Below are 115,343 nucleotides of genomic sequence, written 5' to 3'. Positions count from 1 at the left end.
CGCTGACCTTCAGGCCAGCTTGCGTGTTCGCCCGCAGCGGTATGCATACCGGGTAAAGCATAACGCCCGGCAACCTGTGGTTTTTGCGGATCAGCCAAATCAATGGTTAGAAAAATATAATCACTGTAGCCGTCGATCAGCGCAGAAACATAGGCCCAGCGCCCACCGACATACCAGATACGGTGGATACCGATGCCATCAAGTGGCAGGAAACTTATCTCACGGGGCTTATCCGGTATCGAAATATCAAAAATACGTAAACCGGCACTCCAACTACGTCCTTCTTGCCGGGTATTGACCGTTTGGGCCACCGAGCGGGTGTAATACACTTTCTCTTCGGCAAAACGGACATCAGCAAACAAGTCACGGGCATTAATCACCAGTAGCAGGTCATCATGCGTTTGTAAGTGCACATTCCACGTATTGGGTGGCGCGGCGATGAAACCTGCCGGACGTGGGTTTTTTGCGTCTCGTACATCAATAATCGAAACGCCCTGCGACACCATATGGCCGACATAGGCAAAACCACGATGCACCATCACCTGCACGCCATCGGGCTTTCCACCCTGATCACTGTGACCAATCAGTCGCATATTGCGGCTGTATTCGGGAGTAGGTAAAAAACCTTGCGTTGCCATCTATTTCCCTCCAAAGCGATTAGCGTTACTGGCCGTTTTGGGTGGCAAGAGTGGCAAACCACGGTGAGTTGAAATCATCTGATTGGCCCCAGCCCGGAATAATCTTACTCAAACCTGTAACGTTAATCGGGCCGGGTTGGCTCGCCAGCAACGCTTGTGGAATAGCGGCAGCACGGAATTCATAACTGGCAGGGGTCTCTTCACCGGCAATTTTCTTGGCAACCAGGCGTAAGTTAACGGCACCAATCAGCTTAGGATCAACTGCAACACTAACTTTCCACGGGCTATTTGCTTCACGCATCAGTTGCAAATCCTGATTCGAGATATCAATACTGTACAATTTGATTTCGGTACGGCCATTCTCTTGTAAGGCTTTATAAGCGCCTTGAGTAAAGGCATCCCAGCTTCCCCAAATTGCATCGATTTTGCCTTTCGGGTATTTCGCCAATATGGCACCCACTTTGTTGGCGGTATCCCCCTGAACATCGGATGAAACAGCCCCGATAGATTCCAGTTCAGTAATGCCTGGATTTTGTTTCAGCAGTGCCTGATAAGCGGCCTGGCGACGTTCCATTGGTGGGAATCCGGCTACCCAGAGTTTGATAATATTCGCTTTACCGTTGAAGTCTTTGACCAATTGACCGAAGGATTCATTGGTCAGTGAGGCATCATCTTGTTGGGTGACAGTCAGACCGGGGATATCCCCTTGAATGGCGGTATCAAATACAGATACGGCAATGCCGTTCGCCGCAATGCGTTTTACCAGCTCAGTTGAGTAGGGGGCACGGCCCTGGGAAAGAATAATCCCGTCGTATTTCTGGCTGATAGCCTGATTAACAAAATCTTGAAAACGTGCGTCATCACCGTTGCTCAAGAAAGTATCGACTTTGAAACCCAGTTTTTTGCCTTCTTTCAATACACCAGACAGGAATTGAGTGGTGTTATCGTCAGAACCTAAATTACGGATCACCGCAATTTTAATTTGCCCTGGATGCCTGGCAATGGCATCAGGAATAGGGGCTACCGTGGCGATGTCCGCAGCGAATACTGGCAGTGCCATCAGCAGGTTTAGGGCCAGTAATGGGGAAGCAATTTTTTTCATCCGGAACTCCGTCATGGTGTTGATAAGTTGTGCAATATGTACAGTGCTGTCATTGTTATGGCTATCTTTGTGTCTAGACGTCTATTTTTTCCTGTGTAGCATCATAACCATAACTATTTTGATAAGGAATTAACTTTGTTATGAATTTTTGGATCGCGTTATATCTTTTAGTTTGGAATGCGTAAACAACAAGCAGAATGAGGGGGAGAGCCTGTATCGATAGTCGTAATAGCCATCCATTTATTATGGTTTATTTTATTATTTACTTTCGTTTGAATTTTTTTTGATGATCATGGTCATTATTAATATGTTATTTCACTACGACGCGAGTGCTGATATTCTAAATAACTGGGGCTGTAGCGATAAATAAAAGAGATAGGCGAGTGCTATAAGTTTACAGTTTGTTAAATAAGGTATTAATGATGCTTAAAGGATTAAAGTCACTATGGGTAAGATTAGCAGTCTATGTAAACTTGGTACGGATAGCGCTCAAATAGCACAACTGAATTTCAACAACTTACGCGACAATACGACTTCTTTTTATGTATCACGCAGCGAATTCTTGTTTCTATTTGTCCGTTATTTGTTAGCGTTAATAATAATTATTATTTTACTGGCGGTGTTATTGCCGGATTTATTTGATGAACTACTGCTCATGTTCTTGCAGTCCTTTCCAGCGATTTTGTCACTGGTCTTACTGCTGCCTTGTTCGCAACGATTAGCCGCACAAGGATTAAGTTCTTATTTATTGATTTGCCATCTTTTCCCGCTAATCAATTACCTCCCAGCAAATAAATTAACCTTACCTTTGGTTGGCGCATTTTGTCTTTATCTACTATTTATCAACATTTATTCAGCCCGGCCACCCGAGTATCAATATCAAAAACAGCAAAAAAGAGAGTTAACAGGAGAGTATCCCTTTGGATTAACATTGGTTTGTTTCTGTCTGTTATATATAAGTTTTTCCTCCTGTTTGAATTAGATGATGCGATTATTTTGCTGATGGCGTTATCGTGGATATTTTTCTTACTGGCTAAATGGCATTGGCCGGTTGTAGCACTGAATACATTAGGGGCTGTGGGTGTTTTTTTGTTTTTCTCTTCAGGTTTAGTGGAGTTAAAACATCATGAGAATATTATTATTGAGGCACTCATCAAGATATCACTGCTGGATAATATTTTATTCCTGATTTTCTCATTAAGTCTGTTTCTTAATATGCTGTTTTGGTTAGAGGCATGGCAACGAGGGCGGCGGCCACTGCGAGTCACGGAAGGGTAACGCTATTCATTAATAAAAAAGCCGGTCAAGGGTAACTTGACCGGCTTTTACCTCCTAACTTCCAGAGGATATTTGCCTGAAAATTATTTAACCTGCATCCCGGGTTGTGCGCCGCTATCTGGGCTGAGTAGGAAGATATCACTGCCGCCAGGCCCGGCAGCCATCACCATACCCTCTGAGATACCGAAGCGCATTTTGCGTGGTGCCAGGTTCGCGACCATCATTGTCAGGCGGCCTTCCAGCACTTTCGGATTAGGATAAGCCGAACGGATGCCGGAGAATACCTGGCGGGTTTCGCCACCAATATCCAGCGTCAGTTTCAACAATTTATCCGAACCTTCCACCAACTCTGCCTGTTGAATTAGCGCGATGCGCATATCTACTTTGGCAAAGTCATCGAAACTGATGGTTTCCTGAATTGGGTCATCGGCTAATGGGCCAGTTACCGCGACTGTTGCCGCCATATCTTCTTTAGAAGACGCAACCATTTCGTTCACCTTATCCACATCAATGCGATTAAACAGCGCTTTGAAGGCATTGATCTGATGGCCTAACAGGGGCTGTTCAATGCCATCCCACGTCAATTCAGTATTGAGGAAAGCCTCAGTGCGTTCAGTCAGGGAAGGGAGCACCGGTTTTAGGTATGTCATCAGTACCCGGAACAGGTTGATACCCATTGAACAAATAGCTTGCAGATCGGCGTCACGGCCTTCCTCTTTCGCCACCACCCACGGAGCCTGTTCATCAACATAGCGGTTAGCCACATCGGCTAGCGCCATAATTTCACGAATCGCTTTGCTAGATTCACGGCTGGTATAAGCATCAGCAATACTAACTGCCGCATCGGTGAAGGTCTTATACAGCACCGGGTCAGCCAACTGGTCAGCTAATTTTCCGCCGAAGCGTTTATTGATGAAACCGGCATTGCGTGAGGCCAGATTAACCACTTTATTAACGATATCGGCATTAACGCGCTGGACGAAATCCTCCAGGTTTAGGTCAATGTCATCAATCCGTGAAGAGAGCTTCGCGGCGTAGTAATAACGCAGGCAATCGGCATCCAGATGTTGCAGGTATGTGCCCGCTTTTATAAAGGTGCCACGGGATTTTGACATTTTTGCGCCGTTTACCGTCACATAACCATGAACGAAGACGTTGGTCGGTTTACGGAAGTTACTGCCTTCCAGCATCGCCGGCCAGAACAAGCTGTGGAAGTAAACAATGTCTTTACCGATGAAATGATACAGGTCGGTTTTAGAATCTTCACGCCAGAACTCATCAAAATCGATATCACCGCGCTTATCACACAGATTTTTAAATGAACCCATGTAGCCGATGGGCGCATCCAGCCAGACGTAGAAATATTTACCCGGCGCATCGGGCACTTCAAAACCGAAGTAAGGCGCATCTCGGGTGATATCCCATTGTTGCAGGCCAGATTCAAACCATTCCTGCATTTTGTTCGCGACCTGTTCTTGCAGTGCGCCGGAGCGTGTCCAGGCTTGCAACATATCGCTGAAAGCAGGTAAGTCGAAGAAGAAATGCTCAGATTCACGCATGACCGGTGTGGCACCGGAAACCGCGGATTGAGGGTTGATAAGTTCAGTTGGGCTGTAGGTTGCGCCACAGACTTCACAGTTATCACCATATTGATCCGGCGCTTTACATTTCGGGCAGGTGCCTTTGACAAAACGGTCGGGCAGGAACATGCCCTTCTCAGGATCATAGAGCTGAGAAATGGTGCGATTCTTAATATGACCGTTCGCTTTCAAACGGCTATAGATCAGGCTCGATAATTCACGGTTTTCATCACTGTGGGTCGAGTGATAGTTATCATAACTGATAGCGAAACCGGCGAAATCCTGTTGGTGCTCCTGGCTCATTTCGGCAATCATCTGCTCCGGTTCGATACCCATTTGCTGAGCTTTCAGCATAATTGGGGTGCCGTGGGCATCATCTGCACAGATAAAATGAACCTGGTTGCCGCGCATTCGCTGGAAACGAACCCAGATATCCGCCTGGATATGCTCGAGCATGTGGCCGAGATGAATAGAACCGTTAGCGTATGGTAGCGCGCACGTCACCAATATTTTTTTCGCGACTTGAGCCATAGTGGGAAATTGCTTTCTTTATGTCGATTAAAGGGGCTTTGATGTTAACCGATATACTGGCTTGTCGCTAGGGTAAGGCAATCTGCACGTTGTCTTAAGCCATAACCGGCCCATTTTGACGACGCTTTGGCATATTTGGTTATTAACCATACCGGGAATGTGGCGTGATGCTATTTTCTCGCGATTCGGGCCACACAGGTGTTATCGAGTTCTGGTACACTGGTATAGGTTAACAACGATAAATTCAAGGAGCCGGGATGAGCCAAAAATCCCCCGAGCAGACCACCCCTGACCTGCTGCAATCACAAATTTCAAAGGTTCTTACTGCCTTTAAACACCCAACCTTGCAAAAAAGCCTGAGTGCGCTGCACGCTATCCATCACTGTGCGTTATTGGATAATGTGCTGCATATCGAACTGGTGATGCCTTTTGCCTGGCGATTTGGTTTTGATGCATTGAAGGAGTCGGTCAGCGGAGAACTGCTGGCTGTGACCGGTGCCAAATCCATTGATTGGAAGCTTTCTCATAATATCACTACCTTGAAGCGAGCCAACGACCAGCCCGGTGTTAAAGGGGTGCGCAATATTCTGGCGGTTAGCTCCGGTAAGGGCGGGGTGGGGAAATCCAGTACCGCCGTGAATCTGGCGCTGGCACTGGCAGAAGAGGGCGTTAAAGTGGGTATTCTGGATGCAGATATCTACGGCCCATCCATTCCAAACATGCTGGGTACCATGAATCAGCGCCCAACCTCGCCAGATGGCAAGCATATGGCACCGATTATGGCCCACGGTATGGCCACCAACTCCATTGGTTATTTGGTCACCGATGAGAATGCTATGGTATGGCGCGGCCCGATGGCCAGTAAGGCATTGATGCAGATGTTACAAGATACCTTATGGCCAGATTTGGACTATCTGGTCATCGATATGCCACCGGGCACCGGTGATATCCAACTGACGTTGTCGCAAAACATTCCGGTCACTGGCGCGCTGGTGGTGACCACGCCACAGGACATCGCGTTGATTGATGCCATGAAAGGTATTGTGATGTTCGAGAAGGTGCATGTGCCGGTGTTGGGTATCGTTGAAAATATGAGTATGCATATATGCAGCAACTGCGGTCATCTTGAGCCTATTTTCGGTACTGGCGGAGCTGAAAAACTGGCACAAAAATATAATTGCAAGTTGTTAGGGCAAATCCCACTGCATATTTCACTGCGCGAAGACCTTGATCGCGGCGAACCCACGGTTATCAGCCAACCAGACAGCGAATTTGCTGATATTTATCGCCAACTGGCGGCGAATGTGGCGGCAGAAATGTACTGGCAAGGTGAAGCTATCCCGACGGAAATTTCATTCCGCGCGGTGTAACAGCCGCTAACACCCCTGCGGCGTCAAAGACGCAGGGTATAGTGCTGGCATCAAACCCGCTAACTCCTTATAATTGCCGCGCTCGAAGCACCTTGCGTGCTTTGTCTCCCTCCACACTTCGTAATCAGGTCTTTAATTTTATGACTGACAAAGCACACCAGTGCGTCATTATCGGGATAGCCGGCGCTTCTGCCTCCGGGAAAAGTCTTATCGCCAGCACGTTATATCGTGAATTGCGCGACCAGGTAGGCGACCAACATATTGGCGTCATTCCTGAGGATGGTTATTACAAAGACCAGAGCCATTTGTCGATGGAAGAGCGGGTCAAAACCAACTATGACCACCCGAGTGCGATGGACCACAACTTATTGCTGGAACACCTGCGATCGTTGAAGACGGGTAAGTCCATTGAGCTGCCGCTTTACAGCTATACCGAGCATACCCGTAAGAAAGAAACAGTACATTTAGAACCGAAAAAGGTGATTATTCTGGAGGGGATTCTGTTATTGACGGATATTCGCCTGCGCCAGGAGATGAACTTCTCCATTTTTGTCGATACGCCTTTGGATATCTGCCTGATGCGCCGTATGAAGCGCGACGTGAATGAGCGTGGCCGTTCAATGGATTCAGTGATGGCCCAATACCAGAAAACGGTACGTCCGATGTTCCTGCAATTTATAGAACCATCCAAACAATATGCAGATATTATCGTTCCACGCGGCGGAAAGAACCGGATTGCGATCGATATTCTAAAAGCGAAAATCAGTCAGTTCTTTGAGTGACGTTATTCTGGACCTTTGCTTCTTTATATGGCAGCTTTCGTAGTATCTAAGCTGTAACATACGAATTTTGATGGGGATTTTGTAATGAGACTGTGCGATCGTGACATAGAAGCCTGGCTGGACTGCGGGAAATTAGGTATTGATCCTCGCCCACCGGTAGAACGTATCAATGGTGCCACGGTCGATGTTCGCTTAGGCAATCAATTCCGCGTTTTCAATGGTCACACGGCAGCATTTATCGATTTAAGTGGCCCGAAAGATGAAGTTAGCGCCGCGCTGGAACGGGTGATGAGCGAGGAGATCAATTTGCCAGAAGGGGAGGCGTTCTTCCTGCATCCGGGTGAATTGGCGTTGGCTGTGACACTGGAGTCGGTAACCATCCCCGATGATTTGGTCGGCTGGCTTGATGGCCGCTCCTCATTAGCTCGTCTTGGGCTAATGGTACATGTTACTGCCCACCGAATAGATCCGGGCTGGCAAGGCAGGATTGTGCTGGAGTTCTATAATTCAGGTAAGTTACCGTTGGCACTGCGCCCTGGAATGCTGATTGGTGCACTCAGCTTCGAACCGCTCTCTGGCCCGGCAGCCCGCCCTTATAATAGCCGTCAGGACGCCAAGTATCGTGGTCAACAAGGCGCTGTAGCCAGTCGTATTGATAAAGATTAGCCATTTTTCTCGCTGAGAATTCTAGCCTGTTTAGACTTTTCGCCTGTTTAGACAAGAGGATGTCATGAGACGATTACTGACGACGTTAGTTATCCTGCTGGTGGTATTGGTAGCAGGTATGAGCGCATTAGTACTGCTGGTAAATCCTAATGACTTTCGCGCCTATATGGTGAAACAGGTTGAAAAGAAAAGTGGTTACCATTTGCAGTTGGAGGGTGACCTCCGCTGGCACGTTTGGCCACAACTTAGCATTATCGCGGGCCGCACCGCATTGACGGCACCCGGTGCAAATTCACCGGTGATCAGTGCGGAAAATATGCGCCTGGATGTCAAACTTTGGCCGCTGTTATCGCATCAGCTTGATGTTAAACAGGTCATGCTGAAAGGCGCGGTCATCCGCTTAACACCAGATAGTGAAGCCCAGCAGCAACCAGATGCCCCTGTCGCCCCGTCAGGCAGTGCTCCTATTAATGCACATAAAGCCTGGAAGCTTGATATCAATAAGGTTCAGATTGCTGATAGCCTGTTGATTTGGCAGCGGTCTGATAACGATCAAGTAAATGTTCGCGACATCAATCTTGAGCTTAAGCAAGACGCCCAGCGCCAAGTCCATGTTACCCTCGCCAGCCGCGTAAACCGCAACCAACGTGATATTGCCTTCTCGCTGGTTATCGATGCGGATATGCGGCATTACCCCCAGCAGTTCAGCGCTAATATCAGCCAGTTTACCTATAAAATGGAAGGGGCTGGTATTCCTGTTGGTGGGGTTAGCGGTGAAGGGGCGTTGCAAGCCAGTTACCAAAGTGATGTCCAACAGTTATTACTTAACCAACTAAGTTTTACCGCCAATCATAATCAACTGACCGGTAGCGCAAAAGCCACTTTGGGTAAGGTGCCGGATTACATCGTCAATCTGGCTACCGATAATCTGAATCTGGATACTATTTTCGGCTGGGAACCTAAAAATGCTTCGGCGAGTAAAGAAACAGCAAAACAGCCAGCGATAACAGCGCCCGTTATTGCCACTGCGGCTGAGGATGATGTCGGGCAGGATTTACAGGTGTTACGCGATTTCACGGCACAGGTTTCACTGACGGCGAATAAGCTGGTTTACCGTGGGATTAACGTCAGCCAACTGTATCTGCAAGTATCAAACCAACAAGGTGATATGCAGATAAGCCGCTTGACGGGCAGTGCGCTTGAGGGGGATTTCTCCCTGCCGGGCACGTTGGATGTCACTGGCAAGAAGGTGCGGGCGATGCTGAAACCCGTGATAAATCATATGGAACTGGCTCCGGTGTTGTTGGCGGCAGGCTTGCCTCAGGTGATGACCGGCAAATTTTCGATGAATGCCTCTTTGTCAGGTGAGGGGGTGAGCGTCGAGGCATTTAACCATCGTTGGAAAGGGGATGCCCAACTCAGTATGAGCAATGCGCAGTTGCAAGGGCTTAATATTCAACAGCTTATCCAGCAGGCGGTCACTCGTAGCTCCAGTGATGTCAAAGGCCAGGATCGTTACGAACGCTATACCGAGGTTAAACAGTTACAAGCTGACCTGGCGCTCAATCGTGGTGCGATGAAAATTAGCAACCTGAGTGCGGATTCAGCTCTGATTGCTATCACGGGGAACGGGACACTTGATTTGCCAAAGCAATTGTGTGATATGAGCCTTGCCGTGCGGGTGATTCAGGGTTGGAGTGGGCAGGATAGTTTGGTGAAAATACTGCAAAATACCGATATTCCGCTGCGGATCTACGGCCCGTGGACCAAACTAAGCTATCAATTGGATGTTGACCAGTTGCTGCGTAACGAACTGCAACAACGCGCGAAAAAAGCACTCAGTGACTGGGCTGAACGTAATCAGCAAAGTCGCAGTAGCAAGGACTTAAAAAAGCTGATTGATAAGTTGTAGATATAACATCGCCTCTGGTATTGCGTTTTTTTATTTCCGGAGGCGATGGTGTCGTTTTGCTGTTGCGTTTTTGTTACTTGGTTGTTCTGGAAGTTAGTCATTGTAAAGATAGAACTCTTCTCTCTGCTCACAATCTGGTTTTTGTTTCTTAAATCCCTATGAATCATTGATAAATGTCATAAACTTGCCAATCGACTTTGGGCAGAGTGCAGAGCGATTAATGCATTTTAACTATAATAATGCTGAGGCAACACTTAGTAACACACAGCAACAGGCGAGTTCAGAGAGGGTATATGTTAGATCTATTAATTGGTGTTGTCGTGGCTGTAGGGGTAGGCCGTTACATCATTAAAGGCTATTCGGCGACGGGTGTGCTGATGGTCGGTGGTTTACTGCTTTTAATGATCAGTGCCTTAATGGGCAAAAGTGTATTACCGGCCAGCGCCACCTCAACAGGCTGGCGTGCTACCGATATCGTTGAGTACGTCAAAATCCTGCTGATGAGCCGGGGTGGTGACCTCGGCATGATGATCATGATGCTATGCGGTTTTGCGGCTTATATGACGCACATCGGTGCCAATGATGTGGTCGTGAAGATAGCCTCTAAACCACTGCAAATGATTAACTCACCCTATTTATTGATGGTTGCCGCTTATATTGTGGCCTGTTTGATGTCTTTAGCGGTATCGTCGGCGACCGGATTGGGCGTATTGTTGATGGCGACCCTGTTCCCAGTGATGGTTAACGTGGGTATCAGCCGTGGTGCGGCTGCTGCAATCTGTGCGTCTCCGGCAGCAATTATTTTGGCACCGACTTCAGGTGATGTGGTGCTGGCAGCGAAAGCCTCCGAAATGCCATTAGTAGATTTTGCCTTTAAAACCACCTTACCTATCTCTATTGCGGCTATCATTTGCATGGCTATCGCGCACTTCTTCTGGCAGCGTTATCTGGATAATAAAAGTCAGGAAAAGCATGAAATGATGGACGTGAATGAGATCACGACCAATGCGCCAAGCTTCTATGCGATTCTACCATTCACACCAATTATAGGTGTGCTGATATTCGATGGGAAATGGGGGCCAGAACTGCATATCATCACGGTATTGGTGATTTGTATGCTCATTGCCGCGCTGATTGAATTTGTGCGCAGTTTCAGTGCCAAAACGGTATTTGCTGGTCTTGAAGTCGCCTACCGAGGAATGGCTGATGCCTTTGCTACCGTGGTTATGCTGCTGGTTGCTGCTGGGGTATTTGCTCAAGGCTTGAGTACCGTTGGTTTCATCAGTGGCCTGATTGGTTTGGCTCAATCTTTTGGTACCGGAGGCATCGTGATGATGCTGGTACTGGTCACCATCACCATGCTGGCGGCCATGACTACCGGCTCAGGTAATGCACCGTTCTATGCATTTGTTGAATTGATCCCAAAACTGGCGGCGCAGATGGGGATAAATCCAGCTTACCTGGTTATCCCGATGCTACAAGCGTCGAATCTGGGGCGTACTTTATCCCCGGTTTCGGGCGTTGTGGTTGCGGTGGCAGGTATGGCGAAAATTTCACCTTTTGAAGTGGTAAAACGTACCTCAGTACCGGTTTTAGTTGGGCTGGTGGTGGTGGTGGTCGCAACTGAAATTTTGGTGCCAGTACACTTATAATCGTGCTATGCAGCCGTAAAAAGCCGGGCGGCGTAGGCTACCCGGCTTTTACTTTTCATTTCAACCGTCAATTATACTTCATAATCAGGGTCAGGCACTTTCAACGGCGTAATTTTCACCTTCAAGATACGATGACTGCTGACTTCCAGCGGTTCAAACAGATAATCACCAATCTTTAGTTGCTCACCTACCTGCGGAATTCGTTGGGTATACTCCATCAATAATCCCGCTAACGTATGATATTCACGTTTATCATCAATCGGCAGCGGCAGATAGAGCACTAAATCTTCCAGCGGCATATAGCCATTCGCTACCCAGCAGCCATCATCAGTTTGCTGAATATCATGGCGAGCATCCAGCTCTTCCCCGGCGACAGGCAAGTTGCCCGCGATAGTCTCCATAACATCAGTCAATGTAACGACCCCTTCAATAGAGCCAAATTCATCCACGACAAAGGCAAAATGGGTTTGCGCCTGGCGGAATTGCTCCAACGCCATCAGCAATGAAACTTGTTCTGGGAAAATCAGTGGTTGGTGGATTAATGCGCGTAAATCGAGCTTTTCGTCCGCCAACTGTTGCCTTAATAAATCGATTACGTGAATAACACCCAGAGGTTCATCAGTCGAACTGTCTTCAGTGACCACAATTCGGGTATGCAGATTTTTCGTCAGTAGCTGAGTTAGTTTTTCTGGTGGATCATTCAAATCGAGATACTCTACATCATGGCGAGAAGTCATAATGCTGCTGACCGTCCGCTGCGCCAGTCCCAATACCCGCTCAATCATCCGCCGTTCTTGCTCATTGAACACTTCCCGGCCCACACTGGTATTATCTGCAATTAAATTGGCTGTATGGTTATCCAATTCTGCTTCTTCATGTTTACCACTCAGCATACGTAATACCGCTTCAGCCGTACGCTCACGTAACGGGCGAACAGTTGAGAGGAAGCGTCGGCGATTGAACTGTGCAAATTGATTCAGTGATTCAATAATCACCGAGAAACCGATAGCAGCGTACAGATAACCTTTCGGAATATGGTAGCCAAAGCCCTCCGCCACTAAGTTGAAGCCGATCATCAGTAAGAAACTAAGACAGAGAATGACGATGGTTGGATGCGCATTCACAAAGCGCGTCAATGGTTTACTCGCCAGCAACATCAGACCAATGGCAATACAGACAGCAGCCATCATTACAGCCAGATGATCTACCATACCGACGGCGGTAATGACTGAATCCAGCGAGAAGATGGCGTCCAACACGACTATCTGTGCGACCACCGGCCAAAAACGAGCACCTTTGCGCTGCTGGCCTTGCAGGTGGTCTTTACCTTCCAACCGCTCATTAAGCTCCATCGTCGCTTTAAACAGCAGGAATATCCCACCAACCAGCATAATTAAGTCACGCGCACTGAAAGGGTGCCCGGATAGCGTAATCAGTGGGGCTGTCAATGTTGCCAGCCACGAAATACAGGCTAATAGAACAAGGCGCATCAATAACGCGCACAACAAACCGGTAACTCGGGCTTTATCTCGTTGATGGCGAGGAAGTTTTTCTGCCAAAATGGCAATAAATATCAGGTTATCAATGCCCAATACAATTTCGAGCACAACCAGCGTTGCCAGTCCTGCCCAAATAGTAGGATCTGCGATCCATTCCATATATCCCATTTCACCTTTTATTTCTTCTGATTAGACCAATAAAGCGAATAATGGGCGCAGACTGACTAAAATTCAATATCCAGCTAGATGATAACTTAACTCGATGAATATTCGCTCGAATAATCAACAAAGAGACAAAGCGTGAATATTGGGGTTTTTAAATTATTAGCTCAGCATATTCTTAAAAAAGTCTTATAGGTATGTAGAATGCGTAAGGCAAGCTTAACAAAGTGTTAAGGTAGAATATAATAAGTGATTGGTATGTAAATCTCTCGTAAGTGGTTTATTGAGACTTTATGAGCGTAATACATTGAAGTAATATAGAAATATAGGAGCTCTTTGATTTGGAGTACAGTCTACACTATTGGTTCAGTGAGTCGGTATTTGTAGATATTTGTAGTCCTGCTCAGTGATTACCCCAGAAAAGGTATGGTAGATGGAAAAAAAATTAAAAGCAGTCATTCCGGTTGCCGGGCTTGGCACTCGGATGTTACCAGCGACTAAAGCAATTCCGAAGGAAATGCTGCCAGTAGTTGATAAACCCCTGATTCAATATATCGTGGATGAATGTGTTGCTGCCGGGGTCAAAGAGATCGTGTTGGTGAGTCACTCTTCCAAGAACGCAATAGAAAACCATTTTGATACATCGTTTGAACTTGAAGCGGCCTTGGAATCTCGGGTTAAGCGGCAGTTATTAAAAGAGATTAAGAATATTTGCCCGCCAGATGTCACTATCATGCAAGTGCGTCAAGGTCACGCTAAAGGGCTAGGGCATGCGGTACTGTGTGCTCAACCGATGGTGGGTGATAATCCCTTTATTGTATTGCTGCCAGATGTGTTACTCGATGATTCAACGGCTGATTTGTCGAAAGAGAACCTTGCCAGCATGATCAAACGTTTTGAAGAAACCGGGCGTAGCCAGATCATGGTGGAACCGGTGCCTCAAGCAGATGTGTCCAAATACGGTATTGCTGATTGCGGCCATGTCGATTTAGCGCCGGGTGAAAGTACTCTTATGACTGCGGTGGTCGAGAAGCCTTCTGTGGCTGATGCGCCGTCTAATTTGGCTGTAGTGGGCCGCTATGTTTTGTCCAAAGATATTTGGCCGCTGCTGAAGAAAACTCCGCGCGGTGCTGGTGATGAAATTCAACTGACTGATGCTATCGCGATGTTAATGGAGCAAGAGCCGGTTGAAGCTTTCCATATGACGGGTAAATCTCACGATTGCGGCGACAAATTAGGCTATATGAAAGCCTTTGTGACTTATGGTGTTCGTCATAATACCGAAGGTGAAAAATTTACTGCCTGGCTGAAAAAACAAATCAATTAACATTGGTTTAGCAGCTAAAAATAGAATAATTCTAAATTCGAAAGAGAAATCAGTAGGTTAATTATGACCAAATTGAAAGCAGTGATCCCTGTAGCCGGTTTAGGTATGAGAATGCTGCCAGCGACGAAAGCCATTCCGAAAGAAATGCTGCCAATTGTTGATAAGCCATTAATCCAATATGTGGTTAACGAATGTGTTGCTGCTGGTATCAAAGAAATCATTTTGATAACCCATTCATCAAAGAATGCGGTAGAAAACCATTTCGATACCTCTTATGAACTGGAAGCCATGTTGGAGGCGCGAGTTAAGCGCCAGCTATTGGATGAAGTGCAATCTATCTGCCCTCCGGGTGTAACGATTATGCATATTCGCCAGGGGCATGCTGAAGGATTGGGTCATGCTGTGCTATGTGCCAAACCGCTGGTGGGCAATGAGTCATTCGCGGTGTTGTTGCCGGATGTATTGATTGATGATGCCAAATCAGATCTGACTAAAGATAATTTGGCTCAATTGGTTAAACGCTTTGATGAAACCGGTGTCAGTCAGGTATTGGTACACTCGGTCGAGCCAGAGGCATTATCTAACTACTCGGTGATTTCTTGCGAAAAATCCGATTTGGCACCGGGTGAAAGTAGCCGTATTAAAGCCATGGTCGAGAAACCACAAAGCCCAGTTGACCTACAGTCAAATCTGTCTGCCGTTGGGCGCTATGTTCTGTCTGCTGATATTTGGCCACTGTTGGAACAAACCAAGCCAGGTGCCTGGGGCCGAATTCAACTGACTGACGCCATTGATGCATTGACGGAGAATGCGCCAGTGGAAGCTGTAGCCTTGACCGGGCAATCCTATAACTGTGGTGAGAAACTCGGATATATGCAGGCATATGTCGCTTATGGCCTGCGCCATCCGCAGCAAGGTGCAGAGTTTAAAACCTGGCTGAAAGAATTTATGTCCTAACCAACGGTTAGATAAATGAAAAGCAATCCATGTGGTTGTCTTTTTTTTTTGTATAAATTGGCACGATAAATAAATCAGGTTGGCCGTTATCTCCGATAAAGCAAACGTGTGCGAACAGCAACTGGTCAGTTGTGCTATCTATCGCACCAATCACTACCCAGCTGACATAATCCTGAGTTAACATGTTTCCCACATCAAAAACCTGTTGGCCTCAAGGCCGGTAACAGGTGTCATCTCTCAGACAGGAGTTTTTTAATGTCCAAACAACAGATTGGCGTTGTCGGTATGGCGGTGATGGGCCGTAACCTGGCGCTCAACATCGAAAGCCGTGGTTATTCCGTTTCTATTTTTAACCGTTCATCAGACAAAACTGACGAAGTCGTTGCCGAGAATCCAGGTAAAAATTTGGTGCCGAGCTATACCGTGGAAGAATTTGTTGATTCACTGGAAAAGCCGCGTCGTATCCTGCTGATGGTGAAAGCGGGTGAAGCTACTGATAAGACCATCGCTTCACTAACGCCACACTTGGATATTGGTGACATTCTGATTGATGGTGGTAATACTTATTACAAAGACACCATTCGCCGCAACCGCGAACTTTCTGCGCAAGGCTTCAACTTTATCGGTACGGGTGTTTCCGGTGGCGAAGAGGGGGCATTGAAAGGCCCATCCATCATGCCTGGTGGGCAGAAAGAAGCCTACGAGCTGGTTGCCCCCATTCTTGAAAAAATTGCTGCCCGCGCTGATGATGGCGATGCTTGTGTTGCTTATATCGGTGCAGATGGTGCTGGCCATTACGTTAAAATGGTTCACAACGGCATCGAATACGGCGACATGCAGTTGATCGCAGAAGCGTATTCTCTGTTGAAACAGTCTTTGGGCTTGAGCAACGAAGAGCTGGCAAGCACCTTTGCTGAGTGGAACAAAGGCGAGCTGAATAGCTACCTAATTGATATTACTAAAGATATTTTCACCAAAAAAGACGAAGCTGGTAAATATCTGGTTGACGTTATTTTGGATGAAGCCGCGAACAAAGGTACCGGTAAATGGACTAGCCAAAGTTCTCTGGACTTAGGCGAGCCATTAACACTGATCACTGAATCTGTGTTTGCCCGTTACTTGTCCTCCCTGAAAGATCAACGCGTTGCGGCCTCTAAAGTGTTGACTGGCCCTACAGTGAAACCTTTCGAGGGTGATAAAGCTGAATTTATCGAGAAAATCCGTCGCGCATTGTACTTGGGTAAAATCGTGTCCTATGCGCAAGGTTTCTCTCAGTTGAAAGCCGCTTCTGAAGAAAATAACTGGGATCTGCATTACGGTGAAATCGCTAAGATTTTCCGTGCTGGTTGCATCATCCGCGCTCAGTTCCTGCAAAAAATCACTGATGCGTATGCCGAAAATGTTGATATTGCAAACCTACTGTTAGCACCTTACTTCAAACAGATCGCTGATGAATACCAGCAAGCACTGCGTGATGTGGTGTCTTACGCTGTTCAAAACGGTATCCCAACACCGACGTTCTCTGCGGCGATTAACTACTACGATAGCTACCGTTCAGCTGTGTTGCCAGCCAACCTGATTCAGGCGCAGCGCGATTATTTTGGTGCGCATACCTATAAGCGTACTGATAAAGAAGGTGTGTTCCATACCGAGTGGCTTTAAGTTAACGGCTACTGCGCGTTCGTATTTTGATATTAGGCAGTGCTCGTCATCCTCACGTACTCAGTGTACGCTCCGGTGACTGTGCGCTGTCCGCAATCAAACGACTTTCGCTCGCCACGCCTTGAATTGATGAACTGTTAGGTCAACTAAACAAGAATTGAGTGCAAGTAGGCGTATTCTTAAGCACGTTAGGCTTGATGCTCAGTGATTCTAAAGGTTTATCTAATAAAAACGCCCTCGATGCTGAGTCGAGGGCGTTTTTTTGCTGATAAGAAAGGCAATCAGGTAATTACTTCTCGTGACGTTCGCGCAGGCGACCTATCACTTTACTCAGATCCAAGTCCTGATCCTGCAATAACACCAGCAAGTGATACATCAGATCTGATGCTTCATTTGTTAGCTCTTCGCGGTCATTCACTGTCGCGGCGAGGGCAGTTTCTACCCCTTCTTCGCCCACTTTCTGCGCGATACGTTTAGTTCCGCTGGCATACAGTTTTGCGGTGTAGGAACTGGCTGGATCTGCTGATTTACGTGAGGCTAACAACTGTTCTAGTTGATACAAGAAGCCCCAGTCGCTGGCCGCCGGGGCGAAGCAGCTATTATTGCCTAAATGACAGGTTGGGCCGATAGGATTGACCAGAATCAGCAGGGTATCATTGTCGCAGTCTGGGTAGATATTAACGACATTGAGGAAATGGCCAGAGCTTTCGCCTTTGGTCCATAAACGCTGTTTAGTGCGAGAGAAAAAAGTGACTTTGCCGGTTTCTTCTGTCACTGCCAGCGCTTCTTTGTTCATGTACCCCATCATCAGAACTTCGCCAGATACGGCATGCTGAACGATGGCTGGCATCAGATTGTCGACTTTTTCCCAATCCAGTTGGTTAATTTGTTGTTCACTTAACACACTCTTATCTCCACGCCTTGTTCAGACAAATACTTTTTCAATTCGCCGATATTAATGATTTGCTTATGGAATACAGAGGCGGCTAACGCGCCATCGACATCCGTATCACGGAATGCTTCCAGGAAGTGCTCTGGTGTTCCGGCACCGCCAGAGGCGATAAGTGGAACATGGCAGATGGCTCGCATCTGTTTCAATTGGCGTAAATCATAGCCGTTACGCACGCCATCTTGATTCATCATATTTAGCACAATCTCACCGGCTCCGCGTAACTGGACTTCTTTTATCCAATCTTCGGTCTGCCAGGTGGTGGCTTTGGTCCGTTTTTCATCGCCGGTAAATTGATAAACCTGATAGCTGTCACTTTCCTCGTCATACCAGGTATCAATACCCACCACGATGCATTGTACGCCATAGCGGTCAGCCAGGCGGGTAATTAAGGTCGGATCAGCCAGTGCGGGTGAGTTGATAGAGATTTTATCTGCTCCAAAAGTGAGGATTTGACCGGCATCTTCCACACTCTTAATGCCACCTGCGACGCAGAACGGAATATCAATCACTTCTGCCACTCGTGATACCCAACTTTTATCAACAACCCGTCCATCAGAGGAGGCTGTGATATCGTAAAATACCAGCTCATCAGCGCCTTCCTGTGCGTAGCGCTGTGCCAACGGCACGATGTCGCCGATGATTTCGTGATTACGGAACTGGACGCCTTTGACCACTTGGCCGTCTTTCACATCCAGACAAGGGATTATACGTTTTGCCAGCATGCGATCGCCTCCTTCACGTTAAACTTGCCGTCCAAGAGTGCACGGCCGACAATCACACCTTGCACACCGCTGCTGCGCAAACGGGCAATATCATCCAGACAACCAATGCCGCCAGAGGCCTGGAATGCCACTTGTGGGTAGCGCTGGCACACTTCTTGATACAGCTCGACATTCGAGCCACTCAAGGTACCATCACGGGAGATATCCGTGCATAGCACATGCTTTAGGCCGAAAGGCAGATATTGTTCGACAATTTGCTCCAGTGTGGTGTTGGAGTTTTCCTGCCAGCCACTGATCGCCACTTCTTTGCGGCCCGCATCATTAATGCGCACATCCAGCGCTAATACAATGGCTTCAGCACCGTAGCGCTCAAACCATTGTTGCACCATTTCCGGCTGTTTAACGGCGGTTGAGCCAACGACAACTCGTGTTGCACCAGCTTCCAGCAGTGCGACAACATCTTGCTCATTACGGATACCACCGCCAACTTGCACCGGGACATCAACACCGGCCAGTAGCTCACGCAATAGCGGGATCTGGCGGGCGGCGGGATCTTTAGCACCGGTCAAATCAACCAGATGTAATACTTGAGCACCTTGCTGCTGATAATCCTGCAAGCGCGGCAAAGGGTGATTGCCATAATCGCGCTGTTGGCCGTAATCGCCCTGATGCAAACGCACCACCTTGCCTTCGATCAAATCCAAAGCGGGAATAATCATGGTGCTTACATCTCCAGAAAGTTTTTCAGCAATTGGGCTCCAGCCGCTCCGGAGCGTTCCGGATGAAACTGCACGCCAAAGAAGTTGTCTTTTTCGACTGCGGCGGTAAACGGCTCGCCGTAATTGGCTTGGGCAATGGTATTTGGGCATATTGGCATTGCATATCCGTGCACAAAGTAGAAATAAGTTCCGTCTGGGATACCACGGAACAGATGATTGCCCGCCTGAGGCGTAATCTGATTCCAACCCATATGCGGCAGTGGCAAACCGAAGTCCATCATCTGTTTTACCGGCGCATCAATGATACCGAGCGTTTCAATACCACCGCTCTCTTCACTGCTGGTTGCCAGCAATTGCATTCCGAGGCAGATACCCAGCACCGGTTGGGTGCAGCTCTTGATAAGCTCAATAAGATCGCGCTGCTTCAACTGATCCATCGCCGCGTGAGCTGTGCCCACACCGGGTAAAAATAGTTTATCGGCGCGCAGAACGATTTCTGGGTCACGGCTGATAACCGGTGCATAACCTAAACGCTGCACCGCGTAGGTGACAGAGGAGAGGTTGGCGCAACCTGTATCCAGAATCACCACATTCATCAAAGTACCCCTTTGGAACTTGGCAGGGTATTACCCTCAACACGGATTGCCTGACGTAAGGTACGGCCAAACACTTTAAACAGACTTTCTACCCGGTGGTGATCGTTGCGGCCTTTGGTTTTCAGGTGCAGGGTGCAGGCCATTGCATAGGAGAGGGAGCGGAAGAAGTGCTCGACCATCTCGGTGCTCAGGTCGCCGACGCGCTGATAGTTAAACTCCGCTTTGTATTCCAAATGTGGTCGACCGGAAATATCCAGTGCGCAGCGAGCCAGGCATTCATCCATTGGCAGTACAAAACCAAAACGGCCAATACCGCGTTTGTCGCCCAGGGCGTTGTTAATCGCCTCGCCCAGTGCCAGTGCGGTATCTTCTACGGTGTGGTGGTCATCAATGTAGAGGTCACCGCTGACCTGGATATCCATGCGGAAGCCGCCGTGAGTCGCGATTTGGTCTAGCATATGGTCGAAGAAACCGACGCCGGTTTTTATTTTGCTACCGCCTTCGCGATCCAGCCAGACATCGACATCAATGGCAGTTTCTTTCGTGACGCGGTTAACGTGAGCATGGCGATCACGCTGGGTCAGTTGCTTGGCAATTTGTGACCAATTCAAGCCATCGCGCTGATAACGCAAGCCACTGATGCCCATATTTTGCGCCAGTTGCAGGTCAGTCTCGCGGTCGCCGATAACATAGCTGTTGGCACTATTCATTACGCCTTCGGCCAAATAGCTTTCAACTAAGGCGGTTTTGGGTTTACGGCAAGCGCAGTTGTCCGCCGGTAAGTGTGGGCAAATCAAAACCTGCTCAAAATTGATCCCCTGAGAGCTAAAAATCTGCATCATCAGGTTGTGTGGTGGGGAGAAGGTTTCTTGCGGGAAACTGGCGGTACCCAAGCCATCTTGATTGGTTATCATGACCAAACGGTAATCCGCTTTTTGCAGCGCTAATAATGCCGGGATTACATCTGGTTCCAGCGCCAGTTTATCCAGCCGGTCAACCTGATAGTCTTCCGGTGGCTCGGCAATCAGGGTGCCGTCTCTGTCAATAAAAAGAAATTTCTGGCTCATATCGTTTCCTTACGGAGGCTGGCGGTATTGGCATTTTCGTTTTTATTAGTGCTATTCGGGCTATCAACTCCAGGCAGAGGAGCAAGAGCGGCAATCACTCGCTCACACTCCTGACGGGTGCCTACCGTAATGCGCAGGCAGTTGGATAACCCAGGTTGCTTATTTTGGTCACGCAGGATGATGCCTTGGTCCCACAGTGTTTTGAATACATTGCTGGCGGCGGTAAAACGGGCCAGTAAATAGTTACTTTCACTGGTAAATACCTGCTCAACACAGGCACAGTCTTGCAGCGCGCTTTGTAACCATGCGCGGTTAGTTCGTACTTCGTTTACCCGCTGGCGCATTTGCTCAAGACCTTGTGGGCTGAGCGCTTGTGCAGCAATATCGGCCACCGGTGTAGACAACGGATAGGGCGCGATCACTTTCAGCAACAATTGGATGATATCGCTGTTGGCCAAGGTAAAGCCACAACGTAAACCGGCCAATGCAAAAGCTTTCGATAAGGTGCGCAAAATGACTAAATTCGGATAATCTTTTAGCCAACTGCTCACTGAAGCTTGTGGACAAAATTCAATATAAGCTTCGTCAATAGCCACAATAGCGCGACCTTGTGCCAACTCCAGTACTTCGCGCAAATCAGCCGGGTTGATCAAGTTACCGGTTGGGTTATTCGGGCTGCAAATATAGATCAGTTTCACCCGGTCCAGATTGGCTTTAATCGCCGGTAAATCTAGCTGCCAATCCGCTTTCGTTTGCACGGTGCGCAATTCAACACCAAAGGTTTCGGCGCTGACGGCATACATACCATAGGTCGGTGGGCAGAACAGAATGGCATCCTGACCCGGTTCGCAGAAGGCGCGGATTAGCAGCTCAATCCCTTCATCAGCTCCGCGGCTGACTAACACCTGCTCGGTTGCTAAACCGGCATAAGCAGCGTAACGCTCGATAACCAGTTTAGGCTGGCATTCAGGGTAGCGGTTGAAGGTCTGCGCCGTTAGCTGATATTCCGTCGCTAATGGATATTCATTGGCATTGAGCCATACATCGCCATTACCGCCCAGACGGCGGGCAGACATATAAGGGGTCAGGGCACGGACGTTGGCGCGGGCCAACTCAGTGACATTGGCAGATTGACTCATGCTTGCTCCTTTTGGGCGGCGGTCAGGGCCGCAACACGTAAGGTAACGGCGTTTTTGTGGGCGGTGAGTTGTTCGGCTTGCGCTAAGATTTCAATCGTTGGAGCCAGACCCAGCAAGCCCTGTGGTGTTAATTGCTGCACGGTCATACGCTTAACAAAATCGGCCAGACCTAAACTGGAATAAGTTGAGGTATAACCATAAGTCGGTAACACGTGGTTGGTACCGGAGGCATAGTCACCCGCTGATTCTGGCGACCAGTCACCCATAAACACTGAGCCGGCATTATCAATCTTATCGATAATATCTTCCGGCTGGCGTATTTGCAGAATCAAGTGCTCTGGCCCGTATTGATTACTGATATCAATGCATTGCTGCAAGTTTTTGGTAATGATCAAACGGCTACTTTCCAGCGCCTGACGGGCAATGTCAGCGCGCGACAACTGCTGAAGTTGTTGCTCAACTTCGACTGCAACGGCCTGAGCAATCGCGGCATCGGGTGTCAGTAAGACCACTTGTGAGTCTGGCCCGTGCTCGGCTTGAGACAGCAAGTCTGAGGCGATAAACGCCGGTGTTGCGCCACTGTCGGCGATAACCAACACTTCGGACGGGCCGGCTGGCATATCGATCGCTGCGCCATCCAGACGCTGGCTGACCTGACGTTTTGCTTCTGTAACGTAAGCATTGCCCGGCCCAAAAATTTTATTCACTTTAGGCACTGATTCGCTGCCAAATGCCATGGCAGCAATCGCCTGCGCCCCACCAATTTGGAACACTTCCTGAATACCGCACAATTGCGCGGCATACAGAATTTCATCAGCAATAGGCGGAGGAGAACATAAAATAACGCGCTGGCAACCGGCAATGCGCGCTGGGGTGCCGAGCATCAATACGGTAGACAGTAGCGGAGCAGTACCGCCGGGAATATACAAGCCGACGGAAGCAATCGGGCGGGTGATTTGCTGGCAACGCACGCCCGGTTGAGTTTCAATATCCACCACGGGCATTTTCTGCGCGTTGTGGAAGATTTCAATATTACGTACCGCTTGCGCCATAGCTTGCTTGATGTCGTCATTCAAGCGCCCGGCAGCGGCAGCTATCTCATCGCTACTGATACGGATATTGGTAACCTGCACGGTATCAAAGCGTTGGCTGAAATCACGCAAGGCACTGTCGCCCTCGGCTTTCACCCGATCAAGGATTTCGCTGACGGTTGCGGTGATTCGCTCAGAGGCATTAATTGCCGGGCGGCTCAACAGCGCTTTTTGCTGCTCTTCGCTGCATTGCTGCCAGTCGATTAGGGTATTGAAATTCGTCGGCTGCATTCTTTACTCCATCATCTTTTCAATCGGTAATACCAGAATAGAGCTGGCACCCAGCGCCTTCAGTTTTTCCATGGTTTCCCAGAACAGGGTTTCGCTACTCACCATGTGCATCGCTACGCGGCTCTTGTCACCGGCTAATGGCAGAATGGTAGGGCGCTCGGCACCCGGCAGCAGCGTGATGATTTCGTCCAAACGTTCACTTGGCGCGTGCATCATGATGTATTTGGATTCGCGTGCTTGAATCACACCCTGAATTCGGGTCATCAGGCGGTCAATCAGCTGTTGTTTGTCCGCTGGCATTTCGCCATCGCGCTGAATCAGGCAAGCTTTAGAGCGGTAAATCACTTCGACTTCGCGCAGGCCGTTAGCTTCCAGGGTGGCACCGGTTGACACCAGATCACAGATGACGTCGGCCAAACCAGCCCGTGGTGCCACTTCAACTGAACCGTTCAGCAAACAGGATTTAAAAGCCACACCTTGTTTATCAAGATATTGCTTTAAAATGTGCGGGTAAGAGGTGGCGATACGCTTATTTTGCAGGCATTGTGGGCCGGTGTATTCGGTATCCAGTGAGGCAGCCAGCGACAGGCGGCAACCACCGAAATCCAGACGGCGCAAGGTGAAGTAACGCGGGTCTTCGCCTTGCGCGCGGCGGCTCAACAACTCTTCTTCCAGCACGTTTTCGCCAATGATCCCCAGGTCAACCACCCCATCCATCACCAGCCCTGGGATATCGTCATCACGCACACGCAGGATATCGATTGGCATATTTTCAGCAAAGGCGATCAGGCGTTGTTGTTGTAAATTGATTTTAATCCCGCAGCGCGACAACAGCTCATGGCAATCGTCACTGAGGCGGCCTGATTTCTGCATCGCAATGCGTAAACGTGTTTTATCTAACATGGTAATCCTCTTAATCTATAAAATAATGAGCAACAAAAAAGCCCTCGGAAGATAATCTTCCGAGGGCTTTCTCTATTGCGTTCTAGCGCCACCTGGAAGATTCGTTAACCGTCTCCCAGCACACATCGGCCTGCAAGACTAGTCAGGATGATGGTGATGATGGTGATTAAATTGAACGCTATTCATAGTTGTTTCTCTGTTTGGGCTTTCTGACATAATCAAATAGCCATATTTGTGACGTGTCATAATTTCTGTCAATCAACGTAAACCATCCTGCAGGTAGCGCGCAACCTTTTTTTCACCTGACGGCTTTATTTCATGGTGACAAGCTGCGGTTTATCGACCAGCAATCGTTTTCTTTTCAGCGGTTATCTCTCAATTTTTTGTCAGTTTAAGCAGGAAATTGTTACGTATAGTCATTACACCGACAAATAAAAATACGCGCATAATCTCGAGTAATTGTTAGGTGACATTGGTTGGCGTAGATTATTAGTATGGAGTGGGTTGTCGGTATGAACCGGTCGAGGGTAATTGAGATGAAAAAAATAGCTATTATTGGTTTGGGCTGGCTGGGAATGCCATTGGCGCAATCATTGGTCCGCCGTGGTGTGCAGGTTGTTGGAAGTAAGACTACGCCAGATGGCGTTGAAGCTGCCAGAATGAGCGGGATTAATTGCTATCAACTGCAACTGACGCCGGAGCTGATTTGCGACCCGGATGACTTAGAACAGTTAATGACGGTGGATGCACTGGTTATCACTTTGCCCGCCAGTCGCACAACTGACGGTAGCGCACAGTATTTTCAAGCGGTGCAGATGGTAGTCGACAGTGCATTAGCGTTCGGTGTGCCGCGTATTATTTTTACCAGTTCTACCTCGGTTTATGGCGAAACCCGTGGCCGAATCAAAGAAAACTCCCCCCTACAACCGGTGACCACGGCGGGAAAAACGCTGGCAGAACTCGAACTCTGGTTGCACAAATTACCCAATACCTCGGTGGATATTTTACGTCTGGCGGGGCTGGTGGGGGCGGAGCGCCATCCGGGCCGTTTCCTTGCGGGTAAAACCAATGTAAAAGGTGGTTCGCAGGGCGTTAATTTGGTGCATCAGGAAGATGTCATCTCCGCCATCGAGTTACTGCTCAATCTGCCCAGAGGCGGCCATATTTATAACCTGTGCGCGCCAGCCCATCCGCGCAAACGCGATTTTTACCCTGAGTGCGCACGCGCGTTACAACTGACACCACCTGAGTTTGCACCAGAAGAGGCTGAGGAAGCACCACGCGAGATTGATGGCAGTAAGATTTGCAGTGAGTTGGGGTTCGAGTATCAATATCCAGACCCGGCAAGAATGCCTTTGAATTAATTATCTTATCGGCTACTGCGCGTTGTCATACTGAGATTGTGCAGTGCTCGTACTCCTCACGTACTACGTGTACGCTTCGGGTACTGCGCGCTGTACGCACTCAGTCTGACTTCGCTCGCTACGCCTCGAATGTATGAGTCGATAAAACATTCGAAATAAACATCAAATATAAGAAGGCCCTCCCTAGGCGCGGCTCATCCTTTCACTCACTTATTTCGCACCCAATCACCGCTTCTGATGAATATAGGTCAACGCCAGCGCCATCGCCAGAACCAATCCTTTGATAATATCCATCGCGTAGTAAGGCACTGACAGCATCACCAGCCCGTTTTGCAGCACACCAAGGATAATCGCACCAATTAAGGTGCCGAAGGCATTGGGTTTGCCGGAACCGGCGAGTGAAAAGCCAATATAGGCTGCTGCCACGGCATCCATCAGATAGCCGCCGCCAGCATTGACTTGTGACGAGCCAATCCTCGATGCCAGTAAAATCCCACCCAGTGCCGCCAGCAGAGATGACAATACATAAGCCAGCACCCGATAACGCACAGTTCGAATGCCCGCCAAACGCGCCGCTTCCGGATTCCCTCCGATGGCATACATCCGACGGCCATGTTTGGTCAGCGACAAATACAACTGCACTACAATTGTTACCGCCAACATAATAAGCACGATCACCGGCACTTGACCCAGTGCTGAAAACATCTCAGGAATGACGCCCTCCGCCATATCGCCGCTGGGTAGCAGCATATTCTGCGTGATAGAGCCGCCATAGCTGTACGTCATGGCCACGCCCTGAATCACAAACAGGCTGGCCAGGGTTGCCAGCATATCGGGGATTTTCAGCACCACAATCAGAAAGGCATTAAACAGCCCCACCAGAGTACAAATAAGCAAGGTCAGGATGATGGCTCCGGTCGTGCCAAACCCGTACCAGACAAACAGCGATACGACGATGGCATTCGCCAGCGACGCGGTGGAACCGACCGATAAGTCAAAGCCGCCAATCGACAGGGAAATCGACACGCCGATGGCAATCACCGTCACAATGGCAATGGAGCGTAAAATGTTGATGATATTGTTGGGATCAAGAAAATTGTCTGAGGCTAGCCCAAATAACGCGATTAGCGCCACAACGGTGAGTAACATCCCCCATTTGTAGAGAAAATCAAACAACTGGTGACGCCACGGCTGCGCGTCTGGCAGGGGTATTTCTTTACTCACTGAGGGGTTCCTCCGGTTGAAAATAGTAATAATGTTTCTTCATCGACATCGGCGGCATTCAGTTCCGCCACAATACGCCCATCCCACAACACACAGATACGAGAGCATAAACCGACTAATTCAGAGAATTCACCGGAAGCATAAATAATACCTTTTCCCTGCTGCGCTAACCCATCAATCAGATTGAATAGATCCTGTTTGGCTTTGATATCCACCCCTTTGGTTGGCTCATCAAAAATCAGCACTTGGGCATTCCCGCGCAGCCACTTGCCTATCGCCACTTTTTGCTGATTTCCCCCCGATAAACGGGCCAGTTTTTGTTGCGGCGATGAGGTGCGGACTCCCAGTCTCTGAATGATCTCTTTGGCCCAACTCAACTCCTGGCGACGGCTAAAAATACTCCAGCGCGAAAAGCTGTCATCAGCGGCCACACTCAGGTTCATCGGGATACCTTCGTGGATAAAAATGCCTTCTTTACGTCGTTCTTCTGGCACCAAAGCCAACCCCTGCGCGACGGAGCGGTCTGGCGAACGTGGTTTCCACGGTTTACCCTGTAATTCACCCTGATCAACCCGGCTCGGCGTGGCGCCAAACAAGGCTTTGCACAATTCGGTTTTACCCGCGCCAGCTAAGCCGGCAATCCCTAATATTTCCCCTTCATGTAATGTCAGGGAGATATCGCGTAACTTGTGTTGGTCATGTAACCCCTTAACGGACAATAAGGTTTTGTTACTGGAAGCGGTTCGTCGAGGGGGGTAAATATCATCCAAGGTATGACCGAGCATTTTTTCGACAATTTGTTCACCACTCAGGTCACCCATTGCATCATGGCTGACCTTGCGGCCATCGCGTAATACGGTCAATTGATCACAAACTTCCCGCAATTCATGAATGCGATGCGAAATGAAAACGATGGCTATCCCTTCGGATTGCAGGCGGCGAACCACTGTAAACAAACACGCACTCTCTTCTTGATCCAGTGGCGCGGTAGGCTCATCCAGAATCAGAAAACGGCATTGATGGGAAAGGGCGCGGGCCAACAGCACCTGCTGCTTTTCGGCTAATGTGCAGGATTCCAGGCGCTGGCGCACATTCAATTTGAGATCGAGTTGCTCGAGTAGCGCTCCTGCCTGACGGTACAATTGCGGCCAGTTAAACAGGTGCCCCTGTTCAGCCAGCGTATCCAGCATAATATTTTCTGCTACCGACAGAGTTGGAACCAGCGCAACATCAACTTCTTGCTGAACCACATGAATACCATGCTGTTTTGCCTGACGGGGTGAGTGAATATCTACCTGCTGACCATCAATGAAGATCTCACCACGATAGTGACTGTGAGCGCCGGAGAGGATCGCCATCAAGGTCGATTTACCCGCACCATTAGCACCGACTAATGCATGAGCCGAACCACCTTCCAGTGTGAAATCAACTTGTTGTAGGGCATGAAATCCAGAAAACGAGATAGAGATATTTCGCATCTCAAGGCGGGCGGGAGTGATGGTAGACATAATTTCGATGACTGCCCTATAAAAGATTGTAACGAAACAGGCAGTCAATAATGCTGCTGATATCATTCTTTTTTAACATAGTTTCTATTATTCGCAACAAACTAAAATAGTTAAGGTATATCAAAAAGTTATTAAACAATGATAAGTATGCCCTTAAGATGGGAAAACGCAGATGACATCACAACTTAAAATAAATAATGAGTTAAAAGGGATAGGGGCATGAGCACGAACGCAATCCGAGTGCAGGTGGGGCCTGCCAACTATTTTTCTTTTCCCGGCGCTATCGACAAACTGAGTGAGTTTTATCCTCAGGCGGTACTGGAAAATGCGCTGTGGATCTATGGAGAGCGCGCTTTGGCCGCAGCTATTGATTATCTGCCAGCAGAATTTAACCGCCCTCAGGCGGTGCGCGCGTCATTTTCGACCCATTGCAGTGAATCTACTGTGGCTGATTTGGTGAGCGCGGCGGGCAGTGATCGCCAAGTCGTGATAGGCATTGGCGGCGGGGCGGTATTAGATACAGCAAAGGTGGTGGCACGTAAACTGGGTTTGCCAGTAGTGGCGATTCCCACTATTGCCGCAACCTGTGCGGCCTGGACTCCGCTTTCCGTTTGGTACAATGATGCCGGACAAGCACTGAATTTTGAAATTTTCAAAGATGCCAATCACTTAGTATTAGTCGAGCCACGCATTATTTTACGGGCACCGGTGGAATATCTGCTGGCCGGGATTGGCGATACCCTGGCGAAATGGTACGAGGCGGGGGTTCTTAGCCCGCAACCGGAAACGTTATCTTTGACAGTCCGTTTGGGGTTACAGGTTGCTTTGGAGATTCGCAATGTGTTGCTCAAACAGAGTGAAGCCGCATTGCAAGCGGTGAAGCAGGGTGAACTGACGCAAGATTTCCTCGATGTGGCTGATGCGATTATTGCCGGTGGTGGCATGGTTGGCGGGTTGGGCGAGCGCTATACCCGCGTGGCGGCTGCTCATGCGGTACATAACGGTTTGACGCTATTGCCGCAAACTGAACATTTTTTGCATGGCACCAAAGTCGCCTATGGGATATTGGTTCAGACCGCCTTGTTGGAGCAGGATGAAGCCTTGCAATCCCTGATTGTGGCATTTAATCAATTGGGCCTACCGACACATCTGGCGGCATTGAATGTTGATATTAATGACCGTGCTGTCATTGAGCTAGTGATTGGCCGAATTCTGAAGCCGAGTGAGTCAATTCATTATCTGCCCGTTGAGCTGAATTCAGACAAAATGTGGGCAGCGATTGAGCGGGTAGAAACTGCCGCTCAGCGCTGATACAGCCTGGAAAGAGCCGTTTAGATCAAACTGCCATAAGAATATTGTTTCAAGCGGTTTAACATCTTGTTTTTTGCTCCCAAGTTAGGGCAAAATACGCGCCATGCAATAACCGACGTTTAAACGCGTCGGTTATTTTTTTGCATTCGTGTTTTCACAAACCCAAGAGGCCGGACAACGATCCGGATAGATAAACAGGTTCGCGAGCGATTATTCACATACGAAAATCGCCGTTATGAGGAAAGAAAGATGGGGCAATTATTCACACTGGCACCGGTGCCCACCGGTATGCGCTGCACATGCAGCGATTATGGCGCAACAGGTATGGCACATACCCGTTTCACCGCTCTCGTTTCCCCACTTACGTATCCCAGGCAGATACGAAGTTTCCCCGTCACCTTTGACCTGCGAGCTAGACTTGCAAATTGGGTTAAAGGTATGGGGAGGCTGAATCATGACGCATAATGCAACTGTTGCAGTCGGCACCAATCAAACTGGCACCAATAACCGTGTTCAACTTAGAAAAACACTGACGTTGGTACAAGTTGTGATGATGGGGTTGGCTTATTTACAGCCAATGACCATTTTCGATACTTTTGGCATCGTTTCCGGCCTGACCGATGGTCACGTCGCGACTTCTTACGCCATTGCGTTGATAGCGGTGCTATTCACTGCCATCAGCTATGGCAAATTGGTTAAACGCTTCCCGTCTGCGGGTTCGGCCTATACCTATGCCCAGAAATCCATTAGCCCCAATGTTGGCTTTATGGTGGGTTGGTCATCATTGCTGGACTATCTGTTCATGCCGATGATTAACATTCTGTTGGCGAAAATTTATCTCGAAGCGATTTTCCCTGGTGTGCCATCGTGGATTTTTGTTGGCGCGCTGGTCAGCCTAATGACGCTGTTCAACCTGCGTGGCATCAATGTGGTCGCCAACTTGAACTCGGTTATTGTTGTGGTTCAGGTGGCTATCATGGTGGTCTTCATGGGGTTGCTGATTCACGGTGTTTATCAGGGGGAAGGTGCGGGTACATTGGTTAGCCCACGTCCGTTCTATTCTGAAAATGCCCATTTGGTGCCGATGATAACCGGGGCCACGATACTGTGCTTCTCATTCCTGGGTTTCGATGGCATCAGTTCGCTGTCTGAAGAAACCCCGAATGCCGGTAAAGTGATCCCGAAAGCGATTTTCTTGACGGCATTGATTGGCGGCGTGATCTTTATTGTGGTGTCTTATTTCCTGCAACTCTATTTCCCGGACATTTCACGCTTCACAGATCCTGATGCGTCGCAGCCGGAAATCATGTTGTTTGTTGCGGGTAAATTCTTCCAGTCAGTTATTCTGTGCTTCTCCTGTGTCACCGTATTGGCATCAGGTATGGCCGCACACGCCGGTGTTTCGCGTCTACTGTATGTGATGGGGCGCGACGGCGTATTCCCGGAGAAAGTGTTTGGTTACGTGCATCCGAAATGGCGTACCCCGGCAATCAACGTACTGCTGGTGGGCGGCGTCGCATTGTCTGCTATTTCGTTTGACTTGGTGACGGCAACGGCATTGATTAACTTCGGCGCGCTGGTGGCCTTTACTTTCGTTAACCTGTCGGTGATTTCACAGTTCTATATCCGTGAACGCCGTAACAAGTCGTTCAAGGATCATTTCAGCTACCTGATTCTGCCTATGATTGGTGCAGGAACGGTTGGTGTGCTGTGGATGAACCTGGAAAGTAGCTCAATGACGCTGGGCTTGGTGTGGGGTGCAATTGGCTTGCTTTATATGGTCTGGAAAACCCGTGCATTCCGTCAGGCACTGCCACAGTTTAATGGCGAACTGGCACAGTAACTGTGTTGCTATTAAGTGATAGTTGACTAGAACGGAGCCTGAAAATAGCTCCGTTCAGACTGCTGACAAACCCTGAGGACTCGATCTTGCAAGGTGAAGGTAGGTAGAATAGTAAAGCGTCCGCGCCAGGGAAGGCGCGGGTCTAGCCCCCACGGAAGGGTTTACGGCGACTTTACGATCTGCCTGTTTTCACCACTACAGGCACTTTGTCATTAACCTCAAACGGAGCCTGAAAATGGCTCCGTTTTTTATTGAGGCATCATCATGATGAGGTTAGCTCACCAGATCTCTGGCATAGTCAAACAGGGCTTTCAGCAGTGCCAGCTTCTCTTTATCATCCTCATACTGGTTATAAAACTGTTCCAGTTGCAGCATATAGGCTTGCACTTTTTCTGCATTAAGCGCTTCGCGACGATGCTCTAACCAGCGCTGTTGTTCACTGTCAGTCAACGTATTTGGATAATTACGTGCGCGGAAGCGGAATAACAATGCTTCCAACCGTGGGTCTTGGAAGGTCAGATCAAGTGCTGGCAGATTTTTTGGCTCAGTTTGTAAAATGATTTTCATGGTGGCGCGGTCTGCATCACTGAAAAAACCGTTATACAACTGGGCGTCCACATCATCAGAAACGGCAAAAGGCTCGGCCTCTGCAAATAGGGCGACCACTTTTTCACGCACTTGTGGATTTTGCCGTAATAATTGCAAATTTTGCAGGCAACGTTGGCGATCAATGCCCAAACGCTCGGCATTTTCCGGTAACAGGGTTTTCGCAGGCGCTAGCACCGGGCATTTATTGATATGCACCAGTTTCAGGGGCACGGCGGCATCTTGGGCTCCGAGTTTATCGCGGCGAGTATAGAGCCGCTCACGCAGTGTATTGCTATCCAACTCTAGCAGGGGTGACATATCACCCGCCAGATCGCACATTATCACCGCATTTTTATTCTCAGGATGCCATGCCAACGGCGCAACCCAACTGGTGTTACCCCGAGCTGCACCAAACATGCCAGATACATGAACCAGCGGTGTCATATCTGCAATATCAATCAATGCGTTTATTTTGTGTTTACTGCGGTGCTGATAGAGATAATCAAACAGCCGCGGTTGTGCCTGTTTTACCCGCTTTGCCATAGCGATAGTGGCATACACATCAGACATCGCATCATGGGCATGCAAGTGTTCAACGCCATTGGCTTTGGTCAAATGCTCCAATTTGAAACTGGGTAAACCCTCTTCGTTTTCCGGCCAGACAATACCCTCGGGGCGCAGGGCGTAACAGGCGCGCATCACATCGAGTAAGTCCCAGCGAGAATTCCCCCCTTGCCAGCTGTAGGCATAAGGGTCATAAAAATTGCGGTAGAAAATATTGCGACTAACTTCATCATCAAAACGAATATTGTTGTAACCAAGAATACAGGTACCGGGCACATTGAAAGCTTGATGGATTTGACGGGCAAACTCGGCTTCATTCACCCCATTGGCTAAGGCATGTTGCGGGGTGATGCCGGTTATCATCACGGCTTCTGGCTGCGGTAGGTAGTCATCTGCGGGGGCGCAGTAAACCACCAGCGGTTCTTCGATGATATTGAAATCCAAATCGGTACGTACCCCGGCAAACTGTGCCGGGCGGTCTAATGCAGGGCGCTGACCGAAGGTTTCATAATCGTGAATATAGAATGTTGGTGATTTATTTTTATCTGACATTATGCGGTTTAACCCTTAATTCTTATGGCCATTCTTTATAATGGGCCGCTGTTTGCGGTAAGTCGCAGTAACCCATGACATTAGCGCTAGAATATCATTTCAGGCGGGTTGGTGCGTCAGGATTTATTTTGAAATAATTATATTTTAGTCTAAATGTGCCGATCTAACTCATATTTACCTGCCGTTTACTTAGCTATTCATATAATCCGCCTACTGAATATAATAAGTAGGACTCATAGTGAAAACACTTCTGTTAACCGGCGCAACCGGCTTTCTGGGCGGAGCTGTGCTCGAAAAACTATTATTGGAAAACTCAGATTTTAATTATTTATTATTGGTTAGAGCCAATACACCGGAACAGGGATTAGCGCGTATACGCGAGAATATGGTGAAGTTTTATCTTCCTAATGGGTGGCTGAATAAAATTGATGTTAGTCATATTTTATTAGGAGATTTAGCTGAACCGAACAGTTTTATTAATGATTCGCGCATTGATGGGGTGACGCATGTTATTAATTGTGCTGCTATCGCGTCATTTGGTAATAACCCGCTAATCTGGAAAGTGAATGTTGATGGCACATTAGCCTTTGGCAAAAGAATGTCGCAGGTTGCCGGTTTACAACGATTCATCCATGTGGGAACGGCTATGTCTTGTACACCCGATGCCGATACTGTGGTGAGCGAGCAGGTATTATCCGCAGAGGATGACGCGCATTTGGTGGAATATACTAAATCTAAATCAGCCATTGAGCGCTTATTGGCGGAAGAATGCCCTGGGTTACCTTTGGTATTTGCCCGGCCATCAATTGTAGTCGGACATACCCGGCTGGGCTGCCAGCCATCCAGCAGCATCTTTTGGGTATTTCGCATGGCATTAATACTGCGCAAGTTCATGTGCTCGCTGGATGACTATATCGATGTTATTCCAGTCGATTATTGCGCAGATGCTTTAGTGTGTATTTTACTGCATCCAAACTTACCCGATAATATCTATCATATTTCTGCCGGCGAGAAGAACAGTGTTAGTTTTGCCCAGATTGATCAGGCGATGTCAACCGCTGCCCGGCAAAAGCCTGTGGGAGCTGATTATCGTCAGGTGGAGTATGGTGTTTTGGTGCAAATGCGTAATCAACTGGAAGGGATTTTCGGCCCCTGTAATGAGCGTTTAATGCTAAAAGCCATGCGCTTATATGGTGCATTTGCCATGCTGAACGTGCGGTTCAGTAATGAACGTTTACTCAGCTTGGGAATGTCGCCGTCGCCACGGTTCACCGATTATATTGCTTGTTGTGTCGAGTCCAGCGTTGGCGTGTCTATTGTGCAACAGATGGCAGTTGACTTTAAATAAGCGTATTTCCCGGCTGGCAATACCTGACCGGGAATACTTATTCCCCCCATTTATTCCTGCTACTTTTGGTAACGGTTAATCCAATGCCAGCGCGTAATAACTCAGCTAGACTTAGGTTTTGGTATTTTATTGAGAGTAGGTATGTGTGCGCCTGAATAAAAAAATATCGCCATTGGATAACCTAATCTACACCCATTACCGCATTACGCACGCTTTACGTATTACGTTGGCGTTTATCTTAACGTTCCTGATTATTCGCCGTGCCGGAAGGTACCTGGCCGTTGATCACATTAGCGGTGGTGATGGGGCCGATATCCTATTGGGGCAATGTGCTGACCCGAGCGATGCAGCGTATTGGCGGGACTGTTTTTGGTGCGATATCCGGTTTGATTGCTCTGTATCTGGAGTCTTATTCCTTAACACTTATGCTGGCCTGGTGTGGGGTTGTGATGCTCCTGTGCGGCTACCTGACGTTGGGCAAACGCCCCTACATGGCTTTGCTCATCGGCATCACTCTGGCGGTAGTGTGTGGGTCAGCGCCAGGCGATATGACCACCGCCCTGTGGCGCAGCGGTGATGTTATTTTTGGTTCATTATTGGCATTGGTCTTTACCAGTGTCTATCCACAACGCGCTTTCACCCATTGGCGTATGCAGATGAGTGATAATCTGCGGGCCATCAGCCAAATCTATGCGGCTTATTTATCGCCCAATGTTATCGAGCGCCCACGGTTAGAGCTTAAATTAAAAGCTGCACTCAGTCAGTCGGTTAAAATGCGTACTTTTATTGCGCCTGCCAGTAAAGAATCTCATATTAATAAAGACGTTTTTGAGGCAATTCAGACACTGAACCGCAACCTGATTTGCACGCTAGAATTGTTGGTGGATGCTTATTGGTCGTCGCGGGAAAGCCATTTTATTATGCTCAATGCCAAAGGCTTGCGCAGTACTCAGTTGATGACAATCCGCACTTTGAATACATTAAGTGACAGCCTGCGCGATGGATCTCCTGCCCGTGAGCGGGAGGTGGCCGGTGAGCTGAATGAAATCTCTACTGAGTTGAAATCATTGATGTTGGCCGTGACACAAGAGCAGCAGATAGAAACGCCGATTTATGGCTATGTTTGGCTGAGTATGGAGTTAACCAAACAGCTTGAGGAATTGGATGATCTGATTAATATGACCTTAAGCAGGTAATCAGTCGGGTCTTAAGGCGGATGAAATTTCTGTCTGGCGGGTAAAGCAGGTAAGATAACGCAATGAATCTTGTCATCAGGTGCGGCAAAGCGGTATGGTGCAGGTAGCCTGGTCACCAGCAATTGAATTTGTGTAAAACTTAAGTGAAGGTGTGAAAATGGATAATGCAAGTAAGCCAACTTTCCAGGACGTTTTGGAGTTTGTGCGTATGTTCCGTCGCAAAAACAAGTTGCAGCGCGAAATCGTTGATAACGAAAAGAAAATTCGTGATAACCAAAAACGCGTTCTGTTGCTTGATAACCTGAATGAATACATCAAACCAGGCATGAGCATCGAAGAGGTTCAGGCCATTATCGCTAATATGCGTGGTGACTATGAAGATCGTGTCGATGATTACATCATCAAAAACGCTGATCTGTCTAAAGAACGCCGTGAATTGTCGAAAAAACTGAAAGCGATGGGCGAAGTTAAGTAACTTTAGCGCAACGTGAAATAGCTTATTTTACCGCTATTAATAGAAAGGCTGGCATGAATCGCCAGCCTTTTCTTTTGGCTAAATTGTGTTTAGTTTGACGGTTTATTTTGCCGTAAGAAACGAAACGCTGGGATCTTCGCACCGTTGACAAAGATAAATGCCAACAGTAATGAACCCCACAGAGCCATGGTGATATAACTGCTCACACCCATGATATTCAGCCCGCTCTCCAGCATCTGTAGCAGGAACAGCGCTAACACAATGCCGACAATCTTACCAAACCCGCCATCAGGATTAACCCCGCCTAACACCGTCGCCAGGATAGTGATAAGTAACAGTGATTCGCCATAGGAGGCTTTGGCCGAGTTTAGCTTGGACATCATCAATAAGGCCGCAACGGCGCACAGTAATGATGAGATCACGTACACCCAAATCAATGTACGGCGAGTATTAATTCCGGAGAAGAAAGTGGCTTTCTCATTGGAACCGGACAGGTATATCTGGCGGCCAAGCGGGGTCTTGGCCAAAATAAGCCAAATAACCAACGCCACCGCAGCAAACAGATAAAGTGGTACCGGAACCCCGAGAAAATAGCTGCGATCCAACGCCAGCACATAATTAGGGAATTAGAAATTGCCGAGCCTTTGGAGATAAGCACATTCACGCCTTTGAGCAAGGTCATGATGCCCAGTGTCGCCAAAATTGGGGAGACACGCACCACCGAGATAAGCACCCCATTGATAAGCCCCACCACCAAAGCGACCGCAGCTCCTGCCAGCAACATCAATACCATTGAGCTGAATGTCGGCTCCAGATGGGTACACATCCAGGCCATTACCAGTGCACTGGCATTCGCAGTAGCAATAATCGACAGGTTGATACCGCCGGTCAGCATGGTAATCGCCATCGCCAGTGTTAATACTCCGGCGACCGGGATTTGTGAAGCGATAGATTGAAAGTTAGCCGTCGACCAGAACACGTAAGGAATAAACAGGCTAAACCCGATAGAAACCAGCACCAGTAAGGCCAGTAACCAGCGCTCGGTATGATCACGTTGAGTAGTTTTCGACATGGTTATATCCCTACCTTATGACGTTGGCCCCAGGCGGTCACACTGATACTGATGACAATCACCAGACCGATAACCACGGTATGCCAGTACGACGAAATACCCAGTAAATTCAAACCATTTTGCAATATTGCCAGCAAAATCACCCCCAGCAGAGTGCCGGTTAAGGTGCCGCGCCCGCCAACAATACTGGTGCCACCCAGCACCACGGCGGCCAGCACGGTGAGTTCATAACCGAGCAATGAGTCGGGCGCTACCGTCAAGACGGTATAGGACTGCACTACACCGGCAATGCCGGATAAAAAGCCCATATAGCCATAAACAAACAGTTGCAGTTTGAGGATACTGAATCCCATGCGGGAGGCTGCTTCCTGATTACCGCCCAATGCATAAATTTGCCGGCCAATACTGGTGCGTGTCATCAGCAGAGCCGTGACAATAATAGTCGCCAGCAATGTCAAGATGGGCAATGAAAGGCCATAGTCATAGCCATCGGCGGCGGTGAAGGAGAACAGCATTGGCCCATGTTCGAACCATTCCGGATAGGTATATAGCCAGACACCACGACTGAGATACAGCAGCAATCCGTAGAATATATTCAGCGTGGAAATGGTGATAATGATAGACGGCACGCGCAGGCGATTAACTAACAGCGCATTAATTAACCCCAATAATAAGCCGATACCACCGGCTAGTGCGAAAGCCACCGGGAAGTTGCCACCAAACTTCACAATTAATGTCACCATGACATATTGCGAGATAATGGTCATCGCCGGGAATGAAATATCAATACCGCCAGAAATCAATACGATAAATAAGCCACAGGCCAAGATGGTCAACATGGCATAGTTATTTATCAAGTCATAAATATTGGCGAGCGTCAGAAAATCTGGACTGGTGAAAGCAAGATAAGTCGAAATAATCAATATGGTGAAAGCCAACATCACTTCATGGCGTTTCAGATGTTCTTTATTAAATAGACCTGTTTTACCAACATCAGGTTTATTAAGTGCATGGGGATTAGCCATTTACTACCTCCGCAATGGCTGCTTCGCTGCTGTTACCTGGCAAGAACTCCTGCACCAGCCGGCCAGACCGCATCACTAAAATACGGTGGCTATTAAAGTAGGCTTCATCAATCTCATCACAAACCATTAACACCGCAATTCCCCGTGCTGCCAGTGCATTGATAATATTATAAATACCGGCTTTATTGGCGATATCTACCCCAACGGTTGGTGAGTCGAGAATCAATATTTGTGGGTCAGTTGCCAGCCATTTGGCAATGGCAATACGCTGCGCATTACCGCCAGATAAGGTATTGACCGGCAACTCGCTATCACCAATTTTGATAGATAGGTGCTTAACCATGTCTTCGACCAATGTATCGACTCGCTCGGTACGCATCAGGTGGAAAGTGTTTTTAAGCCGGTGTAAAACGGTGGCGCTGATATTGTCGCGAATTGATTGTTCCATGATCAGTCCGGTACTCATGCGATCTTCTGAGACATAACCGACGCCTGCGGCAATAGCATCGCGGTTACTGGTAAAATACATCGGCTTATCATTGATACGAATGGTGCCTGACTCTGGTGCAGTTAAACCAAATAGACTGAGGCACAATTCTGTGCGGCCAGAACCCAATAAGCCGACCAGTGAGACAATTTCACCGGGATGCAATGTTAGTGAAATATCGTGATATTCATTGCCACGGGAAAGCTCTTCCACTGCCAGCACTGGCGCAAGCGAAGCGCTATAGGGTGGCAGCACCTGAAAATCAAACTTCATACCGGTCATTAGCCAGGCCAGCCGTGCATTATCAACTTCAGCGGCAGGGTAGGTTCCGACCCAGTTACCATCTTTGAGCACGGTAATACGGTCTGAAATTTCCAGCACTTCGCTCAACCGGTGGCTGACAAATACCACGCAGATATTGCGTGATTTCAGTTCATGCACCACCCGCAGCAGGCCGTTAACCTCTTGCCGGGTCAGAGATGCGGTCGGTTCATCCATCACAATTAGCCGGGCATCCTGCGCCAGCGCACGGCAGATGGCGACTAACTGTTTCTGGGCAATGGGGAGGTCTTCAACCAATTCATCCAGATTAAGATGGGCATCAATGCTCTTGATGACACGCTCGGCGGTTTCCCGCATCTGACGTTTGTTCACCCACAGATGATGGTGATAATGGTTCATGGCGATATTCTCAGCCACGGTCAAGTTGGGGAATAATGATAAATCTTGATAAATCACCTGAATCCCCAGCCGGACAGATTCAATGGGAGTCAGGGTTGAATAGGTTTTGCCATCAATAGTCATCGTGGCGTCGGTATCGGGTTGATAAACACCGGAGATAATCTTGATCAGTGTGGATTTGCCGCAACCGTTTTGCCCTGCAAGGCAATGTACCTCACCGGGTAACAGGGTCATAGCCACCTTATCCAGCGCTTTGACGCCATAAAAGGTTTTACTGATATTTTCCAGGGTAATAAATGGCTGCATAGCTCCCCTTATACCCTTCGCCCTTGAAGTTGCAGGGGGTGTTAGCTACGCTCACTCACCCGAATCACTTACCTGAGTAAGCTCATCGGGCTTCGTTTGCTTGCTGCCTACCTGCAACTCCAATGACTTTGGGTATATCTTAATAATTACCTATTCACATTCTTTGATATTGTGGCGTTAACGCTTATCAGGTGTAAATCAATACAGCGAATCCACGTTATCTTTGGTAACTCGCAACACATTGTGGAACTGAATCAGGTGTTTAGCTTGATCAACTTCCGCTTTACCTACTCCTGGGATCTCCATGCCTGTTTCGATTTTCTCACCTTTCAGCACTTTATCAGCTACCGCTGTCATGGCATAACCAGCAGAACCTGGGTCATAAGTCACGCCCATGGCGATATCGCCACTTTTAACCAGCGATGCAGCCTGAGATGGGATCATCATGCCGAACACATGGACGTTGTTTTTCGCCCGTTTCTCTTTCACGGCACGGCCTGCACCAATCGGGCCTTGTGAACCGAAAGCCACAATACCTTTCAAATCACTGTGCGCTTTCATCAAATCCAGTGTGGTACGGCGTGAGTCATCAATGTTCTCAGCAACCGGCATACGGCTGGTCACTTCAAACATTTCCGGGTAATGCTCTTTCTGGTATTTAACAAACAAATCGGCCCACAGGTTATGTTGTGGTACGGTCAGGCTACCCACATAAATCACATAGCCGCCTTTGCCGCCCATAGCTTTTGCCATTTCTTCCACGTTATCGGCAGCGAATTTGGCGTTATCGATGATTTCGATATCCCAATTAGCGCTAGGCTGCCCCGGAGATTCATTGGTTAGAATCACGATGCCAGCATCGCGCGCTTTCTTGAATACCGGTTCCAGCACATCGGCATCGTTTGGCACGATACTGATGGCACTGACTTTCTTGGCGATTAAATCTTCAATAATTTTAACTTGTTGTGGGGCGTCAGTGCTGGATGGGCCGACTTGGTAGGCTTTGATCCCAAGATCTTTACCGGCGCGTTCCACCCCTTCGCCCATGCGGTTGAACCAAGGCATTCCAGCGATTTTCGAAATATTGACGACTTCGACTTCTTGCGCCAAAGCACTGCCTGAGCACACCATCATGCTAAACAGACTGGCCGCCAATAACGTTTTTACACTCAGTTTTTTCATCTCAAGCTCCCGGAGTTAATGTAGGTTGAGGCTATCGTAGTTAGGTGTTGGCGTAATATTCTGTATATACCCGTCGCCCTTCAAGATGCAGGGGTGTTGGCTGCCCTAACTCACCCCAGTTACTTAGTTATCTAAGCTCCTGGGGATTTGCGCGGTTGCCGCCTACCTGCATCTCGAAGTAACTTGGCTATGACTTAAGTTTTATTTATGTTTTTAAAAAAATGAAGATTTATCAGGAAGCAAATTTTACATCTGCACTACATTTCCTGTAGGTGGACTCTACTGCCCCAGTAGCTATTTTCCCCATATCTGTAAATGCTATTTACATGGATAAAATAGCTGCTTTCCCTGTTTGTGACTGGCGTCATGATTCTGAGGGGGAGAACAAAGAGAGTTGCATAAAAATGGTAGGCGGAAGGGTAATAACAATGCTTTTTACATGGACACTCTGGTTTGATGAGTTTTCATCTGGCGTGAGTTTATGGTATTCCCCGCCAGTGAACTCTTTTCTCAATTCACAATAGAAAAAATACAAGTGTTATCGAGGCTACCATCGGGATTAATTCTGTCACAGCAAAGCTGCGCTTCAAGCTGAAAGCCACAGCGTATAGCGACATTTCTGCTTTTTGAATGACTACCAGACATCCTGATTTCCAGACGTTTAGCGTGCAATGTTGTGAATGCGAAGGTTTTCAATTGATTGACAGCCTCAGTGGCAAAACCTTTGCCTATTGACGCTGAAGCCAGCCAATAACCAATCTCATAAAAAGGAATTGTGGTGTTGCGGATAAAAAGCCCCGCACAACCAACAAGTGAATCAGTGTGAGTATCGATAATTAAAAAGCGGTATTCCTCTTTATCATTTACATAATTATCAATGGCTTCTTGCATATTGCTATAAACTATTTCCCGGGAAGTTTCATCCAGTGCCCAGGGTAAATATCGGAAATGGTTTTTATCACAGGTCGTTAGGGCCAGGTAAAGTTCATCCACCCGCGCCAGTGTAGGGGGAATTAAATGGACAAAAGGGGAATGACTGAGTTCACATGGGGAATAGGTCAGGTTCAAAATAACAATACTCCTGTAGATATAAGAGTTTGGATTTTTTTTCAATAGCGAGACATTTCCACATTTTAGGTAACGCACGAGCAGAAAACAATAAAATCACCCAGAGAAAAACCATAACCATAAGGTAGCAGACTTTAACTAGCGCACCCCGCCGGGCACCATCGTTAATAAGTGTTGGTTCGGGTAGTTTTGCGTGATATTGCGCTGTTGTAATTGCCAATAAAGCTGTTCCACATCATGGCGTTGACGGTCTAATAATAACCCCACCACACTGCCGCTGTGGGCCACATTCAGTCCATATAAATCTAGCTCTTCGACTAATTCCAGCAGAGCGCAGAAATCGGGTTTAACCAGTAGGTGCTGGCTGGCCTGTGCGCTAAGTGTGGTGGACTGGCCTAGCAGGGCGCAATCATGGCGCTCAGCGGCCTGCGTAAACAGTTGCCATGCTTGTTCTAACGATGGGGCGCTTGCCAGTAGGGCTGTTTGGCGATGTCGACGATGATAATCCTCGGTGTTGAGGCATTGTGGGCTTTCCAGCAGCAGAATATCCACGCTGGGTTGCCAATCATAAGAAATCTGTGTGGCGGCGGTTTGATGATCAAACAGGGTCAGCCGTTGAAACAAGGTGCTGTCAGTGGGTTCAAGGCTAACACACAAGGCAGCCAGTGCAGCTTCATCCAGTGTTTCCCCCAAGTGACGTGCGGTTGCCAGAGCAGTGGCGGCAATATCTGCGGTGCTGCTGGCTAACCCTTTTGCCACCGGAATGGTGGAATCAAAATTGATATGCAGGCCACGGGCCATCTCTGCTGGTTGGTCAAAATAAGCCAATACTGCCTTCAGCATTTGGCGCATCCGTGGCCGTTCGTGGCTGCCCGGCACACCGTCGGTCACTGATACCGTGCTAAACCAGTTTATCGGGCAAGAAATGAGCTTCTCCCCACCCAGTATCCAGCCCTGAATCAACTCACCACAGGAGGCGGGGCAGCGGGCCTCAGCCATGGCTAAAAACCTGTTGTAACGCGGTGACCAGTCGTTGATTGTCCGTTGCACTTTTGATGGCCACACGATAGTGGTCGCGGGTCAGTCCGGGGTAATTGGCGCAATGGCGAATCAGAATATGGTGCTGTAATAATGCCGGTTGTAGCGCTATTTCCGGCCTTAAACAGCGCAGGAAAAGATAGTTGGCGCAACCTTGCCACACCTGTAATGCGGGAATGGCGCATAATTGCTGATATAGCCAGCGCTGCTGCTGTGCCAACCATTCATGAGTGGCTTGAATATAAGGCTGGTCATCGAGAATAATCTCACCTGCCAATGCGGCGAAGGCATTGATGGTCCAGGGTTCGCGCTGCTGTTTCATTTGCTGGATGCCCGCCAGATTGCCACTGAGCAAGTATCCCAACCGCAACCCTGGAATCGCGAAAAATTTGGTCAGTGAACGCAATACATAAAGGTGCGGGAAATCCGCCAATTGCGGGATAAGCCCCGGCGCATCCGGCAGAAAATCAATGAAGGCTTCATCAACAATTAATGCAATTTGGTATTGGTGGCAGCAGCGTACAATAGCTTGCAGCAGGTTAGTATCTGGCATTAATCCGGTCGGGTTATTGGGGGTTGCCAGAAACAGGCAGTCAGGGCGCTGCTGTTCTAATACCGTCAGCAGCCGATCATCGGGCTGATAGCCATCAGCGTCACTCATCTGATAATCATCAATCTGGCAACCGACCCGTTGCAGGGCGCGACGGTATTCAGCAAAACCCGGTGTCAGCAGCAGGGCAGTGCGAGGTTGCAGATAATGCACTACGGCATAAATGAGTTCGGTTGCACCATTGCCTGCCATGATATTTTCCGGCAAACAATGGTGAGCGTGGGCCAGTGCACTGTGCAGTTGGCGATACTCAACATCAGGGTAGTGTTCCGCGCGTGCTAACTGTTCAACAATGGCGGTTTTTAGCGAGTCTGGCATTCCCAACGGATTAATATTGGCACTGAAATCAATAATGTTCTCGGCGTTTGTCCCGATTTTCAGTGCCATTTCCAGCACATTCCCGCCATGTTCGCTCATTGCTGCGTTATTCCCCTATTTAGGATATGTGTTCAGAATACCATACCCTTCGCCCTTGATGCTGTAGGGTTGTTCGCTACACTCACTCACCCGAATCACTTACTTATGTAAGCTCATCGGGATGTGCTCACTTGCTGCCTACCTACAACACCAATGACTATGGGTATATCAGCGAGGGAATTGAGTTTAGCGACAGTATTTCTGGCGTGAATGCCAGTATGTCGCGCAAGCGCACCACATCACCAACAACAATCAGTGCCGGGGCTGATAATCCTTGCGCCGCAACTTGATCAGCTAACGTGGTCAGAGTGCCACTGGCCACTTGCTGTTGCTGATGGCTGGCATACATCACCACCGCCGCAGGTGTGGTGGGCGCTTTGCCGCCAGCAATCAGTTGCTGACAAATGGCGGTCAGTTGCGTCATGCCCATCAGGATAATCAATGTACCTTCCAGCTTGGCTAATGTTGCCCAGTCCTGCGGCTCATTGCCCTGACGTAGATGGCCGGTAACTACATGAAAACCTGAGGCATAATCACGATGGGTCACCGGGATACCGGCATAAGCCAACCCGCCAATGGCGGAGCTTATTCCTGGAACTACCTCAAACGGAATACCAGCCAGAGCCAGTGCTTCGGCTTCTTCTCCGCCGCGCCCAAAGACATAAGGGTCGCCGCCTTTTAGCCGCACCACATTCAAGCCGCGTTGAGCACAATCCACCAGAATTTCATTGATTTGTGGTTGTGGCACCAAATGATGATTGGGTGTTTTGCCCACATTAATCATTTCACAACCGTCTGGTGCTTCAGCTAATAATTCCGCGCAGACTAACCGGTCATAGACCAGCGCTTCAGCACGACGAATGGCATGTAAGCCTTTTACTGTAATCAGTGCTGCATCCCCCGGCCCCGCACCGACTAGCCAAACTTTTCCACTTTTCATATTGCCTCTCATTGTGTGGCGAGGGCCGGTTGTACCGGCAGGTTCAGTGCCACGCGCAAAACATCACGGGCTATCATTAATTCTTCATTGGTATTGACGATGGCAATATGTACCGGCGCATTATCTTGTTGAATAAAGAAGTGATTTTTGAGATTTTTCTCTTGATCCAGCACGATACCCAGAAACGCCAGCTCGCGGCATATCTGTTGGCGGGCGCTACGCGAGTTTTCACCAATGCCGCCGGTAAAGATAAGCGCATCAATCCCCCCCAATTGCACGATATAGCTGCCAATCACGGCGCGAATCCGTTCAGCGAACAGTTCAAGAGCTAATGCTGCACGGCGGTTGCCGTTATCGGCCGCTTGTTCCACATCACGATAATCATGAGAAATACCGGAGATACCCAGCAAACCTGATTGGTTATTGATCAGATGGTTAATTTCAGCCGCACTTTTGCCTTCTGTTTGCTGAATAAAAGGCAGAATGGATGGATCAATATCGCCGCTACGGGTGCCCATCATTACCCCTGCCTGGGGGGTAAATCCCATCGAGGTATTGACGGACTTCCCGTGGCCGATAGCGCAAATACTGGAACCATTGCCGAGATGGCAGGAGACAATACGTAACGCTGCCAATGGCTGGCCCATCCGCTCAGCACAGACCGCACTGACATATTTATGACTGGTGCCGTGAAAGCCGTAACGACGAATGCCCAACTCTTCGTAATAGCGCCACGGCAGCGGATATAGATATGAGGTCTGGCTCAATGTTTGATGGAATGCGGTATCAAATACTGCCACAGCGCTGGCATGGGGCAGGGCAAGCTGGAACACGCGAATACCTAATGCGTTCACCGGGTTATGCAGCGGCGCTAATGTGCCAAGCTGTTCAATTTTATCCAGTACGTGCGGGGTAATCAGTACCGAATCGGCAAAGGTTTCACCGCCGTGGGCAACACGATGACCGACGCCAATGATTTCGTCTAATGAGTCAATAATATTGTGCTCAATCAGCGCCCTAAGCAGGTGTTCAGCGCCTTGACGGCAATCCGCGATGGGTAAGGTTTCTCGCCATTGCACATCACCGACTCGCAGGTTAAATATCGCATCATCCATCCCAATGCGTTCAATTAATCCCTGACATAACACCTGCTCCTGATGTTGGCCGGTCTGTTCATTTAACATGGAAAACAGTTGAAATTTCAACGAAGAACTGCCGGCGTTAATCGCCATAATCTTACCGGACATGCGACTCTCCACAATGTTTTAAATAAGTCATAAGGGATTCAAATAAGTCATAAGGTCAGTTAACCCCTCGCCGGTTTGCGCCGAGGTGATAAAAATATGTTGTGCGCCCGCTTGGGTCAGGCAATCCGCCGCCCAGCCCAGTTGGTCGGTGTGGCTGACGGTATCGGCTTTACTGATGATGCCAATCACCGGTTTGTTGAAAACCTGTGCCAGCATTGGCGCAAACCAGCTCTGCGTGGCATCGGCATTTTGTACCAACCCCACCACATCGGCTTCACAAGCACTGGCTAATAACGCACTGTATAAACAGCGGTTTTCCAGATATTCACCCGGCGTATCTATGGCATTGTCCTGCCAGATAATGGACTGGGTTTTCTGGTAATTCAGCGCCTCGCCGCGTAAGCGCTGAATCAGCGAGGTTTTGCCGCACTGACTGGGGCCAATCAACATGATGCGTTGCATGGCATCAAGTCCGGGTCATCGGGCAGGCAGTGAATTTCATCATGTCGCCCAAGGTGTGAATCACTTGTTTCAATGCGTATTCCACCGCGGAAACATCACCGGTAAACACCACGGCACCGGTAAATCGATCAATAAAACCAATCTCGACTGCGCCGGATTTGGTGGCGATATCACTGGCAATAATCGAGGCTTCACTGGGGGTAATGGTCAAAATGCCAATGGCGCTGCTGACATCGTTTAGCCCCAGTTTTTTATAAAGCGCCTTGTTAGGGTTAGCTATCAGGTGCGCCAGGGTTATCTGTTTACCGGGAACATATTCCTGGATCACGCGCTCGGGGGTGCTATTTGCTTCCATCATGCCTCCTGAACTAACTGACGCCACAGCGCCTCATGGGGCCGTGGGATAACTGAGCTGTATATCAATAATCCCTTTTCACCCGCACATTGGCTGGCGACCTCGACGGCGGTTTGCACATCGGCAATATCACCGCTAAGCACCTGATAACATTTGCCACCGATACCAAAAGCCATATGAATACGTACCAGAGTGACATTGGCGGCTTTCACTGCACGGTCGGCGGCGGTAATGCAGGCCACAACACTCCAGGTCTCCACCACACCAGCCGCCTGGCGGTTTTCCACCGGGTTCAGGCCGCTGATGGCAGGTAATACTGATGGATGAAGATTGGGCAAAACGATGCTGTCGACCAATAAGTGACCGCTGTGCCGTTCACCATTTTGTACCGACTGAGTCACCGCCCCGATATCACCTCCCACCATCAGCAAATACTTGCCGGGGCACAGGGTTTTGCTAACCAACAGGTCGACGTTGGCACTTTTTAGCATCAGGTCGCAGACTTCCATCCCTTTGGCAATACTGCTTAATTCAACAATTCCAATGGCTTGTGACATGCCGACTCCTCTTTAAAAAACACGGTCAGCCGCGACTTATCGTGATGGCTCTGACATCGATGGCGGTAACCACGCCGCTGATACTGGCGTGCAGTGGTGCACCCAAGGCGTTATGCGGGATTTGCCCAATTAATTGGCCCTGTTCTATCCGATCCCCCACAGCGACGATGGCCTCTGCGGCAGCACCGATATGCTGGCGCCATGGCAATATCACCTGTTGCGGCTGATAGGGTTCTTCACTAAAGGGGGCAGCCTGATACCAGTCGGTTAAATCCAGGCGGGCGATCAGCCGTGCTGTTGGCACCATGCGGTATTTCGCCATCGGGTCAGCTTCGCGCAGCTCCCCTTGATAGCGGGCACCCTGCGCACGTAACTGAGTTTTCAGCAGGCGGTTAATGCGCATCGGCGAGATATCCACCGGGCAGGCATAGCTTTCACACAGACTGCATTCCGAGCAGGTCAGGGCGCTGAGTAAAATATCTGGCGTGGCAACTTGCTGGTAGATAATCGCCCGTACCAACAGGTGCGGCGGTAATTCATGGCCGATAAGGTGGCGCGGGCAGAGTTCGGTACACATGCGACACTGTTCGCAGACGGTGCGAGCGATGGCAAGCACATCCTTATCACTGCGGGCACGGCGGGTAATCAGCAAATGATCAGCAGGCAGTACCAGCAGGCCGCCTGTGGTTTTGGTGACGGGCTGATCAAGGTCATGCAGGGCATGGCCCATCATCGGGCCACCATTAATATAAGCTGGGTTATTAATGGTCGCGCCACTGGCCAAAGCCAACACTTCCCGCAGTGACGTGCCCAGTGGCACCGTCAAGGTCAATGGCCGAGCTACGGCACCATTCACTGTGAGAGTTCGGCGGGTGACCGGCCACTGCTGTTCAACGGCGCGGGCCACATTGAGCAGGGTTTGCACGTTATTCACCACCACCCCAATGCTGATCGGCAGCGCCGCAGGTGGAACCCGGCGGCCGGTTGCCAGCCAGATGGTGATCACTTCATCTCCGGCGGGGTAAACATCGGGTAAAATATGCAACCTAATCTGTGGTGGCAGCAGCGGTGTCAGTGCTGCGATGGCCTCCTCATATTTAGCTTTCAGCGCAATGATGCCTTCGCCTGCGCCGGTGGCTTTCATGCCGTACAGTACGCCGCGTACCAGCCGTGCCGCCTGACGTGGGATCAATTGCTGATCCACTTTCAACATCGGTTCACACTCAGCGGCATTGACCAGGAAAATCTCGGCCTGTGCCTGTAACTTCACCGCCGTGGGGAACCCGGCACCACCGGCTCCGACCACACCGGCGTCACGCACACGCTGTTGGATAGTCGCGGCATCACAGGGTGTCAGTTCGCCATAAACGGGTGGCGAGTACAGCACGTTGGCCTCAGGCATCTGCATATCACTCATAAAGCGCCTCGATAATCCCACGGATATCCTGGTCGCTAGCTGGGCGCGGGTTGGTGCGCAATGTGATGTCGGCAAGGGCTGCTGCAATCATGTCGGGGAGATGTTGCTGCAATTGGCGCTCATTAACTTTCATTGCCGCCAACGGCTGAGGTAGCCCGCACTGACGTTTTAGCTGCTCAATTTGGTGAACCAACTGATTGACTGCACTGCGATCATCGCCATTGGCCGGGCTGAAATGGCACAGCTTCGCCAATCTTGCATAACGCTTACGCGCTCGCGCATCGGCGGCGTTAAAGCGAATCACCGGCACCAGCAACAGGGCATTCGCTAAGCCGTGAGCAATGTGGAATTGCCCCCCCAATTGGTGGGCGATGGCATGATTGATACCCAGCCCCGCCTGGCTGAATGCTATGCCGGCCAGCGTCGAGGCATTGTGCATTTTGCCGCGGGTTATCAGGCAGTCACCTTTACGGCAGGCGGTTGCCAGATGGCGAAATACCAGTTGCACCGCTTTTTCTGCCAGTGCATCGGTAAAATCACTGGCGCGCGGTGATACATAGGCCTCCAGCGCATGAGTCAACACATCCAATCCGGTATTGGCGGTAATGACGGGGGGCACGCTCGCCACCAGTGCGGCATCCAAAATGGCGATATCAGGATAAATTTCATCGTCAAAGATGGGATATTTAATGCTTTTCTCTGGATCACTTATTACACAAGCGCTGGTGACCTCAGAGCCAGTCCCGCTGGTGGTTGGGATGGCGATACAGGTTTCTATCTCCAGCCCTTGTTTACGGCTAAACCAGACAATGGCTTTGGCGGCATCCAGTGCCGAACCACCGCCAAAACCGATCACTATGTCGGGGCGCAGCGCTTGCATCTGCTCAATCCCCTTCACCACGGTGGCGATATTCGGATCCGGCGTGATATCGCTGAACAGGGTAATTTGGTTGTCGGCGGGCAAGGCCTGTCTCAGTTTATCCAGCAGCGGAGAGGTGGCTAAAAAGCCATCGCAAACTATCCAGATTTTGCGCTGATGAAAGCGTTGCAGTACCTTGAGGCTGCCTTCCCCGCTATAAATGCGTGTTTGCAGGAAAAAAGTTTTCATACATCCTCGCTCAGCGAATAGAGAAACCATTAGTCAGTACACAGCGGCGTTGACGTGCAAAGGTACGCGCCGAGGTCGTACCCTCACCAGTCGGGGTGGCAATAGTAAAGGTGGTAAAGCCTTCACCGCCGACACCGATCCCGGCATAGGACGGGCCATTTTTGACAAAAATGGAGGTTTGCAACAAACGTGCCGCCAGATTCAAGCGCGAGACATTTTGCGAGTGCATGGTTGCGGTATGATGCAGGCCGCCCTCGACGTGCAATGCCAATGTCAGGGCCGCATCAAAATCCTTTACCCGCACCACCGGTAACAGCGGCATCAATTGTTCGGTGGTGACCAGTGGATCGTCACCCGCCACTTCGACCAATAACAGACGCGGGGCTTTAGCCGGGCAGGTGATGCCGGCGGCTTTCAGCAGTTCAATGGGGCTTTTACCCACCAGATTTTTATTGGCATGGCCCTGCGGCGTCAGGCAGGCTTTGCGTAAGCTGTCGGCCTGTTGCGGATTGCTTATCAGTAATGCATCGAAGGCCTGCATCTGTTGCAATAAACGGTCGGCAACACTTTCCACCACGATCAGGCTTTTCTCTGCAATGCACGGTAGGTTGTAGTCAAATGAAGCACCCGCCACGATATCCTGCGCCGCTTTGACTAACTCGGCGGTTTCATCCACCAGACAAGGTGGGTTACCGGCACCGGCACCAATCACTTTCTTGCCGCTTTTCATGCCCATCGCCACAATGGCCGGGCCACCAGTAATAGCGAGCAAGGCAATTTTGTCGTGTGCCATCATCTGTTGGGTGGCTTCGAAACTCGGTTCTTTTACTGTCACCACCAGATTGCGAATGCCGCAACTGTTGAAAATGATCGCTTCAATTTGGGCGATGAGATCCAATGACACGGCTTTAGCACCAGGGTGGGGGCTGAAATAGACTGCATTACCCGCTGCCAACATACTGATGCTGTTATTAATAATGGTTTCGGTCGGGTTAGTGCTGGGGGCGACTGAACCAATAACGCCGAAGGGTGAATACTCGAATAACACCATGCCGCCATCACCGGTCAGGGCGGTGGTAGATAGGTCTTCAATACCCGGTGTGTTTTCCAGTGCAGCTTTGTTTTTCAGAAATTTATCTTCTTTATTCCCCATGCCGGTTTCACTGGCACCGCGCTCGGACAGCGAGACAAGTTGTGGTTTTAATTGCTCACGGATAGCGCGGATAATGGCGCTGCGAGTTTTCATCGGGCTTTGCTGATAGCGTAAAAACGCGCTGTGAGCAGCATTAATGGCTTCATCCACGCTGGCAAAAATGGCGCTGGAGGCAGGGGCCGTGACCGGCGTCAGTTGCTCGGTGAGGATAGTGCGAATGAGCGATTCAAGGTCATTGGTATTCATTATTCATTCCTCAGATGTAAAGCCGATATGGCCGCTTCTGCTATGTGCATATCTTGTTCGACGCTACCGCCGCTTATCCCTAAACCGCCCACCAATTGGCCGTCACGCCACAGTGGGTAGCCCCCGCCAAAACTCACCACTTTGCCGCCAGTGCTGGCTTCTAGCTGGAACAGGCTGGCCCCCGGTTGAATGGCTGCACTGAGTTGGTGGGTAGCGGTTTTCATGGCGACAGCGGTCCAGGCCTTTTTCGGTGCCAGCTCGCTGCTGACCAGCAAAGTATCGGGCATGCGGTAGGTCATAATCATGTTGCCGTGGCAGTCGGCCAGTGCCACAACTACCGCAATTGGTAATTTCATTGCGGCTTCAACCGCTAACTTAACCAGTTGGTGAACATCAGAAAATCCAAGTCCAGCGCTCGCGGGCTGAGTGGCCGCAACGGGTTTCTCCGTGGTTGTGGCTAAATAGCGCGCTACCACGGTTTGTACTGTTTGTTGCAATGTCTGGCGCTGGTCTTCATCGCGGGCCAGGGCATACAAGCAGTCCGATAACCGGTTGAGATACTGCAATAACACCGGACGCACCGGTACTTGCTCGGCCAGTTCGGTTAACCGCCGTTCGCAGCGCCGCGCCAAGGTGCGGGCAAAATGTAAGCGGCTCCCAGCTTCAGTGCTACCGGGCAGGATAAAACCGTGCACCGGTGGCAGTTGCGCCATGCAGCGGTCCACTGCGTGTTCCAGTGCTTGAATATCGGTTTCACTAATACTTTTTCGCCCGCAGGGTGGGGTTTCGATGCCCTCACTGGCCAGTTCGGCGCTGAAATAAAAACAATTGATGTTGTATGGCATCGAGTAACTGAAGGTTTTCTTCACCTTGTGCCACGCGGGCACACAGGCTGAGTGCCGCATTCAGTTCATCCAAGGTGCCGTAGGTTTCCACCCGAGGATGACTTTTTTTGACGCGTTGACCGGTGAACAGGGCGGTAGTGCCCGCATCACCTGTTTTGGTATAGATGCTCATAAAATCACCGCTTAATCAGTAAGAGCATTCATCGACGATGGCGACAATCGCCAGGTCGATGGCATCATTCGGTTCGGCAAAAACGCGCCGGGCACTGGAACCCCCAGACAGCAGCACCAGTTCACCTTGACCTGCGCCAACAGAGTCGACCGCCACTTCATCCGGCGTGTTGCTGTCCGGAGGCAGCGAGCCATCACCGGCGACACGGCGCACCAACAGTAGTTTCTTACCGATCAGCGTCGGCGACTTTTGTGTTGAAACCACCGAACCTACCACTCGGGCCAGTTGCATGATTTACTCCTGCCTTAACAGTTGAATGTGACGGGCTGACAGTGTTTCCTGCGCCAGCGGTGTAACCAATGTGGCGCTGGCAATCAGCAACCAGCCGGGGTCAAGTGTGGCAATATCGCGATAACTCAATACCTTGCCTGCATGTAGCCGTACCGCCAGACCTTGGTTGTCACTGAACGTTAACGGCAACGGGCGCAGTGCCGTTATGGGCAGGGCGGGTAGCAGTTGACGGTGCAGGCTGATATGCACTTTCATGCCCCACGACCAGGCCTCGTTCAAGGCCACCACCGCAGGACAGTGGGTATCGAACTGCGCCAGCTGATGGATAAACGCCAAATCCGGCAACATTAAATGCAGCGTGGCATGGTGCAGGAATACCGATGTATCCAGCCCGGCGCGTAGCTGAGGCAATAACAGGGCGTGAACCCGGCGTTCGCGCTCAGCCAACCGCGTGACAATCTGGCTGACCAGTTGTTCGGTTTGCGCCTGAGTCAGATTCATGGCTGCATTGTCCGTGACGGGCCTAATAACGTGGCGAACGCGGCGGGGTCGTCAGCGCCAGCCGCATTGGCCTCATCGGTATCAATGTGCATTTCCAGTTTCATTTGGGGTGACACACGGATAGCAACATCGTCCAAAATCAACCGGCGGCCACTACCTTGAATTGCCACCTGCACCCGGTCACCGTGTTTGACCCGATAGATAAGAGCATCCAGCGGTGACATATGGATATGGCGCAATGCCACAATCACACCATGCGGTAATTCCAGCTCACCATAGGGGCTGACCAGCCGGATAGCCGGCGTGTTGTCCAGATTGCCCGACATACGCAGAGGGGCATTGATACCCAGTGTGCGGGCGTCGGTACGAGAGATCTCAACCTGACTGTAGCTGCGCAGTGGCCCCAGAATACGGACATTCTTCAAGCTGCCTTTTGGCCCGACCAAGGTCACCGTCTGAGCAGCGGCGAACTGGCCGGGCTGGAGCAGGGCTTTTTTCTCAATCAGCGGCTGACCGGGAAACAATTGTTGGTAATCCTGCACCGAGAGGTGCAGGTGCCGATTGGAAACCCCAAGTGGGATCGGACGAAGACGCATTTCGTCGAGGATCTTACTGACAACGGGTTCCAGTAACGCTTTTTCCATCAGACTTTTCCTCGTTTACCCAAGTGAATACAGCGAAAACGAGGCTCACCTTTATGGCGTCGGCAAGCCGGGTCGAGGCAGAGATTGCAGCTCACACGCAGAGCTGGCGGGGCCTCATTTTCTGCACTTTTTATTGCGACATCCAAGTCCATTATTGCCACACCCAAGGCAATTTCTGGTTCATCGTCGGTGGCGGTATCGGCAGGTCGTGGGGCTTGTGCTTCATCGCACTCGTCGATGGTGGGGCTTTCTGCCATAACCACTTCGGCGACAACCTGTTGTGCAGGTTCGCTCAAAGCGGTGGCTTCAGTGGCGGCTGGCTCAATGTGTGGCGCTTGCCAATACGCCATTAGGGGATCTGCCGGACGGGCCAGCACCGCACTTGAGACCAGCCCTTGATGCAGTTGGGCAAAGGCGGCTCCGGTACTGATTGCCGCCTGAACGGAAGCCACATCACCGGTCAGACGGATTAACATCCAGCCGGAGCCGTTGGTTTTTTCTATGCCAATCAGGGTGACGGATGCCGCTTTTGCCATGACATCCGCTGCACCAATCGCCAGCGCCAGACCGCTAACTTCAAGTAAACCCAGTGACGTTTTCACGCGGTGCTCCTCTTCTTACCCTTAGGCAGAGGTCGGTAAAATGGCTTCTACATCGCTGTGTGGGCGTGGGATCACATGGCAAGATTTCACTTCACCCACTGCGCTGGCCGCCGCAGAACCGGCATCAACCGCCGCTTTAACTGCGCCAACATCGCCGCGAACCATGACCGTCACCAAGCCGGAGCCGATTTTTTCGTATCCCACCAGTTGTACGTTGGCAGATTTGACCATGGCATCAGCCGCTTCGATGGCCGCGACCAGCCCTTTGGTTTCGATGAGTCCCAGTGCGTTGTTCATAGATATGAATTCCTTGTAATTTGAGTGTGATTACTTAAACGGTAAACCTTTGACTAATCGGGCAGCGTTGTTGCCCAGTCGCCGTAATGGGGCTTCGTCTTGTGCCAGTGGCTGCCGGAACAGCGGGCTGGCGGGGGGTAAATGACGAAAATGCACGATAACTTCGTCGGCAGAACACGCCAGCCCTACCAATAGTGGTGAGCGGGTCGCCGCCTGCCAGGCGCGGAGAATGGCGTCCGTGTCATCGTCTTGCTGCCACTGCCAGGGAATGCCTTCTTCCTCAATCCCTAGTAACACTTGGTGCCAGACCGCCTCGGGTGTTGGCGAGGTCAGGCTGATAACAATTGCGGGTGCATCTTGGGTAAAGTTCATGCGTGATTCTCCCGTTGCCAGGACAGAATCAATCCGGTGGCAACCGCATTACGCGGGCCTTCGCTGGCGCGAATGTTGCCGCGACCGGCCACCAGCTTGTAGTGAGAAAGGGCATCGGTGACCAATTGCGGGATTTCGAAGTCCAGCGACGAGCCGCCAACCAGCACCACGAAAGGGATATCGCGGATATTGCCGGTCGGGCTGACCTGACGCAGGGCACGAAGCGCATTGGTAACAAACACCCGTTCTTTGGCGGAGCGGCGGATATTGCGCACTTTTTCCAGCGCGTAATCCCCCGGCAGTGGCACCAATCCTTCCGGCTTGACCACCACCAGTCGGGCAAAGACCTCTGGCGGCAGCGGTTGTGGGAAGAACTGAACGCTGCCGTCTTCGTGGCGCAGGTGGAACAGACTCTCCACTTTTGCCAAGGGATATTTTTTGATGTCTTCGGCCAAATAGCGGTCTTGGAGATCCAGCTCAGAGGCGATTATCATCGTGACCATATCGCCAGCACCCGCCAGATGGGTGGCAACGATTTGACCTTGCGCATTGATGATTGAGGCATCGGTAGATCCGGCCCCTAAATCGAGGATGGCGAGTGGCCGTCGCGTCCCTGGTGTGGTTAGCGCGCCGAGTATCGCCGCTTCGGCTTCCGCCCCCCCGACCTGTACATCAATATTCAGTGTCTTTTCGATTTCACTGGCGATATGTGCCATTTGTAAGCGGTCAGATTTCACCATAGAGGCAATACCCACCGCCTGTTCGAGCGAGAATTCACCCGCCAGACCACCAATGACGTTGACCGGTACCGCAGTGTCAACTGCCAGCAGATCCTGAATGAAGATCTCATTGGTCGGTTTGTTGGTCAGTTCCGCCATAGTTTGGCGGACGTGTTCGAGCATGCCGCCGATATTAGTGCCCGCTTCACCACTGACATTATCCAGATGTCGGAAGCTGTTGACGGCGGTCATGATAGCTTCAGCACCGGTTGCGACATCCACCCGTACTGTGCGGCCATTAGCCAATAGCTCCAGATGCCCAGCCGGAATGGCGCGGGCTTTAACATCGCCCTCCGGGGTTTTCACCACCACTGCGGAGCGTGTGCCAATCAAAGCCCGCGCCACCGGAACGATGTTTTTGGTTTCTTCCGCACTCAATCCGAACACCGTGGCAATGCCATAAGGGTTAGAGAGGGTTTCAATCACCTGACCCGGCATAGCGACTTCAACCGCCGCCAACATCCCCATTGGGATACGGTCAATATGCAGCACCTCATCCACGATGGGCAGGGGGTGTGTGAGGCGGTTGCTGACCAGTACACCATCATCCCGTTGCAGGATAATCGCGGTAATGCGGTATCCAGCGCCGTTAGCAGCATTGACCACGGCCGCCACATCGGCAAAATCAACCGCAGAGGGCACCACCAGAATGTAAGGCTGGTTAGGATCTCGCGTGACTAACTCATCAATCGTGATGGTCAGCCCAACGCCTAACCCCAGCCCGCCGGGAGTTTTAGGGTTGTGGCCGATCATGGTGGATTCAGTGATAATGGTTTCAGTTATGGTTTCCATCGCCACATCACCAATGACCGGGGTCGCCTCGTTGATGCGGATAAGATTGATATCACTGAGTGCGATACCGGCCTTTTCCACCAACATGTTCAGCGCCTTAGTGATGCCAAAAATGTTGCGCTGCGTCCCTTTGATACCCGTGGTTTCGGTTAGGGTACTGGTAACAAAGTGCAACTGACCATCAGCCGCACATTGTGCCAATGCCACTTCCGTTGATGAGTTGCCGATGTCTACCCCGACGATATACCGCATATCCCGTTCCTCTATACCCTTCATCTTTCAAGTTGCAGCGGTGTTGGCTGCATTCACTCACCCCAGTCACTGACTTGAGTCAGCTCCCGGGGATTCTCTCTTTTGCCGCCTACCTGCAACACGAAATCTATTGGGTATAACAATTGGCTAATTGATTAATCCATACTGCTGACATATCCCGAGGCCTCGATCTGGAGCAGAGAGGATAGGCAGAAGAGTAAAGCGTCCGCGCCAGGACGGCGCGGCTCTAGCCCCCAAGGAAGGGTTTACGGCGTCTTTACGATCTGCCTGTTCTCTCTGCCATGGGCACATTGTTATAACCCTCTGAGAAATTGATTAATCGTCGCCTTTTAGCTTTTTGCGCTGGACATACAAAACGGCGGCTTCGCGCACGAAGGCGGCACAAATGGTCGCTTTGTAGGTCTGTTCCAGATCATCAGCAATGGCATTCAGCTCTTCTTTACTCGAGCGGAATGGGCGCAAGGCGTTATAGATATCCAGTACCTTGTCATCCGGCACGGCGGTCAGTTCAGCTGCGCGTTCGAAGTTCATTGCCAGCAGCGGGCGGCCAGCGTCTTTGGCAATGGATGCCTGAATACGCAGGATTTCTGGCGTAATACGTAAATCTTGTGAGGTGACAGTGCCGTTTAAAACGTTCGCCAGCGTCAGATCATCCAGTGTTTTATTGGTGGCGGTTTTCACCCAGTCAGGGTGTTTATTCGCCAATGGATAATCAGAGACTTTGGCATCATTGCGCGAGCTGGCCGCTGGAGCACAAGCGGCAGTTGGCGTTTGGCCTTGCAAGCTGTTCATCTTGCTCAGCACATCGCGAACCATGGATTCAATAGCTTCGGAATTCATTGTGTTTTCCTTTGTTAAAGCGCCACCCGGAGTTCCTGAGGATTCTTGCCGGTCACCACATATTTGGTTTCTTTAATGTGCAGAATCGCTGATTTGGCCTGATATTTTGGCCGTGCCATTTGGTCATTCAGGGTCGGAACCGGTTGTGGTGATTCCCGTTTGGCGTAGCGAGCGGCGTTTTTACCAATCAAACGATAGGTTTCCAGCGTCAGCAATGGGGCTTGCGGGAATAGCTCTAAATTCGAGAGCGGCGGCAAACCTTGCTGATGAATCACCGTGGTTCCTTTTGACTGGATACCGATAGAAATCCCAGAGCCACTCAGGCGGTTGCCCTCGACGGCAACAAAAGCCACGTCGGAGGATTTAAAGCAGCGGATAACCCGCGCTTTTATCCCTTCCTCTTCGATACCAGCAATCAGTTCGCGCAAAATATTTTTGTGCGGAATGCCAACGATATTGGCTGTTTGCGACAAGCCAAATGCCGGGCCGACAGCAATAATCACTTCATCCTGATGGGTACCGGGGCGGGCTTCACCCACTTCGGTGAGGAAATTCCCTTCAGCAACAGTGGCCGCAGCCGCTGCGGGTTGGGTATCTTGCTTAAAGGAGACGGTATTGTTGTCTCCCTGCATTTCCTGCAATACGCCTTCAATAATTTGGCGTAACAGTTTTTCGTTAATATCCACCATCTCGTGAACCCCTTAGCCAAGCTCATTCGGATCAAGCGCGTTTGGAATATTTTTAATTTCTTCCCAACGTGCACCTTCCAGCCGGTAACCGGTAGCTGGCCCCGCGTAGTCATTGACGTCATTCACCGCTGACAGCACCTGGTTATTACCTTTGATGATCGCCGAGGTATGCAGGTAGTCGCCGGCGATTTTGGCTTTCTGGATGTTGAGCATGTCCTGCGCCACATCTTCAAAGCCGCCTTGCGCCAAGGCTTTCACCACTTCCAGACCGGTGCGGTTTTTGCTGATAATTTCCTGAGCGAACTTGATGTCTTCAACGATGTTGCGTTCCGGCATATCTTTCGAGCCGTGGGCGTAGGTCGCCGCAATCACTTCTTCGTCGGTAATTGGCGGTAAACCCATCCCGGCGAATACCGCTTGCAGAGCGCGCGCAGCTTTATTGCGAATTGCCACCACGTCAGCTTCCAGCACCGGACGCAGGCCGCCATCGACTTTCAGGTCACGCTGCAACACGTTGTAATCGTCAAAGTCTTCGGCATCTTCGTTGGAGCCGGCGAACATGTTGTCGTAGTTCGGCACCGCAGAGAAACCAGAGGAGATAAAGTCAGTACCCGGCAGGAACTGCATCAGCAGGCGAGCGGTACGGCGCATATCCGAGTGGGTAAAGGTTTGGTCGTTACTGGAGGCACATTCCAAATCCAGCGCTGAGCAAATCAGGTTTTCGGCCAAAATGGCCCGGATACCCGATGGCACCGCAGACGGCACACCGACACAACTGACGGAGCCGTTTTGCAGCCCCTGAACCCCGGCGGCTTTGGTGATATAAATACAGCGCGCTTCGAGATACAGCATGGATTTGCCTTCGGCATAGCCCATTTGCACTTCGGAGCCAGAACCGGAGGTGAAGCGCATTTTCAAACCGCGTGATGCATAAGACGAAGCGAGAAAACCTTTTGACCACGGCGTGTCATCACCGTCGGTAAACACCGGTTCAGTGCCATAAACCGAGATGGTTTCGGCATAACAGGTGTGGCCCAGCATCCCCAGTTTCAGTTCAGTGGCTTCTTCCAGAGAACATTGCGTCAGCACCCCTGGGCGGCCCACTTGCGAACCGACCAACAGTGCAATGGCGTTGAATGGTGCATAACGGGCCACCGCCACGGTAGTTTCTTGCTCATCGAAACCACGGAATGCGCCTTCCGCCGCATCGGCGGCAATTTGCACCGGGTTATCTTTCACGTTGGTGACATGAGCTTGTTGTGATGGTGTCCGACGAGCGCGCATTTTCTGCATCGACATCATCATTTCCACCACGTTCATATGAGAAACCACCTCGACGATTTTGGCCGGTGTCATGGCGGTCGTCAGCGGAACAATGGTGCGGCGCGACACATTTGGATCACACAACATATTGGCCAACTTGATGGAGTCCATCTTCATCACTTCTTCCGCATGCGCCAGATTGATACCGTAGCGGGCGATAAAGTGGTCTATCAGGTCGAAACTGCTTTGTGGCTTACCGTCGAGTTCGGTCACCACACCGTTAACAATCTTGATGGAAGGTTTTGGATCATTCGGGCTTTCCATGGCAATAAAGCCTTCCTCGATCCACTCTTTGACAAAGCCGTCCTGATTAACCGGGCGTTTCGCCAACGCTTCAAATCTTTTCGATTTCATGAAACAGCCTCACTGTGGCGTCAGATATAAGAAGGGCGGTCGTTTTTCGGTTCAGAACCCAAGGTCGCTAATACCGTTTTGCCAATCTCACGGGCAGAAATTACTGCCTGACGAACTGCGCCAGAATCACCGGAGATAACCAGAATCACTTCGTTACTGAAGCTGGTGCCATGTGCGGGGGAGCTGTAAGCCACCACGTCAACGTTGGCGGATTTCACGGCGGTATCCGCCATCAAAACACCAATCGACGCCGGTGCACCGACTATCACACCGCAAGAACGGCCCAGCGGTGCACCGAATGCTTTTTCCAGTGCATGGCTGGCACGCGCGCTGTATTGCAATTCGATATGACCCGCTTCATTGGCGTAAACATCACCAAATGTGCGGTCTAACTCTTTCAGCGCCACTTCAACTGCACGTTTCACGTCGGAAACATCATCACCACCGAAAATAATGAGCGAGCCATGACCGGCACCGCCTTTGGTATCGCGTGGTAATTCAATGCTGACCACTTCGGTATTGGTGGCTTTTACTGCTTCATCGGCGGCCATAATGTGCGGGCCAGCACCGGTGCGAGCGCCCAAAATACCAATGGAGCGATAGCGTTTTTCCAGCTTCATTGCGTCCAACAGGGCGCTGTCGACGTTGGCGATCACCAGTCCGACCGTGTCACCGATCGCGGTTCCAACAAATTCCGTTAAACTGCAAGTTTTCTCAGCCATAGCCGTATCTCGTTGTTTATAGGATGGTTGTTTAGAAGACGCCGGAGCGTGTTCGCTGACTTTTGCTATCACCTGCGCCATGATTTGGTCGACCAGGTCATTGCTTTTCATTAGCTATTTCCCTTTGGCAAGTTTCCCTTGGGAAGAAAGGCCTCAACATCGGTATGTGGCCGTGGGATCACATGGGTTGATTTCACTTCACCCACTTTCGCAGCCGCACTTGCACCGGCATCAGTGGCTGCTTTAACTGCGCCCACATCACCACGTACGATGACAGTGACCAGACCGGAGCCAATTTTTTCATAGCCTACCAACGTCACATTGGCCGATTTCACCATGGTGTCCGCAGCCTCGATGGCCGCGACCAGCCCTTTGGTTTCCACCATTCCTAGTGCTTCTTGTTGCATAAGTACCTCGACAAATAGCATGTTCAAAAATAATGTTGTTATATTCAGTAATAACGTTGTCAGGTTCGTGCTGAGATTGAATATACAAACAAGCAATGAAAAAGAATGGCTGTATTGAATTTACTGGCGGGAATGGTTAGTGACGAAATAACAAATTATTGTCATGAGTTCATTTAACTGATTGTTTTGTAAATTTATTTATTAATGGGTGGGTGATAATAATTGGTTTTTGCATATTCATAATTACAATTAAGTCAGTGACAATCTCTATTTTCTTTGATACTCACGCACGCAGATATAAAGATGGAAGCTGGCTCACATTAAAATAGAAATTGCGAGCTTGCTAACAATAACGGAAAGAATAAATGACAAGAAAGTCACATTATTTAATTAGACAATAAGTTGCTTATTTACAGGGTTTTGAGGGGGTTATGGGGCAGGTAATAGCAATAATTTGCTATAGGAACTCTATTTTTTGTTTAATTAATGACTAATCACGACAACACTTTCATTTTCCGTCTCTTTATAGTGATCAGGTCAAGGGCCGTGCAATACCGAAATAACAGTTTATTCATCATAATAACTTCAAGCAGGGTAACCCTATGAACGACTCGCTCAAAGCTCAGTGTGTGGCAGAATTTCTTGGCACCGGGCTGTTTTTGTTTTTTGGTATTAGTTGCCTGGCGGCGATGAAAGTGGCCGGTGCCAGTTTTGGTTTGTGGGAAATCTGTATTGTGTGGGGGCTGGGGATTTCACTGGCGGTTTATCTGACCGCGGGTATTTCCGGTGCTCACCTCAATCCCGCGATTACCATTGCTTTATGGCTGTTTGCCTGTTTCCCCGCGCGCAAAGTCATTCCCTACAGCATTGCACAGATTGCCGGTGCTTTTGGTGGTGCAGCGCTGTCTTATATGTTGTATCACAACTTATTTACTGATTTTGAAACTGCCCATCAGATGGTACGTGGCAGTTTGGAAAGTCTGCAACTGGCCAGTATTTTCAGTACCTTCCCTTCACCAGCTATCAGTGTATGGCAAGCTGCATTTGTTGAAATCATTATTACCTCCATTCTGATGGGGCTGATTATGGCGTTGACGGATGATGGTAATGGCGTACCGCGTGGTGCATTAGGGCCGCTATTGATTGGTATTCTGGTGGCGGTGATAGGGGCTTCGACTGGGCCATTAACCGGTTTTGCCATGAACCCGGCACGTGATTTTGGCCCTAAATTATTCACCTTCTTTGCCGGCTGGGGAAAAATCTCAATGACTGGCGGGCGTGATATCCCTTATTTCATTATCCCGATTGTCGCCCCTATTATTGGTGCTTGCCTCGGTGCGGCGGTTTATCGCTTCTTCATTGGCAAAAACCTGCCTTGCAATACCTGCAAATTAGAGGATGAAAAAGCCAGTTTATAAATCAACGTAAGTTTCCTCATCTTGAATCTATGAAACGAGATGAGGAAATTTCGTGATCTATTCTGGTTAATTGACTGATTATAGTCCCCTGTTGATTATGACTCTGGTAAGGTGGATTGTTATTTTCCTTCATTTTGCCAGAGGCTAAACCTTCACAGGGAAATAGGTTTTCCACTTGCTGATAGGAATGTAAATATAACAAATTAGTAACACATGGTTTATTACAGGGATGATTTATAGCAACAAACGAAACTTAATAACAATAAATTAAAATTAACTGAGAGGTTTTATCATGATTTCTGCCAGTTCTCTAAACTCAGAGCTCATAAATAAAATCGCGCAGGATTTTGCTCAGGCCACAGGGCTGGCCGTGGTGGTAGTGAATATTCACGGCGAAGAGATTTCTGATCTTTTTAACTTTACGCCATTTTGTCAGTTGATGCGCAAGGACCCGGTGAACCATCTCCGTTGCCGAATGAGTGATCGTTGCGGGGGTCTTGAAGCGTCAAAGTCCAATGAGCCTTGTATTTATCGCTGCCACGCTGGGTTAACTGATTTCTCTATTCCACTGGTCATTGCCGGTCATTTAGTGGGTTTTGTGTTATGCGGCCAGGTGCGGTTGCACTCAGATGTTTATCTGATTGATATACTTAATGTCGATAATCACTGGCAGCAGAATCCGGCACTGATGGATGAGTTCCACAATGTGCCGGTTATGGATTTTTCACGGGTGATTGCATCGGCAGATTTATTGAAGTTGATTGTTGAGAATTGCCTCAAAAAACATCTCAATTTTGTGGTGATCAACGACAACATGGGCAGCAAAGAACCGGGCAGAATACGGCCAGTTCACCCCCATGACAGTAAAATGAAGAAAGCACTGCGTTATATTGATACGCATTTATCGGAAGAACTACGGCTGGAAGAAGTGGCGGCCAAGGTGTATCTCAGCCCGTACTATTTCAGCAAATTGTTTAAAAAATATCAGGGCATCGGATTTAATGCCTGGGTCAATCAGCAGCGGATGGCCAATGCCCGAGAGATGTTACAGCACAGCGATTGGAGCATTGCCAGCATTGCCAAGAATCTGGGTTTTTCCCAGACCAGCTATTTCTGCAAAGTGTTCCGTCAGACCTACAACGTGACGCCGCAGGTATTTCGCTCACTTTCTTCTGAACGCAGAGAAATGGAATGACAGTTACTGTTCTAATATCAATTGGTCATGCTGTTCATTCAAGTTTGTCTATTTAAATATCCAGTATGATATTAAAAATACAAAATAAATAATGACAATTTTTTGCTATTTTTTTAAACGGTATTTTTCATTTAACTTGTTGTTATTAAGTGGTTATTGTCTATTTTTGTGACAATTATTTGTTGTGGCGATACAAAAAAATCACTCGCAAAAAATGAAATTAACCATTTTTTATGAACAGAAAAGCGTATATTAATTTCAAGAAAGTCGACCAGACTACTCATTAATAAATGCTCTGTTATAACAGTGTAAATAAAGAGATAAATTAAATAACGAAATAAGAAATTAAATAACAGAATCTACTGTACTTAAATACTGAAACAGGTATGTCGTGGATAACACGATTGGGAAGGGGGTGTAAATCCCCCGCAGCCCCCGCTGCTGTGATGCTGACGAACCCGCTGAGACCACTGATCCATAGGATTGGGAAGGTAGCGGGGGAGAGTGACGCTAAGCCAGAAGACCAGCCAAATCAGTAAAGAGTTTCAACTCCTTCGGTGGGAAGCGGGTTGTCATCAGATGCGCGCAGCGGTGACGTTGCGCAAATGCACCTTTTTGACACTGCATATCCCGCTTGAAATGGCGGGATTTTTTTTATTGCAATGCTCAGGTAAACAAGCATTTATCATCGCAGGAACCGGCAGCGGCTGTGGTAAAACCACTGTGACGCTGGGTATTTTGCGGGCGCTGATGGCGCGCGGATTGTCGGTGCAGCCGTTCAAAGTTGGGCCGGACTATCTGGATACTGGCTGGCATACCGCCGTCAGTGGTGTGACGTCACGTAATCTTGATGCTTTTATGTTGCCGCCCGCCACCCTTAATGGGTTGTATAACCAGCATATGCGCCATGCCGATGTCGCGGTGATTGAAGGTGTCATGGGGTTGTATGACGGCTACGGTACTGACCCCGATTATTGCAGCAGTGCAGCGATGGCCAAGCAATTAGGCTGCCCGGTTATCTTGCTGGTGGATGGTAAAGCGGTTTCGACATCGGTTGCCGCAACCGTGCTGGGCTTTAGCCAATTTGACCCCAAGCTGACGATTGCCGGGGTGATTGTTAACCGCGTCAATTCAGAAAATCACTATCAACTTATTCGCCATGCTATCGAACATTATTGCGGCATTCCGGTTTTGGGCCGTTTGCCGGTCATGGACGATGTTGCCTTGCCATCACGCCATTTGGGGCTGATCCCGGCACAAGAGCGAGGCGGTGTACGATCCAAACAGCCTGATAACTCGCCACGCTGGCAACAATTGGCCCAGCAGGTTGAAGCCTTTATCGATCTGGACCGCTTGTTGACCCTGACTTCAAGCACCCAACGCCCTGTTGGAACCCCACCCGCATTGCCTTCTCAAGCTTTGGCCGACGGGCTGACATTGGCCTTAGCCGAAGATGAAGCTTTTAATTTTTACTACCCCGATAACCTTGATTTGCTGGAGCAAGCTGGCGTGCGCATCCAGCGTTTCAGCCCGCTGCATGACCGCCATCTGCCGGCTTGTCAGATGATTTATCTGGGCGGAGGGTATCCGGAGATCCACAGCCGCGCATTAGCAGAGAATACCTCGATGCATACGGCGTTACAGCAAGCCCACCGGCAGCAAATCCCGATGTATGCCGAATGTGGCGGCTTGATGTATTTGGGGGATGCTCTGACGGATGAAAGCGGACAGCGCCATCGGATGGTGGGCGTTTTGGCCGGAGAAAGCCGGATGGGAAAACGCCTGACTCGCTTTGGTTACTGTCAGGCACAGGCCCGCAGCGACACCTTATTGGCTGCACAAGGTGAAATTCTGCTCGGTCATGAGTTCCATTACTCCGATTTTACCAGCCCACTGACACCCGTTTTTGATAGCAGTAAATGGCGCGATGGCGAAGTTATTCAGCGCTGGCACAGTGGCTATCAAGTGCAACGGACTCAGGCCAGTTATCTGCATATTCACTTTGCTCAGCGCCCCGGATTATTGGATAGCTGGCTGACGGCTGCCCGGAGCGTGCTATGACCCTGAGCGCATGGTTTGTCGCTTTCTTGCTTGATAGCTGGCTCGGCGACCCGCCACGTTGGCCGCATCCAGTGCGCTGGATGGGTAATCTGATCACGCTGTTGCAGAGAGCCATTCGCGGCGTGTGTCATAGCGAGCGGGCACTCAAATGGGGTGGTGCGGTGCTGTGGTTACTGGTGGTGGGGATCACCTGGCTCGTCAGTTGGGGGTTTTTATGGCTGATGACAGCGATTAATCCGTGGCTCGGCTGGTTAGCACAAGTGTGGATGATTTACACCTTACTGGCCGGACGCTGCCTGAGTGACGCGGCATTAGCGGTTTTTGATGCGCTGCAACACGGAACCCTCGCGCAAAGTCGTGAAAAGCTGTCATGGATTGTTGGGCGTGATACTTCGCAATTGGAGAAACCACAAATCACCCGGGCGGTGGTCGAGACCGTGGCCGAGAACAGTGTCGATGGCGTGATTGCTCCGCTGTTTTTCCTGATGCTGGGGGGCGCGCCGCTGGCAATGGCTTATAAAGCGGTAAATACCCTTGATTCGATGGTGGGATATAAGACGCCGAAATATCGCGCAATTGGCAATGTCTCTGCCCGTATGGATGATGCCGCCAATTGGCTCCCTGCACGCCTCAGTTGGCTGTTACTTAGCATCGCAGCCTGGTTGATTCAGGCTGATTACCGTCAGGCGTTGCGCATTGGTTGGCGCGACCGTTATCAACACTCTAGCCCGAACTGCGCCTGGTCGGAAGCCACGGTGGCGGGAGCGCTGGGCATCCGCTTGGGTGGCCCGAATGATTACTTTGGTGAGCGGGTGGAGAAGCCGTGGATTGGCGATGAGCGGCGTGAAATCGCTCTGAGTGATATTCCACGCAGCATTCATTTGATGATGATGGCGTCGCTATTGGCCCTGTTATTGTTCGCTCTGACCCATCTGCTGTTGGTCGGTATTTAATAAGGATAACCCCATGAACTATATAAAAAACCCGCAGGAAATCGAGAAAAATAGCTTCGTTATCATTGGCGATATTATCGCCGCTGAGCGGCCAGAGACTCGGTTTGCCAGTGCGCTGCATGAAGCGGTTGTCAAGCGGGTTATCCACACCACAGCAGATTTTGACTGGCTGGATATTCTGCATTTCTCGCCGGATGTGCTGACCCGCATTGCCGAGGGTTTACGTCGAGGATGCACGCTGTATACCGACACGACGATGGCGATGTCGGGCATTAACAAAACACTGTTAAAGCAGATGGGATGCGAGTGTCGCTGCTATATCAGTGATCCGCGCGTGGTAGAGAGTGCGCCGGTACAGGGGATTACCCGCTCGATGGCCGCGGTAGATGTGGCGTTGGCGGAGCCGGGCGAAAAACTGTTTGTGTTCGGCAATGCACCGACGGCGTTATTCCGTTTGTTAGAACGACAAGCGTCCCCGGTGGCGGTCATCGGCGTGCCGGTGGGGTTTGTTGGTGCGGCGGAATCCAAAGATGCGTTGGTGGCAAGTGGTTTGCCGTGTATTGCCGCGCTGGGGCGCAAAGGGGGCAGTAACGTGGCGGCAGCCATTATCAACGCCATCCTCTATCAGTTACGGGGGGCGCTATGAGCGACGGTCTGGCCAGTGATAGCCCTATAAATGATGATATTGCGCGGCAAAACCAGCAATTAGACAGCATTTGGCACAACGGCAAGCAATACCGTAAAGGCTATACCACCGGTTCCTGTGCCACGGCGGCGGCCAAAGTGGCGGCGCTGATGGTGTTGCGTCAGCAAGTGATTGATCAAATTTCTATTATGACGCCTTCCGGCATCACTTTGTGTCTGAATGTTGAGCTGCCGTTGATTGAAGGTCAGCAAGCCACCGCCGCAATCCGCAAAGATGGCGGCGATGATGTTGATGCTACCCACGGCATGCTGATTTTTGCCCGCGTGACTCTCACCGAACAGACCGACATTACTCTGCGAGGCGGCGAAGGAGTGGGAACTGTTACCCGCAAAGGAATTGGGTTGCCGGTCGGCAGCAGCGCCATTAACCGCACTCCGCGCCAAACTATCGAAGCCGCAGTGCGTGAAGTCATCGGCCCATTGCGTGGCGCAGAAATCGAAATCTTTGCGCCGGAAGGCGAGGAGCGAGCGAAGAAAACCTACAACGGGCGGCTGGGGATCCTGGGCGGGATTTCCATCATCGGTACTACCGGTATTGTGACGCCGATGTCAGAAGAGAGCTGGAAACGCTCACTGGCGCTGGAGCTGGAAATGAAGCGGGCAGCAGGTGTTGATCGCGTCATTTTGGTGCCGGGTAATCACGGCGAGCGTTTTGTTCGCGACCACCTGGGGCTGGATAGCCAACGGGTGGTCACCATGAGTAATTTTGTCGGCTATATGCTGCAAGAAACCGTGCGCTTGGGGTTCCGTCGCGTTCTGTTAGTGGGGCATCCGGGCAAATTGGTCAAAGTGGCCGCCGGTATCTTCCATACCCACAGCCATATTGCTGATGGACGTATGGAGACGTTGGTGGCGCATTTGGCCTTAATGGGGGCACCCCATGCGCTATTACTTGAAGTTAATCAGTGTGATACCACGGAAGCGGCAATGGAGCTAATTGCCGAGCAGGGTTGGCAGGGCGTCTATTCGCGTATCTGCGAGCGTATCTGCGAGCGCATCGCTGAAATGATGCGTTTCTCGGTTAATCCACCACAGTGCGACGCCATTTTATTCTCTTTTGATAATCAGGTGCTGGGTAGCAACCGGCCACTGGATGAGATTGTGGAGGCGTTACGATGATTACGGTGGTGGGGATTGGCCCCGGTGATACTGATTATCTGACACCCGCAGCTCGGCGGGCTATCGAACGCGCCGAAGTTCTGGTTGGCGGTAAGCGCCATCTGGCGACATTGAGCGGCGAGAGTAAAGAGTCGCGCTTGTTAGATGCTGATCTATTAGGGCTATTGGAGTGGCTGGATAGCAATAAGCATCGCGCCATTGTGGTACTGGCCTCGGGAGATCCTTTGCTGTATGGCATCGGCAAATTGCTGGCAGCAAACTTCAGCGCTGAGGAGTTGCATATCGTTCCCGGCATTAGCGCGATTCAATATTTGTGCGCCAAAGCTGCACTGGATATGAACGACCTCTTTCTTACCAGCAGTCATGGTCGTGAACCCGATTTTGACTGGATCTTCCAGCACGACAAAGTAGCGATGGTGACCGACGGCATGATTGGCCCAAGAGCTATTGCTGATGCGCTACAGCAACGTGGTCTGTCTCGTACCTTGATTATTGGTGAAAACCTCTCGCAACCCAACGAACGAATTTATCGCCTGCCAGCAGAGCAAGTGGCGGCCCGCTATGACATGAATGTGGTGGTGATCCTCAATGAAAGATGAGCTGTTCCTGCGTGGGCAAAAAGTCCCGATGACCAAAGAAGCGGTGCGAGTATTGGCACTGGAACGGCTGAGTTTGTCGGATGCGACTCACTTGATTGATGTGGGGGCGGGTACTGGCAGTGTGGCATTGGAAGCAGCTTTGCGTTTTCCTGATTTACGGGTGACGGCGATTGAACGGAATCCGGTAGCACTTGAGTTAATTAATGAAAACCGCCAGCGGCTAGGGTGTCGCAAGGTAGACATTATTGCCGGAGTCGCTCCTTTACCTTTATCCGATAAAGCCGATGCCATTTTTATTGGTGGCAGTGGCGGTCATCTGACTGACCTTATCGACTGGTCATTGATGATGCTAAATCCCGGTGGCCGCCTGGTATTGACCTTTATTTTGCTCAATAACCTCAATGAAGCATTGAGCCATTTACATACCTGCGTCGTTAGCGAGCTGGATTGTGTGCAATTGCAACTCTCCACTCTGACCCCTCTGGGTCGCGGGCACTATTTTAAACCGAATAATCCTACTTATCTTATTTCCTGCCACAAGGAGGCGAGCAATGTCTGAGCATCCTAATGCCGTATCAGTATCGATTACACCACCACCTGTCACACCAACATGGGATACGCAAAAAGTCTGGTTTGTGGGGGCCGGGCCGGGTGACAAAGAGCTGATCACGCTAAAAGGCTACCGCTTGCTGCAACAGGCACAGGTGGTTATCTATGCCGGATCACTTATCAATACTGAGCTGTTGGAATATTGCTCCGCCGAGGCTGAATGTCACGACAGCGCGGGATTAAATTTGGAACAAATCATCACGCTGATGGTGGAGGGTGTGCGGGCGGGCAAGCTGGTGGTGCGGTTGCAAACCGGTGATCTCTCTTTGTATGGTTCTATTCGTGAACAGGGCGAAGTCTTGGGCGAACACGGCATCGGCTTTGTGTCAGTACCCGGTGTCAGTGCTTTCTTGGGCGCCGCGGCACAACTGGGGGTGGAATACACTGTACCTGAAGTGGCGCAAAGCTTAATTATCACCCGTATCGAGGGGCGCACACCGATGCCGCCACTGGAACAACTGGAAGCTTTCGCCGCCCATCAAACTTCAATGGCTATTTTCTTGTCGGTACAGGAAATGGACAGAGTGGCCGATCGCTTAATCGCCGGTGGTTATCCCGCGGATACGCCAGTGGCAGTGGTATACAAAGCGACTTGGGCTGAAAGCCGTACAGTTCGCGGCACACTGGCGGATATCGCCGAGTTGGTTCGCGCGGCAGCCATTCATAAAACGGCTCTGATTTTGGTGGGGGCATTCCTCGGCGATGAATACCACTATTCCAAACTCTATGACGCGGGGTTTAGCCATGAATATCGTCAAGCCTGAATCAATCGCGGTATTTTGCCTGACACCCGGTGGTGTGCGGCTGGCGCGACGCTTGCAAACCCACTTGCCACTGACCTGTTTTACCAGTGACAAGTTACTGGAATCGGGCTTTTTGCCCTTCAACGGCAGTTTTGGCAATACGATCCGTGAGGCATTTAAACAGTATTCAGCACTGGTGGTCGTCGGAGCTATTGGCCTAACGGTGCGGGTTATCGCGCCGCTGGTAAACGACAAAATGACCGACCCTGCGGTGGTGGTGATTGATGAGCGCGGGCAACACGTCATCAGTTTGCTGTCGGGGCATGTGGGAGGGGCGAATACCCTAACCCGTTATCTTGCTGGCATTTTGGGGGCTGACCCGGTGATAACCACCGCCACGGATGTTAACGAGATGGCGGCGCTGGACACACTGGCAACCCAACTGGACGGCGAAATGCAAGATTTCCGCCACGCGGTCAAAGTGGTCAATCAAATGTTGGTCAGTAACCAGAAAGTCGGGCTGTGGTGGGACACGCCGCTGTTGGCGGAACGTGAGCGCTGCGACACGCGGGGATTCGTGCCGGTTGATTGTTTGGAGCAACTTAGTTTGGATCAACTTAGTTTGGCGCAACGCCCCCCATTAGACGCCTTAGTGTGTATCACGTTGCGCGACACTCTGCCACTGCCTGCTGATCAACTGGCGACGTTACCAGTTTATAAGCTGGTGCCGCGCCGGGTAGTGGCGGGAATTGGTTGCCGCCGTGCCACCTCTCTGCAAACGCTGGTTGAATTGCTGCAACAGCAAATGGCCGAAAATCATTTTGACATCATGGCATTACGAGCGATTGGCAGCGTCACTATCAAAAAAGATGAACCGGCGCTGCATCAATTGGCTCAATGCTGGCGAGTCCCGTTCGAACTGTTCAGCGTCGGCGAACTGAGCCGCCATGAACAACGTTTCCCTGCTTCTGATTTTGTCCGCCAAACGGTGGGTGTCGGTAGCGTTTCACAACCGGTCGCCTGGCTGATGAGCGACGGTAAATTGGTTGGCAATACTCTGCGTCAGCAGGGCGTCACCATCACTCTGGGAGTATCGCATTAATGTTAACCGTAATTGGCATTGGGCCAGGCAGTGAATCAATGATGACGCAGGACGCTATCGCCGCGATTCGCGAAGCAGAAATTATTGTCGGTTACAAAACCTATACCCATCTGGTCAAATCCATGACCCTGGATAAACAGGTGATCAAAACTGGCATGTGTAAAGAGATTGAGCGCTGTCAGGCGGCGATTGACCTGGCACTGGCCGGTCATAACGTGGCGCTTATCAGCAGTGGCGATGCCGGTATTTACGGCATGGCGGGCTTGGTGTTGGAGCTGGTCACACAGCAACAGTTGGCGTTAGAAGTGCGGTTGGTAGCCGGTATCACCGCCAGTATCGCGGCGGCCTCATTGCTCGGCGCACCGCTGATGCATGACTTTTGTCATATCAGCCTGAGTGATTTGATGACGCCGTGGGAAGTGATTGAAAAACGCATTATCGCGGCGGCACAAGCCGATTTTGTTATCTGCTTCTATAACCCGCGCAGCCGTGGCCGCGAAGGGCATTTAGCACGGGCGTTCGAGTTGATGCAGCCGTGGAAGAAAGCCGCAACGCCAGTGGGTGTGGTGAAGGCGGCAGGGCGCAAAAAACAGGAAAAATGGCTAACTACATTAGGAAAAATGGATTTTGAACCGGTGGATATGACCAGTTTGGTGATTGTTGGCAATCAGGCCACTTATTGCCGCAATGGACTGATGATCACGCCACGGGGCTATTCATTATAAAGGGGCATTCATTATGACGGGCGATTCATTATGACCCATGACCATCCGCCGATTCATATTTTTGGCGGCACCAGTGATGCCCGGCTGATTTGTCAACTGCTGGACGAATTTGGCGAGCGCTACAGCCTGTCGGTCGCGACCGATGCGGGCAAACAACTGGCGGGCGATATTGGCGGCGAGGTATTGGTCGGGCGGATGGATGCAGCGCAAATGGCCGATTTTCTTATCACCAGACAGGTGCAGTGGGTGGTTGATGCTTCACACCCCTACGCCGACCTGCTCAGTGACAATGTGGCCACCGCTTGCGGGCAATCAAATGTGGCACTGACGTGTTATCAGCGCCCGAGTGAGATTGACGCTATTCATCATCCACAGCTCTACAAAGTAGACAGTGCAGCGGCAGCGTGCGCCGTGGCGCAAGGCTTGGGGCAGCGAGTGCTGTTGACCACCGGCAGCAAGCAGTTGGCGGAGTATCAACAGCGCCTGACCGGTAAAACCTTGTTAGCGCGCGTGCTGCCAACGGCTGAGGTGCTGAGCCAATGTGAGGCTCTGGGGTTGGGGGTAGACAATATTATCGCGCTGCGTGGGCCATTCAGCGCGCAATTCAATCATGCGCTGTATGCGTTTTGCCAGCCAGATGTGGTTATCACCAAGGAGTCTGGCGCACAAGGTGGCTACCAGGAAAAAGTGGCTCCCTGTCTGGCACTGAATATTCCCTGCATTGTGGTGCGCCGTCCGGCCGCCGTGGTGTTGGGCAGTCTTGGGCAACAAGTGACTTCATTGGATGAATTTACCCGACATCTGATGCACTGGCAGCAATCTGGCCCACTGGCAAGAACAACGAGGACAATAAAATGAAAAAAGCATTGTTGGTGATCAGTTTCGGCACCAGTTATGAACACACCCGCCAAAAGAATATTGAAACTTGTGAGCAACAGCTATCGGCGGCTTATAGCGATCGCGATGTGTTCCGCGCCTTTACCTCAGAAATGATCATTCGCAAGCTACGTAAACGCGATGGTTTGTTGATCAATAACCCGCGAGAAGCGCTGAAACACCTGGCTGAACAGGGGTATCAAGATATCGCTATCCAATCACTGCATGTCATTAATGGCGATGAATACGAAAAAATCGCTACTGAAGTGCGCGGTTTTAGCGACTGTTTTCATCATCTGGTATTGGGCACACCACTGTTAAGCAGCTTTGCCGATTACCAGCAATTGTTAGTGGCACTACAAGCACAAATGCCTCCGTTGGCGGCGGATGAGCGGGTGGTATTTATGGGCCACGGGGCCAGTCACTTCGCCTTTTCTGCTTATGCCTGCCTTGACCATTTAATGACTTCTCTCAACTTCCCTGCTTTGGTGGGTGCGGTGGAAAGTTATCCGGAAATCGGCCACATCATTAGCCGCTTACAGCAGCAGGGGGTGCGCAAAGTACATCTGATGCCATTGATGCTGGTGGCCGGTGATCACGCCATCAATGACATGGCTTCTGAAGAGCCGGATTCATGGCGCTCGCAACTGGAAGCTGCGGGTATCAGTGCGCAATCATGGCTGCAAGGATTGGGAGAGAACCCACTGATTCGCCAAATGTTTGTTCAGCATCTGGCGAGTGCTTTGCAGCAAAAACAGCAGGAGGCAGCGTAATGAGCGGCAGACTTTATGCATTGGGTGTTGGCCCCGGAGCCAGCGATTTAATCACCGTACGGGCGGCACGGCTGATAGCCAGACTGGATGTGCTGTATGCCCCGGCAGGGCGTAAAGGCGGTGACAGTCTGGCGCTCTCTATCGTGCGCGAATACCTTTCACCACATACCGAAATCCGCACCTGTCATTTCCCGATGAGCGCCGATGACAGCGAAAAGCAGGCGGTGTGGGATGAGGTGGCACAACAGCTACAAGCGGAAGTTGCGCAGGGCCGTCAGGTGGGTTTTATCACCCTCGGCGACGCTATGTTATTTAGCACATGGGTATTTTTGCTAGAACGTATTGGTCGGCCAGATTGGTTGGAAATCGTACCGGGCGTAACCTCATTTGCCGCTATTGCCTCACGCGCCGCATTGCCCTTGGCGATGGAGCAACAATCGCTGGCGGTTATGTCTTGCACTGCCCCAGAAGCCGAGCTGGAACGCGCTTTGTGCGATCACGACTGCGTAGTGCTGATGAAAGTCTATGGCCGCTTTGCACAAATTCAGGCGCTATTGGGCCGGTTAAATCTGTTCCCGCATGCGCTGTTGATGTCTGAAGCTTCATTACCCGGCGAGGTGTGCTGGCGTCAGTTGGATACCCTTGCCGCTGACCAGCCATTGCCCTATTTCTCGACCATTTTAGTCAATAAACAGCAACGAGTTAATGGATAACAGGTTAGTTAAATAGAGGGTTAATTAATTTTAAATTACTCCCCAAAGTGATTGGAGCAACTAATGGAAATGGAAAAAGAGTTAAAGAAACTGTCTTATAGCGGAGTGGCAATGGCAATCTTGCTCACGCTGGCACCGAATGATGTTTTTGCCATGCACATTATGGAAGGTTTTTTGCCGCCGATGTGGGCGCTGGCCTGGTGGATACTGTTCCTGCCGTGTTTGTTTATGGGGCTGGTTCGTTTGAAACAGATTGTTGCTGAAGACAGCAATCAAAAAGTCCTGTTAGCGCTGTGTGGTGCCTTTATTTTCGTGTTATCGGCACTGAAAATCCCATCGGTGACCGGCAGTTGTTCGCATCCGACCGGCGTCGGGCTGGCGGTTATTCTGTTTGGGCCGGTAGTGGTGGCGGTATTGGGGGCCATTGTGCTGCTGTTCCAGGCGTTATTACTGGCGCATGGCGGCCTGACAACCTTGGGTGCTAACGGCATGTCAATGGCGGTGATTGGGCCAGTAGTGGGCTATCTGGTGTGGAAGTTGGCCTGTAAAGCGGGATTGCGCCGCGACGTCGGGGTATTTCTTTGCGCCATGCTCGCAGATTTAACCACTTACTTTGTCACCTCGGTACAGCTCGGTCTGGCTTTCCCTGACCCGCAATTTGGTGTCAGTGGTTCGATTATCAAGTTTATGGGGGTGTTCTGCATTACCCAGATCCCGATAGCCATTGCTGAAGGCTTGCTGACAGTGATGATTTACGACCAATTAACCAAACGTCAGTTAATCCACGCAGGGACTCACTAACATGAAAAAGACGCTTATTTTGCTGGCGATGGTGATCGCTCTGGTCATAATGCCGTTCTTTATTAATCACGGTGGTGAATATGGTGGCTCAGATGGTGAAGCCGAAACTCTGATTCAGACTACCGCACCTCACTATCAGCCGTGGTTCACGCCGTTATATGAACCCGCCAGTGGTGAAATTGAAAGCCTGCTGTTTACCCTGCAAGGTTCCATTGGGGCTGCGGTGATTTTCTATATCTTGGGCTATTACCGGGGGAAACGCGGTGAGCATGCTGGGGATTGATAAGCTAAGTTATCAAAGCCGCTGGCGACAGGCCGATCCAATGGGAAAATTGGTGCTATATGCCGTTTTCCTGTTGGCCGCCATGCTTAGCCCGCCGATGTATCAGGCGCTGCTCTTGGTGTTTATCGCCGCCCTGACATGTTACCTGTTGCGGGTGGGGCCACGCCGTTACTTACGCTGGCTGGCAATACCGCTCTCTTTCCTATTGGTGGGGTTGGTCACGATTGTGATATCACTCTCGCGCCAACCGGAGAGCCTGTGGTGGGGGATGCAGATAGGGCATTGGTGGCTGGGGCTTGATAAAGTCGGATTAACCACCGCCAATCAAACGCTATGGCGCAGTTTGGCGGCATTGGCGGCCACTTTTTGGTTTGTGCTGAATACGCCATTCCCGCAGCTTATCCAAATATTGAAGCGCTGCCATGCCCCCCGATTGCTGACAGAGCAAATCTTGCTGACCTGGCGTTTTATTTTTATTTTGATTGAGGAGGCCGCCGCGATCCATCAGGCGCAGTCTCTGCGATTTGGTTATATCTCTTTGCGTACCGGCTACCATTCGCTGGCAATGTTGGTCGGTATGCTATTTACCCGCGTGATGATTCGCTATCAGCAAATGGTCATCTCGCTGGATATGAAACTCTATCAGGGCGATTTCCACCTGTAAGGCAGGATGTCATGTTAGCCACCAGGCAGTTAGGTTTCAGCTATCAGGAAGAGCAGGTATTGCACGACTTGACACTGGATTTCAGTCAGCATGCGGTCACCGGTGTCTTGGGGGCTAATGGTTGTGGCAAATCCACCTTATTTATGAACTTGACCGGCATTTTGCAACCGCAGCAGGGCGCGGTGTTGTGGCAAGGAGAGCCGCTCAGTTATAAGAAAGCCAACTTACGTGAATTGCGTCAGCGTGTCACCACGGTATTTCAAGATCCGGAACAGCAGATTTTTTATACCGATATTGATAGTGATATCGCCTTCAGCCTGCGCAATTTGGGGATGCCCGAAGAGATTATTGCGCAGCGGGTTGACCGGGCGTTGACTTTGGTAGATGCGCAAGGATTTCGCCATAAATCTATCCAGCACTTGAGTCATGGGCAGAAAAAACGGGTGGCCATTGCCGGTGCGCTGGTGATGGAGGCAGAGTATCTGCTACTGGATGAACCCACAGCCGGATTGGACCCGGCCGGTCGGCAGCACATGATTACTATCATTGAACGTATTGTCGCAGAGGGAAAACGCGTTATTCTCTCCAGCCATGATATTGATTTGATTTATAAGGTCTGTGATTACCTTTATGTCTTATCGCACGGCCACCTGATGATTGCCGGTGAAACAACCGAAGTATTCCTACAACAGGAAAAATTGCAAGCCGCCGGGCTGGTTCAGCCGTGGTTGGTCAAAATGCACAGTGAGCTGGGTTTGCCGCTGTGCAAAACGGAAGAACAACTCTTCGCGCTGATGCGTCAACGCGAAACGGAGGAGGCGCGATGAGTCGGCCAGTGATGAATTTATCGATAATGGTGCAGGGCACGGCATCTGACGTGGGTAAAAGTGTGTTAGTGGCCGGGCTGTGCCGCATCTTTATGCAAGATGGCTATCGCTGTGCGCCGTTTAAATCGCAGAATATGGCACTCAATTCGGGCATTACCCCGCAGGGGGAAGAGATGGGGCGGGCGCAGATTTTTCAGGCCGAAGCGGCCGGCATTGCCCCAGATGTTCGCATGAATCCCGTACTGCTCAAACCCACCAGCGACCGTAAGGCGCAAGTGGTCTTAATGGGCAAAGTTGCCTGCAATATGGATGCGGTGGAATACCATCAGTACAAACCGCAATTGCAGCAGCAAATCAGCGAGGTTTACCACAGTTTGGCACGCCAATATGACGTCATGGTGCTGGAAGGTGCGGGCAGCCCGGCGGAAATTAATCTGCGTGACCGCGATATCGTCAATATGGGTATGGCTGAAATGGCAGACGCGCCGGTATTGCTGGTGGCGGACATTGACAGAGGCGGCGTGTTTGCCTCTATCTATGGCACTCTGGCGCTGCTACATCCCCATGAAAAAGCCCGCGTCAAAGGGGTGATAATCAATAAATTTCGTGGCGATATCGCACTGTTGACCCCAGGCCTGGAACAGATTGAAGCCCTGACCCATGTCCCGGTACTGGGGGTGATGCCGTGGCTGGATATAGATTTAGAAGATGAAGATGGTGTCGCTCTGCAAAATGGCAAATATCAGGATACGGCAGAAAAGGCACTGGATATTGCGGTGATCCGCTTACCTCATATCGCTAACTTTACTGATTTTAATGCGCTGGCCGCGCAACCGGATGTGCGCCTGCGCTATGTATCGCAGTTGTCGGCGTTGGGCCAGCCGGATTTGATTATTTTGCCGGGCAGCAAGAATACGCTGGGTGATTTGCAATGGCTGCACCACTGCGGGCTGGCGGCAGCGTTACTGAAGCTACATCAACGTAATGTACCGGTGATAGGCATTTGCGGTGGTTATCAAATGCTGGGAAAACGCATTATTGATGGCGTGGAGTCGGGCCTTGAACAGATGGATGGCTTGGGGTTGCTGGATGTGGAAACCGAGTTCGCGCCAGATAAAGTCACCACGCGCGTTAGCGGTTATTGTCAGATTGGCCTGCCAGGCATATTGAAAAACTGTGGTGATCACCCGCTTGAAGGTTATGAAATCCATATGGGTGTCTCCCATCTGGGCAGTGCTGCCATACCTTTTGCACAGCTAACTTTACGTAACGGACAAGCCGAGCAGTGGGTGGATGGCGCGGTGAATGGCGATGGTAGCGTATTGGGCAGCTATATCCACGGGCTATTTGACAGCCACCACTTTACCCGCGCGCTATTAGATAGCCTGCGTCAACGCAAAGGGCTGTCTGCTTTTGATGGCGTGACAGTGAATTATGCTGAACATAAGCAGCAACAGTTCGATATTCTGGCATCACAGATGCGCGAGCATATTGATATTGATAGGATTTTCAAACTAATGAAACAGCATCAACAGGAGCGCGCACAGTGATTTTGATTACCGGAGGGGCGCGCAGTGGCAAGAGTTCATTGGCCGAACGTTTGGCGGCACAAGCGGCCGAACGGGTATTTTACATTGCGACCTCAGTGGTAACAGATGCGGAAATGGCAGAGCGGGTGGCATTACACCGTGCCAGCCGCCCGGCGCATTGGCGTACCTGGGAAGGCTATCGTGATCTCGGAGTGGTGCTGGAAAAGCACGTCGAACCCGGCGAAGCCGTTATGTTGGAATGCATTACCACTCTGATGACCAATTTGCTGTTTGAACTGGCGGGGGATACGCCACCGGAACAGATGGATTTTACCGCGCTTGAAGAGGGTATTTCGCAGCAAATTACCGAATTGTTGGCGGCTTGTGCACGCAGTAGTGCGCCTATTTATCTGGTGACCAACGAGCTGGGCATGGGGATCGTACCGGAAAATCGCCTGGCGCGGCATTTTCGTGATATTGCCGGACGAGTCAATCAGCGATTGGCAGCAGCGGCTGATGAGGTGTTTTTAGTGGTTTCAGGCATTGAGGTTAAGATTAAATGAGCCTGCGTCTATTTCTCGCAACATTGCAGTTTATGACCCGCATTCCGGTACCAGAGCGCTGGACGCAAGGGCTGGCGCTGGATAACTACGAGCGCGGTATTATCGGTTTTCCGTTTATCGGCCTGATTGTTGGGGTGATCGGTGGGGTGGTTTTCACTCTGCTAGCTCCGTGGTGCGGTGTGCCACTGGCGGCGTTGGGATATGTCCTGGCGTTGGCACTGGTTACCGGTGCTTTTCATCTCGACGGGCTGGCAGATACCTGTGATGGGGTGTTTTCTGCCCGCAAGCGCGAGCAAATGCTGGAAATCATGCGCGATAGCCGCCTCGGTACTAACGGCGGTTTGGCGTTGATATTTATCGTGGTGGCAAAAGTACTGGTGGTCAGTGAGTTGGCGCTGCGTGATGCACCGATGCTACTGATGCTCACCGCCGCCTCAGTAGCCGGGCGCACGGTAATTGTGCTGTTGATGTATCGCCAACGCTATGCGCGCGAAGGTAATGGATTAGGCAACATTTACATCGGTAAAGTGACGGGGAAACAAACGCTTGTCACCTTGGCCGGTGGCGCGATATTAACCCTGCTACTGGGTCAAAGCGCAGCACTGTTGGCGTTGGTGATTAGCATGGCGGTGGTGGCATTATTGGCAACCTACCTGCGCCGCCGTCTGGGCGGGCAAACCGGTGACACGCTGGGGGCTGCGGCCGAAGTGGGTGAGTTGATATTCCTACTGGCGTTGCTGTAATACGACCTGTTTTCGAACACTTTTGATGAGCCATTCTATGCGACTTTTTCTGGTGCGCCATGGGCAAACTGAAGCCAATTTGCGCGGTGTTTTTTGCGGCTTGACCGATTTGGCGTTAACGCCACTCGGCGTCGAACAGGCCGGTGATGTTGCCGGTTGGCTGGCGGAGGTGGCGTTTGCTGATGGTGTCAGTAGCCAGTTGCTACGTGCGCGGCATACTGCCGATATCGTGCTGGCGGGGCATCCCCTAAATGCGGGCATTAATGACCAATTAAATGAAATGAATTTTGGTGAGTGGGAAATGCGCCATCACCATGATTTACAGCGTGAAGACCCTGATGCATGGGCAGCATGGGTGGCAGACTGGCAACAGGCCAGCCCCACTGGTGGGGAGTCTTTTATGCAGTTTTCAGACCGAGTCGAAAGCGTGGTTCAGTCACTGCTTTCAATCAATAGTCAGCAAACAAACCGCCATGAAACAAACAATTACGATAACAATCAACTGCTGGTTGCCCATCAGGGAGTATTAAGCCTGATGCTGGCGCGTTTACTGGCGATGCCAGCCGCCGCCATGTGGCATTTTCATTTTGAGCAGGGGGCATACAGCGTGTTGGAGATCCATGATGGGTTTGTCACGTTGCATGCGTTCAACAGCCAGGCTGCCTGGCAGCCTGCACCACGAGGTTAAATAGATGCGAACACTTTCATCAATTCTGCGTACCATTGCTCCGCTGGATAACAAAGCGATGGCCCGAGCTAAAACACGGCTGGATGGTTTGCTAAAACCACAGGGCAGTTTGGGGCGTTTGGAGCAATTGGCGGTTCAATTAGCGGGAATGCGCGGTTTATATGGTCATCAGGTTGATCGCAAACAAATCATTGTGATGGCGGCTGACCACGGTGTTTACGACGAAGGCGTGGCTGTCTCACCTCGTGTTGTGACGATGGTTCAGGCACTGAATATGGTCAGGGGTGTGACCGGTGTGTGTGTATTGGCGGCCAACGCCGGTGCAGAAGTCAAGATAGTGGATGTGGGTATCGATAGCGATACGCTGCCCGGCGTAGTAGATCTGAAAGTGGCGCGTGGTAGCGGCAATATAGCCCGCGGTGCGGCTATGACTCGTCAACAAGCCGAAAATTTACTGGTTGCCAGTGCGACACTGACACTGCAACAGGCGGCGGGTGGCGTGAAAGTGTTTGGCGTCGGTGAGTTGGGTATGGCGAATACCACTCCCGCAGCGGCGATGGTCAGCGTATTTACCGACAGCGACCCTGAGTTGGCTGTTGGGATCGGAGCTAATTTCCCCAGCGAGCAATTACATCACAAAGTGGCCGTAGTGCGGCGGGCAATTGAAATCAATCAGCCAGATGCCAGCGATGGCATTGATGTGTTGGCGAAAGTCGGTGGTTTTGATCTGGTGGGTATGACTGGAGTGATGTTAGGCGCTGCCGCTGCGGGTTTACCGGTGGTGCTGGATGGTTTTCTCTCCTATGCTTCTGCGTTGGCTGCTTGCCGTATCGAACCCAAGGTGCGTGATTACCTGATTCCATCTCATCTATCAGCAGAAAAAGGCGCGGTTATCGCACTGAACCATTTGCAGCTGGAACCCTATTTGCAAATGGGCATGCGGTTAGGCGAGGGCAGTGGTGCGGCGTTAGCCATGCACCTAGTGGATGCGGCCTGTGCGATGTATAACAATATGGGATCATTGGCCGAAAGCAATATTGAGTTACCAGCCCCCCTTCGTCCTTAAAATTGCAGGGGGTGTTAGCGACGTTCACTTACCCGAATCACTTACTTGAGTAAGTTCATCGGGATTCATTCTCTTGCTGCCTACCTGCAATTCCAATGACTTTGGGGTGTTTATCTTCGGCCTTGAAATTGCAGGGTGTTAGCTACATCTACTGAGATTGAACAGAAAATCATTCGGATGTTCAGCTTTATATTGGATCAGGTGCTGCGTTGCTATTAGCTATATATGCCTGTTCACTGCCAAGTTGCCCGACTTCAAATGTTAAAAAAAACGTTCGTGGGTTAATCTGTTAGGCCTTGATGCATTTGTATTGCTTAAGCAAAAGAAGATGGCATTCTTTTCTTGTTTGCCATGTAATTAGGTGCTTCATTGCAAATCAGCCACACTTCCAGCATGATTTTGTAAAAAAATCCCTTTTATCAAGATAGCCTGGTGGTTCAATATCCGTCGATACTATTATCGATGGCGCAAATTGCCGAAGTCTTTTTCATTCTAACTATTCCATTCTTCATGTCTCGTTTTGGCCTTAAGCGCGTAATGATGATCAGTATGATCGCCTGGACTTTACGCTATTCGTCTATGGCGATTCATCTGCAAGCGGTATTATTTTATTACTGCTATCAATGGTTGTTTATGGCTGTGCCTTTGATTTCTTTAATATTTCTGATGAGATTTATGTCGAAAAAAAAGTAAGCCCTAATATTAGGGGCAGTGTTCAAGGGCTGTTCATGACGATGGTAAATGATGTTGGTGTATACGCTGGTGCTATCGCCAGTGGGCATATTGTCGACTATTTTACTGTGTATAGTGTAAAAGACTGGAATAGTATTTGGCTCTCATTTTCTGCTTACACACTTATTTTGTTGATGATTTTCGTGTTTGTTTTTCAATATAAACATGATTCTACTGAGTTGGAAAACCGTCAGCTATCACATTGATTATAATGTTGATAACTTTTAGGTTGCCAGACTTTGTTGATATTTTTTATTTCCATGGCTTTAATCTGACTGGGGGGCATATCGGCCCTGCTGTGGCTGCTTTTTTTGCATTATTCAGGATTTAACTCTTTCACATTAAAACCTACCTTTCGTAGACGTTATATCAATTCACTTTAATTACCATTTTATCGATAATATTTTGATTATATGGGGGGATTTGATTGGTATCACCGATCGATATGATATTTCTGAACTGTCAAAACGATTATCTTTGGGCTTTATTGCGATATATAATAGCCGAGGATTATTAACACAATAATTTTATGTTATTTCTACTGTTCATGATTGGATAGGTTGTTTAAGTCTTTGTTTATCGCTGAGGCTAATTGAAGGGCCATACTTGTCCTTACACGCGACATAAACGTAATTATAATGATGCTACCTTAATGCTTTCGTCGGTCATACTGGCAGTAGTATCGATTTCGGTGTCTGGCGTTTCTTGTAAGTAGTACCTATCTTACGGATAAAACTGTTTTTTTTAGAGAGCATTAGACTATTTTACTTCGTGTAGGTGGTGGTGAGTCATGGGATGACTTAAGTTATTTTTATATATATGTAAGAAAATTCCGACAAGGTTGATGGTTCTATTCCCATATACTTTTACTCTTCAGTGTTGTTTAATTTCGATCTGGAATTTTCAGTGACAGAGGTCAATATTTGGTGATTTATTTTTAGAAGATGGGCGGTTTATACTATTAATAAAATTGTGGCTATTAAATTTATAGCTCTCTATAACTATGTGTTTTTTCCTCAACTATCGAAGTTTGATTGGAATTAGTTCTATCACTCGGGTTTTAGCTTTTTACTTATCACATTACTGAAGTAATTTTCCAGTGAACGAGTGATAATCGCAAAGGTAAAATCCTACTGATTACTATTGTAATGCTCATTTCTATTAAAAATTCACTCAGGCAATACTGACTGAAAATAGTGAGTAAAATAAGGAAGTTATAATATGTTAAGTGTAGCGATTACAACCCGGAACGCTTTCTATGAGTTAGGATTACTCTCTCTACTCAGAAAAGTCTTCAATAAAGAGGGTGATGAGGATTACTTATTTATCCGCCCTTATGAATCGAAAGCTGCACATAAAGCCAATGTGATATTTAAAGATTTCATGGTGATCATCAACATATATCAAGATAGTGAGTTTATCGCGAAAAATATCAATAGTAGTAATAAACCGATGATGACTGTTAACATCCCCTTTAACAGCAATCAACTCGATATTTATGACATTATATCTAAAATTAAGAAGATTTTGACTATTGCGCGACTAAATCACGGCAGCATGATGAACAGCGATGTATTCAGGCGGCTAGGACTGAAGAATTACATTCAATTATCATATACAGAAAGTAGGGTTGTAGAGTTGACAGGACAAGGACATAGTATCCCTGATATTTCAAAAATACTTGAACGTTCTGAAAAGACAGTATTGACGCATCGGCGCAATGCGATTAGGAAACTGGGTGTACTAAATAGGTTGGAGTTTTATAACTATGCTTCACATATGAAGAATTATAGCAATAAAGATGCTGTTTTTATTTGTATTTAATCAATGGTATATTCCCACCAAGGTATATCTAATAACACCTCTTCGGTAAAACGTATTCTAGCACCTCACTCCAGATGATATTTCACTTCATGCTATATTGAATAATATAGCATGAAGGGTCTTTTCATAATATTAAGTAACAGATACTACTTTTGGGTTAAAACTGTTGATGATTTGCACGTAATGTTTACGCTGATGTTCTGTAAACTCGCCGCCACTGGTAGTCAAAGTAAAAATTAGCACTACACGGCTATCGGGATTTGATATCGCGTGATGTGGTAATAACACAATGGACTGTACCTGGCGGGTTCTTTCGCCATCTTGCAAAAAATTATTTGCTACTTGCACTACGGGTAATTTCGCTGGGCCAAGCTCATGTTTGAGTAATTTCCCTTCAATTTGAAAACCAGGTAATTTATTGCGTAATGCTTCCATCTCTTTTTCACAGAAAGCTTCAGGTGTTTGCTCTTCATCCAATAAAGCGCGGTTAATGATAATGTTATATTCGTGGTTATTGGGATCTCTGAACATTAAAATATTCACTGACTGATCCAGCACTGGAGCAGTTGTCAGAAAGGTGCCCTCATAAATCGAATAAGTTGTAGATATAGCATTCATAGGATTTTAAGCTCCAGCATTCTTGTCTTGTCTTGTTTTGGTAACAACAGCACTTCAACGCGTCTGTTTTGGTCTTGCCCAATTTTTGTATCATTAGACGCGACCGGCTCTAATGAACCCATTCCCCGAATAATAAAATTTTCACTTGAAAGCGAACTATTTTTGATTAGCCAGTCACGAACCACTAATGCGCGCTGTTCGGAAATAGTCATATTGAAAGAATCACTACCGGTATTGTCCGAATGGCCGACAATCAAAATTTTACTGCCTTGATTATGTTCTAGCAGTTGTAACAGGGAATGTAGTATCTCGTTAGTTTGCGCATTCGGTTTTAGTTTTGTGCTATTTGAGTCAAATAGCGGAGCCATTTGAGCTGAACTAAACGCCGGAATACTTTTATAAACCTCAACGCGATGGTTTATTTGGCTCAATAACGCTGCACATTGAGACAGCCCCCAGTGCGTGATATCAAATGTATTAGCACATGCTGACAATCTTTCCCCCTTAGCGGTTAACTTTGTAATGTTATCAGCAAGGTTTTGAATAGATAAATTATTTATATTATCGAAAGGTGCGATCTGCTGGGTAAATTGCTTATAGCGAACTTTCTCATGTGAGAATGAATGCACCATGTGTACGGCCAATAATATGGTGGCAAAACCCAGACTCCATAACCATTTTGGGTTGTGCGGCGGTACTATTACCGCTGGTTTCACCGCTGGCGCTATCTGCGGTTTTTGCCAATTAATCACTTCCGGGAAGGGGGGGAGTGATAAGGCTGAGGCTAGACCGGGTAAGATACCCAATGTTTTTTCCAGCCATACCGACCAGGCACCATGCTTGATAAACCCTTTGCCGTTGTCGGATAAAATCACATCAGTTAATTGTAATGACGTGTGAGAAAAGAGGTTTTGTAAGGCATTTGTCACGCCAGATTCGTTTAACCAGATAAACAGATTGTGCGCCATTGCATGGCGTTGAGAAGAGAACGCCGTACTGTTGGTATCCTGCAACTCCAGTTTTTGGATCAATGTTTGAAACGCTGCTGTAATATCGACCTCTTTTTTATTGGCGAGATTAATATTCCCAGTCCAATATGCGTTATCAGAGTTATGGCTAAGACGCTCCTCACTCAATTGAATATAGATAGCAAATACGCATGAGAGTGGCGTTTTCAGTGATAGCGCAGAAAAACTATTTTGCCATTTAGTGAGCTGTGAAATAATAATTGATGTATTTTCATATACATCCGGCAAGAAAGGGAAGAAAGCCAATACCTGCGCGGAGGGATGATGCATCGTAATATGCTTGAGCCGTTTTTGTAATGTCTCCGGATCAGGAATTAAGATCCAGATAGCATGGCTGGAAAAACGCGTGTTATCGGCAGCGCCAGGGTTACTAAACCACTTAGCAGCATAGGGACCGAGGATTAAAATAACGGTATTACCTTGATCCGCGACCTGTGCAACTACCGGTTGAGGGGTTGTTGTGGTTCAGGTTGGGGTTGTTCCGGTTTAAGGGCGTAATGCCACCCTACGGTGAGCACCAATAGCAGCAGGAACGTAATGAAAATAACGTTATTCCATAACGTAGCACCCTGAAAATTAATACTTGCTATTAATATGCCACCGGCTGCCAGCCATAAAAGTAATAGCGACTTATTTAATTTAACCTTAAACATTTAAGACAGATCACCTAAATAGCGAGAGCACCAGAACCAGAGTGCGGAGAGTGTTAATGCGATAGCGCAGAGTGGCAAAGCTAAAGCGCGCCAGGTTCGGTGTTGTTCCAATATCTTGTCAATTTTAGGCGGCTCCTCGTTATTGTCCGCTTCCTCGATCTCTGGCTCAATATCATCGTCAACTAAAATAATATTGGGCGGTAACAACTTATGGCCATAACGCGCGAGTAATTGCTGTGATTTCACATCACGGGTTGGCAAATTGCGCGACAGGACAAGAATCTTGAGTGCATATTGGCAGACAGTTTCGTCGTCGCTGTTTAATAACGCTTCCAGGCTCACGCTATCAGTGGATGAGGGGGCGCTGTAACCGTAGAAATAATCTAATAATAAGTAACCATCCCAACTCAATCCCTTATCTTTAATGGCATTTTCAGTGCGTTTATCCAGATAATGGCAAAGCTGATGACATAAACGGTCGACCTCGATTGGTGGATGTTTTTCTGATTTTAGCGCGAGGCCGAACGCCTCAATCTGCGCGATCAACTTTAATTGAAAGCCGGATAGTGACGGAATAATACCATCGAAAGATAATAAGGTATCGACGCTTAAAATCTGTTTAAAGATATCTTCGCTTTTCACCAGGTTTTCTCCACAACATCACCCCAACCCTGTAGGCGAATATAAGGACATATTCTGACTGAGCGGGGGTTTGAATCCGTTTCGGTATTAAAGGCCAGTTTCAACTCAAAGGTTGAGTCATCGATTTTGGTAATAATTTTCTTCATATTGCTCATATCAACTTGTTCTGCCATTACTTGTGCATTTTGTGCGTTATAAACGCCAATGTGCCACCACTCCACATCTTCACGGGTGAAATCCACTTCGTGCTTTTCTATTTTTAGTCGTTTTTTTATTCACGACAATCAGGGACTCTAACCACTGTTCATGAGCGGTGGGGAGGTCAGTGAAATAGCTCACTTTACTTGCCCCAGCGACATCTGGATGTGCAGCGCGTTTTTTAAAATTGATACCAAGACGGTATTCAAACTCTTGTAAAGAGCGTTGTGTACCTAGCGTATAACTGCCAAGTTCAACTTCACCTTGTTCGGTACCCAGCAGAGCGCGAACCCGGCTTTTAGCGATTTTATCCCGCTCCCACCAGGCAAATTTCACCGCACCAGATTCCTTGGCCTCATTATTGTGATCGGACCAAACCTTACTGTGTTTGCTACGGGTATAGAAATGCCAGAGCAGAATTTTATGTGGAGCATATGTATCGTAGCCATGCGTAAAGGCACGGGCAGCCATCGCGATTTCTTCACCCATAAAGAAAATATCAGGATCGTTTGGTACTTCACGGACAAAACTGCCATCGCTAAATACAAAGCCGGCGGCTAAATATCCGCAACGCACTGGCGCACTTTCGGTAAAAGGCATGGACATCATTTGCACCATACCTTCCGGCGTAAAAGCGCTAAAAATTAGGCGACTGACATAGTCTTTTCTGTCCTCGTTCTCGCCGGGTTCATAACCCGGAGGATAACTGGATAATATTGGTTTAGGACTTTTGTCGCGCAGGCTGTTTAACATAGTGACCATTTCATGATCCCAGTGCTGAATGAATCGGCAATGAGAGTCTATTTGCAAGAAATAGGTTTCGTCTTGAAATAGCCCTTCAGCCATATGCCTGGCCCAGCAAGCGCCTTTGCTTTCATAATAATGCACACTTAAAATCCATATGCGCGCGTGGTTATATTCCAACTGATGCAATGGATAGCCAAGATGGGTTTTACTTTCGATCAACCGCATACCCTGATTTGTGAAAATATTAATTTCATTATCATCTTGCCAAAAAACGGCAATATTGAGATTTTCAGGGTTCTTAGCGGTATTTATCATGTCATGCAGCGTCGGGATTAATTCTGGATCCCGATAGCTTGCGATGCTCACAAAAATAGAAGATAAAGACTGCATATATAATCCGTCTAAATTAACAGTGTTTCTGTAATGGGTTAATTAACCTGCAAAATAATTTCTGCGGCCGCCGTAAAGTTACCGTTAGCGGGTTTCGCTGTGGTTGAGGCAGACTCAAGAGTTGCCTTCCACTTGAATTCTGCGGGTGTGGCACTGGCAATATTGACCTTTTGCTCGCGGTCACTGCCATTGAGTGCTAGCAATTTCCCGGTGCTGTCGCTAATTTTTATGCGCATCCGATCATCGTGGCCATCGTTGTCTTTGACTTTGATGTAATTTCCATCGGCTGTCGGGGTTTGCGTAGTAATGGCGGCAGTGGCTGAATATTGCCCATAATCGGTTTTACAGGTGATATCAAAATTCAGGCTACGCTCGATCCCACTGCTTAATTTGCCTGAGGTCACGAGGCCGAAATCAACAATTTTTGTGCCGTCAAAAGTACAAGATGGGGTGCTGATGATGGTAATTTGCCCAATATCCAGTTTCTGTGCGTAGTTGATGATGTTATTACTATTGACCCAGTTATAGGCTGCGGTACCACCGGGCAGAACCTGCTGACCGGCCGTATTAGTCAACGATAGCGTGTCCTTGGTTTTATATAACTCAATCCTGAAATAGGAGTTAGCCGGATAAGTCCAACGGCCAATGTCAGTGGTAAATGTCATTCCCGCGCTGGTGTTGAACGTGCCGAAGGCCCCGCCATTATTCCACATAGGTTTGATGGCAATACCGTCAATATTGGTGGCAAACAGTCCTTTCCCTAAGTCCGCGCCTAGCATGGCTGCGACATTTTTGCCATAAGGGTTACCGAGCGCACAATCGGTATAAGTTACCCTGGTACCCTGCGTCGATGTATTTGCCTCGGCAATAAATTTTGTGGTATCGGCGGGGGCATCTGCATCAATCGTGATGGTTAACGCGGGCAATGTCATGGTTGATGGTAGAGATCCCCCTTTGTCGCTTTCCGTGTCAATCGTACAGATGGCTTCTGCCTGCCCTGCGATAACAACGCCTAATGCCAATATAAAAAGCTTCCTTGTCATGGCAAACTACTCCTGTCCTGCATCAAGTTTAGAAATCAGTTCCTGCGGTATGAGTTGCAGTAATTCACCAAAGCTTTTGCCGATTGTTTTTTCTGAAAAGGACAATAAAGCAATAACCGGGCTACTGGGTTCTGTAGTAGCAAACCATTGGCGTACTTCAATCAGTCGAGACAAAGCATCCGCGCGGCTTTGAATCCCTTTTGGCGGTGCGGGTACCGCTACTGCAACAGGTGCCGATTGTAATTGTGTTTGCGGCTGCGGCGGTTGTGGATAAATGGGGGCAACCGTATCTGCTGGTGTGGCGACTGCGGTGATGCTTTCTTCAGGCAGCGTCTCCGGTACGGCCATGTATGGCTCAGTAACCTCTGAAGCCACGATGTATTCAGGCGTTTCAAAGGCGATGACGGGGGTTATATCGGCCCCACCAAAATGGCGCAACAGCGAGGTTAACCTGACAAAGTCCGGTGTTATCTCCCCGAGCGAGGCGTTAAGCCGTGCTGTTAACTCCAACAATAACGCATAGGCTTGCTGCAATGAGAGGATCGCGCTATCGGAACGCGCCAGCCATTCATGCTGAATCGCGTCCAGTGTGGCTTCTTCCAGTGCGCCTTCCTCGCGGGGAAACGAGTGTGCTTTTTCAAACTCTTTAACTGAAATTTGCATTCCTGCGGCTTTCGGTAACGGCTGGTTGCGAAAATCAGCGATAAACCCATCAATATCGTCCAGTTCTGCAAACGCATTGGCCCGCATAAAGGGTTCAAATTCCCCTTCATCAAGTAATTGAGGGTGCAACTCATCAGGCCAGGTACTTAGGCACCACAATAACGCCTCAAATCCTTCTTGCAACGCGCTGACACCAATTTGACGCATTCGACAGCGCATCAGAATAATTAGCAGCCGTACATCCCTGGCTTTACCCAGCAGCTCAAGACATTTCCGCTCCGTATCTGTCCAGTTAGTGGGTTCGGCGACTTCAACAAAGTTGCCATACTCGGCAGTTAACTTGGGTTGGAGCTTTGTTTGCAGCATAAGAAATGCTGAGTCATATTCGAGACTTAGGCCGCAAGGGTGGTCACCCGGAATAGGCTGCATCAGGCTGTGATAATAACCTGTACTTTCAGCGATACTCTGTACACTCATGTTTCTTCCTTTTAACGTCATGGGTGGACGTTGTGGTCTAATTTTTTGCTCTCGGACATATAGCCGTGATGCTAATGAATTAATAACGGTGCATTTCTGGCTCAAAGCTCATTCCACGCACATCGGCAGATGTATCGTCGCGGGCTAACCAACTGGTGTATCCCAACTGACTTCCTCCCTCCAGCGTCGCGGTGGGAACCTCACTGGCGGTTAACAGCAATTGCACTTCCCAGGCATATTCAAACCCAACAAAGTTACGTACCCATTCACGTAAGACAGGTAAGTCCTGTCCGGATGGGCTAAAGCGTAAGTATTGTTGCAAGCTGAGTGGGCCGAGAATCAGTTCAAACTTGTGCTGCCGGTCTAAAACGGTATCGCCCAAAATAGCACCGTCACCCAGCATCATCGCTGAAGCGCCATCGCCCAGTTGGGTCTGGTCACTTTTATCCAGAAAGATCCACTGCTGGGCGTACTCGACCATGCTAACCGGCACTTCGAAGTAGTATTGCAGCGCACCGACTAAGCCTTCGGGGTTACGCGCTTCACGAATGAGGTGTGCTGATGAGGCGAGATGGGCATGAACCGGCAGCGCACTGTGTGCCAGTTCCGCAGGATCAAGCCCGGCTAAGCTGCCGATATAAAAAGAGAATCTCTCATCATGTTGCCTATCCAGCGAGGCGGTGTCCTGAGAGACAAACCATGCACGATAAAGTTGTGATATCGCCCGATGATGGAATAGATCGACAAAATCGGTCATCGTGTGGTCATGCAGCTCAGCGCGGGTATAGGCCAGTTCGGTCATTTGTAACGGCATCGCACCGTGTGGCCCCCAGATCCCCAGCCCAAAAAGCTGTAGGTCCATCTTCCCATCTTTCATTTCTACATGGGATATCTCGCGAGGGGAGAATGCCATATGGGCACTTTGGCCAATACGAAACGTTTCCTGCGCCGGTAACATGGCCTTTCCGGGCGCAGGCATGTCAGGTGTGCGGGCTGCGTTAGCGCGCATCATGCTGATAAAACCTGCATTCCAAGGCTCTGCCTGCTGATACCAGGTATCCAGATTGAGTTGATGCTCTGGATTATCCTTATCGGTTTGCATTACAGCACACCTCGTCTGCCAGGACGGGCCTTCCACTGTCCAACGCGCCCCCGTTGCATCGAATGCAATTCGGTTTCGGTAAACACGTTGATCGCGGCATGACGCGCCAAATAGTTTTCCATAATCAAGCCAAATAGATAAGGGCTGATACCGGAGAATCCTTCTTCGTCAACAGTCAGGGTACAACAGATGCCGCGACCATAGACCAGCAGGCCATTCCCGGGTAGCCGGCGGATCACCGGTTCGCTTTTACAGCCAACCAAAGCATCGATTTGGGTATTCGATTCGAGATCTGACGCATTAACAAACAGGCGTAGCATATTACGCAGCGACTCACCGCCATTGGCGTGGGTCATGTCGGATAGCGGCAAATAGTTGAAACTGAGTTGGCGAATCAATCGCCAGGCAGATTCGTCTATTGCAAAAGGCGCGCGTGGGGCGCTGGGCTGAAATACGAAGCGCGCACCATGAACCGGTGCCGAATCCGACATGGTTAATTCAAAGTTACCATTACTGGTAATAAGACGTGGCAGGTCGCGGTTAGTCACCTGAGCCTCAATGGACAGATAACGCAAGCTATCGCCATAAGGCGCTTCTTGTTGGTCAACCAGCGAAACGAAAACCTCAGTACTGGCATAAGGTGTCCGGGTGTCATATTTACGTTTGTTATTCTGACCCGTTCTGGGCTTGCGAGTGATGGAGAAATAGCGGCCAAAGTTGCCATTGTCACAATGCCGGGTTTGATAAAGTGGGTTAAATACCACCTCTTTGCTGGTTTCGGCCTGTTGGCCGAAGACTTTATTGATCGAGAAGACCTCGTAGTCGAGTGGACGGCTACGGTCTGGCACAACGTGGAAATCGTTCAACGCTCGATTGATCTCAATTTTGTCCATTCGTTTTGGGAATAGATTGATCACCGGAGTGCAATTTAATAGAAAACGCGCGGGGGCAACATGGCTCACCAACTCCTGCGGCAGTCGGTCAAGTAAGATAATAATCTCCGCTTCGTTAGTATGATTATTGCGCAGACTTTTGGACAACTGTGTCAGGGTAAAGAAATAGAACCGCTGGCGGCAGGTAAAGTACTCCTGCATCAGGTTATGACCGTGGAAAATATTCCATGACAACGGTAGCAGGCTTTGATCAGGGCTTAACCCCTCAAAAGCGAGAGGATTATCGCTGATCACGGTATCTTCGGCTGTCACCCCGTGGCCTGCCCGAATGATGGTCGCAACATGACTGGCATGTAGAAGTTCGAAGATATGAGAGACTATTCTCTCGTCGCCATTGATATAAATAGGCAGCCGATCAAGCCCTTCAAGCTGTGAAAATTGCAAGTCGCCAACCAGCTTTAACTTAATGCGCAAGGCTCCCTTCAGCCGGTGATAGGCAATCCGGTGTTTTTCAAGATTAGGCATATCAGGAGGGACAGAGCTGAGGCGTGCCTCTGTTATCTCCAGTGGCCATAATCCGACATCTTGCCCACTGCGAAATTCGCAACGGGTAGTCTCACCTGGCGCAATATGCGTGAAGAAGGAGCTGCCGCGAGGGACGTTATAACCCTGAGTCAGATCACCTTCTTTAAGGTTCGGCTTAAGCTGAATTACCCCCATTGACGGGGTAGGGGAGTTATAATTAGGGTAGACAATATCCAGCAAGCGCTGCGTAAATTTAGGGAATTCGGCATCCAGCTTAATTTGGGTTCTGGCTGATAAAAAACAGAAAGATTCAATCAGGCGTTCGACATAAGGATCGGCGACTTCAATTCCATGCATACCTAAGCGGCCCGCTATTTTAGGATGCTTATCTGCGAACTCCTGCGCCATTTCGCGCATGAACGTCAGTTCTTTATTATAGTAGTCGAGAAATTTGTGGTCCACTTACTGCCCCGGTTGTTATGTCAGCTTTAGTTCGCCTAAATCAGCAGAATTGCGTCTGTTTATGTTGATTTATTCGGATTCAACGCATTCAGAGATAACGAAATAATAGTTTTATCAATTATATTTACACGCGTAAAAAATAATAGTTCTCATCTTCATCTGCGGTACTGATGATGCAGGTGAAGATTTATAATAATATTTTTAATCCTACTTAATAGAAGGAATTATTACATGCATGTATGTTTGGCTCAACGCACTTTAAAGTGTCTATAATGTAAGCGTGCGGCGTTATAATATAATATTCATTTTAATCAATTAGTTAAGCCATGTGCTTGGTGGAACTTTAGGACTTTGGTGTGGGCACTATTCCTAATTTACTTTTATCTCTATTTTATTTAAATTTTGTTTATATTTCTATTTGTAGGAAGTTTCCGAGTGATTAATGGAATTATCCTACGCGAGTGCTTCGTCAGATCTTAATATATATTTATCCTAGTAGGATATAAAGGTGAGCGAAATTCTTAAAATGCAGAATATCGAATAAATACACTTTCGTTTTCTATTTCATCCCATTACTCTTAGCCCCACAAAAGTTCGCGGCGTAATAATAATTACCTCGTGACACTACATGAACACACATAAACATATAAGCTGATATACACATGTAGACATAAATACATGCAGATGTGAATACAGTTAAAAAGACCAGGATAAACAACGTGGCTATTACAAGGAAAAACCTTTTCGGCAAGCTGGATGCCACTCTTTTCAAAGGTATTGAAAGCGCGACTACGATTTGTAAATTACGCGGCAACCCTTATGTAGAGTTAGTTCACTGGGTGAATCAACTCTGGCACCAGGAAGATAACGACCTTAAACATATTATTCGTTATTTTGCTGTGGATGTAGATGCTTTTGAGCGTGGGTTAGCTCAAGCGCTGGCCCGTCTGCCAGTTGGCGCGACCAGCATCTCAGATTTTTCATACCATATCGAATTAGCTATTGAGCGGGCATGGGTGTACGCCAGCCTGGAATGTTTAGATACACGCATTCGTAGCGGTCATCTGTTGTTGGCAATGCTAACCAATATGGAACTGCGCCGGGCACTGTTTACGATTGCACCAGAGATGGAAAAAATTCCTCTGGAGCATTTGAGTAGTGATTTTAACTTTATTACGCAGGCATCGCCGGAAACGAATGAAGCGGCCACCGACGGTAGTCCAATGTATGACGGTGCATTACCCGGTGAGGCCAGCAATGCGATTGGCGGCAAAAGCACCGCAACCTTGGCGCAGTACACAACAGACCTGACTGCATTAGCCCGCGAAGGCAAGATAGACCCGGTGCTGGGGCGTAATCATGAAATCAGCACGATGGTGGATATTTTGCTGCGCCGTCGGCAAAACAACCCGCTGCTGACCGGTGAGGCTGGCGTGGGTAAAACGGCGGTAGTTGAAGGTCTGGCTCTGGCTATTGCAGCGGGTGAAATGCCGCCAGCACTGAGTCAGGTAAGCCTGTTGACGCTGGATGTTGTTGCCCTCTCTGCGGGTGCCAGCATGAAAGGCGAGTTTGAAGCCCGTCTGAAGAATGTGTTAGACGAGGCGATGGCTTCACCTACACCGGTAATCTTGTTTATAGATGAAGTCCACACTCTGGTAGGGGCTGGCGGGAATGCAGGTACAGGTGATGCAGCGAACCTACTCAAACCGGCCTTGGCGCGTGGTCAGTTACGTACCATCGGTGCCACTACGTGGAGTGAGTTTAAACGCCATATCGAAAAAGATCCGGCGCTAACGCGTCGTTTCCAGGTGCTTCAGGTCGATGAACCTGATGAGAATACTGCAATCTCCATGCTGCGTGGGCTGACACCGGCATTAGAGAAACATCATGGCGTGTGGATCATGGATGAAGCCTTGCAAGCAGCGGTACGGTTATCGCACCGTTATATCCCTGCGCGCCAGTTGCCGGATAAAGCGATTAGTCTGCTTGATACCGCTTGTGCACGCGTTGCTGTCGCACAATTTTCACAACCAGCAGAATTGCAGCAACTGACATTCCAGAGTGAAACAGCACAAACCGAGTTGTCGTCGCTGGAAAAAGCGCGGCACTTTGGTAAAGAGCAGGGCGATCGTGCTGAGCAATTACAAGCGATGATAGCCCAGCATTCAGAAGCTGCAAGCAAGCTTGACCAACGTTGGCAGGCAGAGCGAGAGTTGGTCGCCGCGATTACCACTACGCGAAGTGATCTGTATGAACTGGTTTCACAGCCAACAGTGGATGAAGAAAAGCGCCAGCAGCATCAGCAGCAATTAGCACAGCTAGAAGAGCAGCTTTTGCAGGTTCGTAGCGTACAGCCATTGGTGCAAGCTGAGGTTAACGCAACCGTGATTGCCAATATCGTTGCAGACTGGACCGGGATTCAGGTTGGACAAATGCTGAAAGACGATATTCGCGCGGTGATGGAATTGCCACAACGTCTTGAAGAACGTGTTATTGGTCAACCACATGCGTTGGTGCAGTTGAGTGAAAACATCATGACTGCGCGTGCCGGCATGGCAGACCCAAGAAAACCGCTGGGCGTCTTTATGCTAGTTGGCCCGTCTGGTGTGGGTAAAACAGAAACGGCATTGGCCATTGCTGAAAGTATGTATGGTGGTGAGCAGAATCTTATCACTATCAATATGAGCGAATATCAGGAATCACACACGGTTTCCTCATTAAAAGGCTCACCACCGGGCTACGTGGGTTATGGCGAGGGTGGTGTATTAACTGAGGCTGTGCGTCGTAAACCATATAGTGTGGTGCTGTTAGACGAAATTGAAAAAGCACATTCAGATGTACACGAACTGTTCTTCCAGGTATTTGATAAAGGTCAGATGGAAGATGGTGAAGGGCGCTTTATCGATTTTAAAAATACAATTTTGTTGTTAACCAGTAATGTCGGCAGTGAATTGTTAAGTAACTTATTAGCGGACCCAGATACCGCGCCGGATCAGGATGGAATATTAAGTGCTTTACAACCGGAATTACTGAAAGTGTTCCCGGCCGCATTTTTAGGTCGCGTCACTGTGATTCCTTATTTACCGCTACAGCAAAGTGCGTTGCAGCATATTGTTCGGTTGCATTTGGATCGTATTGGCGAACGTTTGCAGTCACAACATCAGCTCACCTTGCAATACAGCGATGAGGTCGTTGACGACGTTGTAAGCCGTTGCTCAGTTGCAGAAACGGGTGCACGTATGTTGATTCGTTATATTGAACAGAATATTACACCAGAAATTGGTAAGTTTATTTTACGCGACCACGATGCGAAGCCTAATCAGATCGTTTTCGTTGATAAGAGTGAGAAGAGATTTACAGTTTCTGTGTTGAATGAAAATGGTAAATAAATAAAAAACATCAAATCCAAACTGATGTTAGCTAACTATTTTACCGCAAAAAGGAATTTGCTGTTTCTTGTAAAAATGAAATGCAAAAAAGAATAGGGCGGATCTGCTCGCGCAGGTGTTAACTATATATGTGCTTTATTTAATTAATGATATTTTTGGAAAGTAAACTAAAGGATGAAAGTTATGCGTAAAGTAAATCTAGCGGTATGTGCATTGGCCCTGTCAGTAGCTTCAGCGACTGCTTTTGCAGCAACCGACGGTACTGTTACCTTCAACGGTAAGTTAATCGACGAAACTTGTGAAGTTGCACCAACGAGCAAAGATGTGAAAGTAACATTGCCAACGCTTTCTACCCAGAATCTGAAAACATCTGGTCAAGAAGCCGGCTCTACCAGCTTCGTTATTGATGTCGTTAACTGCCCAGTTGAAATCACTAAAGTGGCTGCTCACTTTGAAGCGATCAACAGCACCGGTTCTAACCCAACTACCGGTAACCTGACAAACACAGCTGCAACTGATCCTGCGGGCAAAGTTGAAGTTCGCCTGTACGATATTGCAACCAATACTCAAATCCGTGTTGGTGATACGGGTGCTAAGTTTGACGTTATTCCTGGCGCTAGTGCAGCTCCTGGTACTGCTAGCCTGTCATATGCCGGTGGTTACTATGCAACTGACGCAACGACTGCGGGTACTGTGACTGCTCAAGTTCAATACGTACTGGCTTATAACTAATCCCCCTTTGGGCGATAAGTTTGTTATCCCTATTTAATAGGGTTAAGTGTCAGAAAGTAATAACAGCTTGCTGCGCAGGCTAGTGAAAGTACTGGCAGTAAGCTGTTATAAAAATTTTCTCATTAAAAGATTTATTATTTGGTAGCGTGATGTCTTATAAAAAAATTATTTTAGTATTGTCGCTGATTGCAGGCAGCATTCCAGCGTATGCATCTATGACGATTAGTGGCACTCGAGTGATATTTCCGTCTGCCCAAAAAGAAGTCAGCGTGCGTACTAATAATAAAGGCACGCAGCCAGCGTTAGTACAAGTTTGGGTCGATGATGGAAAGAGTAATGCCAATATTAATGATGTAGCGATTCCCTTTATGGTTACGCCTCCGGTATTTCGTGTTGAGGGGGGGAAAGGGCAAAGTGTACGGATGATTTATAACGGCATGACATTACCACAGGATAAAGAATCAGTATTTTGGTTCAATATGTTGGAAATTCCGCCAGTACAAAAAGACGGTGCAGATAAAAATAAACTTGAACTGGCTTTTCGCACCCGAATTAAAATATTTTATCGACCAACTGCTTTAGGCAGTAGTAGTTCTGAACAGAGAGAGAAGTTGCAATGGGAACTGGCGAGTGATAGCCAAAAAGGTCTGGGCGTTAAGGTAACAAACCCAACACCTTATTATTTTTCCTTTGATAATGCTGTTGCGACTGCCGGTGGGAAAAAAGTTGATCTGAATACGGAAATGCTCGCTCCGTTTTCAACACTGACTTTTTATCCGCAAAATAAAATATCGAGTATCTCGGCGGTGAATTTTAAAATATTAAACGATTACGGTGCTCCTATTGAAGAAAATTTATCGTTTACGCAAGGGAAAGGGATTCTCGTTAAAAAATAAGCGTTAGCAGTGATGTTAGTTTAGGGCAGGATAAACCCTAAGTACTTATCACTAAAAGGACGATATTAAAGGGAGTTTTGATCGTGAGTCACTCATGTATAGCACGCTACATAGAAAATAAAATCGATAGTCTGGTTAATTTACCCTATAAAGCTTCATTGGGTTTCACGATTACAGTTATAAGTTCGGCTTTGCTAATAAATAGAAGCGTAATAGCGGCACCAGTTGCGAGTACAAATAATAATACTGTAGCCACAGCCGTTGAGTTCAATCCTGCGTTTATTCACGGTTTATCCGTTGATGTTTCGCGGTATATGGAAGAAAACCCGGTGGCACCTGGCACCTATGATGTCATGGTCATCGTTAACGGAAAAATGGTCGGTAAGCATAATATCCGCTTTGAAGTCTATAGCGGCGAGTCAACGGCTAAACCTTGTTTTAGATTAGATCAGCTTGATGCATTAGGGCTGAGAGTTGAACTCAATGGCACTACCCATATACCTGAAAATGTGAAAGTTGCAGCAAAAGATCAGTGTTATCGGTTAAAAGATTTAATTAGCGACAGTAGCAGCAGTTATAACTCTGGGGACTTTGAACTTTCAATCACTGTTCCACAGTTTAATTTAGTGAAACACCCACGCGGATATATTGATTCCAGTTTGTGGGATGCCGGCGGGCCGGTAGGATTCCTGGATTATAACAGCAATATTTATAGTGTTTTTAATGGACATCATGACAACGATTCAGCATCAAATTCGTATAACGGCAATATCGGTTTGAGTGCAGGAGTAAATATTGGTGAGTGGCGCTTAAGAAAACGGCTTAACAGTAGCTGGGCGAATGATGATGGTATGCATACCCAAAATTTGTATGGTTATGCGGCAACGGATATTACTTCGTTGAAAAGTCAGCTAACTGTGGGTGACAGTGATACTAACGGCAACTTATTCGATAGTTACGGATTACGTGGTGTTCAGTTGGCATCAGATAACCGCATGTTAGCGGAAGGGATACGAAATTATTCTCCGGTGGTGCGTGGTGTGGCGGAGTCTAACGCCAGAGTCACCGTAAGGCAGCGTGGGCAGACAGTGTATGAGACGGTAGTAACGCCTGGTGCTTTTGAATTAGCCGATATCGGTACTATGGCTTACGGCGGTGATTTGGAGATGACTATTACCGAATCTGATGGGAGAACCCGTACACAGAGGATCCCTTTTTCAGCACCACCGATGCTGCTTTACCGAGGGGTATCACAATTTGATATTGCCGCAGGGCAGCTTAATGACAGTAGCGTTAATGCGCATCCGACCATCGTACAAGGCGCGTATCACTACGGCTTAGGTAACACCTACACCTTGTATAGTGGCGCACAATTGGCAGAAAACTATAGCTCGGTGGGGATAGGTAACGCATTTAATACCCCGATTGGTGGCATCTCAATGGATGTCACTCATGCGAGAAGTGAATTGGCTGATGATCGCCGTTCATCAGGGAATAGCTACAAAATTGACTATAGCAAATACGTTGGAGAAACCGATACCAACCTGACTTTAGCGGCGTATCGATACTCTTCCAAGGGATTTTACAGTTTTAGAGAAGCAAGCCTGGACCACTATGGCGCCAAGAGTGGCAGTGACGATATTGACTTACGTACACGTAACCGCCTGTCACTCAGTGTTTCTCAGCGTGTAGCTGACAATATGTCGCTTAACCTGAACAGCAGTTTTTATAGCTACTGGGGAAATCAGGATACGTCAAAGCAATATGCCGTGACGTTTAACCACTCGTTGCGTTATTTCTCTTATGCTGTGACGGCGTTGCGCACCAGTAATAGTAGCGACAGCAACAAAAGCAATACCAGCAACAATAGAGATAATGAAAATAGTTATATGCTTTCCATCAGTATCCCTCTTGGGGGGAGCGGGATTAATCGACCTGTATTTAGTTCGCTTTACTCGATGGTTAGTCACGATGATGCTGGGAACTCAGTGGTGCAGATGAACGCGAATGGCAGCAGCGGAGAGCAAAGTGAGCTGACTTATGGTGTCGGGACATCGTATGCCAGTCGTAGTGAGACCTCTGCGGCGAAGACGGTGACGGGTAATGTTAATTATCAGACACCGGTTGGCCAGTTTGGTATGACGGCATCTGCCAATAATGATGCGTCGAAACAGCTTTCCGCTTCGGCGAACGGCAGCCTGGTAGCCCATCGGGGTGGTGTGACTATCGGCCCACGACTTGGCGATGCGCCTTTTGCCATCGTCCATGCTGAAGGGGCTGAAGGGGCCAAGTTGTTTAATGGTAACGGTGCGAAGATTGACCGTCGAGGATACGCCATCATGCCATCGCTGACGCCGTACCGGGAAAATAACATTGCAATTGATTACAATGATTTACCTGAAACGGTCGATGTGCTTGAGAACCAGAAAACGGTCGTACCTAGAACCGGAGCAATGATTCCGGTCGATATGAAGACCATGATTGGTGCTCCATTGATGCTGATTGTTAGGGACGAAAATAAAGCGTTTATTCCTATCGGTTCCGAGTTATTGGATGCAAATGGTGTGAGTCAAGGAATTGTCGGACAAGGTGGTATGGCATTTATTCGTGGTTGGGTTCCAGGGCAGCAACCATTGCATGTCACTCAGAATGGCGGCAAGGATACATGCCATATCCATTCAGGCACGGAAGCAAACACGGTAACGAAGACAGAAAGCACGCAAATACAGCAGTTGGAGGTGATATGTCTTCGTGGTTAAAAAGTAATGTTGTACTGAGGTTTGCCTTATTTCTGCTGTCGCTGGTAGCTGCTTTTATTGTGCACCAGCCAGTTCAGGCAGCCAGTGCATGTGCAGGAGCGACAGATTGTAAGGTTCAGGTTTCGTTTATCGGCGAGTATTTAGAAGATACCTGCGAAGTCAGTATTAATGATGGTTCATCTTCAGAGTCTGTCTCATTACCGACTTTGTCGACCAGTAAATTAAAAACAGATGGAGCAGAAGCTGGTAAACAGCAATTTCAAATTGCGCTGAAGCTATGTCCGGTAAATAGAACGGTGTCATTACGCTTTATTGGTGCTGGCGGTATGGTGCCGGATGCCGCAACCGGAAATTTACAAAATGAAGTAGCTGATGATTTTAGCAAGAATGCGCAAATAAGATTAAGTAAAGCTGCAGGGCAACAAATGGTAGTTGGCGATGAGAATAGTGTTCAGGAATATGTTATTTCCAGTTCCGGTGAAGATGTCACCCACTATTTTTTAGCGGGTTATTATGCAAAAGGTACGAATGCGGTAACCCCCGGGCAGGTTAGAGCAACTGCCGGTATCGAGTTGGTTTATAAATAGGGGGGACACGTTTTAGTATTATTTTTTACATTTGATCTCTCCAATAGCGGTTCAGGAAGCTTATTTCCTGATGATTTTAAAATACGTTTTGAATAAAAGGCATATATGGTTAGTAAAAGTAATTCCCAAAAATTCATCGCTCGAAACCGAGCGCCACGCGTACAGATTGAATACGATGTGGAAATATACGGTAGTGAGAAGAAAGTTGAGCTGCCATTTGTTATGGGCGTGCTGGCTGATTTATCTGGCAAGCCTCTGGAACCCCTACCTTCAGTCGCGGACAGAAAACTACTGGACATCGATATTGATAATTTCGATGAGCGTATGAAAGCAATGAAACCACGCGTTGCATTTGCTGTGAAAAATACGCTGACAGGTGAAGGTCAGTTGATGGTAGATATTACTTTTGAGAGTCTGAATGACTTCTCTCCAGATGAAATCGCTAAGAAAGTCGATTCTCTGTCTCAATTGTTAGATGCCCGCACTCAATTGGCAAACTTGCAAACCTATATGGATGGCAAGGCAGGTGCAGAGGAATTAGTAATGAAACTTCTGAAAGATAAATCATTACTGGCAACACTGGCATCCGCACCGAAAACAAAGCAATCCGCTGTTGATGCTGCACAGTAAGATTGATTAGGAAGAGAGAAACCATGTCCACTTTAGAAGCAAAAAATAAACCAGCCGCAGCAGCCACTGCGACTGAATATAGCGATTTTAATTCGTTATTGACCAAAGAATTCAAAGCAAAGTCTGAGCAGACCAAAGCGGCAGTCGAAGGTGCTGTTAAAACGTTAGCTGAGCAGGCGCTGGCTAACTCAGTAACAGTATCTGACGATGCTTATAAGAGCATTGCCTCTATTATTGCTGAAATCGATAGCAAACTGTCTGAACAGATCAATTTAATTTTGCATCATCAAGAGTTCCAGTCTCTGGAAAGTGCATGGCGTGGTCTGCACTATTTAGTGAATAACACCGAAACTGATGAGAAATTGAGATTGCGTTTCCTCGACATCTCTAAAGACGAATTACGCCGCAACATGAAGCGTTATAAAGGTGTGGCGTGGGATCAAAGTCCATTATTCAAAAAAGTATATGAAGAAGAGTATGGTCAACTGGGTGGCGAACCTTATGGTTGCCTGGTGGCGGATTACTATTTTGACCATACAGCACCTGACGTTGATCTGCTGGCTTCAATCGGTAAAGTTGCCGCTTCTGCCCACGTACCCTTTATTACCGGTGCAGCTCCTTCAGTATTGCAGATGGAGTCCTGGCAGGAGCTGTCAAATCCGCGTGATTTGACCAAAATCTTCACGCAGAATCTTGAGTATGCAGCATGGAACTCACTGCGTCAGTCTGAAGATTCTCGCTATATTGGCCTGGCAATGCCGCGTTTCCTGGCACGCTTGCCATACGGTATTCGCACTAATCCGGTAGATGCCTTCCACTTCGAAGAGACTACTGATGGCGCTGACCACGGTAAATATGTGTGGTCCAACGCGGCGTATGCAATGGCTGTTAACATCAACCGTTCATTTAAAGAATATGGTTGGTGTACCCTGATTCGCGGTGTGGAAAGTGGTGGTGTGGTTGAAGGTCTGCCATGTCATACCTTCCCGACCGATGATGGCGGCATTGACATGAAGTGCCCAACAGAAATCGCTATTTCTGATCGCCGTGAAGCGGAACTGGCTAAGAATGGCTTTATTCCACTGGTTCACAGAAAAAATACTGATTACGCTGCATTTATTGGCGCTCAGTCGCTGCAAAAACCAGCCGAATATTACGATTCAGATGCAACAGCTAACGCCAACTTGTCTGCGCGTCTGCCGTACCTGTTCGCTTGTTCACGTTTTGCCCATTACCTGAAATGTATTGTGCGTGACAAAATTGGTTCATTCAAAGAGCGTGATGAGATGCAACGCTGGTTGAACGACTGGGTCATGAACTATGTTGACGGTGACCCGGCAAACTCTTCTATCGAGACTAAAGCGCGTCGTCCTTTGGCTGCCGCTGAAGTTATTGTTGAAGATGTTGAAGGTAATCCTGGTTATTACCAGGCAAAATTCTTCCTGCGCCCTCACTTCCAGTTGGAAGGTTTGACTGTATCACTGCGTATGGTTGCTAAATTGCCTTCACTGAAAGATGTTGCGTAAGTAAATGTATTAAGCACAACGGGAGGTTGAGAAATATTATTTCCAGGCATCATGTTGTGGCAGCAGAATTTTAATACATTTAATTTTATCGTTTGTGCAGGAAAGTATGTGTTTTCGTGCAATACATCGCGCGAGACCTTTCGTGATTCAATGGACTACATTGAATCACGTTAAAAAAAGTGGTGTATAGGTAAAGTATTGTAATAGTCAATAATAAACTATTTGTAATGCTTATTTTCATAGGAAAGGGATGAGTTTTCGTAATTTAATTGCGTGGGCCTTCCTACGCTCAATGTTTTGCATTGGGTGACATTAATAGAAGTGCTAGAGAGGATTATTATGGCGCAAGATATGTTTATTAAGATTGATGGTATCGAAGGCGAGTCTTTGGATGCTAATCATAAAAACGAAATCCAGGTATTGGCTTGGAAATGGGATGTTTCTCAGCACTCAAATATGCACAGTGGTTCAGGCGGTGGTTCAGGCAAAGCATCTGTTTCTGATTTTTGCTTTACCCATTATACCGATAAAGCAAGCCCGAACTTATTGAGCTACTGCTTGCTGGGTAAGCATATCAAGAATATCCAATTCGTTTTGCGTAAAGCCGGTGGCGATCCGCTGGAATACCTGACTATTAAATTTACCGATGTAATCATCACTCGTGTTGATATGGCCGGTTCTCTTGAAGATGAAACGCGTCCACGTGAAGAAGTTCGTTTCTCATTCACTAAGATGACCCAGGACTACGTTATGCAGAATGCTGAAGGCCATAAATCTGGCGTTATTTCTGCTAACTACGATGTTAAAGCTAACCAGCAAAGCTAAGCAATGCTGTTTTAGACCAGACATCAAACTTGCCACTTTCGGGTGGCAAGTTTTTCGGTAACAGGTTTTATCCACAATATAGGTTTTAACCACAATAGATGTAAAAAGACCCGAGAGTGGCGCATGTAAAAGGCAACGTGATGAGCCTGGCGGTGACTATATTATTGTGGATAAAACTTAAGGTTTTTATTTTATTAGGCTGAGTATGAAAAAAAACATCCGCTGGTTTAATCGGATTACACAGTACTTTTTTGTGGCATTGGTAACGCTATTGGTAATGGCATGTAGCTCGAAACCTCAGCCAACACAAGTTGAGAAACTGTCGGTCGAGCTTACTACGGCAAAAAATATCAATCCAAATGATAAAGGTGTGGCCAATCCGTTAAGGATCTCAGTTTACACCCTTAAGAGTCCGGACGAATTTAAGTCGAGTGATTTCTTCACTATAACGGAAGAGGGCACACCATCACTAAAAGAACAGATGGAGAAAGTGTATGACGGAATCATGCTACCCAATGAGACAAAAAAAATAGAGTTGACGCTAAACAGTGAAATCACTGCAATCGGCGTTGTTGCTGCTTACCGTGAAATTGAACAGGCGGAGTGGAAAGCGTTTATTAGCCCATTACCCAAGAAACGAGTGCAACCTTGGTATAAAAATTATGGCCAGGGAAACCATCAAGCGATCCTGGCGTGAAGGTGCGCGTTGAGCGTCTGTCAATATCAATCAAAGAAATGGATTAAGTCGTGAGAACTAACAAAGTCGTTTGGAGTGAGGGTCTTTTTCTTCGCCCGCAACTTTTTCAACAGCAAGAGCGTTACCTGGAATATTACGCCCATAAAAGAGCGGCAACTATCACCCCATTCTTTTGGGGATTCGCGCAATATGAAATTGATCGCGAAGCGCTCTCCTATGGCAAATTGGTACTGCGGTCTGGTAAAGGGGTGCTACCGGATGGTACGCCCTTTGATATTCCCGGTCATGCCGAACTGCCTGAGCCGCTCACCATCACCCCGGATCATTTGGGTAAGCTTATCTATCTGGCGGTGCCATTGCGCCTGGATAATAGTGATGAAACTATTTTTGACGAGCATGACATAAGTTCATTGGCACGTTTTTATGCCTATGAAGCTGATCTTAGCGATACCAATGCTATTCGTCAGGGGCCAAAGCCGGTGCAACTGTCGCGGCTGCGTCTCAAATTGGTTTCTGAAAGTGAAATGACCGAATCATGGATAGGTTTGCCACTGGCTAAAGTTAGAGCGATTCAGCCTGATGGTAGCGTGTTACTGCACTTGGAGGATTATATTCCTCCGGTTACCGGCTATGCGGCAAGTTCACTGTTGTCAGAGTGGCTGACCCATCTTAATGGCCTGGTTAAAATGCGCGCCGATATGCTCGCTACACGCCTTTCAAACAGTGATGGTAAAGCCAGTGCCAGTGCTGAAATTGTCGATTACTTACTGCTGCAAATTTTTAATAAATACGAGCCGATTCTTGATCATTTGCGCAATATTCCAGAGTTGCCGCCAATCATGCTTTATCAGGAATTAGCCAAATTTGCCGGTGAGTTATCCACCTTTATCCGTACCAAAACGCGTCGGCCGCGCCCGGCTCCGGGATATGACCACGGCAAACTTTATCCATCTATTCGCCCGTTGGTGGACGATGTGCATGAATTGCTCAATCAGATTCTGGTTCGTGCAGGGCAGATGATCCCGCTGGATCCCAAAGGCAATGGCGTGTGGTCAGCCTCTGTGCTGCCTAACGAATTACGCTCGTTCTCCAATTTGGTATTGGCCGTTCATGCGCAATTACCGATGGATGTTTTACAGCATCAATTCTCAGTGCAGACCAAAATCAGTGCGCCGCAGCAGTTACATGAACTGGTGCGCTCGCATCTACCGGGTCTTGAGTTACAGCGCTTGCCAGTACCACCACGGCAAATTCCTTACAGCGCGGGGTACGTCTATTTCGAATTGATGAAAAGCGGGCCGTTCTGGGACAAAGTTTCCAATGCAGGGGCTATTGCATTACATGTGGCCGGCGACTTCCCGGCATTGAAAATGGAGCTCTGGGGGATTAGAGATTCATGAGTGACAGCAGTGAATTGAACGGGGGAATACCGATGCCCCCCTTTGACCAAAGCAGAGATGCGGATATGAATCCGCAGGCGTTAGGCCATTTCTTGCTTGATGAGCAGAGTACATACACGGACAGCACAGATAACGCGCAGCACAGCGCGGCGTTTAGCCGTGAAACGGCGCGTTCTCCGGGATTCCAGCCCTATGACACCGCCCAGCTTCGGGGCGAAAGTGTACAGCAACGTGTGGCGAAAGCGGTGGCTTCACCTACGCCATTATTGGAGGCCGCGCAGCCGTTATTACGTGCCTTAAGCGAGATGCCGGAAAAAATTGCGGATGCGTCACAGGTTCAGATACTTAAAGAGAGCCTGAAAAATGAGATAACGCTGTTTAGCGTGGTGTGTGATGAAGCGGATATCTCATGGAAGAAAATGGCTATCGTCCGCTACTGCTTGTGTACCGCATTAGATGAAGCGGCTCACACCATGTCGTGGGGTGTGATGTCTGGCTGGTCACAAAGTAACTTGCTGAACCATTTTGAAGGTGACAACGATGGCGGGAATAAATTTTTCCTGTTAGTTGGTCGCCTTTCAATGAGCCCGCATGAATATGCCGATTGCTTAGAAGTGTTGTTACGGATTTTAGGACTGGGCTTTGAAGGTCGTTACAGCATTATCGAAGATGGTGATCGGCAATTAACCAAAATCCGCCAGGGTTTATTGACGCTACTGCAAAGTACCCGCGATACGGTTCCTACTGCACTTTCCCCACATGGATTGGTCACGCATCAGTTCAGAAAACGTCGTGGGATCTTTGTTCCGGTTCGCGTATCGATGCTGCTGTGTGGTTTCTTAATCGCTTCCACCTTTATTGGCAGTAAATACTTTCTCGCGGTACCCGAAAGCAACTTATTGAAAAGAATGGTGGCATTACAACGCCCGGTTATTGCACCCCCGGTCGCCGCGCAGAAATTACGTCTGACTATTTTGTTAAAAGATGAGATAGCCAAGCAGTTAGTGAGTGTGGATGAAACAACCAGCCGTAGCAAAGTCATTTTCAAAGGCGACACTATGTTCCAGGTGGGTTCGGATAAGGTCCGGCCGGAAATAATGAGTGTCATCGAGCGCGTCGCACAGGAAGTTCATCGTGTACAAGGTGCAGTCCTGATTATCGGGCATACCGACTCGATGCCGATTAATAAACCGGGCTTCCCGAATAACCAAGTGCTTTCTGAAAAACGTGCCGCCAACGTGGCGCGCTTTATGGAAAAAGCCGGTATCCCGACCGATAAAATTCGGTTTGAGGGGAAAGGGGATGCGCAGCCTGTAAGTAGTAATGACGATGCAGCAGGGCGCTCACAAAATCGCCGTGTAGAAATCTTTGTTAATTATTGAGATATAGAATGTCTTATTTGAATCGATTGTTTTCTGGCTGGGCCATGAAACGAATATTGTTGGTGGGCTGCTTTATGTTGCTGGCCGCCGCGATATGGTTTTTAGGGCCTTTCCTCGGATTTGGCGAGGCGCGACCGCTCGAAGGTTATGAACCCAGAATTATTTTCTTACTGTTGGCACTGGCCCTGTTATTGGGTTTTTGGTTCAACGTGCCACGCTTTGTTATTTTGGCGGTGGTCGCCTGTGCTGCGGTATGGGTCATCGCTCCCTTTATATTAATCGGCGATAGCCACCCGCTGGAAGATCCTTTGCGCCGTGGCGCAATTATCGCTTTTATCGCCTTTATCACCATTCTTTATGGTGTGTGGCGTTTTATGCGGGCTTTAGCGCTTAACCCTGCGCTACTGGATAACTTTATCAACTCGAAGAAAGGTCAATCTGAACTCGAACCTGACCTTTCTGAGATTAATGCCATGATTCGTAATGGCATAAATTATGTGCGTCGTATTCACAGCGGCATTCCACTCTGGAAGCGTTTTTTTGTTTCCAGTCGTTGGCGTAACGAACTGCCTTGGTTCGTGGTGCTGGGGACAAAGAGCGCCGGTAAAACTGCTCTGATCCTCTCGTCAGGGCAAGATTTCCCTTTACCTGAGCAGTTGAATCGCATCGGCAAAGAGAATTTGCCGACTCAGCATTGTGAATGCCTATTCTCCAATGATGCGCTGTTTTTAGATACCGCGGGTAAATACATTGATGATGGCAAAGAGAACCAAATTGAATGGAATGGCATCTTAAAAGCGCTTAAAAAGTATCGTCCGGTCAAAGCGGTGAATGGCGTTATTATCGCCATTTCGGTGACCGATATTTTGGGTAAAAGCAAAGTTGAGTTACTCAACCTGTCAGCAACACTGCGTGCACGTTTAGATGATGTCCGAGGGACGCTCGGCGTGCGTTTCCCTGTATATGTAATGATAACAAAACTGGATCAACTATCTGGTTTTGATCAATATTTCCGAAATTTAACCGCTGAAGATCGCGAGCAAATCTGGGGCGTGACTTTCCCTTATAACGAGGAGAAAGGGCGTGCAGATATGGAGCTTGAGCAGCGTATCAGCACTGAGTTGGCACTGCTTGAAAACCGCATCAGCAATAACATGCATGTGCGTCAGCAAGAAGAGTATTCCGTCACTGACCGTAAAGGCATGTATGCGTTGCCTCAGGATTTCAGATTGTTATCCCAACGGGTGACTGAAGTCTTGCAAAATGTGTTCTTTGCCTCGCGTTTTGATGAGACAAAGTTCCATACCACGTTGCGCGGGATCTATTTTGTCAGCAGTTGCCAGCCAGCGAATATTGGTCTGTTAAATAACAGCACACTGATTCAGAAGTGGCGCAATGTTATCAGCCATAAGAAACCGGTGTCACCGGCCTCTCTTTCGCAGAGAAGTGATGATGAAGGCCAACTGATCAGCGAAGCGGCTTATGGAAAACAATACTTCCTCAAGCAGTTGTTCCGCGACGTTATCACTAAAGATGGCGATTTGGTGAGCTATAACCTCAAAGTGCAATCCAAATACCGCTTCCAGAATCTGCTAGGCCATATGGCCTGTATCGGGTTGGCGGTCTGGTTAGTGTGGGCATTCTTAATCAGTTTCCAGCACAACGATGGCTATTTACAGGCGGTCGGGACTAAGCTCCAGCACTTGGAAGGCACGGTTAGCAGCTATGTTAAAACCACCAATGAGCAGATGTTACCTACGTTATTGAATGCCACACAGCAGCTACCTGAGTACGGTACTTTGGATGTAGGCAACCCGGATCTTGACTGGCGTTATGGCCTATACACCGGTGGCGCTATTTCTCAGGGTACGAACAGTTTGTATCATTTCTTCTTGCAAAAATATTTATTCCCGATGGTGGAGCGTGAGGCGGAAGTGTCATTAAAGAGCGCCATTAGCTCAGGGGATTCAGATGCAGTATATGTTGCACTGAAGCTCTACTTGATGCTCACCGATGAAGAACATTTCGATCAGAATTATGTGGTTGATCAGGTGACGCAGGCCTGGCAGAAAAGCGGGAAAATAGAGCCATATGAAGAAAAAGGCATTTTCGCCTCCCATTTGAACATGCTTTTCACGCAACAAGCGTGGCGACAATATGGGCAAGCGGCAGATAGTGAGCTGATTAAGCAGGCCAGGGCAATGCTGGCAGAGAAAACAGTGACGGCCAGGTTGTGGAGCCGCGTTCAATCTCGTTTGCAGGTGGAAGCACCTGCTAATCTGACATTGCGCAAAATGGTGGGTGAGAACGCAACACAGGTTTTCACCCTGTCAGATGACGAGTTACTGAATGAAGGGGTTCCAGGGTTATATACCCATGCCGGTTATCATCAGGTGGTTAAAAAAAAGCTTACGCCGTTGCTGATGCAGCTTCAGCAAGAGGATCGTTGGGTGATGGCTCAGCCGCTCTCCTCGTCATTTGATCCTTTGGCGCTACAACAAGATGTCCTGACAGTTTACTTGAAGGAATATACAGAGTACTGGAAACGCTTCCTCTCCAGTGTGCGCATAATTTCTGTTGATGCCGACAGTGGAGAGTATGCAGAAGGGCTGTCTCTGGATATTGCGTTGTTGAGAACGCTGGTATCAGAAAACTCGCCGTTGCTCAATTTGGCAAAACAAGCCGTGAAAGAAACAACGCTGGTAGAGCAGGAAAAAGGGAAAAAGTTGCTTGACGATATCAATATAAGAAACCAAGGCAATTTAATTAACCAAGCGAAGAAAGTACAAGAAAAAATCGCATTTCGTGAGAACAAGCTGGTTCAGGAATTTGTGGATAGCCGCTTTGACGCCTTACGCACCTTTGTTAACGGTGAACCGAGTGATGCGGGGAGCAACAGCAATCTTTCGGTTCTTCAGGGAACACAAATGAGCCGAGTCATTGGTGCATTAAACGACCAATATACCCGCCTGGTGGTGTTTAATAATGCCTTTGAATATGGCGATATTCCCCCGATCTCTAATGGTGGGGAACGCATCGCAATAGAGTCGCAAACCTGGCCTGATCCATTTAAGAATATTATTGCGCCACTCTTAACCGGCTCATCGCAGAAGTTTGAAAATAAAGTGATTACTCACACCTCCAAAGCTATTGATATGGGGGTCGGTGAGATTTGCCGCAACACATTACAGGGGCGCTATCCCTTCGCTGACAGCGAAAAAGTGGTCAGTTTGAATGATTTCGAGCGTTTCTTTGGCGCAGGTGGCACGGTGGATAGCTACTTTAAGAAGAACCTGGAAAGCAAAGTTGATACCACTGCGACCCCTTGGCGGTATAAGGGCAGCGCAAGTAGTGAAGGTCTGGAATTCTTTGAGCAGGCTGCGGTTATCAGAAATGCATTATTTAATGCCAATGAAGGCCGAAAAGTGGCCTTGGATTTCTCAGTATCCGTGCGTTATTTATCACCTTCAATTACGCAACTTATCATGAATTTTGACGGGAATATTGTGCGTTATTCCCACGGCCCGGTGACGCCTTCTTTCTTTAAATGGCCGGGAGTCCGTCAAGGCACGATTGTCAGTTTAACCGCACAGCGCGAGCAGGCAGCGGCGATGCCAGATATTCTTCTGCGCGGCCCGTGGGCGCTACTGAAGTGGGCAGATAAGGCCGACGAAGTAGAACAAGATGCCAGTGGTATGCAACGCTTGACCTATCTCATGGGTAAAGACCGCGTTGAGTTGGAAGTGTCTGGTTTAACGTACGGTAACGAGAGCATCAACGAACTACTCAGAGGCTTCCAATGCCCGAGTGCAACTAGCGATAGTACGCATGAAATTTGGTGAGTTAACAGGAAGTTAAAGCTTACAAAACTATGGATTTGGAGGCAGTACAGGTATGGAAAATTAATGAAACCGACTCGTCATTATGAACAAACAATTAAAAGTGTAATGAACACTTTGCGATATTAACCAGATATTAGGTATTAGTATGTCAAGGACAATAAAGTTGAGCAGCCCGGCTATGCCCTATTTATTGGGTGAGCCTGCGCTGGTACTGTCAAAGTTAGAAGGAGAGGAAGCCTTCTCGACTTTGTATTCATATACCATCACGGCGAAGACGCCGGCTAACCCCTCCATTCCTTGGCAAACGGCCTCCAATGTCGATCTTAAAGCCTTAATTGGTAAAGAGATGACCATTGAGATGGAACTGGATGGTAACGGCCTTGATTATGTTAAAGGTGTCGGTAAAGGCACGCGTGAAATTTCTGGTCTGGTAGAGAAAGCCCGGTTTATTGGCCGTGACGCTAATCAGGCGATGTTCGAGATTGTCCTTCGACCTTGGTTCTACCTAACTGATTTAACCTCTGATTTCAAAATTTATCAGAATAAAAATGTGGTCGATATTATCGATGAAGTGCTCGCCGACTATAACTTCCCGTTTGAAAAACGGTTAGCGACAACTTACCCAATACTCGATTTCCAGGTGCAATACGGTGAAACCGACTTTAACTTCCTCCAGCGTTTAATGGAGGAGTGGGGCATTTACTGGTTCTTTGAACATGATGATCATAAACAAAAATTAATACTGGTGGACCATGTTGGTGCGCACAAACGCTATTTCAGTGAAGCCTACCACACCATTGAGTATCTCTCTGATGAGCCAAAGGCCGGGGAAGAGTATATAACTCAATTCCAGACTCAGGAAACGTTGACCACTGGGCGCTGGGTCTATAACGACTACGATTTTACCAAGTCTCGCGCTGACATTTTAACGATGGACAGCAAACCACGTAAAACCAGTTTTAATGATCTTGAAATCTATCAATGGCCTGGGGATTATGATCAGCCGGATATCGGTGAACACCTTGCGCGGGTACGTATCGAAGAGCGTGGTGCGCTGGGTTCACGCGCTGTCGGTTCCGGTGAGGTTCGTGGCATTGTTTGCGGCGCTAACTTTGAGCTGCAAGGCTTCCCGGTTGATAAAGCTAACCGGGAATACATGGTTATCTCCAGCCGTTTGTCCGTATCGGAAGTGGCGCAGTTGTCCCACGGGGATGAGTTTCACTATGAAACTACGTTTACGGTTCAGCCAACCACCAAGATCTATCGCCATCCACAACTCACACCCAAGCCAAAAACCAGCGGGCCACAGAATGCCATCGTGGTGGGGCCACCGGGTGAAGAAGTGTGGACCGATGAATATGGCCGGGTAAAAGTGCGTTTTGTCTGGGACCGTTATGGCAAAAACGCAGAGTCAGACTCATGCTGGTTGCGCGTGAGTCAGGCTTGGGCTGGGAACAGTTTCGGTGGGATTTATATTCCGCGTATTGGTCAAGAGGTGCTGGTTGATTGTATCAATGGCGACCCGGATCGCCCGCTGGTCAGTGGCAGTCTCTACAATAACGTCACTCGCCCACCGTGGGATTTACCGGCTAATGCGACGCAAAGTGGTATGGTCAGCCGTACTATTGGTGGTGGGCTGACCAACTATAACGGCGTGCGTTTCGAAGATAAACCTGGCCTGGAGCAATACTGGGAACAGGCCGAGCGTAATATGGCTCGTCTGACGAAAAATGATGAAACACAAATCATTGGTTCTAATGCGGATCTGAATGTGGGAGCCAATCGCAGTGTCGTTGTTGGGGCTAACTCGACATCTACTGTGCTCGGTGCTTCGGCGCAATCCATCGCGCTGGCCTCCTCGATACAAGTAGGCGCGGCACGTAGTGTCGTGGTGGGCGCGACCCATGCTCTGAATGTGGCGTTGGCTAATGCCACCAACGTGGGCGGTGCCAACCTGACCAACGTCGGCGGTTACAACGCCCTCTCTGTCGGTGGTGCTCATCAGGTTGCCGCTGGCGGCGCTGCGACACTGGTCGCGGGCGGTGCCGTGGCGATCGGTGCCGGTGGTGAGCTGGTGCTCAGTGCCGATACCATCAAAATTGTGGGTAAAAAGAAAGTCATTATTCAGGGCGGAGAGATCC

General features: G+C 48.9%; 99 protein-coding genes, 7 pseudogenes, 1 riboswitch and 1 other annotated feature (1 of these 108 running past the window's edge). Of the genes and pseudogenes, 54 read left to right on the top strand and 52 right to left on the bottom strand.

What is annotated here, in order from left to right; translation table 11 throughout:
- Both YALDO0001_RS01745 and YALDO0001_RS01740 read right to left on the bottom strand, forming a co-directional pair.
- Positions 1 to 638, bottom strand: the 5' portion of a protein-coding gene (locus tag YALDO0001_RS01745; protein WP_042839259.1) for an LVIVD repeat-containing protein. Its footprint begins 616 nt before the window's first position; the window shows 638 of its 1,254 coding nt (coding positions 1-638); its start codon is at positions 636 to 638; its stop codon lies beyond the left edge, outside the window.
- 25 nt (positions 639 to 663) lie between these two features.
- On the bottom strand, positions 664 to 1,740 hold the full coding sequence (locus tag YALDO0001_RS01740) for a sugar ABC transporter substrate-binding protein (RefSeq protein WP_004699409.1): 1,077 nt from the start codon (positions 1,738 to 1,740) through the stop codon (positions 664 to 666).
- Between the two features lie 445 nt (positions 1,741 to 2,185).
- Between YALDO0001_RS01740 and YALDO0001_RS22295 the strand changes: the two genes are divergently transcribed.
- Together YALDO0001_RS22295 and YALDO0001_RS22290 are read left to right on the top strand one after the other, a co-directional pair.
- Positions 2,186 to 2,722: a hypothetical protein gene (locus tag YALDO0001_RS22295; protein WP_353933415.1), complete on the top strand. Its 537-nt coding sequence runs from the start codon at positions 2,186 to 2,188 to the stop codon at positions 2,720 to 2,722.
- A gap of 20 nt (positions 2,723 to 2,742) precedes the next feature.
- On the top strand, positions 2,743 to 3,018 hold the full coding sequence (locus YALDO0001_RS22290) for a hypothetical protein (RefSeq protein WP_004699407.1): 276 nt from the start codon (positions 2,743 to 2,745) through the stop codon (positions 3,016 to 3,018).
- Between the two features lie 83 nt (positions 3,019 to 3,101).
- Here the strand turns inward: YALDO0001_RS22290 and metG are convergent, their stop codons facing one another.
- Positions 3,102 to 5,129 (bottom strand): methionine--tRNA ligase, encoded by a 2,028-nt coding sequence (gene metG / locus YALDO0001_RS01730; RefSeq protein WP_042839258.1) that lies wholly within the window; start codon positions 5,127 to 5,129, stop codon positions 3,102 to 3,104.
- A 257-nt stretch (positions 5,130 to 5,386) separates the two neighbouring features.
- Here metG and apbC point away from each other — a divergent pair, with 257 nt between their 5' ends.
- The 5 genes from apbC (at position 5,387) to dcuC (ending at position 11,511) form a co-directional block, all read left to right on the top strand.
- Positions 5,387 to 6,499, top strand: coding sequence for an iron-sulfur cluster carrier protein ApbC (gene apbC, locus YALDO0001_RS01725; protein WP_004699405.1), 1,113 nt, complete (start codon positions 5,387 to 5,389; stop codon positions 6,497 to 6,499).
- A 140-nt stretch (positions 6,500 to 6,639) separates the two neighbouring features.
- Positions 6,640 to 7,281 carry a uridine kinase gene (gene udk, locus YALDO0001_RS01720; protein ID WP_004699404.1) on the top strand — a complete coding sequence of 214 codons (642 nt, stop codon included), beginning with the start codon at positions 6,640 to 6,642 and terminating at the stop codon, positions 7,279 to 7,281.
- 84 nt (positions 7,282 to 7,365) lie between these two features.
- Positions 7,366 to 7,947, top strand: a complete 582-nt coding sequence (dcd, locus tag YALDO0001_RS01715; RefSeq protein WP_004699403.1) for a dCTP deaminase — start codon at positions 7,366 to 7,368, stop codon at positions 7,945 to 7,947.
- A 64-nt stretch (positions 7,948 to 8,011) separates the two neighbouring features.
- Positions 8,012 to 9,859: an outer membrane assembly protein AsmA gene (gene asmA / locus YALDO0001_RS01710; RefSeq protein ID WP_004699402.1), complete on the top strand. Its 1,848-nt coding sequence runs from the start codon at positions 8,012 to 8,014 to the stop codon at positions 9,857 to 9,859.
- A 293-nt stretch (positions 9,860 to 10,152) separates the two neighbouring features.
- Positions 10,153 to 11,511: an anaerobic C4-dicarboxylate transporter DcuC gene (dcuC, locus tag YALDO0001_RS01705; RefSeq protein WP_004699401.1), complete on the top strand. Its 1,359-nt coding sequence runs from the start codon at positions 10,153 to 10,155 to the stop codon at positions 11,509 to 11,511.
- Between the two features lie 71 nt (positions 11,512 to 11,582).
- Here the strand turns inward: dcuC and YALDO0001_RS01700 are convergent, their stop codons facing one another.
- Positions 11,583 to 13,169 carry a TerC family protein gene (locus tag YALDO0001_RS01700; protein WP_004699400.1) on the bottom strand — a complete coding sequence of 529 codons (1,587 nt, stop codon included), beginning with the start codon at positions 13,167 to 13,169 and terminating at the stop codon, positions 11,583 to 11,585.
- 436 nt (positions 13,170 to 13,605) lie between these two features.
- Here YALDO0001_RS01700 and galU (YALDO0001_RS01695) point away from each other — a divergent pair, with 436 nt between their 5' ends.
- The 3 genes from galU (YALDO0001_RS01695) to gnd all read left to right on the top strand — a co-directional run bounded on the left by galU (YALDO0001_RS01695) (position 13,606) and on the right by gnd (position 17,118).
- The gene (gene galU / locus YALDO0001_RS01695) at positions 13,606 to 14,499 is read left to right on the top strand and encodes a UTP--glucose-1-phosphate uridylyltransferase GalU (RefSeq protein ID WP_004699399.1); all 894 of its coding nucleotides are present in this window, start codon (positions 13,606 to 13,608) and stop codon (positions 14,497 to 14,499) included.
- 63 nt (positions 14,500 to 14,562) lie between these two features.
- Positions 14,563 to 15,456 carry a UTP--glucose-1-phosphate uridylyltransferase GalU gene (gene galU / locus YALDO0001_RS01690; RefSeq protein WP_004699398.1) on the top strand — a complete coding sequence of 298 codons (894 nt, stop codon included), beginning with the start codon at positions 14,563 to 14,565 and terminating at the stop codon, positions 15,454 to 15,456.
- Positions 15,457 to 15,711: 255 nt separating this feature from the next.
- Positions 15,712 to 17,118, top strand: a complete 1,407-nt coding sequence (gene gnd / locus YALDO0001_RS01680) for an NADP-dependent phosphogluconate dehydrogenase (RefSeq protein WP_004699396.1) — start codon at positions 15,712 to 15,714, stop codon at positions 17,116 to 17,118.
- A gap of 289 nt (positions 17,119 to 17,407) precedes the next feature.
- On the opposite strand, the gene hisIE is transcribed toward gnd, so the two are convergent.
- The 9 genes from hisIE to hisL all read right to left on the bottom strand — a co-directional run bounded on the left by hisIE (position 17,408) and on the right by hisL (position 24,724).
- Positions 17,408 to 18,022, bottom strand: coding sequence for a bifunctional phosphoribosyl-AMP cyclohydrolase/phosphoribosyl-ATP diphosphatase HisIE (gene hisIE / locus YALDO0001_RS01675; protein WP_019081014.1), 615 nt, complete (start codon positions 18,020 to 18,022; stop codon positions 17,408 to 17,410).
- Positions 18,016 to 18,792 carry an imidazole glycerol phosphate synthase subunit HisF gene (gene hisF, locus YALDO0001_RS01670; RefSeq protein WP_032816140.1) on the bottom strand — a complete coding sequence of 259 codons (777 nt, stop codon included), beginning with the start codon at positions 18,790 to 18,792 and terminating at the stop codon, positions 18,016 to 18,018. Before hisF ends, hisIE begins: the two co-directional genes overlap by 7 nt.
- Complete coding sequence (gene hisA / locus YALDO0001_RS01665) at positions 18,774 to 19,511, bottom strand: 1-(5-phosphoribosyl)-5-[(5-phosphoribosylamino)methylideneamino]imidazole-4-carboxamide isomerase (RefSeq protein ID WP_004699393.1); 738 nt, start codon at positions 19,509 to 19,511, stop codon at positions 18,774 to 18,776. The genes hisF and hisA overlap by 19 nt, the downstream gene beginning before the upstream one ends.
- Before the next feature lie 5 nt (positions 19,512 to 19,516).
- Positions 19,517 to 20,107 (bottom strand): imidazole glycerol phosphate synthase subunit HisH, encoded by a 591-nt coding sequence (gene hisH, locus YALDO0001_RS01660; protein ID WP_042839256.1) that lies wholly within the window; start codon positions 20,105 to 20,107, stop codon positions 19,517 to 19,519.
- On the bottom strand, positions 20,107 to 21,174 hold the full coding sequence (hisB, locus tag YALDO0001_RS01655; protein WP_005168369.1) for a bifunctional histidinol-phosphatase/imidazoleglycerol-phosphate dehydratase HisB: 1,068 nt from the start codon (positions 21,172 to 21,174) through the stop codon (positions 20,107 to 20,109). The genes hisH and hisB overlap by 1 nt, the downstream gene beginning before the upstream one ends.
- Positions 21,171 to 22,313, bottom strand: coding sequence for a histidinol-phosphate transaminase (gene hisC, locus YALDO0001_RS01650; protein ID WP_042839255.1), 1,143 nt, complete (start codon positions 22,311 to 22,313; stop codon positions 21,171 to 21,173). Before hisC ends, hisB begins: the two co-directional genes overlap by 4 nt.
- Positions 22,310 to 23,635 (bottom strand): histidinol dehydrogenase, encoded by a 1,326-nt coding sequence (gene hisD / locus YALDO0001_RS01645; RefSeq protein ID WP_004699390.1) that lies wholly within the window; start codon positions 23,633 to 23,635, stop codon positions 22,310 to 22,312. The genes hisC and hisD overlap by 4 nt, the downstream gene beginning before the upstream one ends.
- A 3-nt stretch (positions 23,636 to 23,638) precedes the next feature.
- A complete protein-coding gene (hisG, locus tag YALDO0001_RS01640) occupies positions 23,639 to 24,538 on the bottom strand; it encodes an ATP phosphoribosyltransferase (protein WP_004699389.1) in 900 nt (299 codons plus the stop codon).
- 32 nt (positions 24,539 to 24,570) lie between these two features.
- Positions 24,571 to 24,701 (bottom strand) — a sequence feature (His leader region).
- A complete protein-coding gene (gene hisL / locus YALDO0001_RS21160; protein ID WP_144405010.1) occupies positions 24,677 to 24,724 on the bottom strand; it encodes a his operon leader peptide in 48 nt (15 codons plus the stop codon). Its footprint overlaps the feature before it by 25 nt.
- A 350-nt stretch (positions 24,725 to 25,074) precedes the next feature.
- Between hisL and YALDO0001_RS01635 the strand changes: the two genes are divergently transcribed.
- Positions 25,075 to 25,902: an SDR family oxidoreductase gene (locus YALDO0001_RS01635; protein WP_004699387.1), complete on the top strand. Its 828-nt coding sequence runs from the start codon at positions 25,075 to 25,077 to the stop codon at positions 25,900 to 25,902.
- 225 nt (positions 25,903 to 26,127) lie between these two features.
- Here the strand turns inward: YALDO0001_RS01635 and YALDO0001_RS01630 are convergent, their stop codons facing one another.
- Both YALDO0001_RS01630 and YALDO0001_RS01625 read right to left on the bottom strand, forming a co-directional pair.
- Positions 26,128 to 27,126, bottom strand: coding sequence for an ABC transporter permease (locus YALDO0001_RS01630; protein WP_042839254.1), 999 nt, complete (start codon positions 27,124 to 27,126; stop codon positions 26,128 to 26,130).
- A complete protein-coding gene (locus tag YALDO0001_RS01625) occupies positions 27,123 to 28,634 on the bottom strand; it encodes a sugar ABC transporter ATP-binding protein (protein WP_004699385.1) in 1,512 nt (503 codons plus the stop codon). The genes YALDO0001_RS01630 and YALDO0001_RS01625 overlap by 4 nt, the downstream gene beginning before the upstream one ends.
- Before the next feature lie 219 nt (positions 28,635 to 28,853).
- Here YALDO0001_RS01625 and YALDO0001_RS01620 point away from each other — a divergent pair, with 219 nt between their 5' ends.
- Both YALDO0001_RS01620 and YALDO0001_RS01610 read left to right on the top strand, forming a co-directional pair.
- Complete coding sequence (locus tag YALDO0001_RS01620) at positions 28,854 to 29,945, top strand: oxidoreductase (protein ID WP_042839253.1); 1,092 nt, start codon at positions 28,854 to 28,856, stop codon at positions 29,943 to 29,945.
- A gap of 454 nt (positions 29,946 to 30,399) precedes the next feature.
- The gene (locus tag YALDO0001_RS01610; RefSeq protein ID WP_004699383.1) at positions 30,400 to 31,788 is read left to right on the top strand and encodes an APC family permease; all 1,389 of its coding nucleotides are present in this window, start codon (positions 30,400 to 30,402) and stop codon (positions 31,786 to 31,788) included.
- A 273-nt stretch (positions 31,789 to 32,061) separates the two neighbouring features.
- Here YALDO0001_RS01610 and sbcB read toward each other — a convergent pair whose 3' ends face one another.
- Positions 32,062 to 33,492, bottom strand: coding sequence for an exodeoxyribonuclease I (gene sbcB, locus YALDO0001_RS01605; RefSeq protein WP_004699382.1), 1,431 nt, complete (start codon positions 33,490 to 33,492; stop codon positions 32,062 to 32,064).
- 238 nt (positions 33,493 to 33,730) lie between these two features.
- Here sbcB and YALDO0001_RS01600 point away from each other — a divergent pair, with 238 nt between their 5' ends.
- The 3 genes and pseudogenes from YALDO0001_RS01600 (at position 33,731) to tmaR (ending at position 36,511) form a co-directional block, all read left to right on the top strand.
- Complete coding sequence (locus YALDO0001_RS01600; protein WP_004699381.1) at positions 33,731 to 34,840, top strand: SDR family oxidoreductase; 1,110 nt, start codon at positions 33,731 to 33,733, stop codon at positions 34,838 to 34,840.
- Between the two features lie 145 nt (positions 34,841 to 34,985).
- Positions 34,986 to 36,036: pseudogene (locus tag YALDO0001_RS01595) on the top strand (FUSC family protein).
- 157 nt (positions 36,037 to 36,193) lie between these two features.
- Positions 36,194 to 36,511, top strand: a complete 318-nt coding sequence (gene tmaR, locus YALDO0001_RS01590) for a PTS system regulator TmaR (protein WP_042548368.1) — start codon at positions 36,194 to 36,196, stop codon at positions 36,509 to 36,511.
- 89 nt (positions 36,512 to 36,600) lie between these two features.
- Here tmaR and YALDO0001_RS01585 read toward each other — a convergent pair.
- The 28 genes and pseudogenes from YALDO0001_RS01585 to pduA form a co-directional block, all read right to left on the bottom strand.
- Positions 36,601 to 37,583 (bottom strand): annotated as a pseudogene (locus tag YALDO0001_RS01585) (ABC transporter permease).
- 2 nt (positions 37,584 to 37,585) lie between these two features.
- Positions 37,586 to 38,524: an ABC transporter permease gene (locus YALDO0001_RS01580; protein WP_026018016.1), complete on the bottom strand. Its 939-nt coding sequence runs from the start codon at positions 38,522 to 38,524 to the stop codon at positions 37,586 to 37,588.
- A 76-nt stretch (positions 38,525 to 38,600) separates the two neighbouring features.
- Positions 38,601 to 40,082: a sugar ABC transporter ATP-binding protein gene (locus YALDO0001_RS01575; protein WP_004699375.1), complete on the bottom strand. Its 1,482-nt coding sequence runs from the start codon at positions 40,080 to 40,082 to the stop codon at positions 38,601 to 38,603.
- 198 nt (positions 40,083 to 40,280) lie between these two features.
- Complete coding sequence (locus YALDO0001_RS01570) at positions 40,281 to 41,216, bottom strand: autoinducer 2 ABC transporter substrate-binding protein (RefSeq protein ID WP_231585774.1); 936 nt, start codon at positions 41,214 to 41,216, stop codon at positions 40,281 to 40,283.
- A gap of 558 nt (positions 41,217 to 41,774) precedes the next feature.
- Positions 41,775 to 42,332, bottom strand: a complete 558-nt coding sequence (locus YALDO0001_RS01565; RefSeq protein WP_042839250.1) for a GNAT family N-acetyltransferase — start codon at positions 42,330 to 42,332, stop codon at positions 41,775 to 41,777.
- 138 nt (positions 42,333 to 42,470) lie between these two features.
- Positions 42,471 to 43,331, bottom strand: a complete 861-nt coding sequence (locus YALDO0001_RS01560; RefSeq protein WP_042839249.1) for a GHMP family kinase ATP-binding protein — start codon at positions 43,329 to 43,331, stop codon at positions 42,471 to 42,473.
- Positions 43,324 to 44,397, bottom strand: a complete 1,074-nt coding sequence (gene cobD / locus YALDO0001_RS01555) for a threonine-phosphate decarboxylase CobD (protein ID WP_004699371.1) — start codon at positions 44,395 to 44,397, stop codon at positions 43,324 to 43,326. Before cobD ends, YALDO0001_RS01560 begins: the two co-directional genes overlap by 8 nt.
- 157 nt (positions 44,398 to 44,554) lie before the next feature.
- Positions 44,555 to 45,337 carry a uroporphyrinogen-III C-methyltransferase gene (cobA, locus tag YALDO0001_RS01550; protein ID WP_004699370.1) on the bottom strand — a complete coding sequence of 261 codons (783 nt, stop codon included), beginning with the start codon at positions 45,335 to 45,337 and terminating at the stop codon, positions 44,555 to 44,557.
- An 8-nt stretch (positions 45,338 to 45,345) separates the two neighbouring features.
- Positions 45,346 to 46,584, bottom strand: a complete 1,239-nt coding sequence (locus YALDO0001_RS01545; protein WP_004699369.1) for an acetate/propionate family kinase — start codon at positions 46,582 to 46,584, stop codon at positions 45,346 to 45,348.
- 27 nt (positions 46,585 to 46,611) lie between these two features.
- Positions 46,612 to 47,046, bottom strand: a complete 435-nt coding sequence (locus YALDO0001_RS01540) for a EutP/PduV family microcompartment system protein (protein WP_004699368.1) — start codon at positions 47,044 to 47,046, stop codon at positions 46,612 to 46,614.
- 4 nt (positions 47,047 to 47,050) lie between these two features.
- Complete coding sequence (pduU, locus tag YALDO0001_RS01535) at positions 47,051 to 47,401, bottom strand: propanediol utilization microcompartment protein PduU (protein ID WP_005157716.1); 351 nt, start codon at positions 47,399 to 47,401, stop codon at positions 47,051 to 47,053.
- Positions 47,401 to 47,958 carry a BMC domain-containing protein gene (locus tag YALDO0001_RS01530; RefSeq protein WP_004699367.1) on the bottom strand — a complete coding sequence of 186 codons (558 nt, stop codon included), beginning with the start codon at positions 47,956 to 47,958 and terminating at the stop codon, positions 47,401 to 47,403. The genes pduU and YALDO0001_RS01530 overlap by 1 nt, the downstream gene beginning before the upstream one ends.
- 25 nt (positions 47,959 to 47,983) lie before the next feature.
- Positions 47,984 to 49,375, bottom strand: a complete 1,392-nt coding sequence (locus YALDO0001_RS01525) for a 4Fe-4S dicluster domain-containing protein (RefSeq protein ID WP_042839248.1) — start codon at positions 49,373 to 49,375, stop codon at positions 47,984 to 47,986.
- Complete coding sequence (locus tag YALDO0001_RS01520) at positions 49,368 to 50,483, bottom strand: 1-propanol dehydrogenase PduQ (RefSeq protein WP_004699365.1); 1,116 nt, start codon at positions 50,481 to 50,483, stop codon at positions 49,368 to 49,370. Before YALDO0001_RS01520 ends, YALDO0001_RS01525 begins: the two co-directional genes overlap by 8 nt.
- A 10-nt stretch (positions 50,484 to 50,493) precedes the next feature.
- Entirely contained in the window at positions 50,494 to 51,882 is a 1,389-nt protein-coding gene (locus YALDO0001_RS01515; protein ID WP_004699364.1) for an aldehyde dehydrogenase family protein, read from the bottom strand.
- A pseudogene (locus YALDO0001_RS01510) lies at positions 51,882 to 52,899 on the bottom strand (cob(I)yrinic acid a,c-diamide adenosyltransferase). The gene YALDO0001_RS01515 and the pseudogene YALDO0001_RS01510 overlap by 1 nt, the downstream one beginning before the upstream one ends.
- 15 nt (positions 52,900 to 52,914) lie before the next feature.
- The gene (locus tag YALDO0001_RS01505; protein ID WP_004699362.1) at positions 52,915 to 53,190 is read right to left on the bottom strand and encodes a EutN/CcmL family microcompartment protein; all 276 of its coding nucleotides are present in this window, start codon (positions 53,188 to 53,190) and stop codon (positions 52,915 to 52,917) included.
- A gap of 3 nt (positions 53,191 to 53,193) precedes the next feature.
- Entirely contained in the window at positions 53,194 to 53,691 is a 498-nt protein-coding gene (gene pduM, locus YALDO0001_RS01500) for a microcompartment protein PduM (RefSeq protein ID WP_042839247.1), read from the bottom strand.
- Positions 53,688 to 54,335 (bottom strand): phosphate propanoyltransferase, encoded by a 648-nt coding sequence (locus YALDO0001_RS01495; RefSeq protein ID WP_004699360.1) that lies wholly within the window; start codon positions 54,333 to 54,335, stop codon positions 53,688 to 53,690. The genes pduM and YALDO0001_RS01495 overlap by 4 nt, the downstream gene beginning before the upstream one ends.
- Positions 54,335 to 54,937: a BMC domain-containing protein gene (locus tag YALDO0001_RS01490; RefSeq protein WP_042839246.1), complete on the bottom strand. Its 603-nt coding sequence runs from the start codon at positions 54,935 to 54,937 to the stop codon at positions 54,335 to 54,337. Before YALDO0001_RS01490 ends, YALDO0001_RS01495 begins: the two co-directional genes overlap by 1 nt.
- A gap of 21 nt (positions 54,938 to 54,958) precedes the next feature.
- Positions 54,959 to 55,234, bottom strand: a complete 276-nt coding sequence (gene pduJ / locus YALDO0001_RS01485) for a propanediol utilization microcompartment protein PduJ (protein WP_004388818.1) — start codon at positions 55,232 to 55,234, stop codon at positions 54,959 to 54,961.
- A 30-nt stretch (positions 55,235 to 55,264) separates the two neighbouring features.
- A complete protein-coding gene (locus YALDO0001_RS01480) occupies positions 55,265 to 55,606 on the bottom strand; it encodes a glycerol dehydratase reactivase beta/small subunit family protein (RefSeq protein WP_042839245.1) in 342 nt (113 codons plus the stop codon).
- Positions 55,603 to 57,429 carry a diol dehydratase reactivase subunit alpha gene (locus YALDO0001_RS01475; protein WP_004699358.1) on the bottom strand — a complete coding sequence of 609 codons (1,827 nt, stop codon included), beginning with the start codon at positions 57,427 to 57,429 and terminating at the stop codon, positions 55,603 to 55,605. Before YALDO0001_RS01475 ends, YALDO0001_RS01480 begins: the two co-directional genes overlap by 4 nt.
- Positions 57,430 to 57,765: 336 nt before the next feature.
- On the bottom strand, positions 57,766 to 58,290 hold the full coding sequence (pduE, locus tag YALDO0001_RS01470; protein ID WP_042839244.1) for a propanediol dehydratase small subunit PduE: 525 nt from the start codon (positions 58,288 to 58,290) through the stop codon (positions 57,766 to 57,768).
- A 14-nt stretch (positions 58,291 to 58,304) separates the two neighbouring features.
- Positions 58,305 to 58,976, bottom strand: a complete 672-nt coding sequence (locus tag YALDO0001_RS01465) for a propanediol/glycerol family dehydratase medium subunit (RefSeq protein ID WP_169310396.1) — start codon at positions 58,974 to 58,976, stop codon at positions 58,305 to 58,307.
- Between the two features lie 15 nt (positions 58,977 to 58,991).
- Positions 58,992 to 60,656, bottom strand: a complete 1,665-nt coding sequence (gene pduC, locus YALDO0001_RS01460) for a propanediol dehydratase large subunit PduC (protein WP_004699355.1) — start codon at positions 60,654 to 60,656, stop codon at positions 58,992 to 58,994.
- A 20-nt stretch (positions 60,657 to 60,676) separates the two neighbouring features.
- The gene (pduB, locus tag YALDO0001_RS01455) at positions 60,677 to 61,489 is read right to left on the bottom strand and encodes a propanediol utilization microcompartment protein PduB (protein ID WP_004699354.1); all 813 of its coding nucleotides are present in this window, start codon (positions 61,487 to 61,489) and stop codon (positions 60,677 to 60,679) included.
- On the bottom strand, positions 61,489 to 61,785 hold the full coding sequence (gene pduA / locus YALDO0001_RS01450; protein WP_042839243.1) for a propanediol utilization microcompartment protein PduA: 297 nt from the start codon (positions 61,783 to 61,785) through the stop codon (positions 61,489 to 61,491). The genes pduB and pduA overlap by 1 nt, the downstream gene beginning before the upstream one ends.
- 602 nt (positions 61,786 to 62,387) lie before the next feature.
- Here pduA and pduF point away from each other — a divergent pair.
- The 25 genes and pseudogenes from pduF (at position 62,388) to YALDO0001_RS01325 (ending at position 85,096) form a co-directional block, all read left to right on the top strand.
- Entirely contained in the window at positions 62,388 to 63,203 is an 816-nt protein-coding gene (gene pduF / locus YALDO0001_RS01445; protein WP_004699353.1) for a propanediol diffusion facilitator PduF, read from the top strand.
- 292 nt (positions 63,204 to 63,495) lie between these two features.
- Positions 63,496 to 64,398 (top strand): transcriptional regulator PocR, encoded by a 903-nt coding sequence (gene pocR, locus YALDO0001_RS01440; protein ID WP_004699352.1) that lies wholly within the window; start codon positions 63,496 to 63,498, stop codon positions 64,396 to 64,398.
- Between the two features lie 365 nt (positions 64,399 to 64,763).
- A riboswitch (cobalamin riboswitch) is annotated at positions 64,764 to 64,944 on the top strand.
- Positions 64,945 to 65,055: 111 nt separating this feature from the next.
- Positions 65,056 to 66,459: a cobyrinic acid a,c-diamide synthase CobB gene (locus YALDO0001_RS01435; protein ID WP_042839280.1), complete on the top strand. Its 1,404-nt coding sequence runs from the start codon at positions 65,056 to 65,058 to the stop codon at positions 66,457 to 66,459.
- Entirely contained in the window at positions 66,456 to 67,412 is a 957-nt protein-coding gene (gene cbiB, locus YALDO0001_RS01430; RefSeq protein WP_042839242.1) for an adenosylcobinamide-phosphate synthase CbiB, read from the top strand. The genes YALDO0001_RS01435 and cbiB overlap by 4 nt, the downstream gene beginning before the upstream one ends.
- A gap of 13 nt (positions 67,413 to 67,425) precedes the next feature.
- Positions 67,426 to 68,058: a cobalt-precorrin-8 methylmutase gene (locus tag YALDO0001_RS01425; protein ID WP_004699349.1), complete on the top strand. Its 633-nt coding sequence runs from the start codon at positions 67,426 to 67,428 to the stop codon at positions 68,056 to 68,058.
- Entirely contained in the window at positions 68,055 to 69,236 is a 1,182-nt protein-coding gene (cbiD, locus tag YALDO0001_RS01420; RefSeq protein ID WP_042839241.1) for a cobalt-precorrin-5B (C(1))-methyltransferase CbiD, read from the top strand. The genes YALDO0001_RS01425 and cbiD overlap by 4 nt, the downstream gene beginning before the upstream one ends.
- Complete coding sequence (locus YALDO0001_RS01415) at positions 69,233 to 69,835, top strand: cobalt-precorrin-7 (C(5))-methyltransferase (protein WP_042839240.1); 603 nt, start codon at positions 69,233 to 69,235, stop codon at positions 69,833 to 69,835. Before cbiD ends, YALDO0001_RS01415 begins: the two co-directional genes overlap by 4 nt.
- Positions 69,825 to 70,394 (top strand): decarboxylating cobalt-precorrin-6B (C(15))-methyltransferase, encoded by a 570-nt coding sequence (locus tag YALDO0001_RS01410; protein ID WP_042839238.1) that lies wholly within the window; start codon positions 69,825 to 69,827, stop codon positions 70,392 to 70,394. The genes YALDO0001_RS01415 and YALDO0001_RS01410 overlap by 11 nt, the downstream gene beginning before the upstream one ends.
- Positions 70,387 to 71,208: a cobalt-precorrin-4 methyltransferase gene (locus YALDO0001_RS01405; RefSeq protein WP_042839236.1), complete on the top strand. Its 822-nt coding sequence runs from the start codon at positions 70,387 to 70,389 to the stop codon at positions 71,206 to 71,208. Before YALDO0001_RS01410 ends, YALDO0001_RS01405 begins: the two co-directional genes overlap by 8 nt.
- Positions 71,189 to 72,289 carry a cobalt-precorrin 5A hydrolase gene (gene cbiG, locus YALDO0001_RS01400; RefSeq protein ID WP_042839235.1) on the top strand — a complete coding sequence of 367 codons (1,101 nt, stop codon included), beginning with the start codon at positions 71,189 to 71,191 and terminating at the stop codon, positions 72,287 to 72,289. Before YALDO0001_RS01405 ends, cbiG begins: the two co-directional genes overlap by 20 nt.
- Entirely contained in the window at positions 72,289 to 73,014 is a 726-nt protein-coding gene (locus YALDO0001_RS01395; protein ID WP_042839234.1) for a precorrin-3B C(17)-methyltransferase, read from the top strand. Before cbiG ends, YALDO0001_RS01395 begins: the two co-directional genes overlap by 1 nt.
- A 30-nt stretch (positions 73,015 to 73,044) precedes the next feature.
- Complete coding sequence (locus YALDO0001_RS01390; RefSeq protein WP_004699343.1) at positions 73,045 to 73,872, top strand: cobalt-precorrin-6A reductase; 828 nt, start codon at positions 73,045 to 73,047, stop codon at positions 73,870 to 73,872.
- Positions 73,869 to 74,663, top strand: coding sequence for a sirohydrochlorin cobaltochelatase (cbiK, locus tag YALDO0001_RS01385; protein WP_042839233.1), 795 nt, complete (start codon positions 73,869 to 73,871; stop codon positions 74,661 to 74,663). The genes YALDO0001_RS01390 and cbiK overlap by 4 nt, the downstream gene beginning before the upstream one ends.
- Positions 74,663 to 75,376, top strand: a complete 714-nt coding sequence (locus tag YALDO0001_RS01380) for a cobalt-factor II C(20)-methyltransferase (protein WP_042839232.1) — start codon at positions 74,663 to 74,665, stop codon at positions 75,374 to 75,376. The genes cbiK and YALDO0001_RS01380 overlap by 1 nt, the downstream gene beginning before the upstream one ends.
- A 63-nt stretch (positions 75,377 to 75,439) precedes the next feature.
- Positions 75,440 to 76,177, top strand: coding sequence for a cobalt ECF transporter S component CbiM (gene cbiM / locus YALDO0001_RS01375; protein ID WP_004699341.1), 738 nt, complete (start codon positions 75,440 to 75,442; stop codon positions 76,175 to 76,177).
- 1 nt (position 76,178) lies between these two features.
- Positions 76,179 to 76,460 (top strand): energy-coupling factor ABC transporter substrate-binding protein, encoded by a 282-nt coding sequence (locus YALDO0001_RS01370; RefSeq protein WP_004699340.1) that lies wholly within the window; start codon positions 76,179 to 76,181, stop codon positions 76,458 to 76,460.
- On the top strand, positions 76,447 to 77,124 hold the full coding sequence (locus YALDO0001_RS01365) for an energy-coupling factor ABC transporter transmembrane protein (protein ID WP_042548400.1): 678 nt from the start codon (positions 76,447 to 76,449) through the stop codon (positions 77,122 to 77,124). The genes YALDO0001_RS01370 and YALDO0001_RS01365 overlap by 14 nt, the downstream gene beginning before the upstream one ends.
- Before the next feature lie 11 nt (positions 77,125 to 77,135).
- On the top strand, positions 77,136 to 77,951 hold the full coding sequence (locus tag YALDO0001_RS01360; RefSeq protein WP_004699338.1) for an ATP-binding cassette domain-containing protein: 816 nt from the start codon (positions 77,136 to 77,138) through the stop codon (positions 77,949 to 77,951).
- Between the two features lie 11 nt (positions 77,952 to 77,962).
- On the top strand, positions 77,963 to 79,501 hold the full coding sequence (locus YALDO0001_RS01355) for a cobyric acid synthase (RefSeq protein ID WP_004699337.1): 1,539 nt from the start codon (positions 77,963 to 77,965) through the stop codon (positions 79,499 to 79,501).
- The gene (cobU, locus tag YALDO0001_RS01350) at positions 79,498 to 80,043 is read left to right on the top strand and encodes a bifunctional adenosylcobinamide kinase/adenosylcobinamide-phosphate guanylyltransferase (RefSeq protein ID WP_042839231.1); all 546 of its coding nucleotides are present in this window, start codon (positions 79,498 to 79,500) and stop codon (positions 80,041 to 80,043) included. The genes YALDO0001_RS01355 and cobU overlap by 4 nt, the downstream gene beginning before the upstream one ends.
- Entirely contained in the window at positions 80,040 to 80,786 is a 747-nt protein-coding gene (cobS, locus tag YALDO0001_RS01345; RefSeq protein WP_042839230.1) for an adenosylcobinamide-GDP ribazoletransferase, read from the top strand. Before cobU ends, cobS begins: the two co-directional genes overlap by 4 nt.
- Positions 80,787 to 80,823: 37 nt before the next feature.
- Entirely contained in the window at positions 80,824 to 81,474 is a 651-nt protein-coding gene (locus YALDO0001_RS01340) for an adenosylcobalamin/alpha-ribazole phosphatase (protein WP_004699332.1), read from the top strand.
- A 4-nt stretch (positions 81,475 to 81,478) separates the two neighbouring features.
- Entirely contained in the window at positions 81,479 to 82,540 is a 1,062-nt protein-coding gene (gene cobT / locus YALDO0001_RS01335) for a nicotinate-nucleotide--dimethylbenzimidazole phosphoribosyltransferase (protein WP_004699329.1), read from the top strand.
- 462 nt (positions 82,541 to 83,002) lie between these two features.
- Positions 83,003 to 83,478 (top strand): annotated as a pseudogene (locus YALDO0001_RS21680) (MFS transporter).
- Between the two features lie 1,015 nt (positions 83,479 to 84,493).
- Positions 84,494 to 85,096, top strand: coding sequence for a helix-turn-helix transcriptional regulator (locus YALDO0001_RS01325; RefSeq protein WP_004699325.1), 603 nt, complete (start codon positions 84,494 to 84,496; stop codon positions 85,094 to 85,096).
- Positions 85,097 to 85,228: 132 nt separating this feature from the next.
- On the opposite strand, the gene YALDO0001_RS01320 is transcribed toward YALDO0001_RS01325, so the two are convergent.
- From YALDO0001_RS01320 to tssF, 8 genes and pseudogenes are all read right to left on the bottom strand, one after another.
- Positions 85,229 to 85,714, bottom strand: coding sequence for a DcrB-related protein (locus YALDO0001_RS01320; protein WP_042548406.1), 486 nt, complete (start codon positions 85,712 to 85,714; stop codon positions 85,229 to 85,231).
- Positions 85,711 to 87,395, bottom strand: a pseudogene (locus tag YALDO0001_RS01315) (OmpA family protein). Before YALDO0001_RS01315 ends, YALDO0001_RS01320 begins: the two are co-directional and overlap by 4 nt.
- Entirely contained in the window at positions 87,396 to 88,037 is a 642-nt protein-coding gene (locus tag YALDO0001_RS01310; protein WP_042839229.1) for a hypothetical protein, read from the bottom strand.
- A pseudogene (locus YALDO0001_RS01305) lies at positions 88,034 to 89,372 on the bottom strand (GlcNAc-transferase family protein). The gene YALDO0001_RS01310 and the pseudogene YALDO0001_RS01305 overlap by 4 nt, the downstream one beginning before the upstream one ends.
- A gap of 38 nt (positions 89,373 to 89,410) precedes the next feature.
- Positions 89,411 to 90,415, bottom strand: a complete 1,005-nt coding sequence (locus tag YALDO0001_RS01300) for a fimbrial protein (RefSeq protein WP_042839228.1) — start codon at positions 90,413 to 90,415, stop codon at positions 89,411 to 89,413.
- Between the two features lie 6 nt (positions 90,416 to 90,421).
- Positions 90,422 to 91,555, bottom strand: a complete 1,134-nt coding sequence (locus tag YALDO0001_RS01295; protein WP_004699312.1) for a type VI secretion system protein TssA — start codon at positions 91,553 to 91,555, stop codon at positions 90,422 to 90,424.
- A gap of 79 nt (positions 91,556 to 91,634) precedes the next feature.
- Entirely contained in the window at positions 91,635 to 92,657 is a 1,023-nt protein-coding gene (gene tssG / locus YALDO0001_RS01290) for a type VI secretion system baseplate subunit TssG (protein ID WP_042548412.1), read from the bottom strand.
- Positions 92,657 to 94,537: a type VI secretion system baseplate subunit TssF gene (gene tssF, locus YALDO0001_RS01285; protein WP_042548413.1), complete on the bottom strand. Its 1,881-nt coding sequence runs from the start codon at positions 94,535 to 94,537 to the stop codon at positions 92,657 to 92,659. The genes tssG and tssF overlap by 1 nt, the downstream gene beginning before the upstream one ends.
- Before the next feature lie 719 nt (positions 94,538 to 95,256).
- Between tssF and tssH the strand changes: the two genes are divergently transcribed.
- The 13 genes and pseudogenes from tssH to YALDO0001_RS01215 form a co-directional block, all read left to right on the top strand.
- Positions 95,257 to 97,926 (top strand): type VI secretion system ATPase TssH, encoded by a 2,670-nt coding sequence (gene tssH, locus YALDO0001_RS01280; RefSeq protein WP_004699309.1) that lies wholly within the window; start codon positions 95,257 to 95,259, stop codon positions 97,924 to 97,926.
- A gap of 174 nt (positions 97,927 to 98,100) precedes the next feature.
- Positions 98,101 to 98,658 (top strand): fimbrial protein, encoded by a 558-nt coding sequence (locus tag YALDO0001_RS01275; protein WP_004699307.1) that lies wholly within the window; start codon positions 98,101 to 98,103, stop codon positions 98,656 to 98,658.
- A gap of 149 nt (positions 98,659 to 98,807) precedes the next feature.
- On the top strand, positions 98,808 to 99,554 hold the full coding sequence (locus YALDO0001_RS01270; protein WP_004699305.1) for a fimbria/pilus periplasmic chaperone: 747 nt from the start codon (positions 98,808 to 98,810) through the stop codon (positions 99,552 to 99,554).
- A gap of 83 nt (positions 99,555 to 99,637) precedes the next feature.
- Positions 99,638 to 102,313, top strand: a complete 2,676-nt coding sequence (locus tag YALDO0001_RS20580; protein ID WP_072078113.1) for a fimbria/pilus outer membrane usher protein — start codon at positions 99,638 to 99,640, stop codon at positions 102,311 to 102,313.
- Positions 102,298 to 102,900 carry a fimbrial protein gene (locus YALDO0001_RS01255; protein ID WP_042839226.1) on the top strand — a complete coding sequence of 201 codons (603 nt, stop codon included), beginning with the start codon at positions 102,298 to 102,300 and terminating at the stop codon, positions 102,898 to 102,900. Before YALDO0001_RS20580 ends, YALDO0001_RS01255 begins: the two co-directional genes overlap by 16 nt.
- A 105-nt stretch (positions 102,901 to 103,005) precedes the next feature.
- Positions 103,006 to 103,530, top strand: coding sequence for a type VI secretion system contractile sheath small subunit (gene tssB / locus YALDO0001_RS01250; protein WP_042548418.1), 525 nt, complete (start codon positions 103,006 to 103,008; stop codon positions 103,528 to 103,530).
- Between the two features lie 23 nt (positions 103,531 to 103,553).
- Entirely contained in the window at positions 103,554 to 105,056 is a 1,503-nt protein-coding gene (gene tssC, locus YALDO0001_RS01245) for a type VI secretion system contractile sheath large subunit (protein ID WP_004699298.1), read from the top strand.
- Between the two features lie 339 nt (positions 105,057 to 105,395).
- Complete coding sequence (locus YALDO0001_RS01240; RefSeq protein ID WP_042548419.1) at positions 105,396 to 105,881, top strand: Hcp family type VI secretion system effector; 486 nt, start codon at positions 105,396 to 105,398, stop codon at positions 105,879 to 105,881.
- 205 nt (positions 105,882 to 106,086) lie between these two features.
- Positions 106,087 to 106,625 (top strand): annotated as a pseudogene (gene tssJ / locus YALDO0001_RS01235) (type VI secretion system lipoprotein TssJ).
- A gap of 3 nt (positions 106,626 to 106,628) precedes the next feature.
- Complete coding sequence (gene tssK / locus YALDO0001_RS01230; protein ID WP_004699293.1) at positions 106,629 to 107,978, top strand: type VI secretion system baseplate subunit TssK; 1,350 nt, start codon at positions 106,629 to 106,631, stop codon at positions 107,976 to 107,978.
- Positions 107,975 to 109,360, top strand: coding sequence for a type VI secretion system protein TssL, long form (gene tssL, locus YALDO0001_RS01225; protein ID WP_042839225.1), 1,386 nt, complete (start codon positions 107,975 to 107,977; stop codon positions 109,358 to 109,360). The genes tssK and tssL overlap by 4 nt, the downstream gene beginning before the upstream one ends.
- 8 nt (positions 109,361 to 109,368) lie before the next feature.
- Entirely contained in the window at positions 109,369 to 113,202 is a 3,834-nt protein-coding gene (gene tssM, locus YALDO0001_RS01220; protein WP_004699288.1) for a type VI secretion system membrane subunit TssM, read from the top strand.
- 145 nt (positions 113,203 to 113,347) lie between these two features.
- Positions 113,348 to 115,343 (top strand): type VI secretion system Vgr family protein (locus tag YALDO0001_RS01215; protein ID WP_084742727.1); only part of this gene is annotated, 1,996 nt, incomplete at its 3' end.

Source organism: Yersinia aldovae ATCC 35236 (assembly GCF_000173735.1).
Taxonomy (GTDB): domain Bacteria; phylum Pseudomonadota; class Gammaproteobacteria; order Enterobacterales; family Enterobacteriaceae; genus Yersinia; species Yersinia aldovae.
Note: the sequence above shows the minus strand (reverse complement) of the source record. Positions and strands in the feature narration are given on the sequence as shown.

Excerpts from the sequence above, each read along its gene's own strand:
- YALDO0001_RS01740 (WP_004699409.1), bottom strand. The coding sequence starts at position 1,740 with ATGAAAAAAATTGCTTCCCCATTACTGGCCCTAAACCTGCTGATGGCA.
- YALDO0001_RS22295 (WP_353933415.1), top strand. The coding sequence starts at position 2,186 with ATGGGTAAGATTAGCAGTCTATGTAAACTTGGTACGGATAGCGCTCAA.
- YALDO0001_RS22290 (WP_004699407.1), top strand. The coding sequence starts at position 2,743 with ATGGCGTTATCGTGGATATTTTTCTTACTGGCTAAATGGCATTGGCCG.
- metG (WP_042839258.1), bottom strand. The coding sequence starts at position 5,129 with ATGGCTCAAGTCGCGAAAAAAATATTGGTGACGTGCGCGCTACCATAC.
- apbC (WP_004699405.1), top strand. The coding sequence starts at position 5,387 with ATGAGCCAAAAATCCCCCGAGCAGACCACCCCTGACCTGCTGCAATCA.
- udk (WP_004699404.1), top strand. The coding sequence starts at position 6,640 with ATGACTGACAAAGCACACCAGTGCGTCATTATCGGGATAGCCGGCGCT.
- dcd (WP_004699403.1), top strand. The coding sequence starts at position 7,366 with ATGAGACTGTGCGATCGTGACATAGAAGCCTGGCTGGACTGCGGGAAA.
- asmA (WP_004699402.1), top strand. The coding sequence starts at position 8,012 with ATGAGACGATTACTGACGACGTTAGTTATCCTGCTGGTGGTATTGGTA.
- dcuC (WP_004699401.1), top strand. The coding sequence starts at position 10,153 with ATGTTAGATCTATTAATTGGTGTTGTCGTGGCTGTAGGGGTAGGCCGT.
- YALDO0001_RS01700 (WP_004699400.1), bottom strand. The coding sequence starts at position 13,169 with ATGGAATGGATCGCAGATCCTACTATTTGGGCAGGACTGGCAACGCTG.
- galU (WP_004699399.1), top strand. The coding sequence starts at position 13,606 with ATGGAAAAAAAATTAAAAGCAGTCATTCCGGTTGCCGGGCTTGGCACT.
- galU (WP_004699398.1), top strand. The coding sequence starts at position 14,563 with ATGACCAAATTGAAAGCAGTGATCCCTGTAGCCGGTTTAGGTATGAGA.
- gnd (WP_004699396.1), top strand. The coding sequence starts at position 15,712 with ATGTCCAAACAACAGATTGGCGTTGTCGGTATGGCGGTGATGGGCCGT.
- hisF (WP_032816140.1), bottom strand. The coding sequence starts at position 18,792 with ATGCTGGCAAAACGTATAATCCCTTGTCTGGATGTGAAAGACGGCCAA.
- hisA (WP_004699393.1), bottom strand. The coding sequence starts at position 19,511 with ATGATTATTCCCGCTTTGGATTTGATCGAAGGCAAGGTGGTGCGTTTG.
- hisH (WP_042839256.1), bottom strand. The coding sequence starts at position 20,107 with ATGAATGTGGTGATTCTGGATACAGGTTGCGCCAACCTCTCCTCTGTC.
- hisB (WP_005168369.1), bottom strand. The coding sequence starts at position 21,174 with ATGAGCCAGAAATTTCTTTTTATTGACAGAGACGGCACCCTGATTGCC.
- hisC (WP_042839255.1), bottom strand. The coding sequence starts at position 22,313 with ATGAGTCAATCTGCCAATGTCACTGAGTTGGCCCGCGCCAACGTCCGT.
- hisD (WP_004699390.1), bottom strand. The coding sequence starts at position 23,635 with ATGCAGCCGACGAATTTCAATACCCTAATCGACTGGCAGCAATGCAGC.
- hisG (WP_004699389.1), bottom strand. The coding sequence starts at position 24,538 with ATGTTAGATAAAACACGTTTACGCATTGCGATGCAGAAATCAGGCCGC.
- YALDO0001_RS01635 (WP_004699387.1), top strand. The coding sequence starts at position 25,075 with ATGAAAAAAATAGCTATTATTGGTTTGGGCTGGCTGGGAATGCCATTG.
- YALDO0001_RS01625 (WP_004699385.1), bottom strand. The coding sequence starts at position 28,634 with ATGTCTACCATCACTCCCGCCCGCCTTGAGATGCGAAATATCTCTATC.
- YALDO0001_RS01620 (WP_042839253.1), top strand. The coding sequence starts at position 28,854 with ATGAGCACGAACGCAATCCGAGTGCAGGTGGGGCCTGCCAACTATTTT.
- YALDO0001_RS01610 (WP_004699383.1), top strand. The coding sequence starts at position 30,400 with ATGACGCATAATGCAACTGTTGCAGTCGGCACCAATCAAACTGGCACC.
- sbcB (WP_004699382.1), bottom strand. The coding sequence starts at position 33,492 with ATGTCAGATAAAAATAAATCACCAACATTCTATATTCACGATTATGAA.
- tmaR (WP_042548368.1), top strand. The coding sequence starts at position 36,194 with ATGGATAATGCAAGTAAGCCAACTTTCCAGGACGTTTTGGAGTTTGTG.
- YALDO0001_RS01580 (WP_026018016.1), bottom strand. The coding sequence starts at position 38,524 with ATGTTGGCTTTCACCATATTGATTATTTCGACTTATCTTGCTTTCACC.
- YALDO0001_RS01575 (WP_004699375.1), bottom strand. The coding sequence starts at position 40,082 with ATGCAGCCATTTATTACCCTGGAAAATATCAGTAAAACCTTTTATGGC.
- YALDO0001_RS01570 (WP_231585774.1), bottom strand. The coding sequence starts at position 41,216 with ATGATGGTGTGCTCAGGCAGTGCTTTGGCGCAAGAAGTCGAAGTCGTC.
- YALDO0001_RS01560 (WP_042839249.1), bottom strand. The coding sequence starts at position 43,331 with ATGGCTGAGGCCCGCTGCCCCGCCTCCTGTGGTGAGTTGATTCAGGGC.
- cobD (WP_004699371.1), bottom strand. The coding sequence starts at position 44,397 with ATGAGCGAACATGGCGGGAATGTGCTGGAAATGGCACTGAAAATCGGG.
- cobA (WP_004699370.1), bottom strand. The coding sequence starts at position 45,337 with ATGAAAAGTGGAAAAGTTTGGCTAGTCGGTGCGGGGCCGGGGGATGCA.
- YALDO0001_RS01545 (WP_004699369.1), bottom strand. The coding sequence starts at position 46,584 with ATGTCCGGTAAGATTATGGCGATTAACGCCGGCAGTTCTTCGTTGAAA.
- YALDO0001_RS01540 (WP_004699368.1), bottom strand. The coding sequence starts at position 47,046 with ATGCAACGCATCATGTTGATTGGCCCCAGTCAGTGCGGCAAAACCTCG.
- pduU (WP_005157716.1), bottom strand. The coding sequence starts at position 47,401 with ATGGAAGCAAATAGCACCCCCGAGCGCGTGATCCAGGAATATGTTCCC.
- YALDO0001_RS01530 (WP_004699367.1), bottom strand. The coding sequence starts at position 47,958 with ATGTCACAAGCCATTGGAATTGTTGAATTAAGCAGTATTGCCAAAGGG.
- YALDO0001_RS01525 (WP_042839248.1), bottom strand. The coding sequence starts at position 49,375 with ATGAGTGATATGCAGATGCCTGAGGCCAACGTGCTGTACTCGCCACCC.
- YALDO0001_RS01520 (WP_004699365.1), bottom strand. The coding sequence starts at position 50,483 with ATGAAAACTTTTTTCCTGCAAACACGCATTTATAGCGGGGAAGGCAGC.
- YALDO0001_RS01515 (WP_004699364.1), bottom strand. The coding sequence starts at position 51,882 with ATGAATACCAATGACCTTGAATCGCTCATTCGCACTATCCTCACCGAG.
- YALDO0001_RS01505 (WP_004699362.1), bottom strand. The coding sequence starts at position 53,190 with ATGCAACTGGCCCGAGTGGTAGGTTCGGTGGTTTCAACACAAAAGTCG.
- pduM (WP_042839247.1), bottom strand. The coding sequence starts at position 53,691 with ATGAATCTGACTCAGGCGCAAACCGAACAACTGGTCAGCCAGATTGTC.
- YALDO0001_RS01495 (WP_004699360.1), bottom strand. The coding sequence starts at position 54,335 with ATGGAAAAAGCGTTACTGGAACCCGTTGTCAGTAAGATCCTCGACGAA.
- pduJ (WP_004388818.1), bottom strand. The coding sequence starts at position 55,234 with ATGAACAACGCACTGGGACTCATCGAAACCAAAGGGCTGGTCGCGGCC.
- YALDO0001_RS01480 (WP_042839245.1), bottom strand. The coding sequence starts at position 55,606 with ATGAACTTTACCCAAGATGCACCCGCAATTGTTATCAGCCTGACCTCG.
- YALDO0001_RS01475 (WP_004699358.1), bottom strand. The coding sequence starts at position 57,429 with ATGCGGTATATCGTCGGGGTAGACATCGGCAACTCATCAACGGAAGTG.
- pduE (WP_042839244.1), bottom strand. The coding sequence starts at position 58,290 with ATGAATTCCGAAGCTATTGAATCCATGGTTCGCGATGTGCTGAGCAAG.
- pduC (WP_004699355.1), bottom strand. The coding sequence starts at position 60,656 with ATGAAATCGAAAAGATTTGAAGCGTTGGCGAAACGCCCGGTTAATCAG.
- pduB (WP_004699354.1), bottom strand. The coding sequence starts at position 61,489 with ATGAAAAGCAATGACCTGGTCGACCAAATCATGGCGCAGGTGATAGCA.
- pduA (WP_042839243.1), bottom strand. The coding sequence starts at position 61,785 with ATGCAACAAGAAGCACTAGGAATGGTGGAAACCAAAGGGCTGGTCGCG.
- pduF (WP_004699353.1), top strand. The coding sequence starts at position 62,388 with ATGAACGACTCGCTCAAAGCTCAGTGTGTGGCAGAATTTCTTGGCACC.
- pocR (WP_004699352.1), top strand. The coding sequence starts at position 63,496 with ATGATTTCTGCCAGTTCTCTAAACTCAGAGCTCATAAATAAAATCGCG.
- cbiB (WP_042839242.1), top strand. The coding sequence starts at position 66,456 with ATGACCCTGAGCGCATGGTTTGTCGCTTTCTTGCTTGATAGCTGGCTC.
- YALDO0001_RS01425 (WP_004699349.1), top strand. The coding sequence starts at position 67,426 with ATGAACTATATAAAAAACCCGCAGGAAATCGAGAAAAATAGCTTCGTT.
- cbiD (WP_042839241.1), top strand. The coding sequence starts at position 68,055 with ATGAGCGACGGTCTGGCCAGTGATAGCCCTATAAATGATGATATTGCG.
- YALDO0001_RS01415 (WP_042839240.1), top strand. The coding sequence starts at position 69,233 with ATGATTACGGTGGTGGGGATTGGCCCCGGTGATACTGATTATCTGACA.
- YALDO0001_RS01410 (WP_042839238.1), top strand. The coding sequence starts at position 69,825 with ATGAAAGATGAGCTGTTCCTGCGTGGGCAAAAAGTCCCGATGACCAAA.
- YALDO0001_RS01405 (WP_042839236.1), top strand. The coding sequence starts at position 70,387 with ATGTCTGAGCATCCTAATGCCGTATCAGTATCGATTACACCACCACCT.
- cbiG (WP_042839235.1), top strand. The coding sequence starts at position 71,189 with ATGAATATCGTCAAGCCTGAATCAATCGCGGTATTTTGCCTGACACCC.
- YALDO0001_RS01395 (WP_042839234.1), top strand. The coding sequence starts at position 72,289 with ATGTTAACCGTAATTGGCATTGGGCCAGGCAGTGAATCAATGATGACG.
- YALDO0001_RS01390 (WP_004699343.1), top strand. The coding sequence starts at position 73,045 with ATGACCCATGACCATCCGCCGATTCATATTTTTGGCGGCACCAGTGAT.
- cbiK (WP_042839233.1), top strand. The coding sequence starts at position 73,869 with ATGAAAAAAGCATTGTTGGTGATCAGTTTCGGCACCAGTTATGAACAC.
- YALDO0001_RS01380 (WP_042839232.1), top strand. The coding sequence starts at position 74,663 with ATGAGCGGCAGACTTTATGCATTGGGTGTTGGCCCCGGAGCCAGCGAT.
- cbiM (WP_004699341.1), top strand. The coding sequence starts at position 75,440 with ATGGAAATGGAAAAAGAGTTAAAGAAACTGTCTTATAGCGGAGTGGCA.
- YALDO0001_RS01370 (WP_004699340.1), top strand. The coding sequence starts at position 76,179 with ATGAAAAAGACGCTTATTTTGCTGGCGATGGTGATCGCTCTGGTCATA.
- YALDO0001_RS01365 (WP_042548400.1), top strand. The coding sequence starts at position 76,447 with ATGCTGGGGATTGATAAGCTAAGTTATCAAAGCCGCTGGCGACAGGCC.
- YALDO0001_RS01360 (WP_004699338.1), top strand. The coding sequence starts at position 77,136 with ATGTTAGCCACCAGGCAGTTAGGTTTCAGCTATCAGGAAGAGCAGGTA.
- YALDO0001_RS01355 (WP_004699337.1), top strand. The coding sequence starts at position 77,963 with ATGAATTTATCGATAATGGTGCAGGGCACGGCATCTGACGTGGGTAAA.
- cobS (WP_042839230.1), top strand. The coding sequence starts at position 80,040 with ATGAGCCTGCGTCTATTTCTCGCAACATTGCAGTTTATGACCCGCATT.
- YALDO0001_RS01340 (WP_004699332.1), top strand. The coding sequence starts at position 80,824 with ATGCGACTTTTTCTGGTGCGCCATGGGCAAACTGAAGCCAATTTGCGC.
- cobT (WP_004699329.1), top strand. The coding sequence starts at position 81,479 with ATGCGAACACTTTCATCAATTCTGCGTACCATTGCTCCGCTGGATAAC.
- YALDO0001_RS01325 (WP_004699325.1), top strand. The coding sequence starts at position 84,494 with ATGTTAAGTGTAGCGATTACAACCCGGAACGCTTTCTATGAGTTAGGA.
- YALDO0001_RS01320 (WP_042548406.1), bottom strand. The coding sequence starts at position 85,714 with ATGAATGCTATATCTACAACTTATTCGATTTATGAGGGCACCTTTCTG.
- YALDO0001_RS01300 (WP_042839228.1), bottom strand. The coding sequence starts at position 90,415 with ATGACAAGGAAGCTTTTTATATTGGCATTAGGCGTTGTTATCGCAGGG.
- YALDO0001_RS01295 (WP_004699312.1), bottom strand. The coding sequence starts at position 91,555 with ATGAGTGTACAGAGTATCGCTGAAAGTACAGGTTATTATCACAGCCTG.
- tssG (WP_042548412.1), bottom strand. The coding sequence starts at position 92,657 with ATGCAAACCGATAAGGATAATCCAGAGCATCAACTCAATCTGGATACC.
- YALDO0001_RS01275 (WP_004699307.1), top strand. The coding sequence starts at position 98,101 with ATGAAAGTTATGCGTAAAGTAAATCTAGCGGTATGTGCATTGGCCCTG.
- YALDO0001_RS01270 (WP_004699305.1), top strand. The coding sequence starts at position 98,808 with ATGTCTTATAAAAAAATTATTTTAGTATTGTCGCTGATTGCAGGCAGC.
- YALDO0001_RS01255 (WP_042839226.1), top strand. The coding sequence starts at position 102,298 with ATGTCTTCGTGGTTAAAAAGTAATGTTGTACTGAGGTTTGCCTTATTT.
- tssB (WP_042548418.1), top strand. The coding sequence starts at position 103,006 with ATGGTTAGTAAAAGTAATTCCCAAAAATTCATCGCTCGAAACCGAGCG.
- tssC (WP_004699298.1), top strand. The coding sequence starts at position 103,554 with ATGTCCACTTTAGAAGCAAAAAATAAACCAGCCGCAGCAGCCACTGCG.
- YALDO0001_RS01240 (WP_042548419.1), top strand. The coding sequence starts at position 105,396 with ATGGCGCAAGATATGTTTATTAAGATTGATGGTATCGAAGGCGAGTCT.
- tssL (WP_042839225.1), top strand. The coding sequence starts at position 107,975 with ATGAGTGACAGCAGTGAATTGAACGGGGGAATACCGATGCCCCCCTTT.
- tssM (WP_004699288.1), top strand. The coding sequence starts at position 109,369 with ATGTCTTATTTGAATCGATTGTTTTCTGGCTGGGCCATGAAACGAATA.